Genomic DNA, 113668 nt, shown 5'->3' on the forward strand with positions numbered 1-113668 from the left:
GCTGCTGTACTGCAACCGGCTCGTCGATCTGCGGCGCACCGAGACCGACGCCGAGGTGGCCCGCGAACACACGCTGTTGCTGGAGATCCTCACCGGTGTCGCCAAGAGCTGGCCGTCGCAGTGGTGTCTCGAGGCCAACAATCTGGCCATCCAGGTACACGGCGGCTACGGCTACACCCGCGAATACGATGTCGAACAGCACTATCGCGACAACCGCCTCAATCCGATCCACGAGGGCACCCACGGCGTCCAGGGCATGGACCTGCTCGGACGCAAGGTCGTCCAGTACGACGGCGCGAGCCTCGGCGTGCTCGCGGCCCGGATCGCCGACACCGTGGCCGCGGCGACCGGACACGGCGGCGACGCGGCCGAATTCGGCGCCGCACTCGCCGCCGCCTGGCAGCGGCTGGTGGCCGTGACCGGCGCGATGTTCGGCGCGGGCGATCCGGCCGCCGCGATGGCCAATTCGAGTGTGTACCTGGAGGCGTTCGGGCATATCGTGCTCGCCTGGATCTGGCTGGAACAGACGCTCGCCGCGCAGGGCAAAGACGGCGACTTCTACGACGGCAAGCGTGCCGCGACCAGGTATTTCTACCGCTACGAACTGCCCAGGACCGCACCGCAGCTCGACCTGCTCGAATCGCTGGATCGCACCACCCTGGAGATGCGCGACAGCTGGTTCTGACCGCGTTCCCCGCATCGGCGGCGAATTGGAATCGACGTGATCCTAAGTCGCCGCCGGTGACGGGGGTGGCGTTAATGCCGTTCACCCATTCATTCCCGCAGGTAGAGCCCGCCACCTACCGGCGCAATAACATCCCCTGAATCGACAGGGTCGGTCCTGGCTCAGCGAGGTCGTCCCGTCCCGCTATCGTCGCTATCCATGCAGGTCAGCGACCGACAAGGGGATGAGATGGCGGCGGAACCAGCGCCGGTACGGCACCTACGCGCCGATCAGGCGCGCCGGGTCGCCGACGTTCTGCGTCATCAGATCCACGCGGGCGTCTTCGACGAGGTGCTGCCCGGCGAACAGGAACTCGCCGCCGAGTACTCCGCCTCGCGCAACACCGTGCGCGAGGCGCTGGCCCTGCTCAAGGACGAGGGTCTCATCGACCGGGTGCCCAAGGTCGGCACCAGGGTCGCGCAGCGCAAATACGATCACGGCCTCGACGCGCTGCTCGGTCTACAGGAGACCCTCAAGGGACACGGCACCGTGCGCAACGAGGTCCGCGCCGCCATGCACGTCACCGCGCCGCCCGCCGTGGCACGGCGACTCGGCGTCGCGCCGGGGGAGCGGGTGGTCTACCTGGAACGGCTGCGCTACCTCGCCGATCTCCCGCTGAGTCTGGACCTGACCTACCTCGTGCCCGATATCGGCACCGAGGTGCTCGGCCACGATCTGGAGACCACCGACATCTTCGTGCTCCTCGAACAGATCAGCGGGCAGTCGCTCGGCTCGGCCGATCTGGCGCTCGAGGCGGTCTCGGCCGACCCGCACACCGCCTCGACGCTGGAGATCCCCGACAGCGCACCACTGCTCATGCTCGAGCGGCTCACCCGACTCGACGACGGCAGGCCCGTCGACCTGGAGTACATCCGCATGCGCGGCGACCGAATCACCATGCGCGGCAGTCTCACCCGCAGCACACCGGAATGGAAGGTCATCTGATGGCACTGGCGAATCAGCGCGCCGATATCCCCGTCACCATCGACGAATCGCTGTGCATCCAGGGATGCACGCTGTGTGTCGAGATCTGCCCACTCGATTCACTGGCGATCAACCCCGACAACGGCAAGGCCTTCATGCACGTGGACGAGTGCTGGTACTGCGGCCCGTGCGCCGCCCGCTGTCCCACGGGCGCGGTCACTGTCAATATGCCCTATCTGCTCCGTTGAAAGATTCTGGAAGTTCGATGAAACGCTTTGCGCCCCTTGCTATCGCAGCAGTACTCACCGCCGCGCTCGCCGCGACCGGTTGTTCGCTGGACAGTTCCGGTGACACCCCGGCCGGCACCGTCAAAGTCGTGGTCGGCTACCAGTCGAAGACCATCAACACCGTCACCGCGGGAACCCTGCTGCGCGCGCAGGGCTATCTGGAGCAGCGGCTACAGAAGATCACCGACCGCGGCGGCGCGAAATATCAGGTGGAGTGGCAGGACTACGACACCGGAGCGCCGATCACCGCGCAGATGGTGGCGGAGAAGATCGATATCGGCTCGATGGGCGACTATCCGCTGCTGATCAACGGCTCCAGGACCCAGGCCAACGAACGCTCGAAGACGGCCTTGGTCTCGGTGACCGGTTACAACCCCAAGGGCGCGCTGAATATGGTTGTGGTGCCGACGGATTCGGCGGCGACCAGCCTGAACGAATTGTCCGGTCAGAAGGTCTCGGCCAGTGTCGGCTCGGCCGGTCACGGCACCCTGGTGCAGGCGCTGTCGCGGGCGGGCATCGATCCGGCCGAGGGCGTGGAAGTTCTCAATCAGCAGCCGCAGGTCGGCGCGACGGCACTGGAATCGCACCAGGTCGGCGCGCTGTCGCAGTTCGTGGCATGGCCTGGTCTGCTGGTCTTCCAGAACAAGGCGAAACTGCTCTACGACGGCGCCGAACTGAATGTGCCGACCTTCCACGGCGTGGTCGCCCGTCGCGCCTACACCGCCGAGCATCCCGAGGTGCTGGAGGCATTCCTCGCCGCACAGCTCGATGCCACGAAATTCTTGAACGACAAGCCTTTCGAGGCCGCGAAGATCGTCGCCGACGGATCGGGCCTGCCCCAGGAAGTCGTCTACCTGTACAACGGACCCGGCGGCACCTCCTTCGACGTCACGGTGAAGCCGAGTCTGGTCCAAGCGCTCAAAGGTGATGTGCCGTACCTGAAGTCGATCGGCGACTTCGCGGACCTGAACATCGACGGATTCGTCGACGAGGCGGCCCTGCGCACCGTCTACGGCGCACAGGGATACGGCGACTACGACCAGGCCAAGGCCTCCACCGTCAATCCGAGCCGGGTGACCGGCACCGACCGCGTCTGCGGCCGCTCCGTCGACGGCGCGCCCACCGCGGGCGAACTGTGGCTCGACGGCGCCGACCGGCCCGAACCCGCCGCCGACGCCACCTGCCTGCTGCGCGCCGTCGCCGCCGCGAAGGCGAAGGGCACCGTCATCCGCGCCGCCTACATCCCCGACGCCGAACTGGGCACCCGCTGGTTCGCGGACAAGGCCAGCTGGCTGCGCGAGGGGCAGACCTACCTGCCCTTCACCACGCCCGCCGCGGCCCAGCGCTACCGCCAGGCCCACCCCGCCGCCGTGGTCGTGTCCTACGACCAGGCCGTGACGGAAGTCCGTGGATGAGCACCGCGGCTGTGGCAGGCCCTACGGCCGACCGGACCGGCGAAACCGTGAAGGGTTCCCGTGGTCGCCGCGTCTCCGGCTGGCGTACCAGGGTGATCCAGATCCTGTCGGTGGCGACGGCGGTCGGGCTGTGGCAGCTGCTGACCGCGAACAATGTGCGAGCGTGGCTGCGCTTCGACACCCTGCCCACCGTCACCGAGATCGTCGCGGAATTCGGTGAGCAGTTCGGCCGCGACGAGTACTACCTCGATATCGGCCAGTCGCTGATCCGCATCCTGACCGGATTCGGTCTGGCGGCGGTGGTCGGCGTTCTTGCCGGAATCGGTCTCGGACGTTCGGATCTGCTCGCCGCGGTGTTCGGACCGCTCACCGAACTGGTCCGCCCGATTCCGGCCATCGCGCTGGTGCCGGTCGCGATCCTGCTGTTCCCCAGCGACGAGTCCGGCATCGTCTTCATCACCTTCACCGCCTCGCTGTTCCCGGTGCTGGTGAGCACCAGGCACGCGGTGCGCGCACTGCCGACGATCTGGGAGGACGCGTTGCGCACGCTCGGCGCCTCGCGCACCGATGTGCTCGTGCGCGTTGTCTTCCCCGGCATCCTGCCCGGCATCTTCAGCGGACTCTCGGTCGGCATCGGCGTCGGCTGGATCTGCCTCATCTCCGCGGAGATGATCTCGGGACGACTCGGCGTCGGCTACCGGACCTGGCAGGCGTACACGATCGTCGACTACCCGGCGGTCTTCGTCGGCATGATCACCATCGGCATCCTCGGGTTCGGAACCTCGGCCCTGGTCGAATACACCGGCCGCCGCGTGACCCGCTGGCTGCCGGGAGAGGTATCGCGATGACAACGACCACCGCACAGACCTCGGCCCCGGTGCATACCGGAATGAGCCTGAGCCTCGACGATATTCGCATCTCCTACGGTGGCGAGCCGGTGATCGACGGTCTGAACCTGACCATCGCCCCGGGCGAGATCCTCGTGCTCGTCGGCAAATCCGGCTGTGGCAAATCCACGCTGTTGCGCGCCATCGCCGGTCTGCGTCCGACCCAGGCCGGGCGGATCGGGGCCGACGGCGCGACGGTGACCGGACCTTCCGCCGACCGGGCGCTGGTCTTCCAGGACGACGCGTTGCTCCCCTGGCGCACGGCACGCCAGAACATCGAGCTGGCACTGCAATTGCGCGGTGTCGCCCGATCGGTGCGCAGACAGACCGCCCGGCACTGGGTGGAGGAGATCGGCCTCACCGAATACGCCGACTACCTGCCGCGCGATCTGTCCGGCGGGATGCGTCAGCGCGTCCAGTTGGCGCGCAGTCTCGCGGGCTCACCGCGCGCGGTGCTGATGGACGAACCGTTCGGCGCCCTCGACACCCAGACCAGAGCCACCATGCAGCGCCTGCTGATCGACACCTGGCGCGCCCACCCCACCACGATCGTCTTCGTCACCCACGATCTCGACGAGGCCCTGCTGCTGGGCGACCGGATCGCGGTCCTCGGCGGTGGCGCGTTACGCGCCCTCGTCGACGTCCCCGAGCCGCGTACCCCGCTGGATCGCCGGTCGGTGAAGGCCGAACTACTGGAGAAGTTGTGAACATTCCGGAACTCGACGACCGGACCCGGCTCGACTGTGACGTGCTGGTCATCGGCGGCGGCACCGCGGGCACCATGGCGGCGCTGACCGCCGCCGAACAGGGCGCGAACGTGCTGCTGCTGGAGAAGGCGCACGTCCGGCACTCCGGTGCGCTGGCGATGGGGATGGACGGGGTCAACAACGCCGTCATCCCGGGCAAGGCCGAGCCCGAGGACTACGTCGCCGAGATCACCCGCGCCAACGACGGAATCGTCAACCAGCGCACCGTGTATCAGACCGCGACCCGTGGTTTCGCCATGGTGCAGCGGCTGGAGAAGTACGGGGTGAAATTCGAGAAGGACGAATACGGCGAGTACGCGGTGCGGCGCGTGCACCGCTCGGGTTCCTACGTCCTGCCGATGCCCGAGGGCAAGGATGTGAAGAAGGCGCTGTATCGCGTACTGCGGCAACGCAAGATGCGCGAGAAGATCCAGATCGAGAACCGGCTGATGCCGGTGCGGGTGCTCACCGACGGTGGCCGCGCGGTCGGCGCGGCGGCATTGAACACGCGCACCGGCGAATTCGTCGCCGTCGGCGCGAAAGCGGTGATCCTGGCGACCGGTCCGTGCGGGAGGCTGGGACTGCCCGCGTCGGGCTACCTGTACGGCACCTACGAGAACCCCACCAACGCCGGTGACGGCTATTCGATGGCCTATCACGCCGGAGCCGAGCTCAGCGGTATCGAATGCTTCCAGATCAACCCGCTCATCAAGGACTACAACGGACCCGCCTGCGCGTACGTCGCCAATCCCTTCGGCGGTTACCAGGTCAACGCGCACGGTGAACGTTTCGTCGATTCCGACTACTGGTCCGGCCAGATGATGGCCGAGGTCAAGGAGGAGATCGAATCCGCGCGGGGTCCCATCTACCTCAAGGTGTCGCACCTGCCCGACGAGACGCTCAGCACGCTCGAGGGCATCCTGCACACCACCGAGCGCCCCACTCGCGGCACCTTCCACAGCAACCGCGGCCACGACTACCGCACCCACGACATCGAGATGCACATCTCCGAAATCGGTTTGTGCAGTGGGCATTCCGCTTCCGGTGTCTGGGTGGACGAGAACGCGCGCACCACCGTCCCCGGTCTCTACGCCGCCGGTGACCTCGCCTGCGTGCCGCACAACTACATGATCGGCGCGTTCGTTTACGGCGATCTGGCAGGCGCGCACGCCGCGGGCACACTCGCCGAGGTCGCCGCTCCGACCGAACTCCCCGAAGACCAGCTCGCGGCCGCGCACGAGCTCGTCTACCACCCGCTGCGCAATCCGGACGGTCCGCCGCAGCCGCAGGTCGAATACAAATTGCGCCGCTTCGTCAACGACTATGTCGCACCGCCCAAGACCGCCGCCAAACTGTCCATCGCGGTGGAGACCTTCGAGCGGATGCGCGGCGATATCGCGGACATGGGCGCGCGCACCCCGCACGAGCTGATGCGCGCGGTGGAGGTGTCGTTCATCCGCGACTGCGCCGAAATGGCCTCGCGCAGTTCGCTCACCCGCACCGAATCCCGCTGGGGCCTTTACCACGAGCGGGCCGACCTGCCCGAACGCGACGACGTGGCATGGCGCTACCACCTGAATCTGCGCAAGACCGACTCCGGCGAGATGGAATTCCTCAAGCGCCCGGTCGCGCCCTACATCGTCGCGGTACCCGGACTGGACGATCTGCCGTCGGCGGACGAATCCGTGGTGATCGTCGCCCAGCCCGAACTGGTCGGCGGGCGCGCGCCCCAGGACGTCGCCGCCGTGCCGCCCGAGCGGGTGCCGCCCGCGCCGCCGTCACCGCGCATCGTCACCCTGCTCGCCCTGGATTCCCCGACGGTGGAGGATCTTTCGAGTTATCTGCGCGATCCCGATCCGGTGGTTCGCGTGGCCGCGCTCTCGGTTCTCACCGAACACACCCCGGAGCGTTTCACCGACGAACTGGTGCGCGCACTCGACGACGAGGCGTCCTCGGTGCGCCGCGCCGCGACCGAGAGCCTGCGCGAACTGGTGGAGGTTCTGCCCTCGGCCGACGGATTGGCGCAGCGGCTGCGGTCACCGGATCCGCTGGTCCGCGCGACCGTCATCGACCTGCTGCGGGCATTGCACGCGGGTTCGGCCGCCCAGTTCACCGCGGGTCTGACCGATCCCGATCACCGGGTCCGCATCGAGGCCATGCGGGCCTCGGTCTCCCTGGACGACTGGCGCGGTGTCGCGTCCGCCGTCGGCGACGAGAACCGCGAGGTGCGTGTCGCCGTCGCGCACGGCCTGGCCGCCATCGGCGCGGGCGGGGTCGACGCGGTTCGCGTCCTGGCCGCCGATGCCGACCCCTTGGTGCGGGCCGCCGCCTACGCGGCCTTCGCCCAACTCGGCGCCACCACCGAGGACGTCTCGGAACTCGGTGTGGCCCTTGGCAGCTCGGCCTGGCAGGTCCGCGTCGGCGCCGCCAAGGGCCTGTCCGGCGCCGCCGTCGACGCGGCCGTCCCCGCGCTGACGACGGCACTGCTCGACCCGCACCTGGACGTACGCAAGGCCGCCGTCCTCGCCCTGGCCACCTACGGGGACGACAACGCGGCCATGGACGCCCTGAGGACGGCGGTCGACGACGGCGACGCCGACGTGCGTGCCTACGCGCGCCGAGCGCTCAGCCACGCGGCGGTGTAGTCGGGCAACGGGTGCGGTACACGCACGACGATCCGCGTGGGCATGGCATGAGGGGATGCCCACGCGGAACATGGCAGGGCAGCACCGGTTTCTAGACCGCGGTGCGGCCACCGTCGGCGGGCAGTATCACGCCGTGGATGAAACTCGCGCCGTCGCTCACCAGAAACGCGATGGTTTCGGCGATCTCGGTCGGGTGGGCGACCCGTCGCGCGGGCGCCTGCGCGGCCAGCGCTTCGAGTCGTTCGCTGCCGTAATGGGCCGTGGTGCCCTCGGTCACGGTCGGGCCGGGGGCGACGGCGTTGACCCGGACGCCGTGCGGGCCGAATTCCGCCGCCCACGATTTGGTGAGCAGTTCGAGCGCGGCCTTACTGGACGCGTAGACCGCCGAGCCCCGGCTGCCGAAACCGGCGACCATGGTGCTGACATTGACGATCACGCCGTATCCGCGCTCTGCCATCGCCGGGGCGACCGCGCCGACCAGGAAGAACGGCACTTTCACATTGACCGCGTAGCAGGCGTCGAAATCGGATTCGGCGATCGCGGCGGTGGGCCCGAACACCGCGATGGCGGCGTTGTTGACGAGGATGTCGATACGGCCCGCGAGCCCGAGCGCAGCCTCGACCAGTGCGCGGGCACTGTCCGCGTCGCCGAGTTCGGCGCGCAGGAAATCGGCCGTGCCGCCCGCCGCGCGGATCCGCTCCACGACCGCGTTCCCTCGCTCGACGTCGCGCCCGGTCACCAACACGTGTGCGCCGCGCTCGGCCAGCAATATCGCAGTGGCGCGGCCGATTCCGCTGGTCGCCCCGGTGACCAGCGCGACTTTTCCGCTCGAAGACATCGGGTCATGGTACGACCACCGTGGATCGCCGGTCGAGGTCCGCGACCCCACGACCGAGCCGGGTTCCGGCGACCGGCCTCCCACACTCCCCGGATCGGGCCGCCGGTCGACTCCGGGACGCACGGCGGTATTCGGCTCCTCGCGGGTGACGGTGAACTAGGTTGGCGTGGTGGAAGCGGCGGATGTGCTGGAGATCTGGCGGGAGCTTCGGGCCGTGGGCGTCGAGGTCTGGATCGACGGCGGATGGTGTGTCGACGCGCTGCTGGGTGGGCAGACCAGGGCGCACGCCGATCTCGATATCGCGGTCGGCCGCGCAGACATCGGTCGACTGCGCAGGGTTCTCGCCGCGCTCGGTTACGCGACCGAGGACGGCGAGGACTCGACGGAGTGGAACTTCGTGATGACGCGGGAGTCCGGCGCGTCGGTCGATATCCACGTCTTCGAGTTCGACGAGGACGGTGATCACGTGTACGGCATCGCCTATCCGAGCGACTCGTTCTCCGGCGTGGATGTGATCGAGGGCGAACGGGTGCACTGCATAACCCCGGCGCGGATGTTCCAGTTCAAGACCGCCTACCCGCCCGCGGCGAAGGATCTGCGCGATGTCCGGGCGTTGAGTGCACGGTTCGGATTCGACCTACCGGCCGACTACCGCCCGAGTGACGGCGAAGAGGGCCGGACGCCCTGATTCAGCGGGTCGGGTCGGTGATCAGGTGGTGCCGACGGGCGAAGGCCGCCGCTTCGGTGCGGGTCGCCACACCGAGTTTGGCCAGAATGCGGGAGACGTGTACCCCGACGGTGTTGGTGCTGATGAAGAGCTGCGCGGCGAGTTGGCGGTTGCTCGAACCATCGGCGACCAGTCGGAGCACCTCGAGCTCACGGGGGGTGAGACCGTAGGTATCCGATTTCGGTGTGACGCCGGTTCGGTCGGGCGGGGTGTCGAGGACCAGACCCGCACGGTCGGCGGTATCGCGAATCCGCTCGGCCAGCGGTGTGGCGCCGAGCTCCGCGGCGAGTACGGCGGCCGCGCGCAGTGCCGTGCGGGCCGCCGCGCGATCGCCCGAGCGCAATTCCGCCGCAGCCCGACCGAATAGCGCCCATGCTTGCTCGTAGGGCTGGGGAATGACCTGCCACGCGTCGACCGCGGCGCGCCAATCGCCGACAGCGGAGGACATGGTCGCGGTGTAGACCGCGCGGTGCGCGGACGATACCGCAGACGTGCACGGCAATGTCTCGGCCGATTTCGCGAGATCCGTCAGGTGGTCCGATATTCGGGCGCCGAGGACGAGGAGCGGCCAGGTTTCGTTCGGGTGCCGGTCCGGTGCGCCCTCGGCGAGAGCTTGCCGCACGTGGGCCGCCGCAGTCGCCGGATCATGCTGTGCCAGCGCCGAACCCGCCAGTACCGCGCCCAGTTCGACGCGATACTGCCCCACCCGGGTACCCGGTCCGAGGTGGGTTCGCGCACGTTCGGCGTCGAGCACCGCCTCCGCGTAATCGCCTCGGGCGAGGGCGATTCGAGCCTGGCACAGGTGCAGCGCGGCCGTGCTCAACGGCGGCAGGGGTTCCGCGAGGGTTTCGCGGATGAGTTGCGTCGCCTCCGGCCACCGCCCGAGCGCGGTGAGCACCTGCGCCCACTTCACCAACAGTATCGGTCCGCGTTCGGCGAATCGGAAGGTGTCGTGCGCGATTCGCAGACCGACCCGGATCGTGTCGATCGCGGCGAGGTGCTCGCCGTCGGCCGCTTGCGCGGCGACCTCCCACGTGATCACGGTGAGCAACGTCCCCGGCTCGCCCGCCGTGGCCGCCAGCTCGTGTGCGCTTGCGAAATGCTCTCGTGCGGTGGCGGAATCGGGCGCGGTGAGCGCGAGATGGGAATGCGCCTCGGCGGCAAGGGCGGTCGCCCCGAGTCGGTCGGCGACGGCGAGCGCCTCCTCGGCGTGGTGACGGGCCGACACCGGGTCACCGGAGAAGGACATGACCGCGGCGAGTTCGGTGAGTACCTGGCCGCGCAACGCCGTGGGCGGCGACTCGGGCAGGAGCGCGAGGGCGTGGACGAGATCGTCGTATCCGCCGGTGCCGCCCTGATTGCTCAGGTGCGCCCGCTGAAAGCGCAGGCGCGCGACCCGCTCGGGCTGTGATCGGTCGACGGCCGCGAGCGCTCGGTCGGCCGCCTCGATGCCGCGGCGCACGTCGGCACTGCGAAAACAGGCGTCGACCATCTCCTCTAATACCGCGACCCGGTCGATGTCCGCGCCGTCCGATGTCGGTGAATCCCACAGCGCGACGACGCGTTCCAGGTGGCGTAGCCGTTCGGGTTGGGCGTCGGCCCGGCGTGCGACCCGCGCGGCGGCCAGGGAGGCCGTCAGCGCCACCGCGACGTCTCCGGCGGCGAACGCGTGGTGGGCCAGCTCCGCGTACAGGCGTTCGCCCGGCACCAGGTCGGGGCAGTCCCGCAGCATGCGGGTCAGTTCGGCGTGCAGCCGGGTTCGTTCGATCGGCAGCAGATCGTCGTAGACGGCCTCCCTGATCAGCACGTGCCGGAACGCGTAGCCGGTCTCGGACGCGACGAGCAGATGCCGATCGACGAGTGCGCGCAGCGCGACGCGCAGCCGAGGCGCGGACAGCCCGGCCGCGGCTTCCAGCAGGTCGTGCTCGGTCGGTGATCCGGCGACAGCGGCCACCCGCAGCACCATCAGCGCGTCGGCGTCGAGTCCGGTATGCGCCGACAGCAGCAGTTCGGACAACTCGGCGCGAGTCCGGCCCGACGATCGGCTCAGCGCTTCGACGAACAGTGGATTGCCGCCGCTGTGGGTGAACACGCGCCCGATCGCCTCCGGCTCCGGTTCCCGTTCGAGCAGCGCGGCCAACTGCCTGCCGACCTCGTAGCGGGTCAGGGGTGGCGGTGCGAGGAACACGACCGATCTCCGGCGCCGCAATTCGGCGACCAGTCCGCGCAGTCCGGGCGGGCCGTTCGGCCGAAAGGTCGCCACCAGCAGGATATTCGGTTCGGCGAGGTTGGCGACGAGGAACGCGAGCAGGGTGCGGCTGGATTCGTCGGCCCAGTGCAGATCCTCGACGATCAGTACCGCGGGTCCGCGCGATCCGAGATGTTCGAGCGATATCAGTAGTTCGCCGAACAGGCGCAGGTGATCGTCCTCGATGTCGCGAGGGGCGGCGTCCGTGCGCAGTTCCGGGAGCCAGCGGGCCAGGGCCGGGGTGGGGCCGGGCAGGAGCGCGGCCAGTTCCTCGGCGCCGCGCGTACGGACCAATCGGCGCAGTATCGCGATGAAGGGCGCGAAAGGCACACCTTCACTGCCGAATTCCGGGCATCGTCCGATCAGTACGGGAATCGCGGGCGCGAGGCGCGCGGTGAATTCCTCGATCAGCCGGGATTTGCCTATTCCCGCCTCGCCGGACACCAGGACGGCTCGGACCGACGGCGCCACCGCGGCCTCCAGCAGCGCGGCCAATTCGCCGCCGCGTCCGATGAGCGCGCTGCTGACCGGTACATTTCCCACCCGGCGATCATGCACGCGCGCGATGCCGGTCCCGCGTCCCGGGGTGCCCGGAGTCCTCGTCGTGACTCCGCCGGCGGCCGTCGAAATAACGAATTCTCGTGATTCGCCGACCCCCTCTTTACCCGGAGTATCGAAGCCATGACAGCGAGCGCGCACAGCATCGAGCCCTACCGCATCCACATCCCCGACGGCGATATCGCCGATCTGAAAGCGCGATTGGCGCGCACCCGGTGGATCGACGACCTCCCCGGCACCGGCTGGGAACGCGGAGTTCCCGCGTCCTACCTGAAGGAGATCGCGGTGTACTGGGGTGAGAAGTTCGATTGGCGTGCCCAGGAGGCAGCCATCGACGCCCACCCGCAGTTCAGCACTGTCGTAGACGGTCAACACCTGCATTTCCTGCACGTGCGGTCGTCCGCGCCGACGGCGACCCCGCTGCTGCTCCTGCACGGCTGGCCCGGCTCGGTGGCGGACTTCCTCGATCTCATCGGCCCGCTCACCGAACCCGACGCGGGCGCGCAGGCGTTCCACCTGGTCATTCCCTCGCTGCCGGGACACGGATTCTCCGGCCCGCTCACCGAACCGGGCTGGAACGACGGCCGCGTCGCCGGGGCGCTGGACGAACTGATGACCCGGCTCGGCTACGACGGGTACGGGGTGCACGGCGGCGATCACGGCGCCTTCATCGCCCCGCGACTCGGCCGTCTCGCTCCGGACCGGGTGATCGGCGTGCACGTCAACGCGTTGGTCACCTTCCCCTCCGGTGACCCCGCCGATATGGCGGCGCTGACCGCCGCCGAGCGGCAACGACTCGACGGCATGAAGAGATTCCAGGACGACGGCTCGGCGTATATGGCGCTGCAAGGATCGCGGCCGAACACCATCGCGCAATCACTGGCCGATTCACCCGCCGGACAGCTGGCCTGGATCGTGGAGAAATACGCGGAATGGACCGATCGCTCCCACGAACTCCCCGAATCGGCGATCGACCTCGACCGCATACTCACCACGGTGAGCATCCACTGGTTCACCGCCACGGCCCGCAGCGTCGCCAACTTCTACTACGAGCGATTCCACGACACCGCGATGTTCGCGCCGCAGCCGAAATCGACGGTGCCGACCGGTGTGGCGGTTTTCCGGGACGGCGACTACGCGATCCGCCGCTTCGCCGAACGCGCGCACACGGTGACGCACTGGTCGGAGTTCTACTCCGGCGGCCATTTCCCCGCGCTGGAAGTCCCCGATCTGCTGCTCGGCGACATCCGGGCATTCTTCGGCTCGCTGTGAGCGGCGACCGACCGGCCGCGCGAGGTCGTGTCCCGCGCGGTCGGTCGCTGGTCACCGGGCAGGCGTGGATCAGGTCAGGTCGGCCAACCTGCCCAATATGGTCGCGGCCATCGACACCGGATCTCCGTGTTCGGGCCGCAGGATCAGATCCGGCTCGGCGGGAATCTCGTAGGGGGCGTCGATGCCGGTGAAACCTGTGATCTCGCCGGCGCGGGCCTTCGCGTACATTCCCTTCGGGTCGCGGGCTTCGCAGATCTCGAGCGGTGTGTCGACGAAGACCTCGACGAAGGGGATACCCGCGGCGAGATGGGCGGCGCGGACCGTCGCGCGATCGGCCCGATACGGGCTGATCAGCGAAACCACCGCCACCACACCGGCTTCGGCGAACAGGCGGGCGACCTCGCCGACCCGCCTGATGTTCTCGGTCCGGTCCTCGGCGGAGAATCCGAGGTCGGAATTGAGTCCGTGCCGCAGATTGTCGCCGTCGAGCAGGAAGGCGGGACGCCCGCTCGCGACCAGTCGACGTTCCAATTCCACGGCGACGGAGGACTTTCCGGAACCCGACAGTCCGGTGAGCCACACCGTCAGCCCACGGGTGGCGCGTTCGTCGCGGCCGACGGCCGTCGAATGCCACACCACCCGTGCCGACGGCAGGGTCGGGCCGGTGATCATGCCCGCCGCGACGGTGTTGTTGGTGGTGTCGTCGACCAGGATGAAACTGCCGGTGGATCGATTGCGGCGGTAGGGATCGAAGAGCAGCGGGGTGCGGGTCCGCAGCTGTACGCGCCCGATCTCGTTGAGCGACAGACTCTCTGCCGCTTCGTCGCGATGCAGTGTGTTGACGTCGAGCCGGTAGTCCAGGCTACGGATCTCGGCGGTGGCGGTGCGGGTGGTGTGGCGCAGGGTGTAGGTGGCGCCCGGGGTGAGTTGGGTCTCGTCGGCGAACCAGCAGACCATCGCGTCGATATCGCGGCCGACCTGCGGGCGGTTGGCCGGGCGGCAGATCATATCGCCGCGCGAGATATCGAGTTCGTCGGCGAGCTGGACCGTGACGGCCTGCGGCGGGAACGCCTCGGCGATCGGCACGCCGCCCGGTCCCCAGATCGCGGAGACGGTAGAGGTCAGCCCGGAGGGCAGCACCGTCACCTCGTCACCCGGTTTGAAGACACCGCCCGCGATCGTGCCCGCGTAGCCGCGGAAATCCGCCGCGTGCCTGCGGGTCACGTACTGCACCGGGAAGCGCGCGTCGATCAGATTGCGATCGGAGGCGATATGCACCTCCTCCAGGTGGTGCAGCAGCGGGGTGCCCTCGTACCAGGGCATACTCGTGCCCCTGTGCACGATGTTGTCGCCCTGTAGCGCGGAGACCGGCACGAACGCGAGGTCGGAGATCTCGAGTTTGGTCGCGAAACCGGTGAAATCCCTGCGGATCTCCTCGAATCGCTCCTGCGACCAGGCGACCAGGTCCATCTTGTTCACGCACAGCACCAGGTGCGGGATGCCGAGCAGTCCGGCCAGGAAGGCGTGTCGCCGGGTCTGTTCGACCACGCCCTTGCGCGCGTCGACCAGGATCAGCGCGACATCGGCGTTGGACGCCCCGGTCACCATATTGCGGGTGTACTGGATGTGGCCGGGGGTGTCGGCGATGATGAATTTGCGTCTGGGCGTGGCGAAATAGCGGTGGGCGACGTCGATGGTGATGCCCTGTTCGCGTTCGGCGCGCAGTCCGTCGGTGAGCAGGGCAAGATTCGTGTACTCGTCGCCGCGATCGCGGCTGGTGCGTTCCACCGCGGCGAGTTGATCGGTGAAGATCGTCTTGGAGTCGAAGAGCAGGCGGCCGATGAGCGTCGACTTGCCGTCGTCGACGCTGCCCGCGGTGGCGAGGCGCAGCAGGGTGGTGGCCATCAGAAGTACCCTTCTCGTTTTCGATCTTCCATGCCCGCCTCCGAGATCCGGTCGTCGGCCCTGGTCGCGCCGCGTTCGGTCACGCGGGCCGCGGCCACCTCGACGACGACTTCGTCGGGGGTCGACGCGCTCGATTCCACGCATCCGGTGCAGGTCGCGTCGCCGACGGTGCGGAAGCGCACGGTGGCCTCGTAGGGCTGTTCACCGTCGAGCAGTCGCAGGAATCTCGTGTGCGCCAACAGCATTCCGTCGCGTTGCACCACCGGTCGGCGATGCGCGTAGTAGAGCGGCGGCAGGTCGATGCCCTCGGCGGCGATATAGCTCCAGATGTCGAGTTCGGTCCAATTCGACAGCGGGAAAACCCGAATGTGTTCGCCGGGACGGTGTTTGCCGTTGTAGATGTTCCACAGCTCGGGACGTTGGCTGCGCGGCTCCCACTGCCCGTATTCGTCGCGGAAGCTGAAGACGCGTTCCTTGGCCCGCGCCTTCTCCTCGTCGCGCCGTGCCCCGCCGAAGACGGCGTCGTAGCCGCCCTCGCGGATCGAACGCAGCAACGTGGTGGTCTGGAGCCGATTGCGCGACCCGCGCGGTCCGGTGTCCTCGACGACGCGGCCCGCGTCGATATCGTCCTGCACCCGGCCGACCACCAATCGCAGACCGAGTCGCTCGACGGTCGCGTCACGATAGTCGATCACCTCGTCGAAATTATGTCCGGTGTCGATATGCAGCACCGGGAAAGGTAGCGGCGCGGGCCAGAAGGCCTTGGCCGCGAGGTGCAACATGACCACCGAATCCTTGCCACCGGAGAACAACAGCACCGGCCGCTCGAATGTCGCCGCCACTTCTCGGAATATATGTGCCGACTCGGCCTCGAGCGCGTCCAAGTGCGGCATCTCGTAGGTGCTCACCGTCGACTTCGCGTACTGGCTCACGGGTCAAAACTAGAACACGTTTCGGTCTTTGGTCAACGGGGAGTCGCGATGATTCGCTCCGGGACGCGACCGCCGGAATTCTCGGTCACGGTGCGGGCCGCCTCGACCAGGGCGCCGCCGCGACGTTCGATCTCGGCGCCGGTGATCGACGCGCCGACGTACATCGTCAGCACCATGTTCTGCCTGCCGTCGGCGTCGAAGGTCGGCGCGGCGAGCAGGCTGACCGGATGTTGCTTCCTCGGCCGTAGATCGGTGCCGAGATAGACCCGCTCGCCGAGGCTCGTCACCAGTTCGCCGACCAGTTCTCGCAGCTCGTCGGGCAGATCACGCGCGGCCACGCCCGCCAGTAGGCCGTACAGACGCCTGCCGTGGGCGGTCAGGCTCTCGATGAGATATCCGCGCTCGCGGCATTCGGCGACGACCCGGCGCAGGCGCGCCTCGTCCTGTCGCACGGGCACCGTCGGCGGGGTGGCCAGCCACGCGTCGAACGCCGCGTCGGTATCCCAGAGCACGTACATCAGCCCGACGGGCGGGGCGAACGCGTACGAGGCGCCCACCTTGACCATTCCGGGGCCGGTTCCCTCCAGCACCGCGATGCGCTCGCCGACCACCGCCGAGGCGGTGCAGGTGGTCCGGTAGCGCGCGGTCAGTTTCTCCAGTTCGGCGCGGGCCACCGCGGAGATCGCGAAACTCTGCTGTGCGACCCGTCCGGCGGCGACGAGTGCCGGACCGAGGCCGTAGGTCAGCGTTTCCGGGTCGCGCACCAGGTAGCCGCCCGCGGTGAGTTCGGTGAGTATGCCCAAGCAGGTCGGTTTGGCCAGATCCAGCGCGCGGGCCATCTCGGACAACCCGCAGCGATTCCCGCGTTGTTCGACGAGGAAATCCAGGATCTGCACCACGCGCGCGGTCGGCGCGGACCGTCGGGCGACCGGGGTGGCCGAGGAAATCCGGGAATACATTGACCACTCCTAGAACACGTTCTAATCTTTCTCGTATCGGAATGTACCAGAGCGGTACATATATGGAACACCGGGAGAAGTCTTTTGCTGACCCAGCCGTTCGCGGAGTCGATCGCCGCCGCCGAAGAGATCATCAAAGCCGCCCCGCACATCGACACCGAGCAGGATCTCATCGAGGGATACGACTATCTGGCGGGCAGTATTCGCGCGTCGCTGCAATTGGCGTGGGCCTACGATCGCGATTTCCCCTTCTTCGCGATGTCCACCGGTCCGTACACGAAAATGGGCCTGGACAATCCCGACACCCTCTATTTCCACTCCTTCGTGCGCCCGGACGCCGAATATGTCGTCACCGGGACCCGCGGCACCACCCGTGACCTGAGCTTCCAGGTGCTCAACGGCAACTACTCGCCGGTCGACGTGCCCGACAGCCTCACCGCGTTCGACGATCGCGATCTCCAGATCGCGGCGGACGGCTCCTACGAGATCCGCTTCGGACCCGGCCCGAGCAAACCCGGATACGTGCAGCTCGGCTCCGACGCCGCCATGCTCGTGGTGCGCGAGGTCTCCAGCGACTGGAGCAGCGAGACCGCGGGCACGATCCGCATCCAGCGGGTGGACCGCATCGGTGACGCGCCGCCCGCCCCGACCCTCGAGGTGATGGGCAAGCGGTACGCGGTGGCCGCGCGCATGCTGACCTCGCGGTTGAACACCTTCCTCGCCTTCCCGCAGTGGTTCTACCTGAACCTGCCGGTGAACACGCTCACCGAACCGCGTCCGACCCCGGGCGGGCTGGCCACCCAGTTCTCCTCGGTCGGCCACTACGACCTGACCGACGAGCAGGCGATGATCATCACCGTGCCGAAATCCGACGCGCCCTACCAGGGCTTCCAGCTCGGCAGCATGTGGTACATCTCGCTGGACTACATCAATCACCAGACCAGCCTCACCGCCGATCAGGCCCAGGTCGATCCGGACGGAATGATCCGCCTGGTCGTCAGCGAGCGCGATCCGGGTGTGGCGAACTGGATCGAGCGCACCGGCCACGCGCGCGGCTATCTGCAATTCCGCTGGCAGCGGCTCTCGCGTGACCTCGGCCCCGAGGACGGCCCGACCGTCGAACTGGTCTCGGTCGACGAACTGCCGCAACGGCTCCCGTTCTACGAGCAGGCGCGGATCTCGCCCAAGGAATGGCAGGCGCGGATCGCGGCCCGCCAGGTCGCCGTCGCGGAGAGGATGCTCGGCTGATGTTGTTGCGGGACAAGGTCGTCGTCGTCTCCGGAATCGGCCCCGGTCTCGGCCGGTCGATCGCTCTACAGTGCGCGTCGGCGGGCGCGGACCTGGTGCTGGCCGCGCGTACCGAATCGCGGCTGACCGAGGTGGCGAAGGAGGTCACCGAACTCGGCAGGCGGGCGGTGGTCGTGCCGACCGATATCAACGACGAGGCGGCGGTGGCGAATCTGGTCGAGACGGCGCGCGACGCCTTCGGCCGGGTCGACACGGTGGTCAACAACGCCTTCGCCATCCCGCCGATCGCGGATCTGGTCGATGTCGATCTCGAGCAGGTGCGCGCCGGTTTCGAGACGAATGTGCTGGCGGCACTGCGGCTCACCCGATCGTTCGTGCCCGCGCTGGCCGAATCCGAGGGGTCGGTGGTGATGATCAACTCCGCCGTGCTCCGGCATTCGCGGTTGACCTTCGGGCCGTACAAGATGGCCAAATCGAGTCTGCTCGCCCTCGCGCAGAGTCTGGCGACCGAATTGGGACCGCGCGGTATCCGGGTGAATACCGTTGCCCCCGGCTATATCTGGGCGGGCAATCTGAAGTGGTACTTCAATTACCTGGCCGAGCAGCGCGGTATCACCGCGGAGGAGGTCTACGCGGAGACGGCGTCGACCATCGACCTGCGCAGACTGCCCGAACCCGACGAGATCGCCGAGGCGGTGGTCTTCTTCGCGTCCTCGATGGCGCGCGCGATCACCGGGGCCTGTCTCGATGTCAACTGCGGCGAATACCACCACTGAGGAGACGGCAGAAGATGATCGGCAGAGACGATGTCGGCACCGTCGACGATCTGCACGCCTCGGCCACCAAGGTGGTCGGACTGGACGATTTCGGCGATCCGGGCTATCGCGAAGGACTGCGGGTGCTGCTCGAGTCCTACGCGAAGGACGCCGAGCTGACCCCCTTCGGCAACAAGGTCAATCGCGCCTTCCTGCGCGGCGCGCTCATCGCGCGATTGCTGAGCGAGTCGGCGTGGCAACGCTTTCCCGAACACGCGGAGGTGGTGATCGATCGCCCGATCTTCGTGACCGGCCTGCCCCGTTCCGGCACTACGGCGGTACATCGGCTGCTGAACGCCGATCCGGCGCATCAGGGCCTGGAGATGTGGCTGACCGAGATGCCGCAGCCGAGGCCGCCGCGTGAGACCTGGGCCGACGATCCGGTCTACCAGGGGATCGAGGCCGCCTTCGCGCAACATCATGTGGAACATCCGGAATTCATGGGCGTGCACCATATTTCGGCCGATCAGGTCGAGGAGTGCTGGCAGTTGCTCCGCCAGTCGGCCATGTCGGTGTCCTACGAATGTCTCGGTTACCTGCCCGGCTATTCGGAGTGGCTGCGCGAACAGGACTGGACCGACGCATACCGCAGACATCGACGCAATCTGCAATTGATCGGCCTGCCCGACGCGGACCGTCGCTGGGTGCTGAAGAATCCGAGCCACCTGTTCGCGCTCGACGCGATCTTCGAGGTGTACCCGGACGCGTTGATCATCCAGATGCACCGGGATCCGAGCACCATCATCGCCTCGGTGTGCAGCCTGAACGAGCAGGCCTCGGCGGGCTGGTCGGACAAATTCCGCGGCGCGACGGTGGGGGCGACGCAACTGGACCTGTGGGCGCGCGGGGCGGACCGGTTCCTCGCGGATCGTCGGCGCTACGACGCCGCGCAGTTCTGCGATGTCTACTACGACGATTTCGTCGCCGACCCGATCGGTACGGTCGGATCGATCTACGGCCATTTCGGGCTTGCTCTCGGCACCGAGGCCGAGGCCGCGATGGCGGCGCTGCACACCGAGAGCACCTCCGGGGCGGCGCGGCCGGTGCACCGGTACACCCTCGATGATTTCGGACTGACGGCCGAACAGGTCGACGCGCGTTTCGGCGCGTACCGCGAGGCGCATTTCCCGGGTCGATGAGAGATCGGATCCCGCCGGTCGACCGGCGGGATCCGCGCGCGGGTGGCGCCGCCTACTGCTGACCGGGTTTGAGCACGATGAACAATCCGTTCGCCTCGGCGCACAGCCGCTCACCCGCGTGGACGGTGCCGCGGACGTAGACCTTGCGACCCTCCATGCGCTCGGCCCAGGTATGCACCCGCAACTCGGTATCCAGCGGCGTGATCGAGCGGTAGTCGATGGTCAGCGAGCCGGTCCTGGTCACGTTGCCCGAATGCACGGCCGCCGCCATGCCGAGCAGCTCGTCCAGTGCGATCGCGATCTGCCCGCCGTGCGCCGCCGCGTTACCGCCCAGGTGGAAGGGGCGAAATGTCACGCGGGCGTCGACGCCGTCGCGACCGGCCTCGACGATGGTGAACGGCGGCAGGGTGATATTGCCGCGGGAGGGCAGGTCGAGGCGGGTCCAGGTGGGCGAGGACCATTCGTCGGTCACCGACCCCTCGAGTTTCTCGTTGAGCTTCTCCAGGATCGCGATGGCTTCCAGCGCCTCGTCGTCGGAGGGACAGGCGAGCCGCGCGCGGTCCATCAGAGTGCGGACCTGCTCGATCAGGGCCCCGAAGTGCGGTCCGCCCCGTGTGGTGTCGGCGGTGTGCTCCTCGATCAGCTCCATCATCGGCCGGAAACCGCCTTCGTGGTGTTCCGCGCTCGGTAGGGCGGGTCCGGCCTGCTGTTCGCTCATGAGAACCAAGTTATCGGTTGCCGGTGGAATGCTCACGTTCGGCACCCGTCGAACCCGTCACAGTCGAGTGCGTCCCGACCTCGGCGGGACCGGGGCGAGGCGGCCCGCACGGGGGTGAATGCCGTGCCCTACGCTGGATACCCGTTGATCCATCAGGACTTGCGAACACCCCCCGCGATGCCCGAATCGGTCCGGCTCGAGCGTCGGTCGACGTGGGCGCGTGGCCGGCGAAAGGCGTTGTACCGATGCGTATTACGGCGGTCGTCTTCGATATGGACGGCGTACTCATCGATTCCGAACCGGTATGGGAACGAGTACGCCGCGAATATGTCGCCGAAAAGGGCGGGCGCTGGCTACCCGATACGCAGAAGCGTCTGATGGGGATGAGTACGGGGGAGTGGTCGGAATATCTCAGCACCGAACTCGGTGTCGGAGACAGGCCTGCCACCGTCGCCGAGGATGTCATCGAGCGAATGGCGGCGCATTACGACCGGACGGTGCCGTTGCTGCCGGGCGCGGTGGCGGCGGTGCAGCGGTTGAGCGAGAACTGGCCGCTCGGGGTGGCGAGTTCCTCGCCGCGTGCCTTGATCGACACGGTGCTCGGGCGGACCGGGCTGATCGAGTTCTTCGACGTCACCTTCTCCACCGAGGAGGTCGACCGGGGCAAACCCGCGCCCGACGTCTACGTCGCGGTGGCGGGATTCCTGCGCAAGAAGTCGACCGACTGTGCGGCGGTGGAGGATTCGAGTAACGGCCTGCGGGCCGCGCACGCCGCGGGCATGCGCGTCATCGCCGCGCCGAGGCCCGAGTATCCGCTCGACCCCGACGCCCGCGCGCTGGCCACCCACGTCATCGACGGACTCGACGAACTGACGCCGGCGCTGGTGGCCTCGGGAAGCTGAGCCGGTCTCAGATCCGATAGGACGCGAGCAGGGCGCGGGCGGCGGCGGTCAGGTCGGCGTCGAGCCAGTCCGGCAGGGTGTCGGCGTGCGCGTGCCTGCGCAGGGCGGCGTAGGGCAGGTCGACGATCGCGCGGCTGACGGCGTCGAATTCGCGGTCGGTCGCGCGGCCGAACAGGTCGTGGGCGATCCGGCGCAGCTGATCCATCAGCGGCGCGTTCATCTCGGTCAGGCGGGCCCGGAATTCGGCGTCGGGGCCGCCGTCGAGCAGGTCGCTGGGCCGCAGGTTCAGCAGCAGCCGCGCGTCGTCGGATAGTTCACGACCGAATTCGATACTCGCGCGCGCCATCGCGACCCCGGCCTCGACCGCGTCCGGTTCCTCGGACGCGGCCAGAACCCGTGACTGGAAGCGTTCGAGCGCCCGCAGCCACGCGGCGGTCAGCACACCGTTGCGATTGCCGAAACGGTGATAGAGGGTGCCTACCGGCGCACCGCTGGCCGCGGCGATGGCGGCGACGCTCGCGGCCCGAGGCCCGTTCTCCAGGACCAGGGTGCGGGCAGCGTCGAGGATCACATCGGTGGAGTGCTTGCGGGGTGGTGCCATGTACTAGTACGTTCCTTCTATATGGAGCGATTGTCCTATATCGATGAGCATGCCAGATCCGTCGACGCGAACCGCGACCGGACCTGGAAAGCGCTGCTGAAAGTCGTCTGCAAGGACCCGGAGGACCCTCGCACGGTACCCACCGGATTCGTCCTCGACTCGGCCGAGGAACCGAGCAGGCTCGCGCTCAGCGGCGCGCACTGGTTCTCCCGGTACGCGCTGATCTTCGAACTCGACGACGAAGGCCCGACCACCACCCGGGTGCGGGCCACCTCCCTGGCGGAATTCCCCGGCATCTCCGGCCGGATCTATCGCGCGCTCGTCATCGGCACCGGCGGACACCGGATCGTGGTCAGGCGGATGCTGCGCCGAATCGCGGACGCGGCATGATGCCCGGGCCGGTCCGGCGGGTATCCGACGCTGAAGGAACGCGCCGAACGCGAAGCACGAGCGACGACCGCGACCGCATGACGCGCGCTCAGTGCGGGACGTCGAGCCGCGACACCCGGGCCCGCGCGGACCATCGGCCCCGGTCGTAGCCGACTTCGACCGGGTGGGAGAAGGCGGTGGTGATGTTCTCCGTGGTGACCGTCGCGTGCGCCGGACCCGCCGCGACCGTACGGCCGTCTGCGATGAGCAGGGCGTGGGTGGTGGTGCTCGGCAGCTCTTCCAGATGGTGGGTGACCAGGATCGACGCGACATCCGGGTGGGTGTCGTCCAGGGTGTCGATGGTCTCCAGGAGTTGTTCGCGCGCGGCGACGTCGAGACCGGTCGTCGGCTCGTCGAACAGCAGCAGGCGGGGTTCGGAGATCAGGGCCCGCGCGATCAGGCTGCGTCCGCGTTCACCCTGGGACAGCGTGTTCCAGGTGGCCTCGGACTTCCCCTTCAGCCCGACCGTCTCGATCATCGCGTCGGCGCGGCGCGATTGATCCGCCGTCGGGGTCCATCGCATCGGGGTGTCGATGGTGGCGGTGATACCGGTCAGGACGACCTCGCGCACCGTGAGGGGAGAACGCAGCGGGTGGCGCGGATTCACGTGGCCGATGGAATGACGCAACCGGGCGAGATCGACCCGGCCGAGCCGATGGCCGAGAATATCGACGGTGCCCGTCGTCGGAAAGGTCACGGCCGCACAGAATCCCAGCAGCGTGCTCTTGCCCGCGCCGTTCGGTCCGAGCAGCGCCCAGTGTTCACCCGCGCGCACGGTGAGCGAGATCCCGTCGATGATCTGTGTGCCGTCGCGGCGGAAGGTCACCTCCGCCAGATTCAGCACGGGTTCGTCCTCGGTCACGGGTCGCACTCCTGGCTCGGCGGATTGCGCGGCCAGCGGATGCCCGCGCGACTGGTCGACCATCGGCGCCTCGTCGGGAGTGCTGAAGGTCGGTGCCAGGGTAGTCGCCGAGGTGCGGTGTGAGCCCGCCGACCGGTCGGCTCGGGCATCGCTCACCGGTCGCCGCGTCGCGGACACGACCGGCGCGGGCCGGACCGCTGATCCGGGCAGTACGGCCCGCGAACGCCGCGACTATTGCAGGACGACGATCTTCGCCTGTCCCGAGACGACGATATTGTTCGCGTCGACCAGGGCCGCGCGAATCTGCATCAGTCCGCCGGTGTCCAGGGGCGCTTCGCCCTCGGCGGCAACGATGGTGATGGTGGCGGTCTGGGGTGTGCCGTCGCAGACGACGGTGTTCTGGACGCCGAGAGCCGCCGGGCGTTCGGCGGTCGGTTCGCCGACCATGGCCTTGACGCTGGTGACGCCCGCGTTGGCGTCGCAGCTGTAGTCGACGCCGACGGTGCCGGTGTTCGCGCTGATGACATCGATGGCGTTGGCGGCGGACGCGGGAGCGGCGAGCGCCACCGAGGCCGCGCCGATGGCGACGAACGCGGCGGAGGTACGGGCGAGGGTGCGGAGATTTCGAGTGGTCATCATGGATCTTCGTTCCTCCTGTGAGGTGGGACGGATCTCTGAACACGACGAAAGCGCGTACGGCCCTCATCCGGCAACGAGACCCCATGATCCAGCCCATCGGCCACGCTCGTGGTCGAATCACGCAGACAGCGGCGTCATCGTGCTGCTGTCCGCGCTGGTGGGGGCGTCCGCGGCATCACGGTCGACCGCAACGGCCTTCTAGCCGGCGGTACCCGCTCGCGAGGGCTCCATGCGCCGAGTGCGGCGTTCGACATAGAACCGTGCCGCGCGCCGGATCGCGTCGACGGTGGGGCGCGGCCGCCAGTGCAGTTCCCGCGCGGCCTTGCCGTGATCGAGGGGCGAGGTCCACCGCAGCAGCTGGACCGAGGTCGGGGTGATCGGGGAGTCGCGGCGCAGCACCCTGCGCACGACACCGCCCACGCGGCCCGCGGCGACCAGGAGCAGCGGCGGGATCCCGAGGGTCGGTGGCTTCCGCCCGACCGCCTCCGCCGCGGCGGTGTAGATCTCACGGGTGGTCAGGAAGCTCTCCGAGACGATGTAGCGTTCGCCGACCCGCCCGTGTTCGGCGGCGAGCAGCATCGCGGCGGCGGCGTCGTCCACGTCGACCACGGCCGAGCCGATACCGCGGAAGTACACCGGCATTCTGCCCAGGGCGGCCATCGCCACGAGCGAGCCGTGCGGTGTCGGTTGCCAGTCGCCGGGCCCGTAGGTGTTGGCGACGCACATCGCCACGGCGGGCAAGCCGTGCTCGCGGCTGTAGTCGAGTACGAGTGCTTCTGCCGCGCGGCGGGATTCGATGTAGGGACCGCCCCGGCCGTTCCAGTTGTACGGCGTTTCCTCGGTGGCGGGAGACCTCGCGTCGCCTACGGCGATCGTGCCGATGGTGCTGGTGAAGACGAACCGGCGCAGGTCCTGTTCGATCGCGATGTCGAGCACCCGGCGCAGGCCGTCGACATTGGTGCGGAACAGCGGCGCCGGGTCCCGCAGCCAGGCGCGGGTGTCGACCACGCAGTAGTAGACGGTGTCGCAACCGGTCATCGCCGCCCGCACGGCCTGCTCGTCGAAGATGTCACCGTAGTGTCGCTCGACGTCCAGACCCTCGATCGGCCGGGTGGGGCTGCTGTGTCGCAGCAGTACTCGCACCCGGTCGCCGCGTTCGACGAGGTGTCGTGTCACGTGCGAGCCGAGGAATCCGCTGGCGCCCATCACGAGGACGGTGCGCCCGCTGTGGTCCGTCTGGTTCGGTGTCACGTCGGCTCCCTGGGTCTCCGGCATTACTGTCAGCCATACAGTAATGCCGGTCGGCAGTGCCGGCGACGATTCGCCGAAGATCACCGCGCGGCGATACGACGCCCGTCGCCGACCTCGCCACACCGCCGGTTCGATGCGCGATTTCGCCGGTGGGCACCTCGCGGTCCGGCCGCATCGGGCACACTGGGCGCGATGAGCGACGACCCGGACGAGGAATCCGGAATCCGTATCCGGACCGGTGACGGTGCCATGCTGCCCGTGCTCACCGATCCGGTGCTGACCGGGCTGCTGGACGCCACGGCCGAGACCGAGCGTCCGTTCCTCGAGGTCACCCGGGGCGGCGAACGGATCAGGGCCGACCTGCTGCCCGACGGGATGTACCGGATCGCCCACCGCGCGGACGCGGCCACCGACGAATTCGAGTTGTACACCGGCGATCCGATATTCCTGCGCGACATCGTGTTCGCCTGGATCGACCGCGATCCGTGGTGGTCGGACCGGGTGGCCTGGTCGCGCGTCGATCCGGTGATCGCGGAACTGGAATCGGTGCGCGCCGAAGTGGCGGATCTGCTCGACGGTTTCGGCGCGCTCGACGCCCTGACCGGCGCCATGGACGACGCGCTCACCCGCGCCGACGAACTGCTCGCCGGTGCCGCCGACCCGTCGCGGCCCTCCGAAAGCGAGGACATCGGCACGGCGCCCCTGCCGCTGGACGCGGGCGACGGGTTCGATACCGACGACCCGTTCGCGCGGATCGACGCACTACTCGCGATGGACCTCGACGACCCCGGCCCGGACTCGCCGCCGGAGCTCGGCGCTCAGATACCGGGCCAGCCGTAGCGCGCCGGACCGGCGGCCAGGCCCGCCGACGCGTGCGCGGGAACGGCGGCGCGCTGTTCGGTACGGCTGTGCGGGACAACCGGAGTCGCGGCCGACGCCGCTTCGGCGCGCAACGCGTCCATATCCAGCCACCGCGCCTGCTGGACGATCTCCTCCAGCGCGTCGGAGGCCAGGAAACCCGGCTGGGAGAAGACCAGCATGCCCTCGCGGAACACCATCAGCGTGGGGAAACGGTCCACCTGCGCCATCTCGGTGAGTGCGGTTTCGGCCTCGGTGTCGACCTTGCCGTGCACGATCTCCGGATGTTCGTTCGACGACGCCTCGAACACCGGCGCGAACTGTCGGCACGGTCCGCACCAGCCCGCCCACCAGTCGACCAGCACGATGTTGTTGCCGGTGACGATTTCCTCGAAGTTGTGCTGAGTCAGGGTCACTGTCGGCACGGGGTCTTCCTCCCTGGCATTCGATTCGCGCATCGGATTTTCGCACGGCCACGCCGAATTCAGGAAGGGGATTCGGTCCCGCGCTGTTCGGCGGCGAGGAAATGCGCGATGTCGACGGTGCGGTGGTACAGATCCCGGTAGTGCCGGTAGTACGGCTCGTAGCGCGCGCTCTGTTCGGCGTCGGGTTCGACGATGCCGACCATCGGATTCCATGCCGCGGTGTCGACGCCCGCGGCTTCGGCCGCCAAGCGCGCGTCGCCCAGGCACGCGCCGATCGTCTCGGCCGGAAGTCGCTGGGCCACACCGGTCACATCGGAGACGATCCTGGTCCACAGCCCGCCCCTGGTGCCGCCGCCGACCGCGATCAGGCGTCGCGCCCGCCCGCCCGCCTCGGTCATCGCCTCCATGTTGTGCCGCACGCCGTAGGCGATGCCCTCCAGCGCGGCGCGGTACAACTCGGCCCTGCCGTGCGTCACGGTGAGGCCCGCGATCACCCCGCGCGCGTCCGGATCGAACAGCGGTGTGCGTTCGCCCGCGAAATAGGGGAGCAGCAGTAGGCCCCTGCTGCCGGCGGGCACCCGCGCCGCCGCCTCGGTCAACGCGGTGTAATCCCCGCCGACCAGTCCGCGCAACCAGTCGGTGACCGCACCCGAGGTGGCCATCCCCGCGGCCAGGGTGTAGGTGCCGGGTTCGACACCGCAGGTGCCCCACAGGCCGGGGTGCGGGCGCGGATCGGTGAGCACCTGCACCAGGAACATGGTGGTGCCGTACATGATCATCGCGTCGCCCGGCGCGCGGACGCCGACACTGGCGGCCTCGGCCCAGGCGTCGACGGTGCCCGTGGTCACCGGAAGTCCCGGCGGGAGTCCGGTATCCCGCGCGGCGCGTTCGGTGACGCGGCCGATCACCTCGGTCGGCCAGGCGAGTTCGGGCAGCGCGAGTCCCGGCGCGACGGCCGCGCACATATCCGCCGCCCACTCCCGCCGGTTCAGGTCGTACATGGGTACGCACTGGCTGGCGGAATGGTGGTCGAGAACATATCGGCCGGTGAGCCGGTGCACGAGAAAGGAACTCGCCATCAGCAGCATGGCGGTGCGGTCGGTGACATGCGGTTCGTGACGGGCCAGCCAACGCCATTTCGGCCCGACGGCCTGACTCGTGAGCGGCGCCCCCGCGCGTGCGAGGACGGTGTCGGCGCCGAATTCGGCGTTGAGGTCGGCGATTTCACGGGTCGCGCGGGTGTCGACGCCGTAGAGGATCGCCGGGCGCAGCGGATTCCCCTCGGCGTCGGCGGGAAGCAGGCACGGACCGATACCGGAGACCGCGAGGCCGTGGAGCGCGGCGCATTCGCGGCCCGCGAGCAACTCCCGGGTGATATCGCGGAAATCGGCCCACCAGACGGTCTCGGCGTCGTGTTCGACCCATCCGGGCTTCGGCCTGGAGACACCGTGCGCGCGTTCGGCTTTCGCGACGATCACGCCGTCCTCGCCTACCAGCGCTCCCTTGGACGCCGATGTCCCGATATCGATGCCGAGAAAGATGACGCACCTCCGGATCGGATGCCGCTCACGGTCGCGGCCCGCCGTGCGGCAGCCGCCGTGAGGAGCCTATCGCCGAGGTCACGGCAATGCCCGCAGGAAGGCTCAGGCGGTGGTTTCCGCGAGTAACGCGGCGGTGACCGCGTCCAGTCGCCGCGCCGCGTCGGGGTCGAAATCCTTGCCGGTCAGCGGAATCGGGGTGCGCCGCCGGAAGGCGCTGACCGGTGCGTACGGAGGGATGTCCACAAGTTCGACGACGGGAACGATGGCCTCGGCGACCGACTGTGCGAACAACACCGCCGCCGCCTTGCTGACCAGTCGTTGCGCGGTCGGCAACGAGTCGGCCATGGCTGTGCGGGTGAACATCGGGTTGTAGAGCACATACCGGGTGCGCGCGCCGGGGTGGCGCTGCGGGAAATGGATGCCGAGCAGGTCGATGCACCGGGAAGCCTGCATCGCCGCGCGCAGACCGCGGTAGTCGGCGCGCAGGAAATGCGCGCGGTCGGCGGCGCCGAGCCGGGACGCCTCGCTCAGGAATGCCGCGCCCTTCTCCGCGCCGCTGGCGATCGCTATCACCCGATCGCCTCGGCCGAGCCAGTGCAGGCCGAGTCCTCTGCCGATGCCGTCGGTACCGCCGGTGATGACATAGGTGCGCATACGAATCGCTTCTCCTCGCGTGGGATCTTCGGGGGAATACCGGCCGGTGCGGTCGAGATCAGGAAGGCGCGCGCGAGCAAGTCAACAAGTGATGACTTACGCTGACCATATGACAGCGACCGCACCCCGTCGCCGCGACCGGGTCGCCACCCGGGCGGCGCTGCTCGACGCCGCGCGCATCCGTTTCGCCCGTCAGGGATTCGAGGCGACCCGGGTGCGCGATATCGCCGCCGACGTCGGTGTCGACCCCGCGCTGCTCTTCCGCTATTTCGGAGCCAAGGAGAAGGTGTACGCCGAGGCGATGCGGCTGGAGATCCCGAGTGGGGGCACCGCCGACCCGCATCGTCCCGTCGTGCATATCGTCGACGAACTGCTCCGCGACGTGGTCTTCGACGAATGGCCGGAATTCGGCGGCGAGCATCCCCTGCTCGCGATGCTGCGCTCGTCGGGGCGCGAGGTGGTGCGCGAACAGTTGCGCTCCCAGCTGTGCGGCGACTACCTGCGTGAATTCACTCGACGCCTGGACGGACCCGACGCGGAATTGCGCGCCGAGCTGGTCGGCGCGCTGCTGCTGGGACTCGGGGTGATGCGGGTGGTGGTCGGCGCGCCCGCGGTGAACGAGGCCTCCTACGAGCAGACCAGAGGGCTCGTCGCCGACATGGTGCGGGTATTGACCGGCGACCGTCGCGGGAACGGCGAAGGCGCGTCATCGGTCGCGGCGCGACATCCGAAACAGGGCGCGGCCGGATCGAATTCGGTATCCGGTTCGGATCGAGACACCCGCCACGCGTGACTCGGTGCTCCGAGAAACGCGACGGTATAGGAGATTTCGTTGTTCGCGGGGCCGGTACCGTATCGGATGGACGAAGGGTGAACGTCAATCCCCCTGGACCGTAATTATTTACGATCGAGCGGCTGGATCGACACGGCATTCCCGTCGCGAAGCCCGATCTTCGGAGCAATGTCGGGTGCGGCCCGGTAACGCGATTCTCGCTGGTCACGTTCGCCCACGGCGTCGGAGCAACTCGTGCGCATACCGCCGCGTATGTGTCGCGGATCATGTCGCGTACCGATCGGTGTCATGAAACATGTTGGGCGATAGCGATATACGACTTGATCACGGAACCGATCGCGACTTGCGGCGCGGGGTACGGTGTGCCCGTGGCGGAGTGGATCAGCGTGTACTGCGGGAGCCGGATCGAACTCGACGTGAAGGACATGCGTGAGGAATTGGCGACCGCGGACCTGAAAACCCTGGCGGAAGCGGTATTCGACACCGATGAGGAGGCCGCGCGCGCACTCGAGTCGGCCGCCGGTCAGTTGCGGATAGAGCGGCACGGCGCCGAGATCGAAGTGCATTGGAAGTCCGCCGGGCGACCGTTGCAGATCCGCGCCGTGTCGGGAACCGCCGCGGAGGGGGATATCGCGGAAGTGCTGGCCCAACGGCTGCCCGCGGGGTCGGGACCCGGCCCCGATCGCGTGCGCGCCCAGCTGGCCCGCTCGCGGCAGGTCGTCTACCTGGAAATGGGCGTCAACGAGGCGAAAGGACTCGGCGCGGTCTTCGGTGAGGTCCTCGCCTTCCGACTGGCCGCGGCGGGTGACGGTCTGGTGTGGCTGTTCGATCGACAATGGGCGGCCCCCGACGACCGGGCGGTGCCGATCTGGAGCCACGCCTGAGGGTCGGCGGTCAGTTTTCGCGCACCGTGACCGCGGGGCGCTCGCCATTTCGGGTGGCCGCGGTGAGCGCCTGCGCCGCGGTGCGGGTCGCGCGGATGTAGGCATCGCGTTCGGATCTCGTGGTGGCCGCGCGCAGCGGCCCGAGCTGGATCTCGTAGGTGGCGGCACTCGAGGAGTCGAAGACGGGCGCGCCGAGATAGCTCAGCGGCAGTATCGCCTCGGAATCCAATTCGTCCCTGGTGAACGGCCGTGAGGTCAACGCCGCGAGTTGGCGCAGTGCCCGGGTGCGCAGATGCGATTGCAGTAATTCGGTGCCCGCGGCCGTGAGCAGATCGGCCAGCAGATCCACCATGCCGTTGTCGTCGGCGCGGGGACGGAAAAGGGCGACACCGCGATCGCGCACCAAGGTGAGTAGGGCGGCCGCGCCACGGCGGTCGGTATCGGGTGCGGTGGCCAGCCAGGTGTTCTGCTCGGCGGCGTCGCGCCACGGCATGACGGCGGCCCCCGCCGGGAACTGCAACGGAATGCGATGTCCCAGCGGGATTCCCGGAACCACCCGATCGGGTCCGTGCCTGATGTCGAGAACGGTCAGCCGATCCGCCGAGATCCGGCTCAGGGTCGTGCCGCATCCGGTCTCGGCGGCGAGTGCGGCCAGGATGTCGCCGACGCCGGGCGGCAGCGGAGGCTCGGCCAGGCCGCTCGGAACGGTGCCGATGCGGTAGCCGCGCCGGGGATCACGCACGACCCAGCCCGCCGAATCCAGTTCGGCCAGTACGGCGGTCGCGGTGGCGCGGGCGATATCGAGACGTTCGGCGATGGTGGCGACCGGCAGCGGCTCGGGAGTCGAGGCCAGCAGCGCGACGATCTCGACGACGCGGCGGGTCGGCGGTGACGCCGAACGGTCGTCCTCGGGTTGCGCGCGACTCTTTCCGGTCGGCGCGGTCGCGCGGTCTTTCATGGCCAACCCCTTGTGTGATCTCTGCGAGCAACCTTACGATGTCGAATATATGTCATAAGGTGTCGAATATTCGTCGGATGAACGGGTGGATCGCATGATTCTGGACAGATTCCGGATAGACGGCAAGGTCGCCGTCGTGACGGGGGCGGGGCGGGGGCTGGGCCGCGCGATCGCGGTGGCATTCGCCGAAGCGGGAGCCGATGTGGTCGTCGCGGCACGGACCAAGAGTCAACTCGACGAGGTGGCCGACGCGATCGCCGCTGTCGGTCGCAGAGCCCACGTGGTTCCCGCCGACCTGAACGATCTCGACGCCGTCGCCGCACTCGCGGGCACGGCGGTCGAGCAGTTCGGCCGCCTCGACATCGTGGTCAACAATGTCGGCGGCGCGATGCCGTGCACACTGCTCGACACCACACCCGAGGCGCTGGAATCGGCCTTCCGCTTCAACGTCACCACCGCGCACGCGCTGATCCGCGCCGCGGTGCCGCGGATACTGGAGACCGCGGGTGAGGGTTCGATCGTGAACATCACCTCGACGATGGGGCGGCTGCCCGGCCGTGCCTTCGCCGCCTACGGCACCGCGAAGGCGGCACTGGCGCACTACACGAAATTGGCCGCGCTCGACCTGAATCCGCGTATCAGGGTGAATGCCATCGCGCCGGGTTCCATCCTCACCTCGGCGCTGGAGATCGTCGCGGGCAACGACGCCATGCGCACCGAAGTGGAGTCGAAGACGCCGCTGCACACCATCGGTGAACCGCAGGACATCGCCGCCGCGGCGCTGTATCTCGTCTCCCCGGCCGGAAAGTACCTGACCGGCAAGGTACTCGAACCCGACGGCGGCCTGATCAGCCCGAATCTCGACCTGCCGATTCCGGACCTGTCATGAGCTGCCGCGTCGTGCAGTGGGGCACGGGCAATGTCGGTAGGCACGCGCTGGCGGGCATCATCGCCTCGCCGGACCTGGAATTGACCGGCGTGTGGGTCTCCGGTCCGGACAAGGCCGGTCGGGACGCGGGAATCCTGGCCGGACTGGATCATCCGGTGGGCGTGATCGCGACCGACGACGCCGCGGCGGTGATCGCGGCGAAACCGGATTGCGTGGTCTACTGCTCGATGACCGACAACCGGCTGATGGAGGCCATCGAGGATCTGCGGCCCCTGCTCGCCGCCGGCATCAACGTGGTCGCCTGCGCGCCGGTGTTCTTCCAGTATCCCTACGGCGTACTGCCCGCCGAACTGCTGACGCCGATCGAAGAGGCTGCCCGCGAAGGCAATGCGTCGCTCTGGGTCAACGGGATAGACCCCGGTTTCGCGAACGACCTGTTGCCGCTGGCGCTGGCGGGCACCTGTCTGCGCATCGATCAGCTGCGCTGTGTGGAGATCGTCGACTACGCCAGTTACGACAATCGCGCGGTCATGTTCGACATCATGGGTTTCGGCAAACCGCTCGACGAGGTGCCGATGCTGTTGCAGCCCGGTGTGCTCTCGCTGGCGTGGGGCGGCACGGTGCGTCAGCTCGCGGCGGGCATCGGGGTCACCCTCGACAGTGTCACCGAGGTGTACGAACGGATCCCCGCCCCGGAATCCTTCGATATCGTCACCGGCCATATCGCCGAGGGGACCGCCGCCGCCCTGCGTTTCGAAGTGCGCGGCATGGTGGGCGAGGAACCGGTGACGGTACTGGAACACGTGACCCGGCTGCGTCCGGATCTGTGCCCGCAGTGGCGTCAACCCGCGCACCCGGAGGGTTCCTACCGGATCGAGATCGCCGGGGACCCGTGCTACGCCATGGATGTCGTCACCTCGAGTCCGCGCGGCGATCACAATTTCGCCACGCTGCTCGCGACCGCCATGCGCATCGTCAACGCGGTTCCCGCTGTGGTGGCGGCCGAGCCGGGCATTCGCACCGCGCTCGACCTGCCGCTGATCACCGCCCCGGCCACCCGGCGGGGTTAGGCGTCGGCGTCGCCGAGTACCTCCAGTGCTCGGTCGACGTCGTCGGCGCTGTTGTAGAGGTGGAAGGCGAAACGCAGTCCGCCGCCGCGCGCCGCGACCACGATGTCGGCCTGTTCGAGGCGGGCGGCCGATGCGGCCGCGCCCGGTACCGAGACGATCGCCGATCGTCCCGGTACCGGCGTGTACCCGCGCTCGACGAGTCCGGCGCGGAATCGGTCGGCGAGGCCGAGGTCGTGCGCGTGGACGGCCTCGACGGTGAGTTCCTCGAGCAGGCTCAGGCCGGCGCCCGCGACGAGGATGCCGAGCCAGTCGGGGGAGAAGTCGAAGCGCCGCGCCGAATTCGCCAGCGCCACCGGCGCGTACAGTTCTGCCCAGCGATCGGCGGCCGCGTACCAGCCGGGGGAAAGCGGTCGCAGCGCGGCGGCGGCCTCCGGACCCACGGCGAAGAACGCCACGCTGCGGGCGCCCATCAGCCACTTGTAGGTGGCGCAGATCCAGTAGTCGGCGTCGGCGAATCTCAGCGGCAGCCACCCCGCGGCCTGGGTCGCGTCGACGAGCAGGCGGGTCCCGTGCGCCGACGTGGCGGCGCGCAGCCGGGACAGATCGGTGACGCGGCCGTTCGCGGACTGCACCACGCTGACGGCGACCAGCGCGGTCTCCGCCCGCACCCGATCGGCGAGGTCCTCGAGCGGAACGAAACGGATCGCGAGGTCGCCGCGGTGCAGGAAGGGCATGGAGACCGAGGAGAACTCGCCGTCGGCGAGCAGGACCTCGGCCCCCGGCGCCAGCGCGTCGACCACCGGGCCGACGAGTCCGGCGGCCGTGCCGCCGAGGCCGATGTCGTCGGGGGTCGCGCCAGCGAGCAATCGGGCGAAACCCGCGCGCACCGTCTCGACGCTCACGTCGTCGGAGGCGAGCCCGCTGCCCCGACCCGCCGCCCATCGCGCGGTCGCCTCTCGCACGGCCGCGAGGCCGCGCGCCGGTGGCAGCCCGTACGCGGCGGTGTTGAGATAGGTGGTCTCGGTGCTGAATTCGGCCGGTGCGAGCGACTTCATGGACTCAGCATGTGATCTCGTCACCGTGCGTGTCCAGCGCCGGTGCCGCGAAACTGGACCTTTCCGGGGTGGTCGCGCGAAGAATTTATTCCCGCGATCAAGTGCCAACCGTTCGGTATAATTAACGTTCCGCCATCTCCTGGCAAACGTGACTTCGCTGCGTTAGCATTGTTCGGTGCTCAATTCGGTTCCGCCGACCGTGTCGAATTATCGGTCCATTACCTCGGTCTGTCACCGGGAATGCGGTGGATCGAATTATCTCCGGTTCCGAAGCGCGGCGATCCGCCGCCCGAGGCTCGGAACAGCGGGTGAGGTAGGCACTTTCACCGTCGGGTGATCGGTACCGCGTACCGTCCGACTGTCACGGCATATGTCTTTCACGGCCCGGAATATCATCGTCGATTCATTCCGCGAAACAGAGTGATCGGTGTTCGCCGGAGAAATTCTCACACAATGATGTGAACGGCGGACAACGGGATCCGGTCGCCGCCGGACGGCGGACAGCGATATTCGACGAGGGGAACGAATGTGCGTAGCTCGAACGGTCGGACCGAATATCCGCGCCGGGTCGGGGTGGTCGAGGATCACGCGGTGACCATCGCCGGTCTGCGTCAGATCCTCGCCGACGAGCCCGATGTCGAGATCGTCGCCACCGCGGCCTCGGTCACCGAACTGCTGGCCGTCACCCGTGAACTGCACCTGGTGGTCCTGGATCTGCGTCTACCCGACGGCTCGTCGCCGATCGCCAATGTCGAGCAGCTCCGCGCGGCAGGCGTCGAGACGCTGGTACTCACCTCCGGCGACGAACCGTTCCTGGTCCGCGCCGCCGCGCGCGCGGGAGTTCTCGGCGTCGTGCGCAAATCCGAACGCGACGATGTGATCGCCGCCGCCGTATGCGCCGCCGCCGTCGGCGAACTGGTGCCGAGTATGGACTGGGCGGCCGCCATCGATTCCGACGACAGTTTCGCCGAGGTCGATCTCAGTCCACGGCAGCGCGATGTGCTCTCGCTGTACGCGTCGGGCGAACCGGCGGCCCGCGTCGCGAAACTGACCGGGCTCACTGCGGATACGGTCAACGCCTATCTCGGCAGGATCCGCCAGAAATACGCCGAGGCCGGTCGGCCGGCTCGCAACAAGACCGAATTGTTCAAACGCGCGCTGGAGGACGGTTGGTTACCCATTCCGAGACGTCGGAGATGACAACCCGGGGAAACGATTCCGCCGGAATGCGGATCACCCGGCTGTTCGCCCGGTTCATCGGATCGGGGTACGTGTTCTATCTGGCGCTGATGTTTCGTGACATCACCACCCAGGCCGCCGCGATGTCGCCCTGGTGGACCTGGATCGCGGTCCCCATGGTGTTCGGGCCGCCCGTCGTCCTGGGCTTGGCGTCCTTCCGCGGCGACCCGACCCCGATGTACCGCGCCGCCGCCGCGACGGCGCTGCTGTTCGTGGTCGCCGCCTTGCTGTGGCCGCTGGCGTGGGACGGAACGTTGCTCGCCGCCGACGCGTGGATCTCGACCATCCCCGGCCTGGCCGGACTGGCCGCGGCGCTGACCTGGCGGCCGCCGTGGGCGGTGGCGCTGCTGGTCGCCGCGGTCGTTCCGGTGCAATTGATCAACCACTACTGCCGGGTGCCCGATCGCAACGGTCTCTTCCTGCCCGACCTGATGTTCGCGCTCAGCTTCTGCCTGATCTTCGTCGCCGCGGCGCTGATGGCGATGCGCACCGGCCGACTCCTCGACCGGACCAGGACCGCCGCGCACGCCACCGCCGCCGCGGCGGCCGCGGCGCAGTCCCGCAGTGTGCAGCGCGCCCGATTCAACGCGCTGATCCACGACTGGGTCATGTCGTCGCTGCTGGCCGCCGCCAGGCGCACCGCGCGGGAGGAGGTACGCCAGCAGGCCGGACTCGCGCTGGTCAAACTCGGTGAGAGCGAGCCCGACGATATCGAGGGCTACACGGCCGCCATGCTGATCGCGCACCTGCGCACCGCCGTCGCGGACGCGGACGACACCCTCGAGGTCACGGTGCACACGCGCGACGGCGCCCGGGACGTGTCCTTCCCGTCCGATCCGGTCCGCGTTCTTGGCGCCGCGGTGACCGAGGCGATCCGCAACAGCGTGCTGCACGCGGGCATCGACGCGATGCGCCGGGTCGACCTCACGGTCGAGCCCTTCGGCATCGAAATCGTCGTGACCGACGACGGGATCGGGTTCGATCCGGCCGCCGTCGCGCCGCATCGGCTCGGCCTGTCGGTGAGCATCGTGGGGCGGTTGCGTCGATTGGCGGGGGGCACGGTCGACGTGCGCTCACGGCCGGGACACGGCACCACCGTGCGCATGTCGTGGCGGGCGCGATGAGCGAACCGGGCGCCCCGGTGCGCGACGCGGGCACCCTGCTGGGGATGAACACCCGCGCGGCGTGGGTCATCGCGGGCTTCTACCTGTGTTCGGAAGCGGCACTGGCGATCACCTCCTCCGGCGACGTCGACCGCGTCTGGCCGGTGCTCGTCGCGCTGGCGCTGACCGTGCTCGCGACCGCGACGCTGATCGTGGCGCGCAGTGACCCGCTCGCGCCGATACTCACCCTCGCCCTGGCCATCTCGGTCCCGGTGTGCGCACTGCTCGTGCTGTGTGAACTACCGGTGCCACCGACCTCCGCGGCGCAGCTGTGGCCGTTCGGGTCCGGCACGGTCACCGCGACCTTCCTGTGCGTGCGAGGACGCGCCGCCGCCGCGTGGCTCGCGATGACGGCGATGATCGGGGTTTCGGCGCTGTGGTCGGCGCGCACCGGTCAGGGCGTCGGCCACGGGGTCGAGATCTCGATCATCAATCTCGGGCCGCTGTTCATGGCGACCTTCTTCGCCTACACGATCCGACCGGCCGCCCACGAGATCTTCGCGCTGCGAGAGGAATCGACACGGCGGGCGGGCCGGGAAGCCGCGGCGGCGGCCGCCCTGGCGGAGCGCCGGGACCAGACGCGGCGGGTCGATCGGCTCGTGCGCCCGATTCTCGAGACGATCGCGGGACCGGGCCCGCTCGACCACGAGATCAGGACCGAATGCCGTTTGATCGAAGCGCATCTGCGGGACAGCCTGCGCGCGCCCGCGCTCGATGTCGCCCCGGTGACGGCGAAAGCCCGTGCCGCGCGTCGCCGCGGTGTCGACGTGGTGCTCGTCGACGATCACGGTCTCGACGGCGTGACCGCGCGGGTGCGGGCACGCCTGGTCGATGTGGTGGCCGCCGAACTCGAGCGCGCGGACGCGGGCAGCGTGAGTATCCGGATCCTGCCGCCGCGCCGTTCGATGCTCGCGACGATCGTCGTCAACCATCCGGTTAACGGGATTCGCCGGGTGGAGGTCGGCCACGACGCCGGTCTTCGCACCACCTCTACCGGGAACGACGAGGAAGATCGTTATCTCGGCGAACAATGACACCAACTCTGGGGTCAAGGAACTGGAATCTGCTCCGTCAGTGAGCAATCCACTAGCATTCAGGGAGGTCGGCGCGTGTCGTGATCGGGGAGACCGGTGCCGGACCGAATGTCGACGGAAGAAGGAAGATCATCGTGTCGTTCGTTTCCGCTGTCCCGGAATCAGTGTCGTCGCTGTCGGCCGCGGGTGCCGCCACCCCGCGCCGCCGCCGTATCACCCCGCCGTTGAGCCCGCGGGAGATCGAAGTTCTGCTCGCGTGGATCGCGAGCGATTCCAAAACCGAAGTGTGCCAGAAGCTGTACATCTCCCCGGGGACCGTCAACACCCATCTCGTCCGCATCCGGGACAAGTACGAACGCGCGGGCCGGCCCGCGCCGACCAAGGCCGCGCTGATGGCGCGCGCGCTCCAGGACGGCTACCTGGATCTCGACGAGATCTGACGGGATCCGAGGAAACAGAACGGGGTCAGTGCGAGAAGGCGGCCGAACCCGGCCCGGAGCCGATGCCGATCGGGGTGCCGGCCTGCTGGAAATCGGATGTGCCGAAGGGGATCAGGGTTCCCGGACGCGGATTCGCCTGGAGGAAGGCGGGAAGCACCTCGGTGGCGTCGAATCCGGCGATCGCGGTGGGGACCAGCGGACGTGCCTGCGGCCCGAGACTGCCGACGTACATCTTGGCGCCGTCGGCGGTGAAGCCGACCGAGACCGGAGCGTCGACGGGTACGGTGCCGACCACCCGGTCCGTCGCGATGTCGACGACCTGGACCGCGTCCGAGCCGACGGTGGCGACCAGCAGGCGGGTGCCGTCGGGGCTGATCGCGCCCGCCACGGGCGCGCTGCCCGGTCCGAACGAGATCGCCCCGGTCCGTTGCCAACCGGCGGTGTCGATGACGGACACGTTGTCGCCGAGCACATTCATCGAATAGAGCTTGCGGCCGTCGGGGGAGATCGCGGCGGCGTAGGGGACCGACCCGTCGATCTGGATGCGCTGTCCCAGTTGGAATCCGGACTCCGGGTCGAACGCGGCCGCGGTGGAATCGGCGAACACGGCGTAGACGCGGCTGCCGTCGGGCGCGATGGCGGCCGCGAACGGTATGGCGGGCAACGGCATCGAGCGCAGGAGCGTGTCGGTCTTGGTGCTCAGCACGTCGATGGACGGTCGCGCGGTCAGGATGTACACCTGGTCGCGTACCGGATCCGCGATCGGCTGGGCGAGGCCGTCGGTTCCCGTGATCGGGATACGCGAAGTGACGGTGTTCGATTCGCGATCTATCACGGCGATGTCGTCGGTGCCGACGAACGGCGGATTGAACGCCTGCACGTAGAGCTTGCGGCCGTCGCGCGACGCCGTGACCGACGAGGCGTGCGGGCCCGCGTTCTCGATGCGCTGGACCACGCGGTCCGCGGCGGTGTCGACCACCAGCACGGCGCCCTCGCTCACCACCGGGACATAGGCGAAGGGTCCGGTCCCGTCCGCCGAGGCGTTCGGAGCGAAGATCGTGAGCCCGACCGCGGCCAATGCGACCGCGATAGACCTGAGTGCCATCCCTGGACCTTTCCGTGTCAACCGCAAGAGGTCACTATTGCGTGGAAATGCCACGGCCGCAACAGGTCGTCACCATTCTCTGGGATTTCCTCCAGCTTTTCGCCGTCGCGGTCACCGGTCGGACGAGGCCCACATATTGCTCAACAGTTGGTAACTGGGCGTGTCGGCCAGGGCCTGTGACGATTCATAAACCCGCCGGTAGCCTGTTTCGCTGATACGCCAGCGGCCGTCCTCGTCGCGGCGGTACCGGTCGGTGTAGTACCCGGCGCCCCTGATCAGGACGCCGTATTCGGTCGCGATCACGGTGTCCTCGAAGGCCCAGGAACCGGTGGCGGTATCACCGTCGACGGTGATCTCGGGGTGGTTGGCGATATGGACGGTGACGAGGGAAGGGCCGAGATTCTGCCGCATGAAATCGGTGATGGCCTCGCGTCCGTCCAGCGTCAGCGGTTCGCCGAGCGCGTGGGTGCCGTATCGCCCCGCCGCGTCCTCGGTGAGGGTGTCGGCGAATTCGTCCCACTGTTTGAGGTCGAGAGTCCGGAAATAGCGGTATTTGAGCTGCCGAACAGCTTCCACGGCGGCGAGGTCCATGCCGACAGCGTCGCACGCGATTCGCCGCCGCACAAGAACGTGTTCTAATTCCGCGTTTCGCCGTCCCGTAGCCCGGGTGTAACGGCGGCGAATCGGGTACTCGACATTCGAGCGCGGGCGATCCGAGCCCGGCTCGGCAGATGAGTAATCCATACGGCACGTCGAGGAGCCATCGTGACCGACAGCCCGATCGAACCCGACAACACCCATTCCGACCCGACCCTCGACCAGCAAGCGGCGCTCAGCGCCGCCGTCGAGCGCCTGCGCAGCGAATTCGACGATATCGCGGCCGACGACGATATCGACGCCATGGTGCGCGCCGCGTACGCGCATGTCGCCGATCACGCGAATATCGACAATTTCCTTCCGCTGCTCGCCGAGCGGTACACCCGCGATTTGTTGAAGGCCGCCGACGCGGAACATCACGGCACGAGAACCTCCGCCGAGGTGTAGTCGTCACACGACGATCGCCGGGCACCCCGCGGTGCCCGGCGATACGTGTCTCGGTCCGCCGACGCGGACGGCCTCAGTGCGGAATGGAGTCGATCAGCGCACGCGCGCCCTGGCGCAGCAGATCCGCGCCGACGAAGAAGCCCAGTGCCTGCGGATCCTCCGCGACGCCCCAGTGCATGGCGTCGAGCCAGCGGCTGCCGTCGAGATCGAACACCTTGCCGTGCAGGGTGAGACGGCCGGTGGCATCGGAGGTCGCGTAGCCCGCGATGGGGGAGTTGCAGTGGCCCTGGAGCGCGTGCAGCATCGCCCGTTCGGCGTCGGCGTGCCGGTGGGTGACGGCGTCGTCGAGTCGCGCGCCGAGTTCGAGGAGTTGGGTGTCGTCCTTACGGCACTGCAACGCGATGACGCCCGCGCCGATCGGCGGGAGCATGACGTCCAGACCGAGGGTTTCGGTGATGCGGTGCGCCTGGTTCACCCGGTGCAGGCCGGAGACCGCCGCGATCAGGACATCGATATGACCCTCTTCGAGGCGAGCCAGGCGCGTATTGACATTGCCGCGCAACGGTTTCACCGCCAGGTGCGGATAGTGCAGCCGCAATTGCGCGCTGCGCCGGACCGAACTGGTCCCGACCACCGTGCCCTCCGGCAACTCGCTCAGCGGAGCGCCGGTGCGGGTGATGACCGCGTCGTGCACGTCCTCGCGCGGCAGATACCCGGCGAAGGCGAGTCCCTCGGGCACCGGGATATCGCCCGGGATGTCCTTGAGGCAGTGCACCGCGAGGTCGGCGTCGTCGGCGAGCAGCGCGACATCGATCTCCTTGACGAACGCGCCCTTGCCGCCGAGTTTCGACAGATCGCCCATCCACCGGTCACCCGCGGTGGTCAATTTCACGATCTCGCTGTCCACCCCGAGACCCGCGAGTAGACCCGCGACCTGTTCGGCTTGCGCCAGAGCCATCGGACTTGATCGGGTCGAAATGCGAATAACGCGCCCACGCGACATTCCGGGGACATTACTCCGCCGAGATCGGGGGCGAACAGAGGGGACGCGCGCGCGTCGGTCGTCTCGGCGTTCGTTCGGATCTCCGTGCAGGGGAAACGAGTCGAGGACTGTCGCCTGTGTCACCCTGACCCGCCGCCGCCGTCCGCTGTTCCGGCGGTCCGGAACCGGCCGCGCGCATCCGAACAGACGCCGCGGCCGGACACGTCCGGGTCAGGATGTAGGCGGCACCGAACTCCCGCCGCTCGCGAGCCGGGACGCGAGCGCGCGCCCCGCGGCGCGGCCGGAGAAGATGCAGCCGCCCAGGAACGTGCCCTCGAGCGCGTTGTATCCGTGCACGCCGCCGCCGCCGAATCCCGCGACCTCGCCCGCGGCGTACAGGCCCGCGAACGGTGTGCCGTCCGGGCGAACGACCTGGGAGTCCAGCGTCGTCTGGAGGCCGCCGAGGGTCTTGCGAGTCAGGATATTGAGCCGGACCGCGATCAGTGGGCCGTGTGCCGGATCCAGGATGCGATGCGGTTTGGCCACCCGGCCCGCCTTGTCGCCGAAGTACTGGCGCGCGTTGGTGATCGCCATCAACTGGGCGTCCTTGCTGAACTTGTTGCCGATCTCCCGGTCCCTGGCGACGATCTGCGCTTCGAGCGCGTCGTGATCGAGTCGCGGGCCGCGGGCGATCTTGTTCATGCCGTCGACGAGTTCGCGCAGGGTGTCGGCGACGACGAAATCGACGCCGTGCTGTTTGAACGCCTCGACCGGACCGGGCGCGCCCTTGGCGACGCGGCTCTTCAGGGTGAGTTTGAGATCCTTGCCGGTGATATCGGGATTCTGTTCGGAACCGGAGAGCGCGAACTCCTTCTCGATGATCGACTGGGTGAGCACGAACCACGAGTAGTCGTGGCCGGAGGCGAGGATCTCCTTCATCGTGGCGTTGGTGTCGAATCCGGGGAAACACGGTGCGGGCAGCCGTTTTCCGTTCGCGTCGAACCACAGCGAGGAGGGGCCGGGGATGATGCGGATGGCGTGATCCGGCCAGATCGGATCCCAGTTGACGATGCCTTCGGTGTAGTGCCACATGCGATCTCGATTGACGATCGCGCCGCCCGCGGCCTCGGTGATCCCGAGCATGCGCCCGTCGACGTGGGCGGGCACACCGGAGATCAGCGTCTCGGGGCACGGCCCGAGACGATCGGTCGGCCAGTTCCGGCGGATCAGTTCGTGGTTGTGGCCGATACCGCCGGAGGTGACGACGACCGCCGACGCCCGGAACTCGAATTCACCGACCACCTCGCGCGAGGACGCGACACCGCGCGCGGTATCGGAATCCTCCAGCACACTGCCTTTCACGCCCACCACCGCGTCGTCCTCGACGATCAGCTCGTCGACCCGGTGCCGGAAACTGAATCCGGCCAGACCGCGCTTCTCGGCGTCGAGCACGGGTTCGGCGAAGACGCGCAGCACCTCGGGCCCGGTACCCCAGGTGAGGTGGAAACGCGGCACCGAGTTGCCGTGCCCGTCGGCGAAACCGCCGCCGCGTTCGGCCCAGCCGACCAGCGGTGTCACCCGCAAGCCCAGGGCGTGCAGGTAATCCCGCTTCTCGGTGGCGGCGAACCGGACGTAGGCCCGCGCCCACTGACGGGCCCAGTGATCCTCGTCGTCACGATCGAAGCCCGCCGAGCCGAGCCAATCCTGTAGCGCCAGTTCGTAGGAGTCCTTGATCCCGAGTCGGCGCTGTTCGGGACTGTCGACGAAGAACAGGCCACCCAGCGACCAGAACGCCTGCCCGCCGAGGTTGGCGCGGTTCTCCTGATCGATCAGATGTACCGTGCGGCCCGCCGCGGTGAGTTCGTAGGCCGCGACCAGACCGGCCAGACCCGCGCCGACGACGATGACATCGGCCGTGCGCGCGAATTCGGGACTGCAATTGGTCATGTTCATCCTTCGGTGGTGGTGGGCGGTGTGGTCGTCGCGGGCGCGCTGTACGCCAGGACCACATGTCCGAGCAGGTCGGTACGCGCGCGCCGGATCCGGCTGTCGAGCGGTTCCATGAGTACTTGGATCGCGGTGCCGTCGTGCACGGCGACGATCGCCCGCCCGAGCGCGACCGGATCGGCGACATCGCGCCCGAGTCCGGCCAGCGCCGCGACCACGGTCGGCACGAGTGCGGCCACGATCGCCTCCTCGCGGTCGGCCATCGCGGTGCGCAGGGCGGGGGTCCGCAGGGCGTGCGCGGTGAACTCGGCGCTGATCCGGAACCAGGCCTCGTCGAGCGGCACCGCCTGTTCCAGGCGGCGGATGGCATCGCGCAGGTCGCCGACGCCATCCGCGGCGATGCCGTCGAGCGCGGCGCGCAGATCGTCGAGCATCGCCGCCGAGCGCTGTTCCCAGATGGCGAGGAACAGTTCGTCGAGCGAGGCGAAATTGGAGTAGAAGGCCCCCCGGGTGAAACCCGCGCGATCACAGATCCGCTCGACCGACGCGCGCCCGAAACCCTCCTCGGCGAAGACGTCGTAGGCGGCGGTGAGCAGGCGGTGCCGTGTTTCGCTACGTCTGCGCGTGACGCGGCGCGGTGCACTCCGGGTGGTCGGCGACGACAGGGGCCCTCCTCGAACAAAACGGACATTCCGGTCCATTGGATACAGTTCTGTATTGGATACGGAACTGTATCAGCTCGCGCCGCGCCCGGGTTCGGTTCGGTGGGATTCGGAGGGCGGCGCCACATTCGCCCGACCCCGCGTACGGGCCTTTCACCGGGCCCGGTCGACCTCGTCCTGTAGTGAAATCGCCCTCCGCACAACGATTGAGCGTTGAGCCGGTCTCGCTTCGGTCCGATTCCTTGACGCCGACCGGCGCCGTCCCTACCTTCGCGGATATAGCCGAGTGGCGCTTGTCATCGACAGGCGCCACTCGGCGTCTCACAACGGCGTGAGTGGGTGATCACGATGGCAATCCGACACATCAAATTCTCCGAGAAGTGGCTTCCGGTACGGGCATTCGCGGTGGTGGTCCTGGTGGCGGGGGTGACGAGTCTGGGCGCTACGGCCCTGGCGAACGACTGCGCGGCGGTCGACGTCGTCGTCGCGAGGGGGACCGGGGAACCCGGGTGGCTGGGCAGCGTGGTCGGTGACCCGCTGTACGGCGAACTGGTACAGGCACTTCCGGTCGATTCGACCGCGTACGCGGTGAATTATCCCGCCGACCTGACGGTTCCGTCGTCTGCGGCCGACGGAACGACCGATATGGTGAATCACCTCGTCCGGCAGTCCGAGGACTGCCCGGATCAGCGTTTCGTCCTGGTCGGTTACTCCCAGGGAGCCGCGGTCGTCCACGGCGTTCTCGGTACCGCCCTGGTCGCCTGGATTCCCGGCGTCCACGTCCTTCCGATACATCTCGAATCGAAGGTGGCGGCGGTTCTGCTGTTCGGTGATCCGCTGCGCGCGGTCGGCTGGCGGGTCTCGGATCTCTATCTGTGGCGAACCGGAAATTACTGTGTGAGCGGCGATCCCATCTGCGGTGGTGGCATCGACTTCCGCACACACACCGATTACGGATGGGCATTCGGACCCGCGGCGTGGTTCGCGGCCGAACACGTCTGATCCGCGACCGAGCACGGCGACGCGGGGTGGAGGGCCTGCCCTCCACCCCGCGTCGCCGTGCCGAGGTGAATTCGTTTCGCTACCAGTGCAATCCGGGCACGATTCGCGCCATGCGGGCCGCCGGACCCGGCAACGCCATCAACGGCAGCAGCATCGGGGCGAGTACGCCGAGCGCGGTCCCGGTCGCCGAGGACTTGTCCGCGCTCTCGGCGCGCGGTATCGACGACACCCCGCGCGCGGCATCGGATTCGCCGAACCGACGGAAACCTCGATGCATGATGGACCGCTTCACCGACGGCATGAGCAGGTCGACGGCCTGGGCGAACGTGCCGACGGGGGTGTCGATGCGGTCGGGGCGTTCTTCCAGCGCCCTGACCACGATGGCGGCGGCCCGGTCGGGATCGGGGACGGGCAGCGAGCGGTAGAGGTCGGTCGGCGCGATCATCGGGGTGCGCACCAGCGGCATCCGGATCGAGGTGAATCCGACTCCGGCGTCGCTGTTCTCGACCGCGGCGATCTCACTGAAATTGTCCAGCGCGGATTTGCTCGCCACGTAGGCGGCGAAGCGCGGCACCTTGGTCTGCACCGCGATCGAGGAGATGTTGACGATATGGCCGAAGCGGCGGGCGCGCATGGACGGCAGCAACCCCAGGATCAGGCGGACCGCGCCGAAATAGTTCACGGCCATGGTCCGCTCGAAATCGTGCATCCGGTCGGTGGAGTTCACCACCGACCGCCGGATCGAACGGCCCGCGTTGTTGACCAGATAGTCGATGTGACCGTATTCGGCCAGTACCGTCCCGACGAGGGTGTCGACCGCGTCGGGATCGGTGATGTCGCAGGGGTGGGCGAACGCGCGGCCGCCCTCGTTCCGGATGGATTCGGCTGCCGCGGCGAGATCTTCGACGCCCCGGGCGATCATGACCACGGTCGCGCCGCGCCGTGCCACAGCGTGCGCGGTGGCCAGACCGATACCCGAGGACGCCCCGGTGATGAGGATCGTGCGGTCACGGAACGGGTCGGTGGCCTGGCGCCTGCGGCTCGGGTCGAGATGTTCGCGCCAGTATTGCCACAGGATCGCCGCGTAGCTGTCGAAGGCGGGCACCTCGATTCCGGTACCCCGCAGCAGTGCCCGCGTCGAGTCGGAGACGAATTCGGAGGCGAAGGCGACGTGCGGCGCGACCGAGGCGGGAATTCCGATCTGTTCGAGCAGGAAATCGCGGACGGCGGGAACGCCCGGCAGGTGTGCGAGTCCGCTGAGCGCAGCGGCGCTACCCGGCACCACACCGATTCCGGTGGGTGCTCCCGCCGCCGCGGCGAGCGCGCCGTAGATCGTGTCGAAGGGTTGCGGGGCCGGATCGGTGAGATGGAATGTGCGTCCGTCGAGCCCGTCCCGACCGATCAGTTCCACCATGGCGGCGGCGACGTAATCGACGGGCACGATATTGGTCGCGCCCAGATCGGGAAGCGGAATCGGCAGCTCGGCGGGTAGTCCCGCCATTCTGGCGATGGCGGCGAAGAAATAATAGGGACCGTCGATCTTGTCCATTTCGCCGGTGCGGGAATCGCCGACGATTATCGCGGGACGATAGACGCGCCAGCGCAATCCGGACGATTCACGGACCAATTTCTCGGCGGCGAATTTCGTGCGGTGATACGGCGAGGTCAATTGCTGGCCGAGGTCGAAATCCTCCTCGAAATAGCGACCGCGGTGGTCACCGGCCACCGCCACCGAGGAGACATGGTGCAGGACCGCTTCGGTCTCACGGGCGAGGTCGACCACCGCTCGGGTGCCCGCGACATTCGCGGCGTAGGCGGTGGCCTCGTCGGCGGTCATGTCGTACACCGCGCCGAGATGGATGATGTGGTCGGCGGCCGGAGCCGGGCCGAGCAGACCGAGTCGCTCGGCCGTCAGATCACCGACCAGTGCGAATACGCGTTCGCTACCGCGCCATCCGGTGGCCAGTTCGTGGAATTTCGGCAGCGACCCCGGGCGCACGAGCACATGCACGATCGCCGAGGGGTCACGGTCGAGCAGACCCTGTACCACCCGCTTGCCCAGAAACCCGGTACCGCCTGTCACGATGTGGGAAACCATCGTTCCTCCTGCTGCTCGCTCGAACCCTGTTGTGGCACAACATTGATCCGACATATCGCGGTGTGAATGCGGGAATCAATGATTCGGCACCGCACAGCGATGTGACAGCCGTCGGGCCGAAAGTAGGAACACCTTCGTCCTGACTGATAGGGAACTGTAATGGGTCCGGTTCGGCGGGAGCAAGCCGCGAGGTTCGCGGACGCTGTGTGAATTGTCACCGCTGATCCGATGTGATTTATGTGTGTAACAACAGTTTTCATATACACATCGGAGTTATTGATGCGCCGGTCACATCGGCGCGAACAGAATATCGAATTACTTCTTTTCGACGCGAGGAGTGGGAGCCTGCACGTCGGGGTGGGAGGTCAGGAAGGATTCGAACGCGCCGAGGTCGGTCGGGCCGACGGTCTTGTCGGTGCCTTCGGTGAAGACCGTGAATCCGTCGCCGCCGGAGGCGAGGAAGCTGTTGGTGGTGATCCGGTAGGTCGCGACCGGGTTGAGCGGCTGACCTCCGATGCGAACGCTCGCGGCGACGACCTTCTGATCCTTCGGCGCCGAATCGACGTAGGTGTAGGTGAGGCCCGCCGGGGACAGCACAGTGCTCCTACTTCCGTTGCTCCACTGTTGCTCGAGCAGGCGCAGCACCTGCTGCCCGGTGAGGGTGAGGGTCACGACCTGGTTCCCGAACGGCTGGACCGTGTAGATGTCGCCGTAGGTGATCGGACCCGCTTTCAGGTCGGCGCGGACACCGCCGGGGTTGGTGAACGCCGCGACGGCGGTCGAGGGAGCCGGGGCGGTCGCGCTCAGCATGGAGTCGGCGACCACGCTGCCAAGCGGTGATTCGCCGGACGGGCCGGGATCGTGCGGCAGGGCGACGGCCGTCGTCCCGACCACCCGCGCCGCACGCGGGCGCGCCTGCTCGGCATAGAAATTCACCAGTGCGGTCGCGTTCGCGTCGGGGGTGACCTCGCGGGTGACCACCCGGTTCACCGCCGAGGCCTGCACGCCGTCCGCGCCGAACCGCAGGGTGACATCGGTGATCAGCCTGCCGTAGGACGCGGCCTGGGTGACCACTTTCCCGTCCACCGCGCAGACGTAGGGCTGGTGGGTGTGTCCGGTGAGCACCGCGCGGACCGCGGGGTCGGTGCGGGTGGCGAGTGCGGTGACCTCCGGCCCGACATCGGCGCAGCCGTTGTAGTCGACCGGGCCGGTCCCCGTGGTCTGTTGCGCGCCGCCGTCGTGCACGAGCGCCACGATCGTCTCCGCACCCGCCGCCTTCATCTCGGGGACGTAAGCGTTGATCGCGCTTACCTGGTCGCCGAAGTTGTAGCCCCGGATCCCTTCCGGCATCACGATATTCGCGGTGTCGGCGGTGACGGTGCCGACGACGCCGATCTTGCGCCCGCCGATCTCCACCATCGTCCATGCGCGCAGCGCGGGCGGGAGTTCGCCCGACGCGTCGGTGACATTCGCGGCCAGGAACGGGAATTTCGCGCCGGTGAACGGCTCGCCGGGCGTGCAGCCGTCGGGGGCGCACCCGCCCCGCTGCAATCGCCCCAATTCGATGACGCCGTCGTCGAATTCGTGATTGCCGACCGCCGAGGCGGCGACGCCGACCGTATTCATGAACGCGATGGTCGGCTCATCGTGGAACAGGCCTGATATCGGCGGGCTCGCGCCGATATTGTCGCCCGCCGACACCACCGCGCTGGCGGGATAGGCCGCTTTCAGCCTGGCCAGGTGCGTCGCGAGATACACCGCGCCACCCGCGTCGTATCCCGCGATCTTGCCCGTCGACCCCTGCGGCGGCTCGAGATTGCCGTGCAGGTCGTTGAACCCGAACAGGTGCACCTCGTCCGGTTTCACGCCGACGAGATCATCGGTCGAGATCAGCGGGGCGCCGCCGGAGGTGGTCGCGGGCGACCTCTCGTCGGTGGCGGGAGCGCACCCGGCGAGCATGCCGAGAGCGAGGAATCCGATGACGACACCGGCGATGGAACGGGACTCGCGCATACGCGAGACTTTCCCACGCGTCGGCCGTTCATGCACCGGACGCGGTGTGTCGTTCCGACCAACGTTCGGCGTGCCGCGAACGGTGTGCCGCCGTACAATCGAAGAGTTCGATCACGGGTCCTTCGACGGCCGGTTCGTCGACAGCGAGGTGGTTCCCATGTCGTCGACAACGTATCGGCAGGCGCCGACGGCGGTGCTCGATACGTGGCTGTGCCTGGCGGCCGGAATCCTGTTCGGCGGGGCGGGTACGGCGGTGGTGGTGTCGGCCCTGCTCGCCTACGGCGCGGAGAACGCCGCGAATCTCGATCGGTTCGAGCCCGAATTCGGACTCGTGTTCGGAATCCTGTGGTGCGCGATCGGCGGGGTCGGACTGTGGGCGGCGCGCGAGATCTGGCGCACGACCCCCCGCCTTGTCATCACCGCGGACGGATTGAGCCACTGGCACGGCGGACTGGTGACCGCGTTCGCCTGGTCGGAGATCGAACTGATCCACATCGCGGGCGGGCGCAGGATGACGGTGGTCGCGCGCCATTTCGATCCCTACCGCATCGATACCGCCGACCTGTCCACCTCCGCGGACGCCGTCGCCGACACCATCCGCCGCTACCGGCCCTCCGCGCCGATCGTGCGGTAGAGCCGCCGCGCGGTCCGGGAATCGGGGACGGTCACGGCCCACAGGTCGTGGTCGGCGCGGCGTCCGGTGACGCCGACGAAATCGTGCAAACGCCCCTCCCACTCCATGCCCGCGCGTGCGGCCAGCTCGGCGAACTCGATATCGTCGGGTTCGATCTCGGCGGCGACGCGGATCATGCGCAGGACCGTCAGCGCGTATTCCACGACGAGCCTGATGGCGATCGTGCGGATCCTGCGTATCGAGGGAGGGGGCAGCGTCGGATCGGTCCACGCGAACAGCCGGGCGTGCCGGTTGAACATATCGGCCTCGAACAGGCGCACCTCGCCGACGAACGCGCCGTCGTCCTCGATCGCGAGCACCAGGTCGGGCGGGGGAGTGTCGCGCCGGGGCCGCGCCCGCCCGAAGGTCCATCCCCTCGGACGTCCCGTACCGGCGCCGGCGGGCCGCCACCGGGCCGCCCCGGTGGCGAGATCGGCGTGTTCGGGACTGCGCACCACCAGACCGGGATGGCGCGGGTCGGTGAGCCGGATGCGCTGCGCGTACCACAGCGGGTCGGCCGAACGCAGAACCCGGCCCGCGTGATACCTGGCGATCGCGACGAGTACCTCGGTGTGGCGTGGCGGCCGGATATCCGGCAGTTCCGGTGGCGGCTCGCTGCGCGGCGGCCGTCCGGAGCGGTGCCGGATCCAGTACTCGGTCAGACCTTCTCGCGGGGCGGTCCGGTCGGTGATGGCCCACAGTTCGTGATCCTGCGGTGCGCCGCCCGCGTCGAAGTACCTCGCCATGAGCGCTTCGCGGCGGAAGCCGAGCCGCTGCGCTCCGGCCCCGGTCGCGACATTCGCCGGTGAGATCGGCGCGGTGATCCGCCGTAGACCCGCCGTGCCGAACGCGAAATCCACGATCAACGCCGTCGCCAGTGCCGCGATGCCGTGGCGCGCCAGTTGCGAGGACATCCAGAGCCCGAGTTCGGCGCTGCCGGAAACGAAATCGATGTGGGCCAGTTCGACCTGCCCGGCCAGCAGGCCGTCGACCTCGATCACCAGCCCGAGTCTGCGTGCCGCACGCTCGCCCGCTCGGCCCGCGAGATATTCGTGGATCCAGTGTCGCGGGGTGTGCCGCGCGGGCCAGTCCAGCGGCGAACTCGACCAGAACGGTTCGATCCGGTGACGGTCGTACAGGCGCAATTGCCGCCACCGGGAGTAGTCATCGATCCGCGGCGGCCGCAGGACGATGGTAGCGCCGTGCAGGGTGACCGGACCGAGCCTGACCCGTGACAGGGTGGTCGGATGGTCGGGCACGGCTCACCCCTTGGGTCGCTGGCGTCCCAGCGGGGAGGTGCGGACGGCGCCATCGGTGGAGACGGTCAGCCGCCAGTAGCCGCCGTCGTTGTCCTTGAGCACGACCCCGCCTTCGGGCCGGTCGGAAAGCCACGCTCCACTGGATAGTACGGCCGATCGCACATCGCCGTCGGGTCCCTGGGCCTGCATGATGTCGGCGTCGCCGCGTCCGGCCCTGCCGACGATCGTGCCCTCGAAGCGCGGTGCGCGCATGCTGCCCCGCCCGAGCACGTGCCAGCGGTCGGGGAACTGTCCCGGCGCGAAATCCTCTCCGGCACTGGAGATCAGGTTGACGGCCGTGCCCTCGGGGCAGCCCGCCGGATCGATCCGCAGTTCGATCGGAGGCCGTTCCAGATCCGGATCGAACACGACGTTGGCGAGGTAGGGCTGACGGCAGTACACCAGGTCGATCGCGACCGAACGGGCCGCGACCTTGCAGTTGACCATGCCGAACTGGGCGGGCCCGCCGCGCTCGCGGTCGCCGACCGACACCGCGATATCGGCGCCCTCGAACCAGACATTGGTCAACCACCAGTCGTTGGCGGCCCCGTCGATGGCGAGGTGTTTGTCGGTGGTCTTCGGGTCGTGGTCGGAGACGAATTCGACATTGGTCAGCGCCAGACCCGCGTTGTGATCGTTGCCGGTGCCGAGGACGCCGATGAAATTGCTGGTGAGTTTGGACGAGGTCACATAGTTCTGGATGCACGAGGTGGTGATGCCGACACCGAAATTGTTGATATCGCAGTTGATGAACGCGGTGCCGCCGGTGTTGCCCTCGAGCACCACGCCGCGCTGGGCGAGGAACTGCGGGTGATTGCTGCTCAGATGGTTGCCCCGGATCACCACCGCGTCGAAGGAACACCGGAAACATTCGGTGAGGACGACGGCGGTGGAGCGCGGGCCCGACATGTAGATCCCGAGCCGGGAGAACCGCACCCTGCTGCGATTGCGCAACGAGATCAGCGTGGTGTCGGTCTCGCAGACCAGCGTCGAGATGTCGGGGCCGTCGCCGAGCACCGTGGCGAAGTCGGGCAGTTCGGGGAAGGACGTCACCCGGTAGTGGCCCGCGGGCAGGTAGAGCACCGGGGGGCCTTCGGACGCGGCGACCGCGGCGGCGATCGCGGCGGTGTCGTCGGCGAGGCCGTCACCGACGGCGCCGAAATCGCGCACATTGCGTGCCGCGGGCGCGTCGGTCACCGTGGGGGAGCGGAACTCGGTATCCGGTTGCTCCTGCTCGGCGGTCGCGCACGCGGCCAGTGGCAGCACGGCGGCGGCGCCGAGGGAAACGGCCAGCAGTCGTCGTCGACGGATGGCGTCATCGGTCATTGTGCAGTCTCCCGACCAGTATCGCAGGCCCCTTCCCGGGTTCCGTACGCTACCGCGTCGATCCGGGCACGCTGCGCGGAGGCCGCGCGGCGCGTGCCTCGTCGACGGTTCGCCCTCACCCGAGAACGCCGTTTCGGACGTGAAAACCGGGCGAGGGCGTAGCCGGATCAGAGGGTCCAGGGCTTGCCGTAGGTGATCACGGTGTCACCGTCGGCGCTCACGAGCTTGACGAACGGCCGGATATTGGTCTGGCCGAGCACGCCGGTGATGGTCGCGTGGAATCCGGACAGCCGGATGAAGCCCTCGGTGCCCGAGACGTCCCCGCCCGCGCATTCGATGGTCTGGATGCCGGGGCCGAAACCCGCCTCGAGCTGTACGCCCGCCTTCGGGATCAGGCTGTCGATCTTCAGCACGCCGATATCGGCGCCACCGAGATCCACACCGAGGCCGGGGGTGGAGTACTCGAATTTGATCTTTCCGCCCACCGTCGCCGGGTAGCCGACCTGGTAGCCGAAGGTGATGTGGCCCTTCCAGTCCTTCGCGTCGGGACCGGAGACCTTGAAGCCCGCCGACCCGTTGTGGAACCACTCCCTGGTCAACGGATTGCTGTCGAGCGGCGGCACGGAATCGATCGTGGTGTCGGCCTGGATCGCCTCGACCGTGCGCTGGGCCCGGTCGACGATGGAACTGCTGTTGTCGACCGCCGCGGCGGCCGATCCGTTTCCGAATGCCAGCCCCGCGGCGACGATCGAGGCCATGGTCAGAACTCGTACGCTCCGGGATCGGAGCCGGGTGGTTTCCCTCATCAGATTTCTCTCTTTTTCCGGACTGTGTGCTGCGTCACCATCGGCAAATTCGATGCGGCGCAGCGAGTTCAAACTAGCCGATCGACCCCCGTTCCGGCCGGTCGAGTCCGACAATGACCGCTGGGGGCGCGCGCTGGGCCGAAGGCCGGTGCGGGACGATTCGGACATAGCGGCACCCGGTCGTTCGTGGCACGATGACGCGGTGCGTATCGAGCAGACGGAGCTCGCCGACGTCCTGCTGCTGATACCGCAGCCATTCAGGGACGATCGGGGCCTGTTCACGAGGACTTTCGACGTGGAGATCTTCGAGGAGTACCTCGGCGTGCCCGGTGCGGGCGCCGCCTTCCTCCAGGATTCCCAGTCCCGTTCGGGCCGGGGTGTGGTGCGGGGTATGCACGGCAGGCGCGGGCGCGGCGAGGCCAAACTGGTGCGGTGCGCCCACGGCGCGGTGTTCGACGTGCTGGTCGACATCCGTCCCGGATCGCCGAGTTTCGGTCGGCAGCAGGCGTTCCGTCTCGATGACGCCGAGTTCCACCACCTGTACGTGCCGCCGGGGTTCCTGCACGGATTCCAGGCGCTCACCACCACGGCCGACGTGTGCTACCGCATCGATCGGCCGCACGACCCCGCCGAGGATATCGGCGTCGCCTACGACGATCCGGATCTCGGGATCGAATGGCCGCTGCCGGTCAGCGTCGTCTCGCCGCGCGACGCGTCCGCCGGGAGTTGGGAGCAGGTGCTGCGGATGGTGTGGCAGGGTCACCGGGGCGCCGACTCCCAGACCATCCACGGCCGCTCGCCGCTGTGGTAGGCCGCGTCGAGTTCGGCGCGTTCCTTGAAGGTGTCGGCGGGCTTCCAGAACCCCTGGTGCCGATAGCCGAAGAGTCTGCCCTGCCCGGCGAGCGCGCCGCAGGCGTCGGCGACGAGATCACCGCCCGGTGGCAGTAGGTCGAAGATCTCGCGGGTGAGGACGAAGTATCCGCCGTTCTCCCACAGCGGCATGCGCGAGATCGGCATGATCTCCTTGACCTCGCCGGTCGGCGTGAGATCGACGCAGTGGAACGACTGCTGTGGTGGCACCACCAGCATCGACGCGGCCGCGCCGGAGGCGGTGAACTGCTCGATCATGGTGTCGAGGGGCGCGTCGGTGAGCACGTCGGCGTAGTTGGCCAGGAAGACCTCGTCCGCGCCGAGATGCCCGCGCACCCGGCGCAGTCGCTCCCCGATGGCCGATTCGAGTCCGGTGTCGACGAAGGTGATCGACCAGTCGGCGATATCCTCGCTCAGCAGTTCCACCCGGCCGTCGCGCAGCACGAAATCGTTGGAGACCGATTCCTGGTAGGTGAGGAAGTAGTTCTTCACGTGCGCGGCGCCGTATCCGAGGCACAGGATGAAATCGGTGTGGCCGTAATGCGCGTAGTACCGCATCACATGCCAGATCAGCGGTCGATTGCCGACCATCTGCATGGGCTTGGGCACCACGTCGTCGGAGCCCTCCCGCATCCGCATGCCGTACCCGCCGCAGAACAGCACGACCTTCATCGGGTTACCTCCCTGTGTCCGATATGTGAATCTACCGCGCCGGAGGGGATTTCGATCGCCCGAAAAGCTGGCGGCTTGCGCACCGCCGCACCGCCCCGCGCGCGGTGGTTCATAGCGATCCGACATCGCCGACGTCGGGGGGTCGGCCGACGAGGGCGAAATCATCTGTGTGATAGCGGGTTCCGGACTACCTGCCATCCGGTTCGCCGGGTAGCATCCAGCGGGCTACCGGCGCGGCTTTCGGGGATTCCCCGGGCAGGGGTCGGAGTCCGGTATTGCGCACGGTCGGATCGGGTGATCTTCATCCACTCCGCTAACCCGTGGAATACTTTGTGCCCCTTGTCATTAGATGTGTGAATCGGAATGTGGTCTGTAACAATCACCTGTCGGGCGCCGAATGACCGAACACCCCGGGCGCCTCGTGTTTGCCGAGGGGACCGATCGATGTCGATCGGGGGCGACGATTCTCTCCCAGGGGGAGGTGTGTGTTCATGAGCTTCGAGCTCTCCGAGGGCGACGACCTCGATGTGCCGGTGTCCGCCGCTGTGTCGCCGCGATCGGACCGGGAACGCTGGCAAGCCGACTATGTGAGGCGCTTGGAAGCGACCGATTTCGCGGTGATCGTTGCGGCGGTGATCCTGGCGCAGGTCATCCGGTTCGGCGGTCCGGTGGCGCCACCGCTGGCGTGGACACTGCCGTACGAGGTGGGATACACCGTCGTCTCCGCGGTGCTCGCGGTGAGCTGGATGGGTTTCCTCGTCGCGTGCAACACCCGGTCACCGCAGGTGATCGGCAGCGGGACCGAGGAGTATCGGCGGCTCGTCTCGGCGACGCTGCGGCTGTTCGGCGTGCTCGCGATCATCTCGCTGATCTTCCAGATCGAGTTCGCGCGCGGATACCTCGCGATCGCGCTGCCGCTGGGCCTGCTCGGACTGATGTTCAGCAGACTCGCCTGGCGGCTGCGGATCCGGGCGCGGCGGCGCGGTCGCGGCGACTACCTGACCTCGGTTCTCGTGGTCGGGCCGCCGGAAGCGGCCCAGGCGATGGCCACGGCGTTCTCCCGCGATCTCGCGACCGGATACAAGGTGGTCGGCGTCTGTGTGCCGGACGGGATACCCGGCAGCGTCGGATTCGGGCTGCACGCCACCGATCGGACCGTCTCGGTGGTCGGTGACGACCGCTCGGTGGTCGACGCGGTGCGTCGCAGTGGCGCCGATACCGTCGCGGTAACCGCCACCGACTACCTGGGGCCCGTCGAACTGCGCCGGATGGCCTGGGAACTCGATCCACTCGGGGTGGAACTCGTGGTCGCTCCGGGCGTGGTCGACATCTCCGGGGCCAGGCTCACCAATCGACTCGTGGCGGGTATGCCGATGCTGCACATCGCCAAGCCCAGGTACGACCGCGCGAAATCGACCGGCAAGGCGGTTTTCGACCTCGGCTTCTCGGCGGCCGTCCTCCTCGCGATCCTGCCCGTGCTCCTCGTCATCGCGGTAGCGGTCAAGGCGACCAGTGCCGGTCCGGTGTTCTACCTGTCGGAGCGGATCGGTCGTGGCGGCACACCTTTCCGCATGATCAAATTCCGCAGCATGTACATCGGCGCCGATCGCGACGTGGTCGATCTGATCGAGCACAACGGCGGCAATCCGGTGTTCTTCAAGTTGAAGCAGGATCCGCGCGTCACCCCGGTCGGACGCTTCCTGCGCAAATTCAGCCTGGACGAACTGCCGCAATTCCTCAACGTCCTGCGCGGTGAGATGAGCGTTGTCGGCCCGCGTCCCCAGGTGCAGCGCGAGGTCGACTCCTACGACGGGGAGATGCGACGGCGCCTGCTGGTGAAACCGGGCGTCACCGGACTGTGGCAGGTCAGCGGTCGATCCGATCTCTCCGTCGAGGACGCGGTCCGGCTGGACCTGTCCTACGTCGAGAACTGGTCGATGGTGCTCGATCTGCTGTTGATCGCCAAGACGATCGGCGCGGTCGCGCGCGGCGAGGGCGCCTACTGAACGTCCCTCGCGGAATCGGGACCCGATTCCGCGAGGGACCGCGAGTTCAGCGTCGGTCGTAGACGCTCGCGTCGTCGAGCATCGCGGCGCGCAGCATCGATTCGGGGACGCCCATGGCCTCCACCAGGGTGAGCGCGTCGGGGCGCAGCCGGTCGACGAGTTCGTTGACGCCGCGGCGCACCGCCTTGGCCCGTTCCACCGACATGAACCGGTGCATGATGAACCAGGCCGAGTGCTCCTCCACCAGCGAGTAGACGAACAGATCGCAGACGGCTTCGGCCAGGTGGCGGGCGTCGTCGTCCTCGATATCGGCGAGGCCGTCGATGAACGCCTCCAGGACCAGGCGGTCGATATGCGCGGTACCGGCGGCCAGGATGTGATCCTGGGCGTTGTTGAACGCCTCGAACGGGCCGGTCTCCTTCGCCCGCGCGCGCAACCGGTGCGCGGCGGTGCGGACCAGGTAGTCCTCGCGATCGGCGAACAGTTGCAGCTGAACCGAGCGGCGTGACAGATCACCCTCGTCGACCGATTCGTCGTTGCGGTCGCGCATGGTCTGGATCATCTGGCGCACCCCGGAACGCTTTCGCACCACGTCACCGGCCATGGTCGCGGCGAAACGGACCCAGCCGAGCGCGTCCAGATCGCGGACCTCGTCGGCGTAGGAGGTGAGCAGCTCCTTGGCGACCAGCTGGGTGAGCACGACGTTGTCGCCTTCGAAGGTGGTGAACACGTCGGTGTCGGCCTTGAGCGTCACCAGCCGATTCTCGGTGAGGTAGCCCGCGCCACCGCAGGCCTCGCGGCATTCCTGGATCGCGCGGGTGGCGTGCCGGGTCTGGGCGACCTTGAGTCCGGCGGCCCGCTTCTCCAGCGACCGCTGCGCCTCGGGATCGAGATTCTGTCCGGTCTGGACCAGATGCATGCGCCGCACCAGGTCGTTCTGGGCGAACGCCAGCGCGAACGAGCGCGCGATCAACGGGAACAGCCTGCGCTGATGGCTGCGGTAGTCCATCAGCAGCGTTTCCTCGCCGGTGTCGGGGTCGGAGAACTGACGCCGCGCGAGCGCGTAGCGCACCGCGATACTCAGCGCGACCCTGGCGCCCGCCGCCGCCGCGCCGCCGACGCTGACCCGTCCGCGCACCAGCGTGCCGAGTGTGGTGAAGAAGCGTCGGCTCGGATTCTCGATATCGGAGGTGTAGCTGCCGTCGGGAGCCACGTCGGCGTAGCGGTTGAGCAGGTTCTCTCTCGGCACCCGCACCTGATCGAACACGATGCGCCCGTTGTCGACCCCGGGTAGACCGCCTTTGAGGCCGTCGTCGTAGGTGGTGACGCCCGGCAGATCCGCGCCCTGCTCGTCCCGGATCGGCACCAGCAGGCAGTGCACACCCTTGTTCTCACCGGCGGTCACCAGCTGGGCGAAGACCGCCGCCATCCTGGCGTGCTCGGCCGCGCCGCCGATGTAGTCCTTGCGGGCCGACGGCGTGGGGGAGTGGATGACGAATTCCTCGGTGGCCGGATCGTAGGTCGCGGTGGTCTCGATATTGGCGACATCGCTGCCGTGGCCGGATTCGGTCATCGCGAAACAGCCGAGCAGGTCGAGGGAGATCAGCCGTTCGATGTACTCCCGGTGCCGTTCGGTGCCGAGATTCTCCACCGCGCCGCCGAACAGGCCCCACTGGACGCCGGCTTTCACCCACAGTGACAGATCCGCGTAGGCCAGCATCTCCAGTCCGGTCACGGCGGCGCCGGGCTCGCCGGTCCCGCCGTTCTCACGGCGGAATCCGCGCTCGGCGATGCCCATGGTCGAGATGGTGCGCATCTGCTCGAGTACGCGGGCACGCGCGGCTTTGTAGTCCAGGTGCGGATCACCGGCGAATTCGTCGCCCGCGAGCTGCTTGCGTGCCTCCTCCCTGACGTCGCCCCAGGGGCCGTCGAGTGCCGCACGAAGGTGATCTGCCGTCGATGAGCTGCCGGTGTCCATAACCCGACGATAGCCCGCAGGATCGGAGGCAAACCGCCGTCACGACAACTGTGATCCAACTCTTGCCGCCCGACTATACGAGTGTTTAAGATGCTGAACATGCGTTTAATCGAGCTCCGGACGCGACGATCCGGTACCGCGACGATCCGCCGATCCGATGACCTCTGACCTGACGACGGCCGCGCGTATCCGTGACGCGGCGATCGACGTCTTCGGTGAGAACGGATTCCAGGTCGGCGTCAGGGCGATCGCCGCCGCGGCGGGGGTATCCCCGGGGCTGGTGAACCATCACTTCGGCTCCAAGGACGGATTGCGCGCGGTCTGCGACGAGAGAATCCTCGAGATCATCAGGGTCGAGAAGGGCAAGGCCATCGCGGCGCCCGGCCCGGCGGGCATGATCAACGCCCTGGCCGAGATCGAGGTGTACGCCCCCGTCATCGCGTACATGCTGCGCAGTTTCCAGGCGGGCGGGTCGCTGGCCGAATCGCTGCTGGAGCACATGATCGCCGACGCCGAGAAATACATGCAGGACGCGGTGGAGGCGGGCAAGCTCAAACCGAGTCGAGATCCGGCCGCCCGGGCCCGCTACATCGTGCTCTGCCATGTCGGAGCCATGAACCTGTATCTGCAACTGCGTGTGCAGCGCGAAGGAAAAATCGACTACCGCAAGGCGATTCGCGATATCGCCGAGGAGACCACCTTCCCGGCGCTCGAGCTCTACACGCAGGGAATGTTGACCGATTCCACGATGCTCGAAGCACTCGACGAGGAGCGATGATGGCCGATTCAGCTGCTGCACCGGTAATCGAGATCACTGATCTCCGTAAGACATTCGGACATGTCGCGGCCCTGGACGGCCTGAACCTGTCGGTCGAGGAGGGGGAGATCCACGGTTTCCTCGGGCCCAACGGCGCGGGGAAGTCGACGACGATCCGAGTGCTGCTCGGCATCCTGCGTGCCACCGAGGGTCGTGCGCGACTGTTCGGCCGTGACCCGTGGACCGACGCGGTCGCCCTGCATCGCGAACTCGCCTATGTGCCCGGCGATGTCACGCTGTGGCCGTCGCTGTCGGGCGGGGAGACCATCGACCTGCTCGCCCGCATGCGCAGCGGTATCGACGCCGGGCGGCGGGCCGAGTTGATCGAACGTTTCGACCTCGATCCACGAAAGAAGGCGCGCACCTACTCCAAGGGCAATCGGCAGAAGGTCGCGTTGGTCTCGGCCTTCGCCTCGAATGTGGGCCTGCTGCTGCTCGACGAGCCGACCTCCGGCCTGGATCCGTTGATGGAGCAGGTATTCCGCGAATGCACCCGCGAAGCGCGGGAACGCGGCGCGACAGTCCTGCTGTCCAGTCACATCCTGTCCGAGGTGGAGGCGCTCTGCGATCGGGTGACCATCATCCGGTCCGGCCGCACCGTGGAAAGCGGATCGCTGTCGGACATGCGCCATCTCTCGCGTACCTCGATCACCGCCGAACTACTCGGCGACCCGGGCGATCTCACCAGAATCGACGGGGTGGACGATATCGTGCGCGACGGTTCGACGCTGCGCTGCCAGGTCGACGGCGAACATCTGGGCGAACTGATCCGGATACTCGGCGACACCGGGGTGCGCAGCCTCACCAGCGCGCCGCCCACCCTGGAGGAATTGTTCCTGCGCCACTATCACGTCGACGGAGTCGACGTGGCCGCGGAGAAGGTGCGGGCATGACCGCGGTCACCGCCGAATCCGGTTTCACCGCGCCGGTTCTGCGCGGATCGACGGATTTCGCCGGTACCGCGCAGATGCTGCGGCTCTACCTGCGCCGCGACCGGATCGTGCTGCCGCTGTGGGTGCTCGCCTTCGGGCTGCTGCCGACCTTCTACGTGGCCAGCACCGAGAGCGTGTACAGCACCCAGGCCGAACTCGACAACTACGCGAGGTCCATCACCGACAGTCCCGCGCTCGTCGCCATGTACGGCCCGGTCTTCGGGACCGATATCGGCTCGATCGGGCTGTGGAAGGCGGGGCCGTTCTACGCGCTGATCGCGATCGCGGTCATCCTGACCGTCATCAGGCACACGCGGGTCGAGGAGGAGACCGGTCGCGCGGAACTGGTCGGCGCCACCAGTATCGGCCGCTACGCCGGACTCACCGCCGCGCTGACGATGACGGCCGTCGGCTGCGTACTCGTCGGTGTACTGGCCGCGCTCACCTTGCTGAGCAGCGGTCTGCCGCTCGCCGGTTCGCTGGCCTACGGCGCCGCCCTCGGCGGTTCCGGGCTGGTCTGGGCCTCGGTGGCCGCGATCACCGCGCAGGTGAGCACCGGCGCGCGGATCGCGCGTGGAATCGCCTTCGCCGCGCTGGGCACGGCGTTCGCGCTGCGCGCGGTCGGTGACGCGGGCAACGGCGTGCTGTCCTGGTTCTCGCCGCTGGGCTGGTGCGTCAACATGCGTCCCTACGCCGACGAACGCTGGTGGGTGCTGGTCCCGCTGCTGACTCTCGCGGTGCTGAGTACCGCCGCGGCCTACGTACTGCTCGGTCGCCGCGACACCGGATCGGGACTGCTCGCCGAGCGGCCCGGCCCGCCACGGGCCGCCGCCGGGCTGTCCGGCGCGACCGGTCTGGCCTGGCGGCTGCATCGCGGCAGCCTGCTGGCCTGGTCGGTCGGATTCCTGCTCTACGGCCTGTTGATGGGTGGGGCGATCGACAGCGTCGGCGACATACTCGGCGACAGCCAGCAGGTCAAGGATGTGCTGGCGCGGATGGGCGGCACCGAGCAGTTGCAGAACTCGTTCATCACCTTCGCGGTGTCCTTCCTCGCCATCGCCGCGGCGGCCTATTCGATCTCGGCGGTGCTGCGATTGCACGAGGAGGAGACCGCCCAGCGCGCCGAGGCCACCCTCGCCTGCGCCGTCGGTCGCGCCCGATACGCGACGAGCCACCTGCTCTTCGCGCTGCTCGGCCCGGTCGTGCTGCTGACGATCGCCGGTCTGTGCATCGGCGGGGTCTACGGCGCGATGGACGGCGGGTTCGCCGAGAAGGTCGGTGACGGACTCGGCGCGGCGCTGGTCCAGGTGCCCGCCGTGTGGGTGATCACCGGAATCGCGATGGCCGTCCAGGGCCTGGCCCCCCGGTTCGCCCCGACGGCGTGGGGGGTGCTCAGCGCGATGCTGATCGTCTTCTTCCTCGGAGCGCTCGACGGACTGCCGCAGTGGCTCATCGACGTGGTGCCGTTCGTGCATCCGCCGAAACTGCCCGGCGCGCCGTGGCAGTGGTCCCCGATCCTGTGGCTGCTCGCCGTCGCGGCGGTGCTGGTCGGTCTCGGTGTCGCTGGATTCCGTCGCCGCGACCTGCGCTGATCCCGGTGCTCAGATCGTCGGCGGCGCGTATTCGGCCAGGCGACGATCCGGGCCGTCGTAGGCAGTGAGTCCCAGTTTGCCCGCGAGTTTGCCGATGTAGCCGCGCACGACATCGGCCTCGAGGTCGGGAAGTCCGAAAACGACCTCGGTGACGCCTGTTTCGGCCCACCGGGCGAGTTGGTCGGCGTCGTGGCGGCCCGCGAGGGCGACGATCTCCGGTGTGCCGTCGCGGCCGTTGTCCCGCCAGATCCGGTGCAGCAGTGCGATCTTGTCGTCGAGCACGCCCTCGGTCGGTGTGGTGAGCCAGCCGTCGGCGTTCTTCGCCAGCCAGGTGAAGGATTTCTCGCCGCCCGCCGCGCCGAGAATCACCGGGATGTGCTTGCTGGCGGGTTTGGGCCACGACCAACTCGGACCGAAGGTCACGAATTCCCCCTCGAACGCGGCTTCCTCGGTGGTCCACAGCGCGCGCATGGCCGCCAGATGTTCGCGCAGCACCGTGCGTCGTTTACCGGCGGGCACCCCGTGATGGGCGAGTTCATCGGTGTTCCACCCGAATCCGACACCGAGGCCGACTCGTCCGCCGGCCAGATGGTCGAGCGAGGCGATGGTCTTGGCGAGCGCGATCGGATGGTGCTCGGCGGGCAGCGCCACCGCCGTCGACAGGGTGATCCGGTCGGTGACCGCGGCGGCCGTCGCCAGCGCCACCCACGGATCGAGGGTGCGCAGGTAGCGATCGTCGGGCAACGTGGCGTCGCCGGTGCTCGGGTGCGCGGCCGCGCGGACCACCGGGATGTGGGTGTGCTCGGGCACGTGGAACGAGTCGAATCCGCTCCGCTCGGCGGTGACCGCCGCCACGGCGGGCGAGATGCCCCGATCACTGGTGAACAACACGATTCCGTACCGCACCGGCTCCGCTCCCATCGGTCGAATTAGAACAAGTTCTACCACTGTCCGCAGGTTCGCACCAAGAGTCCGCGCGCGGATCGCGCGGCGATCCCGATCGTCGTGAATCCGATCTCCGGGCGATGAACCGGCTGGTCGGTTGTGATCTCGACACGCGTTTCCCAGGCGCGGATGCGCGATCGCCGGGTCGTTGACTACCTTCGCGAGCATGGGTCTTGACGCACTCCCGGGAGCAGACGAGACGTTGTCCCCGTCCGGTCACACCGGTCGCCGGGGCCGATTGCGCGGCAGGCGAGTGCTGCGGGTGCCGGTGGTCACCCAGGCTGTCGGCCTGTTCGTCGCGGACCGGCAGGCGATGGCCGACACCATCGTCTCGGCCCCCACACCGCTGCAACCGATCGACCTCGCCGACGACGCGCGGGTCGCGGAGGTACTCGATCTCGCGGTCCGGGTCGGGGAGGTCGTGCTGGCTTCGGGGACCGGCGTGATCGACACCAGCGCCCAGGTCCGCTTCATCGCGGCCACCTACGGCCTGGCGCGCTGCGATATCGACGTCACCTACGACGCGATCCGCATCTGGGCCGATCGGGGCCCACGGTTGCCGCCCGCGAGCACCATGCGGGTGGTGCACTACCGCTCGCTGGATTTCACCAGGCTCGCGGCCGTCGACCGGCTCACCCGCCGTATCCGTACCCAGGTCGTCGCCCCCCACGACGCCCGCGCCGCACTCGACGCTATCACCACCGCGCCGCACCCCTACCACCGCTGGACCGCCACCTTCGGCTGGTCGCTGCTCGCCGCGGCCATCGGCGCGCTGCTCGGCGGCGGCTGGTTGGTGGCCGCGGTCAGTTTCGGCACCACCCTGCTCATCGACCGGGTGAACCGGGTGCTCAACGGCTACGGTCTCCCGTTCTTCTTCCAGCACGTGGCGGGTGGCGCCGTCGCCGCGACGCCCGCCATCATCCTGTCCACCTTCGCCGAACCACTCGGGATCAGCGCCGATCCCACCCTGATCGTGGCCGCCGGGATCACCGTGCTGCTCAGTGGTCTGCAATTGGTCGGCGCGGTGCAGGACGCGATCACCGGCGCGCCGATCACCGCGTCGGCGCGACTGCTCGAGGTCATGATGATGACCGGCGGCATCGTCGCGGGCATCGTGTTCGCCCTCAGATTCGGGCAGGTGCTCGGCGCGACGGTGCCGTCCATCGAGATGAGCGTCGGGCGCGACATCACCGATCTCCCGGTCAAACTGATCGCGGGCGCGGTGGCCGCGTTCGCCTTCGCCCTGGCCTGCTACGCGGAACGACGCGCGCTGGCCGCCGCCGCGATGGGCGGCGCGGCGGGCATCATCTGCTTCCTGCTCGTCCAGCAGGCCGGATTCGGGCCGATCATCTCCTCTGCCGTCGCCGCCACCGTGGTCGGTCTGGCCGGTGGTCTGATGGCCCGGCGGTCGCTGACGCCGCCGCTGGTCGTCGCGGTCGCGGGCATCACGCCCCTGCTACCCGGCCTGAAGGTGTACCGGGGGCTCTACGCCGTGCTCACCGACGAACTCCTGCTCGGGATCAATCAACTGCTCGCGGCGTTCGGCGTCGGCTGCGCGCTCGCGGCGGGCGTCACCCTCGGCGAATGGTTCGACCGCACCCAGTTGCGGCCGCGGATCCTGCGCCGATTCGGTTCGCTGCGCAGGCCGATCGTGCGCAGGCGCAGGCGCGCGTCCTCCGCGCAGTGAACCCCGGTCCGGGGTAGACCCCGATCCGGGGCGGTCGGTTCGGTCCCGGACCGAACAACTGTGCGCGGGCGGCCGAACCGGTATGGTCGGTGCGACTGGTAAGGGTATCCATAGCAGATGCTCGCGGCGACGGTGAGGTGGTTCGGATATGTCGGATGAAACAGTGACGTTCTCCGCTGCGCTCCGTTCGGCGACCGCACGGCAACACGCCGAGGCCGAGAATTCCTCGTTCATCGGCGAAATGCTCGGCGGGACACTCGGTATCGCGTCCTACCACCGCTACACCGCCCAGCTGTGGTTCATCTACCGCGCGCTGGAATCGCACTGGGAGGTGCTCGCCGATGATCCGGTCGCCGGGCCGTTCATCCGGCCGGAACTGGCGAGGACACCCGAACTCGAGCGTGACCTCGCGCACCTGATCGGACCGCGTTGGCGCGACGGGCTCACCGCGCTGCCCGCGACCACGGCCTACGCCGCGCGGATCGAGGAATGCGCACGACAGTGGCCCGCGGGCTATGTCGCCCACCACTACACCCGCTACCTCGGGGACCTGTCCGGCGGACAGGTGATCCGCGGCACCGCCGAGAAATTGTGGGATCTACCGCGCCGCGGCGACGGCGTGCGGTTCTACGTCTTCGACGGCATCGACAACCCGGCCGCCTTCAAACGTGAGTACCGGCAACTGCTCGACGGGTTGGCGGTCGACGACCTCGAGCGCCGCCGCGTGATCGATGAGGGGCAGCGGGCGTTCGCCCTGAACACCGCGGTCTTCGCCGAACTCGCCGTCGAATTCCCCGCCCGCCGCCCCGGCTGAGAGTGGCGGGTCCGATCAGCCCGGGCCGTAGCTCAGGATCGCCATGATCACGAACCACAGCACCCACGCGATACCGATGACCATGCCGATGGTCAGCAACGTCCGCATGAAGGCTCGGCCCATATCGATGTCACCGGCCTCGGTCGGATACAGCTTCCACGGGCTGTACCAGGGCGCCTGGATGAGCGGCGGTTTCGCGTCGCGTTCGGCCTGGGCCAACTCCTCGGCGTAGGCCTCGGCCTGCGCCTGCTGCGGGCCGCCGTGCCACAGGGTGATATCGATGGGGCCGATGAAACCCTCGTGCAGCAGCTCCTGCGGTGCGGGCAGATACGGCAGGATGCCCAGCCCGCGGAACGCGACCGCGACGTCGTTGGCCGTCCACAGATGCTTCTCCGACTCGGACAGCACCTCGAAATAGTGGCGCAGTCTGCCCGGATCATTGCCGAGGATGACATCGAAACTCGGGTCGTTCCACGCCTGCTGGATCTTCAGCTGCGCGCCGCGCAACGGAACGATGAGCGCCACCCCGTGGACCGCGCGCTGGCCGAGACCGCGCGCGGCGAGCCAGTTCTGCAGGGCGAAGGTGTGCTCACGGGATTTGTCCAGCGGTGTGCGCCGGTCCCTGCCCTCCAGGGTCGCCGCTTCGCCGTCGATCGTCCACGGACCGTTGAGCGGAATATCCAGCACGCCGTCCTGGCGCGCGGACAACGCCTCCGCCTCGATCACCACGCAACTGGTCGGCGTCCAGACCACCGCGTCGAACTGATGCAATCGATCCTCGTGGAACAGACTGCAATTGATCGTCGCAACCCCGTGCGGGCTGCCCGGATCCTTCCAGGTGCGCAACCAGTCGATCAGTGCCCGTTCGGCATTCGTGCCTGCCGGGTTCTGCACTCGCACGAGCATTCGCGACCGCCCTTCACGTCGTCACTCGACAGTGCACAGGATACGAGTAATTCGGCCACCCGCGCCGCAGACACGGTTATGCGGGCAGTTCGGCGGCCAGTTTCCCGGCCTGCACCGCGGCCACCAACTCGGCGTGATCGGCCTCGGTGCGGTCGGCGTAGCGGACCGCGAACGCGCTGACCGCGTCGTCGAAACTCTCGTCGCCGTTGAGATATCCGGAGGTCAGGCGCGGATCGAGGGACCGCGAATGGGCCCGCGCCAGCAGCGCCCCTGCCAGTCGGCCGTAATCGTCGAGATCCTCGGCGCCGAGTCCGGCCGGATCGATCGCGCCTTTGAGATTGCGGAACTGGCGCACGATGAACGGCAACTCCCGCTCGCCGAGCGCGATCGAGGTCCAGCCGAGCAGGATATCGGTCTCGGCTTGAACATGCCTGGCGCCCTGGACGATTCGCTCACCCTCGTGGCGATCCGGACGCGGCGGCAGATAGGGTGCCAGCGCCGAGGGGATCGACTGCTTCAGTTGCAGTACCAGCGATTCCCCGTCGTTGCCGTGCAGCAGCGCCACATAGCTGTGCAAACCGACGCTGCCGGTGCCGACGATACGGAAAGCGATGTCGGACACCGCGAATCGGGTGATCAGATTACGTCGTGATTCCCGCAGCGTGGCGACGTAGCGTTCGAGACCGTCGATCACCGCCTCGGCGACCTGCTCGTCCACGGCCGTGAGAACCGGCGGGTCGCTCACGAATCGATGTTTGCGGACACCGGTCTCGTGGTCGTCGATATGCTCGGTCCACTTCGAGGCCACCTTGGCGCTGGTGTTCTTGCGCGCCTTCTTGGCCGCCTTCTTGAAATTGTCCAGCAGATCGTCGGCCTTGGCCGCGCTGAGCACCGACTCGTCCGGCAACGCCGTCCACGACTCCATGAACGGCATCTCGGCGAGCCGATCGATCGCGGTCCGGTAGGAGGTCGCCGCGTCACGCGCCGCGGCCCGGCAGGCGTCCTCGTCGACACCGGATTCCCGGCCCGCCAGCACGAGACTGGCCGCGAGACGTTCCAGGTCCCACTCCCACGGGCCGAGGATCGTCTCGTCGAAATCGTTGATGTCCATGACGATTTCGCCGCGCTGTGTGCCGTACAGGCCGAAATTGGCGGCGTGGGCGTCGCCGCAGATCTGCGCGTCGAGCCCGCTCACCGCACTGTGCGCCAGATCGGCCGCCATCAACCCGGCCGCACCCCGGTAGAAGGTGAACGGTCCCGACATCATCCGGCCCACCCGCAACGGGACCAGATGCGGCAGCCGATCGGCATGACTGGCCTCGAGGAATTCCAGCACTCCCGGACGTCGCGGGCCGACGGCGTCGCGGTCGCGGGCGGTCACCGGGACACGCTCGCGCAGCGCGCGCCCACGAGCCCGCACCTCGTCGGCGGGGACGAAGTTCCGTAGGTCGGTACGGTCGCTACCACTGTCTGACACAGATCGGAACTCTAGCTGGGAGTTCTCGCGGTTGCCGACCGTCGTCGGCCGAGGTGTCGCTCAGGCTGTCGGGGTCGGGTCGGCCCTGTCGGCGCGCAGGGCGGGGTCGACGGGGGTGAGCGGGAGCAGCAGGGCGCCGGGGGCCGCGTCGGGCACCGCGGGACGGCCGGGCGGCACCGGGTCGATGCGGTGGTACGGGGCGCCGAGCGGCGGGCGCGGGTCGGGCTCGTCCTTGTTGGGCCAGAAGGCCATGGCGCGTTCGGCCTGGGCGGTGATGGTCAGCGACGGGTTGACGCCGAGGTTGGCCGTGACGGCCGAACCGTCGGCGATATGCAGGCCGGGGTGACCGAATATCCGCTGGTAGGGATCGACGACGCCGGTGTCGGGGGAGTCGCCGATGACGCAGCCGCCGATGTAGTGCGCGGTGGCCGGGATGTTGAACACGTCCATCACCAGCCCGTGCGTATCGCCGTCGACCTTCGCGCCGAATCGGCGGCCGATGTCGTGGGCGAGGGGGATCCAGCTCGGATTCGGCTCGCCACCGCCCGCCCTGGTCTTCAGGAGGCCGCGCTTGCGGTAGGAGGTGAGCGAATTGTCCAGCGACTGCATCACCAGCAGGATGACCGATTTCTCCGAGGCGCGCCTGGCGTCGAGACTGCGCGCGAACACCACCGGGTGCAGCACCATCGCGAGCAGGAACCGCAGGAAGCGGAAGGCGCCGCCGTCCACGATCGGCACCGACATCGGGAACAGCGCGTTCTGCCCCTTCCCGTAGTGGCACACCTCGACGTGGGTGTCGGCCTCGGGATGGATGGAGGACGTGATCGCGATGCCTTCGGCGAAATCGGCGCGCGAACGGCTGACCACATTCAGGATGGCCTCGGAATTGCTCCTGGTCAGCTCGCCCAGGCGCGGCGAGAGGCGGGGGAGCACCCGCTTGTCGCGCATCGCGTGCAGCAACTTCTGGGTGCCCAGCGCCGCGCCCGCGAAGACGACCTGCTCGGCGGTGAACGTGGCGCGCTGCTTGCGGATCCAGCGATCCGAACGCTCGGTCCGCACCGCGTATCCGCCGCCGGGTAACGGCCTGACCTCGGTGGCCGTGGTCAGCGGATGTACTTCGGCGCCCGCCTGTTCGGCCAGGTACAGATAATTCTTCGGGGTGGTGTTCTTCGCGTTGTGCGGGCAGCCGGTGAAGCACTGCGCGCAGTGCACACAGCCGCGTCTGCGCGGGCCGACACCGCCGAAGTAGGGATCGTCGACCTCGGCGCCCGGATCGTCCTCGTTGAAGTACACCCCGACGCGGGTGGGGTGGAAGGTGTCACCGACGCCGAGATCGTCGGCGATCTCCCGGATGACCCGGTCGGCGGGGGTCATCCGGGGATTCGTCGTCACCCCGAGCATGCGCTGGGCCTGGTCGTAGTAGGGCGCGAGTTCGTCACGCCAGTCGGTGATGTGGGCCCACTGCCGGTCGGTGTAGAAATTCGGCAGCGGTTCGTAGAGCGTGTTGCCGTAGATGAGCGAACCGCCACCGACACCGGCGCCGGAGAACACCGCGCATTTGCCGAGGACGCTGATGCGCTGGGTGCCGGTGAGCCCGAGGCGCGGCGCCCAGATGGATTTGCGCACATTCCAATTGGTGCGTGGCAGATCCTCCGGATCCCAGCGCCTGCCCGCCTCGAGTACGCCGACCCGGTATCCCTTCTCGGTCAGCCGGAGCGCGCTCACGCTGCCGCCGAATCCGGAGCCGATCACCACCACGTCGTAGTCGTATGAGGTCATGGGTTTCCTCCCGATCGGCGGACAGGCCAGCTGAGATGGTTTCACATTCATTCTTTCACCACGTCGAATGTGACATAACCCGCCGATCCGGGCGGATCCCGCGCGGGAGTGGGCGCGCCCGGATGGCGGCGGCCGGGGGCGGTGCGGTATGCACTGGGCTGTGACAACCGAACCGGGAACGACGGAACCGCACGGGGACGCCGACGCGCCCACCGGAATCCGGGCCGTATTCGCCGACCGCGTCCTGACCGTCCCGAACGTGCTGAGCGTGCTGCGGCTGCTCAGCATTCCCCTGTTCCTGTGGTTGCTGCTGGTCGTGCGAGCCGACGGCTGGGCGTTCGCCCTGCTGATCGCCAGCCCGGTGACCGACTTCCTCGACGGCAAACTGGCCAGGCTGCTCGACCAGTCCTCGCGCCTGGGCGCGCTGCTCGATCCGTTGGTGGATCGGCTGTATCTGGTGACGACGCTGGTCGCCTTCGTCCTCCGCGGGCTCATCCCGTGGTGGGTGGCGGTGATCCTGGTCGGACGCGATCTGGTGCTCACCCTGACCCTCGGCGTCTACCGGCGCCGCGACCTGGAGCCGCCCGAGGTGATCTATCTGGGCAAGGCGGCGACGTTCGCGCTGATGTCGGCGCTGCCGTGGCTGCTGGCCGGAGAGATGGACTGGCCGCTGGACGGTTTCGGTCGTGCCTTCGGCGGCGCCTTCCTGATCTGGGGTACCGCGGTCTATGTCTGGACGGGTCTGCTGTACCTGGGCAAAGCGGTCGCGGTGGCGCGGGCGATACCGGCTGTGCCACAGCGCTCCCCGTAACCGAGGCGTCGGGTCGGCCCGACGGTCGGGTCTCGAATAGAGTTGCGTGCGACCTTGACGAAGAAAGGACGGCCTTGTGACCCAGACCCCCGAGGATCTGCGCTACACCGAGGAGCACGAATGGGTGCGCCGGATCGGCCCGACGACGGTCCGGGTCGGCATCACCGACTACGCCCAGTCACAGCTCGGTGACGTCGTGTTCGTGCAGCTGCCGGACGCGGACAAGGACGTCGCCTCGGGAGACAGCATCGCCGAGGTGGAATCGACCAAGAGCGTTTCCGATATCTACGCCCCGCTGACCGCGAAAGTCGTTGCGGTGAACGAGGAACTGACGCAGTCACCGGAGTCGCTCAACAGCGATCCCTACGGTGACGGATGGCTGTTCGAATTGGAGGTCGCCGACGCCGCCGGCCTCGACGACACGCTTGCCGACCTGCTGGATGCTGCGGGTTATCAAGGAGTTATCGGGGGCTGAATCAGCCTTCCCTGTTCTACCTGCACGGGCACGGCCCGGCAGGGTACGGTCAATGCCAACAGAGTCCGGCGGTCGATGCCGGTGTTCTCGTGACACGACGCGTCGTGTCAATGAAGGCATCACCTGCTTGTATGGATAATCAGGTTCGAGGAGGAGAGAAACGGTGAGCGAGAACAAAGACCCGGGTTACCAGGAGACCGCGGCCGAGACGACGTCGGTCTTCCGCGCGGATTTCCTGAACGAGGTCGACGCGTCGCGCTCCGCAGAGCCGACCGGCGAACAGCCGGTCCAAGGGGTCGAGGGACTGCCCGTCGGTGCGGCCCTCCTGGTCGTCAAACGTGGTCCGAACGCGGGCTCGCGGTTCCTGCTCGATCAGCCGACCACGTCGGCCGGTCGTCACCCCGACAGTGACATCTTTCTCGACGACGTCACCGTCAGTCGTCGGCACGCCGAATTCCGGCAGGACGACGACACGTTCCAGGTCGTGGATGTGGGCAGCTTGAACGGCACCTATGTGAATCGGGAGCCGGTCGACTCCTCGGAACTGCAGAACGGTGACGAGGTCCAGATCGGAAAGTTCCGGCTCGTCTTCCTGACCGGTCCGCGCGCGCAGGTCAACGAGCCGTCGGCGGGTGCGGGCTCGCTATGAGCACGCGCGACGAGTGAATCGGATGCCTGCGCCCGGCGCGCGTGACGCCGCCGAGCGCAGGCCGGGTGGAGACAATCGGGGCAGTGACAAGGGCGGGACGGTGTCGGCGATCATGAAAGGCTCGGCACTGTGACAGGTGCGGCGCAGTGGGCGCGCGGAGGTATGTCCATCGGCTCCGTCCTGGATCTGCTGCGTCCCGACTTTCCCGATGTCACCATCTCGAAGATCCGCTTCCTCGAGGCCGAGGGTCTGATCCGGCCCGAACGGACTCCGTCGGGATACCGCAGGTTCTCGGTCGCCGACTGTGAACGGCTGCGGTTCGTGCTGACCGCGCAGCGAGATCAGTACCTGCCGTTGAAGGTCATCAAGGAACAGCTAGAGGCCATCGACAGCGGTGCGGCGACGCTCGGTGTGCGTGAGGCGCGGGCCAGGGCCGTCTCCGGTCGAGGCGGCGTCGAGGCGGCGCGGTCGGACGATTCCGAATACCAGGCCGAATCGGGCGACCGTTCCGCTCGGGTTGCGGGTCACGCGCCACCCCGTAGGCTCGGCGTCGTGCCCGGTGAGATTTCACCCGACGAACTGCGGTTCGATCACGAAATCCGGCTCACTCGCGCCGATCTGCTCCAGCAGGCGGCGATCGACGAGAAATTCCTCAACGACCTGATCCGGGCGAATCTGATCGTTCCCGGCGCCGCCGGCTTCTTTGACTCCGAAGCGGTCACGTTGGCCCGAACAGCCAAGGCCATGGCCGAATTCGGCTTGGAGGCACGGCATTTGCGCGCGTTCAAGCTGGCAGCCGACCGCGAGGCCGCCCTGGTGGCGCAGATCGTCGCGCCGATCGCCAAGAGTCGTGACGCCGGTGCGAGGGCACGGGCCGAGGAGACCGCGCGTGAGCTCGCGGCGCTGTCCCTGACCTTGCACACGTGCCTGGTCAAGGCGTCGGTGCGCAATTCGCTCGGCGGCTGAACGGCGCTGCCGATCCCACCGCGCGGTAGGCGGTCGCGCGCCGCGCGGTCGGGCCCGGGTCCCCGCCCGTATTCCACCGTGACAACACGCCGGTTTCGGCTCTGTACACCGATCGCAGCACTGCTCCGAGTTCGCTTAGACTCGGTGTTACGGCGAGCTCCGCAGCGGTCATGCCGGGCGGCCGGCGAGTATGGGAGGCAGTGCGATGAGTGAGATGCGCGTAATCGGCATTCGTGTCGAGCAGCCGCAGAACCAGCCCGTGCTCTTGCTGCGCGAAGTGTCCGGGGACCGGTATCTGCCGATCTGGATCGGGCAGGCCGAGGCGACGGCGATCGTGCTGGAGCAGGAGGGGGTGACCCCGATCCGCCCGCTGACTCACGATCTGATCAAGATCTTGATCGCCGAGCTCGGGCACACCCTCAAGGAAGTGCGGATCGTGGATCTACAGGAGGGCACCTTCTACGCGGATCTGGTGTTCGACAACGAGTTGACCATCTCCGCGCGCCCCTCCGATTCGGTTGCGATCGCCTTGCGGGTCGGTTGCCCGATCTACGCCGAAGAGGCGGTGCTCGAGGAGGCGGGGCTGGTGATGCCGGACGAGCGCGAGGACGAGGTGGAGAAGTTCAAGGAGTTCCTCGAGTCGGTTTCTCCCGATGATTTCAAGGCAACCGATAGCTGAACGGTATGGCTATCTTCTAGCCCTGAACTACAGGTCGAGACTTTTACCGCGCGTCGCGTTTGGATCGATGATGCTGCTCCCAGGAGAATCAGTGGGAGTAATCTCGACAGTTGGGCCATGTCCGTTACGGCGGGTTGATGGTCGTCACGGAGCCGGGTCATCGATGAGGCAAGGCGTCGGCGAAGCAAGGGAGTGGTCAGTGGCAGAGCAATCGCAGGATGTGGTACAGCCAGGCCTGTTCCCGGATGATTCGGTACCCGATGATCTAGTCGGCTATCGCGTCCCCAGCGCGTGTCAGGTGGCAGGCATCACCTACCGGCAGCTCGATTACTGGGCGCGCACCGGACTGGTCGTGCCCTCGATTCGCGGCGCGGCGGGATCCGGCAGTCAGCGGCTGTACTCGTTCAAGGACATATTGGTCCTGAAGATCGTGAAGCGACTGCTCGACGCGGGCATCTCGCTGCAGAACATCCGGATCGCGGTGGATCACCTGCGCAGCCGGGGCGTTCAGGATCTGGCGGGTATCACCCTGTTCTCCGACGGCACCTCGGTCTACGAGTGCGCCTCGCCCGAGGAGGTCGTCGATTTACTGCAGGGCGGCCAGGGCGTCTTCGGTATCGCGGTCAGCGGCGCCATGCGTGAGCTGACCGGCGCGATCGCGAATTTCCCCGCCGAACGCGCGGTATCGGCGACCGAGCGGCCGGAGGACGAACTGGCCTACCGGCGCAAGGCGCGGATGAACGCCAAAACCGGCTAGCTCCGGTTCGGACCGTCCCGGATGTCACCGGGACGGTTTTTCTGTCGTGATCGCCCTCGCGGCACCGAGTGACGAGGGCGACACAGACCTGGAGGCCGTGTTCGGCGGCCCTTCCGCATAAACTGGGCGTTGCGTCGCCGCCGTGCGGGAGAGTTCCGGTCTCGACATGAGTCCGGGCGCCGAAGGAGCAGCACCTCCCCGTCAATCTCTCAGGCAACCGGGACCGTACGGGCTTCGGCGCCTCTGGAAAGCGGTGGCTCGTGCCGCCCGCCCATGGGGAAAGGGACGACAGGTCCCGAATCTCTCAGGCTCCACGACAGAGGGGGAGGGCTGGTACCCGTCGGCCACGTGGTCGACCCGCCCCGACCCTTGGAGCTGACGTGACTCGATCTTTCGCCGACCGCCATATCGGACCGGACCGGGCGGAACTCGCCCGAATGCTGCCGGTGGTCGGCGTCGGCTCGCTGGACGACCTCGCGACGGCCGCGATCCCCGCGCGCATTCTCGACGACACCGCCACCGCCCTGGCCGGGTTGCCCGCCGCCGTGACCGAACACGAGGTGCTCGCCGAACTGGCGGCGCTGGCCCACTCCGATACGGTGGCCACGTCGATGATCGGGCTCGGATACTACGACACGCTCACCCCGCCCGTCCTGGTGCGCAATCTGCTGGAGAATCCGGCCTGGTACACCGCCTACACCCCGTACCAGCCCGAGATCAGCCAGGGCAGGCTGGAAGCGCTGCTCAACTTCCAGACCATGGTCTCGGACCTGACCGGAATGGATGTCGCGAACGCGTCCATGCTGGACGAGGCGACCGCCGCCGCCGAGGCGATGACGCTGCTGCGTCGCGCCGGTAAGTCGAAATCCACCAGGCTGCTCATCGACACCGACCTGTTCCCGCAGACCAGAACCGTGCTCGAGACCCGGGCCGAACCGCTCGGCATCGAACTCGTGGCCGCCGACCTGTCCTCGGGCGCGCTGCCCGACGGTGATTTCTTCGGTGTGCTCGTGCAGTCGCCGGGGGCGTCGGGCCGCGTGGTCGATCGGCGCGAGGTCATCGCGGCGGGCCACGAGCGCGGCGCACTCGTCGCGGTCGGCGCGGACCTGCTGGCGCTGACACTGATCACCTCGCCGGGCGAGCAGGGCGCCGACGTCTGTTTCGGCACCACCCAGCGTTTCGGCGTGCCGCTCGGTTTCGGCGGCCCGCACGCCGGTTACCTCGCGGTGCGACAGGCCTTCGCGCGTCAACTGCCGGGACGGCTGGTCGGCGTCTCGGTCGACGCCGACGGAGATCCGGCCTACCGGCTCGCGTTGCAGACCCGTGAGCAGCACATCCGCCGCGAGAAGGCCACCTCGAACATCTGTACCGCGCAGGTGCTGCTGGCCATCGTCGCCGCGATGTACGCCAGCTACCACGGCGCCGACGGACTGCGCGCGATCGCGCGCCGGGTGCACGCGCACGCTGCGGCCGTCGCCGCCGGACTCGGCGGCGCGCTCGTGCACGGCGACTTCTTCGACACCGTGCTCGCCCACGTGCCGGGCGGCGCGGAAGCCGTTGTCGCCAAGGCGAAATCGCGCGGGATCAATCTGCGTCTCGTCGATGCCGACCACGTCGGCATCGCCTGTGACGAGGCGACGACCACCGCGCACGTCACAGCGGTACTCGAATCCTTCGGCACCGCCCGATCGTTGGACGCGGCGGCTCCGACGGAGAGTCCCCGCGCCGCGATCGAGACCCGAACCACCGAATTCCTGACCCACCCGGCGTTCACCAGCTATCACACGGAAACCGCGATGCTGCGGTACCTGCGCAGGCTGTCGGACAAGGATATCGCCCTGGACCGCAGCATGATTCCGCTCGGATCGTGCACCATGAAACTCAACTCGACCGCCGAGATGGAGCCCATCACCTGGCCCGGATTCGCGCGTGTTCACCCCTACGCGCCGGTCGAGGACGCGCCGGGTCTGCTGAAGATCATCTCCGATCTGGAGAAGTGGCTGGCCGAGATCACCGGCTACGACGCGGTGAGCCTGCAACCGAACGCGGGTAGCCAGGGCGAGTACGCGGGCCTGCTCGCCATCCGCCGCTACCACCTCGATCGCGGCGACGCGCACCGCGACACCTGTCTGATCCCGTCCAGCGCGCACGGCACCAACGCGGCCTCGGCGGCCATGGTCGGTATGCGGGTCGAGGTGGTCAAATGCCGTGACAACGGCGACGTCGATCTGGACGACCTGCGCGCCAAGATCGCCGACCACGCCGAACGGCTGTCGTGCATCATGATCACCTACCCGTCCACGCACGGTGTCTACGAACACGAGGTCGCCGAATTGTGCGCCCTGGTGCACGAGGCGGGCGGTCAGGTCTACGTCGACGGTGCGAATCTGAACGCGCTGGTCGGACTGGCGCGGCCCGGACATTTCGGCGGCGACGTCAGCCACCTGAATCTGCACAAGACCTTCTGCATCCCGCACGGCGGCGGCGGCCCCGGGGTCGGTCCGGTCGCCGTGCGCTCGCACCTGACCAGGTACCTGCCCGGCGACCCGCTGGAATCAGGTTCGCACGCGGTGTCGGCCGCGAAATACGGTTCGGCCTCGATCCTGCCGATCACCTGGGCCTACATCCGGATGATGGGACCCGACGGCCTGCGGCGCGCCACCCTATCGGCCATCGCCTCGGCCAACTACATCGCGCGCAGGCTCGACGAGTACTTCCCGGTGCTCTACACCGGCGACAACGGCATGGTCGCGCACGAGTGCATCCTGGATCTGCGCGAGATCACCAAACGGACCGGTGTGACCGTCGACGACGTGGCTAAACGTCTGGCCGACTACGGCTTCCACGCGCCGACCATGAGTTTCCCGGTCGCGGGCACGCTGATGGTCGAGCCGACCGAGAGCGAGAACCTCGCCGAGATCGACGAATTCGTCGAGGCGATGATCGCGATCCGCGCGGAGATCGATCAGGTCGCCGCCGGTGTCTGGCCGGTCACCGACAATCCGTTGCGCGGCTCGCCGCACACCGCGGCCAGCCTGGTCGGGGAGTGGGATCACCCCTACAGCCGCGAGACCGCGGTCTACCCGCGCGGTCTCGCGCACGCGCGGGCCAAGGTGTGGCCCTCGGTGCGGCGTATCGATGGCGCCTACGGCGACCGCAACCTGGTGTGCTCCTGCCCGCCGCCGGAGGCCTACGCCGACTGAGTGAGTCGTTTCGGCGGTGTCGACCGTCGGTCGGGAATACTGATCGCGTTCGATTCCGCCGAGGGAACCACAGGGGAGCGCGCATGTCGTTCACGTCCGAGGAAGCCGATTTCATCCGCGCGCAATTCGTGGTGCGGATGGCGACGGTGGGGCCGCGAGGGCAACCGGACGCGGTCCCCCTCGCCTTCGAATTCGACGGCGAGGGGTTCTGGATCGGCGGTATCGGCGCGGCGGTGCTGCGGACGAGGAAGTTCCGCAATATTGCCGAAAATGACAGGGTGGCACTGGTATTCGACGATATCGTCGCGATGGAGCCGTTCACGGCGCGCTGTCTGCGGGTCTACGGTCGGGCAGGCGCCCCGATCGAGCGGGTGGGCATGGTCGGTCCGGGAATCTATTCCTACATCACCCCCACCGTGTCGTGGAGTTGGAACATGGCGGGCGAACCGGCCGGTGCGAGCTGGTACGAGCCGCGCAAGGCGGTGCACCGGCCGGGCGGCTGACGGGCTAGGGGCTGGTCAGGGCTTTCACCACCGTGCTGGCGAAGGTGAGATTGTCGGAGGTGGCGACCCGGGTGTACGTGCCGCCCGTCTTCTCGGCGAGATCGCGCATGGTCTCGGTGGCGGTACCGCCGATGACGACGATATCGATGCGCACCGGTCGGGATTTGTCGCTGGCCGCGGCGATATCGGCGAGCAGTTGCGCGCCGGTCATGCTGGAATCGTCGTCGGGGCCGTCGGTGACGACGAGCAGCGAATTGGTGCGCCCCGCCGCGTAGTTCGCGATCGCGGCGCGGTAGGCGGCGAGCACGGTCGGGTAGGCCTGATCGGTGCGGCTGTCACTGGCGCGCACCTTGCTCAGCGCGGTGTCGATGGCGGTGCGCTGGGTGGTGGTCAGCGGTGCGGTCGAGGCGAGCACGTCATAGGGTTTGGCGCCGTCGAGGTTCTCGGCGAAGGTCCACACGCCCAAGCCGAAATCCGGCGGCATCACGTTCATGGTGGAACGCAGTGCGCCGAGGCTGTTGGAGAGCCTGGTGCCCGAACCCTCCGAGGTCGCCATCGAGGCCGAGACGTCGAGCACCACCGTCGACTGCACGCCGAGGACCGGATCGGCGAGGGTCGCGGCGACCTTGTCGAGCGCTTCGCGCGAAGCGCCGGTCCCCGTCGCGGTCGGCGGCGGCACGGTGAAACCGGCTTCGGTGAACAGCGTCGCCTGTTGCGGCGCGCGCAGGTATTCGGCGAACACGCTCGCGATCAGATTCTGGGTCTGGTCCACCCACGATCCGGACATCATCGCGGCGGGATGGTCGGCGACCGGCGCCGCCCCCGCCGGTCGGTAGGCGACCAGGCCCGGCCGGGTCCGCAGTTGCTGTTCGGTAGCGGCTACCGCGTGGATATCGGCCTTCTGCTGCGGCAGCGCCGTCGCGATGGCGTCGAGCGCGTCGCCGGTGCTCGTCGCCTGCGGTGCGCCCGCGGCCAATCCGGAGACCGCCGCGACGACCTGGCCGGACTGGGCGGCCTCGGTGGTGAGCGGATCGGTGCCCGAGACCGTCGCGGCGACCGCCGCCGCGGCGGCCACGGTGGCGTCACCCTCGGGCAGCGCCATGCGCAGGCCACCCCAGTCGGAGAGCCCGATCTGCTCGAGTGAGCCCTGTTGCAGCGTGGGCAGATCGCTCCAGGCGACCTGCGCCTGCTCCATCGACTGCCGCAGTTCCTCGGTGACCGCCAGCACGACGGGGCTGGTCGCGACCGAGGTCGGCTCACCCTCGATGAGTCCGGGCACCCGTGTCGCCTCGATGGAACGCGAGGATGTCGGGATCCACAGCGCGGGTTGCGGTCCGAGCGTGCCGTTCCATACTCCGCCCGCGGTGAAACCGGCGCTGATCGACGCGGTGGGGCGCGCCGTGACCAGGACTTTCGCACAGTGGTCGCGAATCTGCGGCGAGGTCGCGTTGTATCGGTCCGCGATCGCGCGCACCGGCGCCTCGATATCAGGGTCGACGGTGACGAACAGCGTCGATTCGCCTTCGACGCATTCGGCCGCCGCCGCGCTGTCGCGGTCGGTGGCGCGATCCCGGAACTGGAACCAGGCGAAGACGGCTACCACCAGCAGCACGACTGTCACCGCTGCGATAACCGGACCTTTGCTGACGCCCCGGGAGTTGATTCCGCTGCGATGAGTGCCCACGACGGTCAGTGTATGTTCACATCGACCGGCGCTCTACGGGGAGGCCCTGGTCATCGGTACGGGCGGGTACGGGCCGCCGCCGCGCGCTCTCGCGAGGACGGCGGCCCGCCGCGCCGCGAGTCGTCTCACTCGCGGATGACCCGCCCGCGATCGAATTCGTGCCCGCCCCAGACCCCGGATTGTCCGGTGCCGGAGGCGAATTCGCCGCAGGCGGTGCGGATCGGGCACCCGGCGCAGATCTCTCGGGCGTATTCGAAATCCTGCGACGGGTACGGAAACCAGGCCTCGTGATTCGGGTCGCCCCGGCACGCGGCGCGGTGCCACTCCCGGCTGTCCGAAACCGGGAGCAGGTCGACGAGCGTCAACTCGTCGGTGCGGGTCGGCTGGGTACGGACGGTCATATCCTTGCTCCTCTCGGATCGGTCAGGTGGTGGCCAACTGCTTCCAGACGCGGCGCTGTCGCTTGGCCAGGTGGTCGGGGGCCTTGGGCTGCCACAGCAACCGCATGCCCGCTTCCTCCGGTGTGCGGTCGGCCTTGGTCGAATTGCACGGCGCGCAGCAGGCGACCAGATTGCTCCAGGTGTTCGGACCGCCCCGGCTGCGCGGTCGGATGTGGTCGACGGTGCGGGCCCAGTTCGCGCAGTACCCGCAGCGGTGGTTGTCGCGGCGCAGCACGCCGGCCAGGGTGGCGCGGCTCTCGTCGTGGACGAGCACGGTGTGCTCGATGTAGACGTAGCGCAGCAGGCGGATCGTCTCCGGCAGCGCGATCTCCAGATCCTTGGACCGGATCGGGAAGTAGGGCTCGTGGTCGGCGATCGATTCCGCGGCGCCGCTGGTTACCAGGACCACGGCGCGGTCGGCGCCGATCTCGTCGAGCGCCTCGTAGGACGCGTTCAGGACGAGGACGCCGGTATGTATCCAGTTGGACGCGGTCAACGCCACCCGATCGGTGGCATGGCGGAATATCATGGGGATCACCATGTTTCGTGAAGAGCAGCGGATATTGCCGGGGGAACGGCTTCGGTCAGCGACCGGACCGGAGGTGGCCGGATACCGGATCCGCCTGGCCGATCACGTTCGGGTTCTGTGAATTCGACAAGCCACCTCCTCCTCTCCTGATGCTCGAAAAGATCACCCGCTGATCGGGGTGATCGTCGATGAATTACATGGTGGCACACGGGTCGTGCCGTTGTCGGCCCATTTATTTCCAGTCGGTTCGCGACCGGTCTCAGTTGCCGGTGCGTACCAGCGTGGCGGCGCCGAACGAGACGTTGAATCGGTCGCACCACAGATCGGCGCTGACGAACGCGGCGAGATCCAATTCCGAGGGAACGGCGTAGTTCTGGTTTCCCTTGTTGCCCTTCAGACTTCCGAGATCGACGTGATGTCCGTCATCGAAGGTGAACCAGTCGTCGGTGACGGTCTGGTCGGTGAGCCAGACCCGCACGTCGGGTCCGTCGGAGGTGTCGAGATCTTCCAGGCGCAGCACGCGGCTGCCGTCGGGCAGGCGCAGGATGCGCACGGTGCCGGAGGTGTGGTGTTCGTGCGAGACGAAGCTCCCCTCGGCCAGGACGACGGGGCCCGCGGCCGGAGTTCCGCCGGACCCGGTCGCGGGTGCGACGGTGGGCACCGCCTCGATCACCGTGGTGTCGATGATCAGTTTCCACGGTTCGAGCAGTACGATCGCCGTCGCGGTCACCGCGACGACGACCGCGGCGACGATCCACGCGAGCGGCGACCGGACCGCCCTTGCTACCGAAACCATGACGCACTCCTCGAATTCGTGACCATCGCTGTCGACACCATCGAACCGCGTGAACACCGCGTGTGTCGTGATTCGGCCCCGATGGTCACGGTTCCGTCATGGGTGCTTCAGCCGAGCGGTCCGCTTCCGAGAACGACCCGCCCGGTGAACTGGGTCTGCTTGGCCCTCGGCAGCGGATGGAACAGGCTGCCGTGCACGTCGCGGTAGCGCATCTCCAGTTCGCACGTGCGCGAGTAGCCGACGCCGCCGACGGTTTCGATGGCGAGGCGGACCGTGTCGATCAGGTTCTCGGCCGCGACGGTCTTGCGGCTGAGGGTGCGCGCCGCGTAATCGTCGGTGTTGGCGAATCCCAGATCGTCCGACGTGGCGAACATCGCGTCGACGACATCCTGCGCCGTGATGTGGGCGTTGGTCATCTCGCCCGCCAGTTGGCACAGGTGCGGATCGGTGCGTCCGGCGACGAGCGATGTCGCCAGTTCGACCGCCCCGTCGGCGATTCCGAGGTAGGCGGCCATCACCAACGGCATGGCCGCGCCGATCACCACGTTCAGCAGCGGCGGCCAGAGCTCGGCGGGACGGATCAGCGACACCGCCGCGTCCGGAACGAAGACGTCATCGAGCACGACCGAATGCGATCCGGTCGCGCGCAGACCCAGTGTGTCCCAGGTCTTCTCGATCCGGATGCCGGGGGCGGCCATCGGCACCGCGCAATGCAGCACCCGCGGCCCCTCCGGCGCGTCGTCCCAGCGGATACTGGTCACCAGCACGGTGCCCACCTCGCAGCCGCTGGCGGGCGATTTGCGCGCGCTCACCCGGTAGCCGCCGTCGACGCGCTCGGCCGTGCCGCTCGAACCCACCCAGTCCGAAGCGCCGGTGCTGACCAGGATCGCGCCGTCGGCCACCTTCCGGAAGACCGGCGTCGCGTCCGCGCCGTGTTTGTGGCGCCACACCTGGGTGGCGACCAGATGCGAGTGCATGGCGAAGGTGACCGCGGTGGAGGGATCGTGCCTGCCGAGTTCGCGCAGGATCTCGCCCGCCTCGCGGTGGGTCGCGCCGCCGCCGCCGAATTCGGTCGGCACCAGCGCGGCCGCGAGTCCGGCCTCGCGCAGCCGGTCGAAGGCCGCGGCGTCGATCTCGCCGGTCCGGTCGCGTTCGGCGACCCCGGGGCGCAGGGTCTCGCCGATCCGGCGCGCCGAGGCGGTCCAGTCGGTGGTGGTCTCGGGAATCGTGGAAGTCGTCATGTTTCGAAGCTACGAATTCCCGCGATAACCGAATAGTCCAGAAAGTGGACTCACCCGGTTCAGAAAGTGGACCCGCGACCCCGGAGGTGATCGTGTCGGAAACGACCCAGAGCTACGGCCAGTACTGTCCGATCTCGCGCGCGCTGGACGTGCTCGGCGATCGCTGGTCCCTGCTGATCCTGCGCGATCTACTCCTGGGCACCACCCGGTTCAACGACCTGGCCCGCGGTCTGCCCGGGCTGTCACGCAGCCTGCTCACCAAACGCCTGCGTCAGTTCGAGCGCTCCGGGCTCATCGAGAAACTGGGCACGAACTACGTGATGACCGATTCGGGCCGGGAGTTGGAGCCCATTCTCTTCGGGCTCGGCGCGTGGGGCGCCCGATGGACCTTCGGCGAACCGGATCCGCGGGAACTCGACGCCGACCTGCTGGTGTGGTGGATGCACACCCGTCTGGACACCTCGTCGTTCCCCGGTAAACGGCAGGTAATCGCCGTTCGCTTCACCGACGACATCCGCCGCTACTGGATCGTGATCGAAGCGGGTGACCCGTCGGTCTGTTCCGCCGACCCCGGCTACCCCGTCGACGTCACGATCACCTCGGACGTGGGTTCGCTCTACGAGGTGTGGCTCGGCCGGATCCCGGTCGCCCACGCCCAGCGCACCGGCCTGCTCCAGTTCAGCGGCCCGCCCGCGCTGACCCGCCGGATGCCCTCGGTGCTGCGGTTGAGCCCCATCGCCCCGTATACGGAATCCGCGTTCGACGCGCGGCTGAGCCGCGTTCCGGCGTGACGCCGTGCGGCGGTCGCGCCGCGGTGACGATCCCGCCCGTACCCGAGTGGTCCGAAACCGGCCGCCTCGGCACCGGCGATCGCGCGGCGTCATCGTCGACGCGCCGTGCCGACGACCAGGGGCACGATGGTCGGCATTCGTGTCGGCATGCGGGTACGCAGGATCACCTCGAGGTGGAAATCGGTCGCGCCGAGCAGGGATTCGAAGTCGCGGTTGGCGTGGCAACCGTCGGCGAGGCGTCGTTGTACCGGCGTGAGCAGGTCTTGAACCGCGGCGCGCACGCCGGTGCCTCGGACATGTTCGTGGAACAGGAACTGTCCTCCCGGCCGCAGCACCCGGTGCACCTCGGCCAGGGCGCGGTCCGGGTCGCGCACCGAGCAGAAGACCAGGGACGCGGTGACGGTGTCGAAGCTGCCGTCGGGGAACTCCAGGGCGTGCGCGTCACCGTCCACGACGGTGATCGGGGCGGGGGAGTGGGCGAGTGCCGTGAGCCGGGTGCGCAGCGCTGGATTCGGTTCGAGCAGAACCAGTTCGGTCGGATCGTCGGGGTAGTGCGGCACGGACAGGCCGCTTCCCGCGCCGATCTCGAGGGTCCGGCCGTGCGCGCCGGCGAGTTGGGCGCGACGCACACCGGCCTGACCCGCCCGCTCGACCCGGGCCATGAAACGGGGATACCAGCTCGCGAAGAAGCGTTCGCCGAACGTTGTGGTGGTCATGGAGGAAGTCTGCTGCGCGGGTCACCGCCACGTCATGGCCGTTTCCGGCCATCATCGATGGCCCGAACGGGTGATCCGGGACTCGGGAAGGTGATGTGATGCTGCGCGTCGAGGATCAGGTCGTGCGCTATGTGAAGACCGCCCGCGGCGATATCGCCTGTTCGGAGGTCGGCAGTGGTCCGCCGCTGCTGATCGGCGGCTGGTGGTGCGGCCACCTCGCCCTCAACTGGGAGGATCCGCTCTTCCGCGCCTACGTCTCCCGGCTGGCCGAACGATTCACCGTCGTCAGGTACGACCAGCCGGGTCGGAGCCTGTCCGTCGACGCCGGGTATCCGCTCGATCTGGAAGACGAGATCACCGCGACGGCCGAGATCGTCGCAGCGCTCGGAATGGACCGCTTCGCCGTGGTCGGCGCGTCCTCCGGCGCCGCCGTCGCGGCGGGCCTGGCCGCGCTGCTGCCGGACCGGGTGCACCGGCTCGTGCTCTACGGCGCGTTCGCCAGGGGCGCCGATATCGCGCCGGAAAGCGCGCGCAACGCGATGGTGAACGCCGTCTCCGCGCACTGGGGCCTGGGATCGCGGCTGCTCGCCGATGTGTTCGTCCCCGACGCCGACAATGCCGAGCGCGAACGTTTCGCCCGCTTCCAGCGCCTGTCCGCCACCGCCGAGCAGGCCGCGAGATCGTTGGCCGCCACCTACGAGATCGACGCGACCGAGTATCTGCCCGCCGTCACCGCCCCGACGACGGTCCTGCACCGCAGGGGTGACCGCGCGGTGCCGTTCGCGCTCGGCGTCGACGTGGCGCGCCGGATCCGCCGGGCGACCCTGGTCGAACTGCACGGCGAGGATCATTTCCCGTGGCGCGGCGACGCCACGGCCGTCGCCGACGCGACCCTGCGCGGACTCGGACATCCCGTGCGGTCACGTCCCGTCCTTCCCGGTCCCGAGGCGGTGACCGAGCGCGAGCGGGAGATCCTGCGCCTGGTCGCGGACGGTCTGACCGATGTCCAGATCGGCGAACGGCTGACGCTGAGTCCGCACACCGTGCACCGGCACATCGCCAACGCCCGTACCAAACTCGGCGTCCGATCCCGCGCGGCCGCCGCGGCGGCGATCCGGGAGGACCGGCCGGGCCGGTAGCCCGACGCACGGCCGATATCGGCGGGTCACCGCGCGAGCGATAGGATCGACGCGATTGTTCGGCCGACCGCCGACAACCCGCGCGACGCGCCGACCGAAGGATCATCGGGTACCGGCATCGCGGACGAGAATGTGCTGGCAGCGCGCCGACCGGACGCGCACGGGGCTTCCGTCACCCATCGCGCCGAGTAACCACTACCGACGGGTAACATTGATCCCGTCTTTTCACACCCGGCTTTCTCAGAAGTGAGGCAGTAGATGACAGAGCGGATTCAGGTCGGCGGGCTCCAGGTGGCCAGCGTTCTTCACGAGTTCATCGAGAACGAGGCGCTTCCCGGGACCGGCGTGGACTCCGCCGCGTTCTGGGCCGGTGCCGAACAGGTGATCAACGATTTGGCGCCGCGCAACCGTGCCCTGCTGGCCGAACGCGACGAGATCCAGGGAAAACTCGACGCCTGGCATGCCGAGCACCCCGGCGCGAACTACGACAAGGCCGCCTACAAGAGCTATCTGACCGAGATCGGGTACCTACTCCCCGAACCGGCCGGATTCCAGATCACCACCCAGAACGTGGACACCGAGATCGCCGGTACCGCGGGCCCGCAGCTGGTGGTGCCGGTGATGAACGCGCGGTTCGCCATCAACGCCGCGAACGCGCGCTGGGGTTCGCTCTACGACGCGCTCTACGGCACCGACGCCATCCCGGAGACCGGCGGCGCCGAGAAGGGCAAGGGCTACAACAGGGTTCGCGGTGACAAGGTCATCGAGTGGGCGCGCAACTTCCTCGACGACTCGGTGACGCTCATCACCGGTTCGCATATCGGATCGTCGTCGTACACGATCGTGGACGGCGAGCTGGAGGTCGGGCTGGAGGACGGCACGAGCATCGGCCTCGCCGACGCGTCGCAGCTGGTCGGCTACCTCGGCGATCCGGCATCGCCGACCTCGATCCTGTTGAAGCACAACGGTTTGCACATCGAGATCCAGATCGATCCCGAATCGCCGATCGGCAGCACCGACAGCGCGGGCATCAAGGATGTCGTGCTGGAATCCGCGGTCACCACGATCATGGATTTCGAGGATTCGGTCGCCGCGGTCGACGCCGAGGACAAGGTCCTCTGCTACCACAACTGGCTCGGCCTGATGAAGGGCGATCTCAGCGAGAAGGTCGTCAAGGGCGACAAGACCTTCACCCGGACCATGAACCCGGACCGGGTCTACACCGCACTCGACGGCAGTGACCTGGTGCTGCACGGCCGTTCGCTGCTGTTCGTGCGCAACGTCGGTCATCTGATGACCTCCGACGCCATCATCGACAAGGACGGCAACGAGGTGCCCGAGGGCATCCTCGACGGCCTGATCACCTCGCTGGTCGCCGTCCACTCGCTCGACGCGAAAACCGAGCTGAAGAACAGCCGCACCGGCTCGGTCTACATCGTCAAGCCCAAGATGCACGGCCCCGACGAGGTCGCCTTCACCAACGAGCTGTTCGGACGCGTCGAGGATGTGCTCGGTCTGCCCCGCAACACCCTCAAGGTCGGCATCATGGACGAAGAGCGCCGCACCACGGTGAACCTGAAGGCGTGCATCCAGGCCGCCGCCGAGCGGGTCGTGTTCATCAACACCGGCTTCCTCGACCGCACCGGCGACGAGATCCACACCTCCATGGAGGCCGGGCCGATGGTCCGCAAGGCCGACATGAAATCCCAGCAGTGGATCACCTCCTACGAGGACTGGAACGTCGACACCGGCCTGGCCGCCGGTCTGCCCGGCAAGGCGCAGATCGGCAAGGGCATGTGGGCCATGCCGGATCTGATGGCCGACATGCTGGTGCAGAAGATCGGTCACCCGAAGGCGGGCGCGAACACCGCCTGGGTGCCCTCGCCCACCGCCGCCACCCTGCACGCGACCCACTACCACCTGGTCGACGTCTTCAAACGGCAGAGCGAGATCGCCAAGGGCGGCGCGCGCGCCACTGTCGATCAGATCCTGGAGATCCCGCTCGCCGCCGATCCGAACTGGTCGGCGCAGGACAAGCAGCAGGAACTGGACAACAACTCCCAGAGCATCCTCGGCTACGTGGTGCGCTGGATCGACCAGGGCGTCGGTTGCTCCAAGGTGCCCGACATCCGCGATGTCGGCCTGATGGAAGACCGCGCCACCCTGCGCATCTCGAGCCAGCTCATGGCCAACTGGCTGCGCCACGGCATCGTCACCGCCGACGAGGTGACCGCCAGCCTGGAGCGGATGGCCCCCGTGGTCGACAAGCAGAACGCCGGCGACCCGAACTACCGGCCGCTCGCGCCGGATTTCGCGGGCAGTGTCGCCTTCCAGGCGGCCAAGGAATTGGTGCTGGAAGGCACCAAGCAGCCCAACGGCTACACCGAGCCGATCCTGCACCGGCGTCGTCGCGAGGCCAAGGCGCTGAACTGCCTGTGAAACCGCTGGTCCACGTGATCTGACACCGGGTGACCCCCGGCCGGATAATCCGGTCGGGGGTTACGTGTTCACCGGCTGCACAGATACCGAGACCTATCCGTTACCCTGGTCGCGACACTGGAGATCGTCGGAGATTGGGTAAGTATGGGAAGCGTTGTTCTCGACATTGTCGCTCTGGTCACCAACCGCGCCGCGTCCTTCTGGAATTGGATCGCGACCGGATCGGCGGGATTCCCGCCGCTCTGAGAGTGCCGATCGAACCGGAAACCCCCGTCCACCCTTCGGGATCGTGGCCGGGGGTTTTTCGTCGAGTCGGGGCTATGTCGAGCGCGGTGGCCACGACGCCGTTATCTTCTGTGTATGAGCGTCGGTGAACGGACCCGTGTACGCGTCCCGTTCTGGTTCGTCTGGTGGATGGTTCTGGTCATCGGCGTCGTGTTGGTGCTGTGCCTGGTGTCGGTATGGGTGATCGCCACCGAAGGGACTCAGACGAGCAAGGTGGTGCTGTCGGCCCTGCTGGCTGTCGCGGCGGGGATCGCGGCCCTGTCCGCCCTGGTCGGGCTGTTCCGCTATCGCGCGATCGTGCTCAGCCTGACAGCCCCGTTGCTCATCGGTCTGCTGGCGGCGGCGGTCTGGTACGAGATTCCGCAGAAGGGCGCGTGGCAGCTGTCGCACGGCATTCTGGAGGATCAGGCCGTGGACTGCGTCAATCCCGGTGAGCGCACCCGGCTGGGGGTGTACAGCATCCGCTACATCGACCGCCGCGACGGCGGCTGCCTCTTCTATTTCGAAGGGGACGAGAAGAATTCCGAGGGGTTCGGATATTTCCCCGACAGTCCGCCGCCGTATATCGGCCCGCCCGCCGAGCGCGGCATCGGCTACGAGCCCTACCGCATACCGTGGTACCGCTTCGTCGACAATTCCTGAGAGCGCGGCCTTTCCGATCAAGCGGGAACCTGTCCGCCGAGTTGGACGAGCATGACGCCCATGATCCCGATCTCCTGACTCTGCGACTGCAATGTCGCCCGCGCGGCTTCCTTCACCGCGCCGTGGGTGAGCAGCGCGTCCGCCGCGACGGCCATCCGCACGCCACCCTGGTGGTGGCGAATCATCAACCGGAGGAACAGTATTTCGGCCTCCCGTCCCCGTGCGGCGGCCAGCGCGTCGAGTTCGGCGGTGGTCGCCATCCCCGGCATGCCGGTCGAGGTGCCCGGCTCGGTCCGCGCCGCGTGGACGTGGCCCGCGGATTCGGTGCGCATCCACAGCATCGGCTGCGGTGACAGCGGACTCGCGTCGGCGAGTCTGAGCCAGCCGAGCATGGTGCCGATCTCGGTCCGCTGCGCGTCGGCGAGTTGATCGGCGAGCCTGCGGATATTCGGGTCGACGTCGGGATCGAGCCGTTGCGTCATCCGCAGGGCCTGCTCGTGGTGGGCGGTCATATCCTGGGCGAAACCGATTTCCATCGCGGTGAGAATCGGTGTGTCGGTGTGCCGTTCGGGCAGCGCGACCGGACGCAGCGCCGCGCCGAGCACCACCAGGGTGAAGGCGACGGCGAGGGCGGCGGCTATCCGGAACAGCGGGAACCGGTGGGACATATCAGGATCCGACGGTGGACTGTTGGTTCGCGGGCGGACTGTAGACGTCGTTGTCCAGTCGCAGCACCATGAAACCGTTGTCGGCGCACGCGACGTAGAGTTGGTCACCGCGCCATTCCGGCGGCGACATACACCAGTCGGTCGACAGGTCGCCGAGGATGTTGTCGGTGCGTGAGGTCAGGGCCGTCGACGGATCGAAATCGCCCTCGAGGACGGCTCGTACGGCCGGTATCACGCCCAGCGCCGGGAATCCGATGACCGAGGCCAGCGCGTGCGGCGAATTCCACAGGTCGGCGAAGCGCCCGGTGCGGGCCGGTGGATTGAAGTAGGCGATCTCGTGGATGTTCTCCGGATCGCGCACATCGAAAACCCTGATACCGGAGGAGATCCACCCGCAGGCCAGCGCCGTCGGATCGTCGGGGCGGTCGGCCGCGCAGTAGTGCGATTCGTAGGCGAACGCACCGCCGCCCATGGACGATCCGATCGCCGCGTCCTGATTCTGCGGCAGGTTGATCTCGAGTTTGATCTTCGTCGTCACCGTCGGCGCGGTGTTGTCGGAGACATCGATGAGTTTCACCCCGCCGGAACCGCCCTCGTCCACCGTGTAGAGATAGGGTCGGCCGTCGTAGGTGACCGCGATGCTGTGCTGGGTCGCCTGGCCGTCGGTCCAGAAGATCCGTCCCAGATGCCGCACCTGCGGCGCGGGTTCGCGTCGTTGGATCGCGCCGACGTCGAGCACGGTGAAACCGCTCAGCGCCGAGATGTACATGCGGGTGCCGTCCGCGCTGAAACCCATTCCGTGCGATTCGATTCCGGTGAGCCCCTGCCAGATGACCCGGGGGTTCGCCGGATCGGAGATGTCGACGGCACTCACGAAACCGGGCGTCAGGCCCGAAGCCCAATAGGTCTTGCCGTCCGGCGAGAATCCCGCCTCGTGGGCCGTGATCGGCAGCGGCATCAGCAGATTCGTTCCCGCTCCTGGGTTCAGCAGCCGCGGGTACGCGCAGTCGGAGATGTCGTAGACGGACAGGTAACCGACACCGACGCCCGCAGGCACCCCGGTGCCGACCAGCAGTTTGCGATCGGCGTGGACTTTGAGGCTCTCCCACGTGCCGCCGAGCATCGCGGGTTCGGTGAGTGTCACTGTGGGGCGTGGATTCGCGGGATCGGCGACATCGAGTACCTGCACACCGCGTCCCTCGGCGAACAAATTCCCGGGGAAGAACGATCCCATGTAGGCGCAGTGCTCGAAACTCGTGGAGGTGATGCCCGCGCCCCGGCCGGTGTAGCCGCCGACCATCGACATATTGCACCGGTAGCCCTGGGTGCTGCGACCGCTGTCACGGTCGGCGGCCGGAACGTCGCCCTGGAGGCCGGATTCCGGCATGGACCCCGGCCCGCACTCCGCGCGCGGGACCGCGGTGCGGCCCACGTCGAGGAATTCCCGCACGGCGTCGCCGCCGATGAATTGCGGATTCGCGGAGACGCTACCGGGCAGCATCATCGCGGCGACGATGCCCGCGACGAGCAGTGCGAGCGGTTTGGCCCGGCACGCGGTGGTCAGTGAGCGCATCATCGCGGCTCCTCTGTGTCGTCGTCGGCACTTCTGGAGCCATCTGACTGGGACAGTTACTCCAGGTGATGAATGGTAGTAACAGCCGGTAACTTCCGGGGCCGAATTCGGCGAAATCGGGCGGCAGGTGGCAATCCGCTACGGTTCGAAGAAGGTCAGACGCTGTCGACGGTCCGCGGTCGTCCGGCGAGCAGGGATTCGCAGCACGCGAGCAGGCGGCCGCGCAGCACGGCGGCGCGATCGGCCAGCACCGTCTGTGCGCGAGCGTATTCCGCGCGTCCGGCCGGAGTCTCGATCCGAATCGGTTCGTATCCGAATTCCGCGAGGTCGTAGGGGCTCGCTCGCATATCGAGTTCCCGCGCAGCGCAGGCGAGCCGGAAACATTCGAGCAACAGATCCGAGGGGATCAGCGGCACCAGCTTGAAACCCCACTTGTACAGATCCATGTTCGCGTGCAGACAGCCGGGCTGTTCGCGGGCCACCTGATCCTCGCGGCTGAGCGGGATCGCGTTGCGGGGGACGGCTTCCGGGGTGAAGAAGCGGAAGGCGTCGAAATGGGTGCAGCGCAACGACATCGACTCGACGACGGCATCGGTTCCCGCGTGTCCCAGACGCAGCGGCACCCGCTGATGACGGACATCCTCGGTGCGGTACACCATCGCCCACTCGTGCAGGCCGAAACAGGACAGCTGTGCCGGGCGGGAAGCGGTGGCACGCAACAGATTCGCTACGAAAGCGACCGTGTCGGCTCGCCGCTCGAGATACGCGGGATCGGCGGTGTACGTGCCCGGGTGCGCCGAGGCGAAGCCCGGCGGCTCGTCGCGCTCGACACGGACGTACCCCCGGGCGCCGTCGTATTCCTTCGCGTCGGCGAGCGCGACCCCGAACCCCGGGTGCCACCGGCGTAATTGGGCCGGTTTGTGTCCGTAGTAGGTGAACAGGAAATCGATCACCGGATGCGTCGCGCCCGCCGCCCGGCGGCGAACATAGGGCCCGACGAGTTCATCGACCGCGGCGGCGTGCGCCCGCGCCCGCGCATACCACTCGGACCGAGCCGATACCTGCACCGTGCTCACCGACCGCGGCGAACTCGCCGGTCGCCGCGCCCGATCGGCGCGGCGGCGACCGGCGCGAAACGTCGCATCGCCGACGCGAGGCCAGGATTCGGAATCACTCCGCGCCCCGGTGCGTCACATCCCGCACGGTGCCGACGAACTCCTCCACCAGATCCTCCAGCGCGACGATGCCGACGGTGTTGCCCCGGCTGTCGACCACTCGACCCAGATGGCTGTTGGTACGGCGCAGCCTGGCCAGCGCCTCGTAGAGGGTGGTGCCGGTGCTGACGGTCGGCAGCGGACGAATATCGGTGCGCGGGATGGGGGTGTTCGGACCCGCGCTCTCGTCGGCGACCTTGTCCAGCACATCCTTGACATGGAGGTAGCCGACGAGCGAACCGTCGGTGGTCCGCACCGGGAAGCGGGAGAAGCCGGTCTCGCCCACCGCCGACTCGATATCCCCGAGCGTGGTCCCACTGCCGCGCAGCGGCACCGAGCGCGTGGAGCCGAGCGGAACCATCACATCGGCCACGGTGCGGTCGGAGGTGCCGAGGGCCTGGGTCAGCCTGCGGTGCTCCTCCTCGTCGAGCAGTCCCTCCGACCGGGATTCGCCGATCATCTCGGCGAGTTCCACGCTGGACACGGTCGCGTCCAATTCGTCCTTGGGCTCGATGCGCAGCAGTCGCAGGCTCAGATTCGCCGCGAGGTTGTAGATGGCGATCAGCGGACGGGCCAGCCGCAACCACAGCAGGTGGACCGGAACCAACAGCAGCGCGCTGCGTTCGGGCCCGGCGAGGGCGATGTTCTTCGGGATCATCTCGCCGAACAGGATGTGCAGGATGACCACGATGGTCAGCGCCAGCGCGAAGGAGACCGGATGCAGGAGCTGATCGGGCAGTCCGATCATCTCGAACGGCACTTCGAGCAGGTGCGCGACGGCCGGTTCGCCGACGCGGCCGAGCAGAATCGAGCAGATCGTGATGCCGAGCTGAGCGGCCGCCAGCATCATCGACAGGTTCTCACCGGCGCGGATGACCGTGTCGGCATTGCGTTTGCCCTGTGCGGCGAGCGCTTCCAGGCGGTCGCGGCGCGCCGAGATCAACGCGAACTCGGCGGCGACGAAGAACGCGTTACTGGCGAGCAGTACGACCGTGAGCAGGACCGCGAGCAGATCACCCATTGCTGTGCTCCGTGTCGTTCACGTGGTCGGGGATGGTGTGTGTCGCGATATCGGCGGTGTCGGACCGATCGTCGTCCGGGATCGCGTTGCTCGCCCGCAACACGTCCGCGGTGACCGGGATCAGGCGCACCCGGTCGATACGTCTGCCGTCCATCCGTTCCACCCGGGCGATCCAGCCGCCGTGGTCGGTTTCGTACGGATGCCGGTTGTGCGCGGGCGAATTCGGCAACACCACCTCGTCGCCGGTTTCCGGGATCCGGCCCAGGCGGGTCAGCACCAGGCCGCCGAGGGTCTCGTACTCGCCCTCGGGTGCGTCGTATCCGGTGGCGCGCGAGACCTCGTCGATGCGAAGCAGTCCGGAACAGTCCCAGCCCTCGCCGACGCGCCGGACGTCGCGTTCCTCCTCGTCGTGCTCGTCGCGCACGTCACCGAGGATCTCCTCGATCAGATCCTCCATGGTGACGAAACCCGCGGTGCCGCCGTATTCGTCGACCACGAGCGCGATCTGCATGCCGTCCGCGCGTACCCGCTCGAGCACTTCGTCACCGTCGAGGCTGGCAGGCACGATCGGCACCGGCCGCGCCAGGGTCTGCAACGCGATGCTGCGGCGCTCGCTTGCGGGGTGGGTGAACGCCTGCTTGACGTGCACCACCCCGAGGGTGTTGTCGAGATCGCCGTCGATCACCGGGAATCGCGAGTAGCCGGTGCGGCTCGCGGCGGCGATGAGATCGGCGATGGTGTCGGATTTGTCCAGCGATTCGATTTTCACGCGCGGCGTCATCAGTTCCTCGGCGCTGCGCTCACCGAATTGCAGCGAACGGTCCATCACCTGGGCGGTGCGCTGGTCGAGCGCGCCGCGCAGTGCGGAGGTGCGCACCAGCGAACCCAGTTCCTGCGGTGAACGGGCCGAACGCAATTCCTCGGCGGGTTCGACGCCGAGACGACGCACCACCCAGTTCGCGGAATTGTTCAGGAAATGGATCATCCATTTGAACACCGTCGAGAAGGCGATCATCGGCCCGGCGGTCATCCGCGCGGTCGCGAGCGGTTTGGCGATGGCGATGTTCTTCGGCACCAATTCGCCGTAGATCATCGACAGCGAGGTGGCCAGGACCAATGCCAGTGCCAGCGAGATCCCGTTGCGGGCCCCTTCGCTCATACCGGTCGCGCCGAGCAGCGGCGACAGCAGTTCGGCCAGCACGGGTTCGGCGATATAGCCGGTGATGAGCGTGGTGATCGTGATGCCGAGCTGAGCGCCGGACAATTGGAACGACAGTGTGCGATGCGCTCGGCGGACCATGCGCGCCGGTGCGTCCCCGTCGCGGGCGTGCGACTCGACGGTGCTGCGTTCCAGGGCGGTGAGCGAGAACTCGGCCGCGACGAACAGCGCGGTGCCCGCGGTCAGGGCGATGAACCCGAGCAGGCTGAGAACGGTGAGTACGACGGCCACGGTCAACACCGCTCAGCGAGCGGACGGAGCGCTCTGGTGGGGGCCGATACAGGGGGGATTGCGTGGACTGCTGCGGGAAGGAGAGCGCCGGGTTCGTCACCCGGCTCGGTAGAGGAGCCCTCCTGTGCGGCGCCCTCGGACGCGGGTGACAACTTGTTCCTTTCGGCATGCGGGAGTTCCGTTGCCGGAGAGACCGGCAATCACCATGTTACCGGCACCATGTTACCGGCCCACTCGTCGTGACGTGTGGGCCGGTGTTGTGTGTCCACTGCCGCGTGTCGTTCTACCAACCGCTCGGCAGTGGGCGCCCCTCCGCGAAACCGGCCGCCGACTGCACGCCGAGCACGGCCTTGTCGTGCAATTCCGCGAGGCTGCGGGCGCCCGCGTAGGTGCAGGCGCTGCGCACGCCGGAGCAGATGTGATCGATGAGATCTTCGACACCGGGGCGCTCGGGATCGAGCCGCATCCTGGAACTGGAGATGCCCTCCTCGAACAGTGCCTTGCGCGCGCGGTCGAAGCCGCTGTCGGTCGCGGTGCGTGCGGCGACGGCGCGTTTGGACGCCATCCCGAAACTCTCCTTGTAGGCATTGCCGTCCCGGTCGACACGCAGATCGCCCGGTGATTCGTAGGTGCCCGCGAACCAGGAGCCGATCATCACGTTGGCCGCGCCCGCGGCCAGGGCCAGGGCAACGTCGCGCGGATGGCGCACGCCGCCGTCGGCCCAGATGCTCACGCCGAGTTCCTTCGCCGCGCTCGCGCATTCGGCGACCGCGGAGAACTGCGGGCGACCGACACCGGTCATCATGCGGGTGGTGCACATGGCGCCGGGACCGACACCGACCTTGATGATGGTCGCGCCCGCCTCGGCCAGATCGCGGGTGCCCTGCGCCGACACTACGTTGCCTGCTGCCAGCGGTACCCCGAGCCCCAGATCGGAGACGGCCCGCAATGCCTCGAGCATCTTGGTCTGGTGACCGTGCGCGGTATCGATGACGAGTAGGTCGGCGCCGGCGTCGACCAGGGATTTCGATTTGGCCGCGATATCTCCGTTGATGCCGACCGCGGCGGCGATCCGCAACTGCTCACGCTGATCGATATTGGGCTGGTAGATCCCGGCGCGAATGGCCCCGGTGCGCGTCATGACGCCGGTCAGCGTGCCGTCCGCGCCGGTGAGCACCGCGAGGTCGGCGTGCGCGGCGTCGAGCAGGTCGAAGATCTCGCGCGGGGACAGCGATGCCGGGGCCTGGACGAAATCGGTGACGGCGACATCGCGCAGCCGCGCGAAGCGGTCCACATCGGCGCACGAACTCTCGGTGACGACGCCGACCGGCCTACCCGCCTCGACGACGACCACCGCGCCGTGCGCGCGCTTGTGCATCAGCGCGACGGCCTCGGACACCGAGCGTTCCGGATCGAGCGTGACGGGGGTGTCGGCGGTGAGCGAGCGGCTCTTCACGAAGGCGATGGTGTCCGACGCGGCGCTGATCGGCAGATCCTGCGGCAGGACGACGATGCCGCCACGGCGGGCGACGGTCTCCGCCATTCTGCGACCGGCGACCGCCGTCATATTGGCCACGACGATCGGGATGGTGGTTCCCGACCCGTCGGTGGTCGACAGATCCACATCGAACCGGGACGCGACATCGGTCCGATTCGGAACCAGGAAGATGTCGTCGTAGGTCAGGTCGTACGGCGGCTGATGCCCGGGGAGAAACTGCACTTGAACGATACTAACCGGCCGCCGATGCCGACGCGCGATTCTCCGGCGTTCGATTCGGGAGATAGATCACATCCGGGTGGCGCTCAGACCTCGGCCTGCACGCGGGACAGCCGAATCGTGGTGGCGCACATGACGACTACCGACACGGCCACGACGACGAGCCCGAAGGTGTTGGTACGGAGACGTTCGTCGAGCACCGTCGCGCCGATGAGCGCGGCGACCATCGGTTCGGCGATGGTGACCGCGGGAAGGGACGCCGCGAGCGGTCCCACCTGATACGCGCGCTGCTGGAGATAGATGCCCGCGGTCCCGGCCGCGACCAGCGCCCACAGTTGCCAACTCGACAGCATCGGACCGAGGCCCTGATCGGCCAGATCGGTGACACCGGTGGTCAGCGCGGCGGCCACACCGAACAGCGCCCCACCCGCCGCGCCGAACAGCATCGCGCGCCGCCCCGGATCGGAACTTCCCGTCCCGATCGCGACGGCGCCGCCGATCGCGCAGAGCACCACGATCAACGTGACACTCCAATCACGCAGCGGCGCGGTGGAATTGCCCTCGGTCGGATCACCGACGAGCAGGAAGACCGCGAGCGCCGCCGTCAACGCCAGAGCGGTGGCCCAGGTGCGTCCGGTGATCCGGCGTCCGTTCAACCGGGCCGACAGCGGCAGGGCGAACACGAGCATGCTGACCAGCAACGGCTGTACGAGCAGGACCGAACCCAGTGCCAACGCGACGACCTGCATCGCGTATCCGCCCACATCCCCGACGATCGCGGCCCACCACCGTGGATTGCGCATCAGCGCCCGGATCAGGCCCGATCCCTCGGGAACAGCGGCCGCCGCGCGTTGCTGCGCCACGGCCGCCACCGCGAACAGGGCGGCCGCGACCAACGCGCAGACCACGGCACCGAGCGGATGATGCGACACGCCGCTCAGTGTGCCCCGTCGGCGGCGATCGTCGGCTGAAGGCGTCTCGCGGCGCGTCGTCCCGTCGGACGCGCCGCGAATCCTCACCCACCGGTACGCGGTCGATCCGGATATCGGACCACGGCGTGCGCCGATCGAGGTCGGTGCCGTACCGGTGGTTCTCCTCGCGAGCTAGTTCGCCCGTCGATTGCCCTGTGCCGCCGAACCCTGCGGACGTCCGGCGCGTCGGCGTCCCTGGCCGGGTGTGTCGGAGCGGGTCGGGCGGGCCGCGTGCGCCGCGCCCGCCGAATGTCCGGAGGCCGCGCCCGAGCCCCGCCCCGCGGTTGCCGTGGCGGCGGCCCGACTCGAAGACGGGGCCGAGCCTTCGCCGCGGACACCGTTGGATCGGGTGGCGCGCGCGTCGGCATGACCGGTCGAGCGCTGGGCCGAACCGGAGTCACGTCCGCCCGTCCGCGCACCGCCGTCGCCGCCGCGACGCGAACCCGCGCCCGCGCCGCGAGCGCCGGATCGTCCCTGCGACGGTCGTCGCCCGCCACGGCCGGAAGCGTCCGGTGTGCCCTCGGGCGACCAGCCGCCGCTCGGATCGTCGATATCGGCGGCCGCGGAACCACCGCGCCGACCGGTGCCGGACGAACGCCGTTTGGTGGCGGCGCCCTGACGGGCGGGCTGCTGCGGAGGAGCGGGCGCGACCAGCGCGATACCGGAGGGCGTGCGCGCCCCGGTGATCTGCGCCAGTTTCCGGTCGCCCGGCCGCACGTCGACACCGACGATGTCGACGCCCGCCTTCCTGGTCATCTTCTCGACCTCGGCGCGCTCCTCGGCCGAGACCAGCGTGACGACGACACCGTCCTCACCGGCACGGGCGGTACGGCCCGCGCGATGCAGGTACGCCTTCGATTCGGCGGGCGGATCGACGTGCACGACCAGCGAGATGCCGTCGACGTGGATGCCGCGCGCGGCCACATCGGTGGTCACGAGCACGGGAGTGCTGCCGTCGGCGAAGGCGGCCAGGGTCCTGGTGCGGTTGTTCTGGGCCTTGCCGCCGTGCAGTGCGCCCGTGGCGATCCCGACGCCGCGCAACTGCTTGGCCAGCCGGTCCGCGCCGTGTTTGGTGCGGACGAACATGATCGTCAGGCCCTCGCGCGCGGCGATCTCCGCGACGACGGCGCGCTTGTCGAATTTGTCGCGCACGTAGAGCAGGTGGTGCGACATGGTCGACACCGACGCCGACGGCGGCGCGGTGGAATGGGTGACCGGCGAACGCAGGTAGCGCTTGACCAGTTTGTCGACCTCGCCGTCGAGCGTGGCCGAGAACAGCAGGCGCTGACCGTCTTTGGGCGTCCGGTCGAGCAGTTTGGTGACCTGGGGCAGGAAGCCCATGTCGGCCATGTGGTCGGCCTCGTCCAGTGCGGTGATACGCACGTCCGACAGATCCGCGCACCGCTGTGCGATCAGATCCTCCAGTCGGCCCGGGGTGGCGATCAAAAGATCGACGCCGCGCGCGAGACGGTCGGCCTGGCGTTTGATCGGCGCGCCGCCGACGACGGAGGCCACCCGTAGCCCGAGTGCGAGCGCCGGTTCGTCCAGCGCCTTCTCGATCTGGGCGGCGAGTTCACGCGTCGGCACCAGGACCAGGCCGCGCGGACGACGCGGGGCGCTGGATCCGCCCGCCAGCGTGGTCAGCATCGGAAGTCCGAAAGCCAGGGTCTTGCCGGAGCCGGTCGGACCGCGTCCGAGGACGTCCTTGCCCGCGAGCGCATCGGGCACGGTCGCGGCCTGGATCGGGAACGGGGCCTCGATGCCGCTGCGGTGCAGTGCCTGCACGAGCACGGCGGGGAGGCCCAAGTCCGCGAAGGTCACGGCGGATGCCGAGGCGGCAGGGGGAGAGGAGGTCAACGGGTGCCTTTCGTGAGCAGCGCGATAGTCGGCGCTGGGTCCGGAGTGGTGGACACCGTGCCCACCGCACGGTGCGCCACTGTGGGCACTCGTGTCGCGAAAATGTTCGGCCGGACGACCCGGCCGCGAAGTCAGCCGTGGAAAAGCCGACTGAGTTCGACCAACCAGGGTACCGCGACAGCCTGAGTGGGAACTACCAGGATGGCCACCGACCCTAGATACGCGGCCGCGGCGACGCGCAGATCGCCGATTCGGCCCCCGAGCCGCTGGATACGGATGAGGGTGGTCGGACCGCCCGCCGCGAGCGCGCCCTGCGGTGCGGTCGACTTGGCGCAGGCGACCAGAGCGCGGGCCAGCGGCGCCGGTCCGGTGACCTTGACCGCCGAATCGTCGGCGAGCAGTTCTATGAGTAATTTCACCGAGCCGAGCGCCGCCCGGCTACGCACGACGACGGGAAACGCCTCGTGCACCGCGGTGAACGCCTCCAGCACGAGATCGTGCCGCGCCCGCAGATGGGAACGTTCGTGACTCACGATCGCGGTGACTTCGGCGTCGTCGAGATTCGTGAGCGTGCCCTCGCTCAGGACGACGCGCTGGCGCAGGCCCGGCAGGCAGTAGGCGATGGGTTCGGTCGCGGCCAGCACGCGGATATCGGCCGCGCGGCGATACGGTCCGCTCTGGTCGAGCAGGTCGACCAGCATGCGGTGATGAGCGCGTCTGCGGCGGGTGTGGACGCCGACCCGGACGACCGAGAAGATCAGCCGCGCGCCGACCAGCAGGGTGAGGGCGAAGACGAAGACATAGGCGAGCCACAGGGGGAGTCCGAGCGCGTCGATCTCGCGCGTCGGTGAGGTGGTCGGTCGGCCGTCGGGACCCGGGACGAGAAGTTCCGCCGCGATCGCCAGGCCGGAGCCGAAGGCGCTGAGCACGGCGGCGAGCGCGATGGCCTGCCACAGAACCAGAGCCGCACGTGGTGTGCGGTACGGCCATTTCGCTCGGCTGAGCAGCGCTGGAGCAGGCCCCGCGAGAAGCAAGGCGAGACCGGCGAAAACCGGCGCGGTTGCGTTCATCGACTCAGCTCACTGCGTTGTGGGGCCAGGACGTCCACCGCGTTGTGAACGTCGCGCCGACGGTATCAGGAACCTTCGGTTGCTTCGAGCTTAGCGAGTGCCTCGCGCAACGCATCGGCCTCGTCCGGGCCGACCTGCTCCACGAAATGCACCAGCGCGGCGGCACGACTGCCCGCCGCGTCTGCCTGTTGCAGCGCGTCGACCATCAGACTCGCCACCAATTCGTCGCGGGTGTGCACGGGTGCGTAGCGGTGCGCGCGATCGTCACGCCGTTGCACCACCAGATTCTTCTTCGCGAGCCGCTGCAACACCGTCATCACCGTCGTGTAGGCGAGCTCACGACGCGCGGCCAAGGCCTCGTGCACCTGCCGGACCGTCTGCGGTTCGTCGCTGGACCACAACTGGTCCATGACCGCTTTCTCGAGTTCACCAAGACCTGCCATCCCCTGAGTTTACGGACCCAACGACGCAATTGCGTACTACACCTTGTCGTAACTGTCCGGTAGCTGTGTGGTATTGGTCATAGTCCGGGGAGGAACGGTCAGAAAGGTCGGCCCGACTCGAGCACGTGTCTGGCTCCGATCGGAACGATCATGGGTCTACCCGAGACCGGATCCTCCAGCATCGACGCCCGTAATCCGAAGACTTCCCACAGCAATTCGGCGTCGATGATCTCCGAGGGCGCACCCTGGGCGACCACCCGTCCGGCGTGCATGACGACCAACCGGTCGCTGTAGCGGATCGCCAGATTCAGGTCGTGCAGCACCATCACCACGGTGCGGCCCATGTCGTCGTGCAATTGATCGACCAGATCCAGCACTTCCAGCGAATGCGCGAGATCCAGGTAGGTCGTCGGCTCGTCGAGCAGCAGGATGTCGGTGCCCTGCGCCAGCGCCATCGAGATCCAGGCGCGCTGACGCTGACCGCCGGAGAGTTCGCCGAGGGGGCGATCGGCGAGATCGGCGATCCCGGTCTGCTCGAGCGCGGTCATCACCTCGGCCTCGTCGCCCGAGGACCACTGCCGGAACCAGGTCTGATGCGGATGTCTGCCGCGCGCGACCAGATCGGCGACCGTCAAACCCTCCGGCGCGACCGGTGTCTGCGGCAGCATGCCGATCACCTGTGCCACATCCTTGGTCTTCATCGTGGAGATGGCCTTGCCGTCGAGCACCACCCGGCCCTCGCGGGGCCGGAGCAGTCGGCCGAGCGAGCGCAGCAGGGTGGATTTGCCGCAGCCGTTCGGGCCGATCACGGTGGTGACGACGCCGGAGGCGATTTCCAGGCTCAGCCCGTCGATGATGACGCGGTCGCCGTAGCCGAGGGTGATGTCGTCGGCGACGAGTCTTGGCGCGGCCGATTCGGGTGCGGTGGTCATGACAGGGTCGCCTTCCGATTCATACGCACGAGCAGGTAGAGCAGGAACGGACCGCCGACGGCGGCGGTGACGATGCCCACCGGGACATCCGCCGGGAACACCGTGCGCGAGGCGATATCCGAACCGACCACGAGGAGCGCGCCGAACAGTGCCGAACCGATCATCGGTTCGCCGGGCGTGCGCAGCACCCGGCGCGCGATCTGCGGCGCCGCCAGCGCGACGAACACGATCGGACCCGCCGCCGCGGTGGCCATCGAGGCCGCGACCACGGACGCGCCGAGCAGCAGGGCCTGCTGGGACTGGATCCGCACGCCGAGGACCCGGGTGGTCTCCGGGCCGAGTCGCAGTGCGGCCAGGGTGCGCGCCGACATGGTCGCCACCGTGAGGACGACCGCGAGCGCGATGGCCGCCGGGAGCAGTCCGTCGCGGTCGGCGCTGTTCAGGGAACCGTTGAGCCACATCTGCGCCCGCGACGCGTCGGTGAGCGAGGCCCGGGTGATCACCCAGTTGATCCCGGCGACGAGTAGCGCGTTGACGCCGATGCCGATCAGGACCAGGCGCAGTCCGGTCGCGCCGGATTCACCGGAAGCCGAACGTCCCCACGCCAATACGTAGATCGCCAGCGCGGTGAGCAAACCGCCCAGCAGCGCGGCCAGCGATACGCCGACGCTCGCGGCGAATCCCGACACCCCGCCGGTGCCGATGATGGCGACCGCGCCCAGACTCGCGCCCGAGGTGATGCCCAGCATGTCGGGACTGGCGAGCGGGTTGTGCAGTATCGACTGGGTGATCGCGCCCGCCAGGCCGAGGGCGGCGCCGACCACCACCGCGGTCATGGCGCGCGGCATCCGCGACTCGAGGATGATGAAGCGCTGCGAGCGGGTGCCGCCGCCGGACAGTACGTCGAGTACGCGTCCGAGCGGGATATGCGAGTCACCCGTGGTGATGTCGACACAGAAGAGTACGAAGACCAGTACGGCGAGCGCGACGGTGATGAGGACCATGGTCGGGCGTAGCACCAGCGATATCGGTCCGATCCGCAGCGCGGGTCTGGCCTTGCGCAACGGCGCGGCCTCTGTTCGTGCGGTGGTTGTCACGAACGCACCCCCCTCTCACTCCGCGCGGTCGCTGTGACGTCGATCGTGATCACAGGCTCGCCAGCTTCCGGCGGCGGACGAAGGCGATGAAGAACGGAGCACCCACCACCGCGAGCATGATGCCGACCTCGAGTTCACCCGGCCGTGCGACGACACGTCCGACGATATCGGCGCTCGTCAACAGGAGCGCGCCGAACAGACCCGAGTACGGAATCAGCCATCGATAGTCGGGTCCGCTGATTCCGCGTGCCAGGTGCGGTACCACGAGGCCCAGGAAGGCGATGGGACCGATCGCGGCCGTCGCGGCGCCGCACAGCAGGACGATCGCGGCCAACCCGAGGGCACGGCTGCGGCCGATGTCGACGCCGAGTCCGCGGGCCACGTCGTCGCCGAGACTGAGCAGGTTCAGACCGGGCCCGGCCGCGACGGCGAGCAGAACCCCGACCACCAGGAACGGCAGTACCTGCCAGAACACCTCGGCATCGCGGCCCGCGACGCTGCCGACCACCCAGAAGCGGTAGGTGTCCAGGGCCGCCGCGTCCATGAGCACCACCGCGTTGGTCATGGCCTGGAGGAACGCGGCCACCGCGGCGCCCGCCAGCACCAGACTCAACGGACTGGCCTTGCCGCCGCCGATGGAGGCCGAGGAGAACACCACGACGCCCGCGATCAGCGCCCCGGCGAAGGCGAACCAGATGTACTGCTCGGGGGCGGTGAACGCGAACAGGTGCATGCTCAACGCCGCGAGAAACGCGGCGCCGGAGTTCAATCCGAGCAGGCCCGCGTCGGAGAGCGGATTGCGGGTGTAGCCCTGGATCAGCGCGCCGGTGATGCCGAGTGCGAGTCCGCAGACCAGCGCGAGCGCGGTGCGCGGGAGTCGGAGCCCGCGAACGATTTCCGCTTCGGTCGAGCCCGCGGGGCATTGGAAAGGTCCGCCCGGGCAGGTCAATCCGTCGCGCACGGCGTCGAACACGGTCGACGGCGGCAGCAGTCGCGTGCCGATGGCGACGCTCGCCACGGCGGCGAGCAGCAGCAGCGCTGCCAGTGCCAGGAGTCCGATCAGGCGACGCCGCCTCATGGTGCCAATGGGTGTCACGGCGACAAACTTATCCTGCCTCGAAGGTGATCCCGGGGTTGCTAGGTCTGGTAAGCCTAACCTATCTTTTGAAACGACTCCATGATGTGGCCGACCCCGAGGAGGTTCGATGATCGAGCCCTTGACTGCCTGCAATGCCCGCCGTACCCAGCAGGTGTTCGGGCACTCCTGTAATCGGCTGCGCGCTCTCCAGCCCGAGCATCCTCGCGTCTATGCCGTCGCGGCGATGGCGGAGCAGGGCAAGCGTCGGTGGTGGAAACTCTCGGACGGATTGCAGGAGGGCCGGATCGATCTCATGTTCCGGCGTCACGCCGCCGAGATGATCAGTGCCGACACCGCGGCCGACGTGGTCGCCACCGCGCTGATCCACGCGATCGTCGGTCGGGTCGCGGCGCTGTTGGTCGCCGAGGGCGCGGCATGGGACCCGGGACTCGAGAACCTGTGGGTGCACAACGACAACGACGGCGGCATCGATTGGGCGGGTCTGTCCGACACCACGATCCGGGTGATCGACGGTGACTGCAGGGCCGGTGAGCCGGGGGTCGTCGTCCTGCCCTGCGAGCAGGCGATGTCGGTATGGCTGGCACATCGCTGTGTCGCGTCGCTGTCGCTGGTCCAGCACGGGCTCGCCCGGTGCTCCGGCCTCAATGCCCGTCGGTTCTGGTCGCTGGTGGGCGAATCCATCGTCGGTGCGGCGACCTATGTGCCGGATCTGGCGCGCGCCGATTCGGTGGCGGGCGCGCGGCGCGGACAGGGGCTGATGACCGCGCTCGAGGATCGGGGCCTACCGATCCGGCGAAGCACTTGCTTAGTTAGGTAAGCCTGACCTATACTGGGTGTGGCGTAAGGATCGAGCGAGAGTCCCGAGGGCTGCGGTGACCCCCGATCCAACTGCCGCGGCGGGCCTCCACTCCGGTGGAGGCCCGCCGCTCTGTTCCCCGAGGTCCGATCGCGGACGAGCCCGGTGTGCGGGCGGTTCGCGGGAGGATGCCAAGGTGGATATATGACGCAACAGGAGTACCAGGGCATCAGCTCCCTCGCGGATGTCACGCCCGAGTTCATGACCAAGGCCAGCGAAGGCAGTTTCGCCGACGTGGTCGGACTCCGCTACACCGAGATCGGCCCCGACAAGGTGCGCGGCGAGTGGATCGTGAAACCGCATCTGCACCAACCGGCGGGGATCGTGAACGGCGGCGTGTACTGCACCGTCATCGAGACCCTGGCCAGCATCGCGGGCGGGGTGTGGTTCGGCGAGCGCGGCACCGTGGTCGGGGTGAACAACAACACCGACTTCCTGCGCGCGGTCCGCGAGGGCACGCTCTACGGCGAGGCCACCCCCGTGCACCGCGGACGCACCCAGCAGCTCTGGCAGGTCGTCATCACCGATGAACAGTCGCGCGTGGTCGCACGCGGCCAGGTGCGACTGCAGAACCTGGCGAAGACGGACTGACGCTCGGTACGCATCCTGGGAACGGGCGTGCCAAAATGACCGTCCACCCCTTTCGTCCGAACCGGTGAGGAGCCCGGATGCGACTGTCGCCGCACGAGCAGGAACGGCTGCTGTTGAGCTACGCGGCCGAGCTGGCACGGCGCAGGCAGGCGCGCGGGCTCAAACTGAACCATCCCGAGGCGATCGCGTTGATCACCGATCATGTGCTCGAGGGCGCGCGCGACGGGCGTTCTGTCGCGGAACTGATGTCGTCGGGCCGCGCGGTGCTCGCCCGCGCGGACGTCATGGAAGGCGTCCCCGAGATGATCCACGACGTACAGGTCGAGGCGACCTTCCCCGACGGCACCAAACTCGTCACCGTGCACCATCCGATCGGCTAGGGGCGAGCATGATTCCGGGCGAATACCTCTGCGCCGAGGGCAGTATCGAGCTGAACGCGGGCGCGCCTCGCGTGGAACTCGATGTCGTCAACACCGGTGACCGGCCGGTGCAGGTCGGCAGCCACGTGCATTTCCCGCAGGCCAACGCCGCGCTGGCCTTCGATCGTGTCGCCGCGCACGGCCTTCGCCTGGATATCCCGGCGGGCACCGCCGTGCGATTCGAACCCGGCTTGGCGCAGCGGATCCGCCTGGTACCCCTGGGCGGCCTGCGCGAGGTCCACGGCATCGGTCCTACGCCGCCCGGTCGCCTCGATGCCTAGCGCGCGTACCCGCCACGGCGGTGGCCGCCACGGAACTACTCGGTCGTCTCTGTGCGGCACGGCATCTCGGAAGGCAGGGCATGAGTGAGCTGAGTCGGGCTCGGTACGCCGAGCTGTTCGGGCCGACCACCGGGGACCGGATCCGGCTGGCGGATACCGATCTGTTGATCGAGATCACCGAAGATCGCAGCGGCGGACCGGGACTCGCCGGTGACGAAGCCGTCTTCGGCGGCGGCAAGGTACTGCGCGAATCCATGGGCCAGTCCCGCGCGACCCGCGCCGACGGCGCGGCGGACACGGTCATCACCGGTGTCGTGATCCTCGATCACTGGGGAATCATCAAGGCAGACCTCGGAATTCGCGACGGGCGCATCTGCGGCATCGGCAAGGCCGGTAACCCCGACACCATGTCGGGTGTGCATCCGGATCTGGTTGTCGGACCCTCCACCGAGATCATCGCGGGCAACGGTCGCATCGTCACCGCGGGCGCGATCGACTGCCACGTCCACTTCATCTGCCCGCAGCTCATGGACGAGGCGCTCGGCGGCGGCATCACCACCCTCATCGGTGGCGGCACCGGCCCGGCCGAGGGTTCCAAGGCGACCACGGTGACCCCGGGCGCCTGGCATCTGGCCCGCATGCTGGAGGCCACCGACCACTGGCCGCTGAACATCGTGCTGCTCGGCAAGGGCAACACGGTCAGCGAAGAAGCCATGTGGGAGCAATTGCGCGCCGGCGCATCGGGTTTCAAACTGCACGAGGACTGGGGTTCCACCCCCGCCGCCATCGACGCGTGCCTGCGCGTGGCGGAGGCGTCCGGCGTGCAGGTGGCCCTGCATTCGGACACCCTCAACGAGGCCGGATTCGTCGAGGACACCCTCGCCGCGATCGCCAACCGCGGCATCCACGCCTACCACACCGAGGGCGCGGGCGGCGGCCACGCACCCGACATCATCACTGTCGCCGCGCATCTCAACGTCCTGCCGAGTTCGACCAACCCGACCCGCCCGCACACGGTCAACACCCTCGACGAACACCTGGACATGTTGATGGTGTGCCACCACCTCAGCGCGTCCATCCCGGAGGATCTGGCCTTCGCCGAGAGCCGAATCCGTCCCTCCACCATCGCCGCCGAGGATCTGCTGCACGATCTGGGCGCGATCTCCATGATCGGCAGCGATTCTCAGGCCATGGGCCGGATCGGCGAGGTCGTCATGCGCACCTGGCAGACCGCCCACGTCATGAAACGTCGTCGCGGCGCGCTGCCGGGTGACGGCGCGGCCGACAACGCCCGGGCGCAGCGCTACGTCGCCAAATACACGATCTGCCCGGCCGTCGCGCACGGTCTCGATCACGAGATCGGCTCGGTCGAAGTCGGCAAACTCGCCGATCTGGTGCTGTGGGAACCGGCCTTCTTCGGCGTCCGCCCGCACGCGGTGCTCAAGGGCGGCATGATCGCCTGGGCCGCGATGGGCGACGCCAACGCCTCCATCCCCACCCCCCAACCCGTCCTGCCGCGCCCCATGTTCGGCGCCGCGCCCACCGCCGCCGCCGCGACCTCGCTGCATTTCGTCTCCGAGCAGGCGATCGCCGACGGGCTCGCCGACCGTCTCGACGTGCGCCGGAAACTGGTGCCGGTCAAGAACGTTCGCGCCGTCACCAAAACGGATATGCCGCGCAACGACGCCATGCCCCGCATCGAGGTCGACCCCGACACCTTCACCGTGCGCATCGACGGCGAGGTCTGGACCGAACAGCCCGCCACCGAACTGCCGATGGCACAGCGCTACTTCCTGTTCTGAACGACCGGTTCGGCGGCGTCGGCCCGCGCCGCCGAACCACTTGTCAGACGATCGCGTACGGGTGCGCCGCCGCACGGCCCTGGAAGGACAGAATCCGCAGGTTCTGGACCCGGCCCTCGCGGATCTCGATCGCGCGACGCACGGTTTCGTTGCCGTCCCAGGCGTCGGGGCCCGCCATGACGATCGGCAGGAATTCCAGCAGCGCCTCGGAATTCTCCCAGGTGGCGGAATTCCACAGGTACGAGGGACTGTGATCGACGCCGTAATAGTGCAGGCCCTCGCCCACGTCGAACATCGGTTCCGCGAACGAGGTCGGTCGCGCCCATTCGAAGCCCATGCCGCTGTCGCAGGAGACATCGATGAACAATGTCCCGCGCGGAAACAGGTGCAGATCCTCGTTCATCACGAACATCAACGGCTCATCGGTGTCCTGGAGGATGCAGTTCACGACGACGTCGTAATTCGCGAGCATCTCCGCCAGCGGCCCCGGTTCCGGTTCCTTCAACGCCAGAATCCGAGTCGGATTGGCCGGGTCGCGCACGAAATGCTGCATCCGCACCGACGCGAACGGTGAGGCCACCGCCGAGACACTGCGTTGCGTCAGAACCGTCACGTCACTGATGCCGAGCGCCGACAGCGCGCGCACCGCGCCGCGCGCGGTGGCGCCGAAACTGATGACCGCCGCGCGCATCCGCCGCCCGTAGTCTCCGCTGGACCCCCGCAGCTGGAGCGCGTGCAGAACCGAGCAGTAGCCGGCGAGTTCGTTGTTCTTGTGGAAGACGTGGACGCTGAAATTACCTTCCTTCGTCCAATGATTCATCGCCTCCCAGGCGATCAGGGTCAGCCCGCGGTCGACGGCCAGTTGCGTCATCCGCTCGTCCTGCACGCAATGCGGCCACCCCCAGACGACCTGCCCCGGGCGGAGGTTCTCCAGATCCTCGGCCAGCGGCTTGGGCAACAGCACGATGTCGCATTCGGCGAACAGCTGTTCGCGGGTGCGATGGCCCGCGACCAGCGGCGCGAGACGTTCGTCGGAATAACCGAACCGATCGCCGTACCCGTGCTCGAGGTAGATGCGCTCGCGAAGCCCCGGGTCGATCCGGTCCAGATGCGCCGGGTGGATCGCCAGCCGGTGCTCGTCGTCCTTGCGGGATGTTGCTACGACACCGACGGATAGTTGCTTCACCTAACGAGCCTACGCGCACCGTTTCGCCCCCCGAGCAGCAGTGCGGCCGATCGTCACCTGGCCGAGGGAACCGGTCGGCCCCGACGCGCGTCCTACACTGTGGGCAATTGTTGGGCCCGGACGGGAGGCATCGGTGGGACGACGGACGACGGCAGCGATGGCGGTGCTGGGCGCGATGTCACTGGTCGCCGGGTGCGGGACGGACAGTGCGGGAAAGGCGACGCCGAGCACATCGACCGATACGTCGACCGCCACTGCCGCACTGTGGGATCCGTGCACCGCGATCCCGGACGCGGTGTTGCTGAAGGTCGGTGTGGATCCGGCTACCGAGAAATCGGGAGTAGGGGGGATCGAGGAGCCGGGCTTCAAGATCTGTACGTGGAACAACGACGATTTCTCGATAGGAATCTTCTCGACGAACCACAGCGTCGACGAGTTCGAGAACAAGCCGGATAACACGCAGCTCCGGAACGTTTCGGTCGCAGGGCGATCGGCAGTCGAACACCGACTGGCCTCCGACAGGTTCGATGAGGTGTGCGGTCTGATCGTGCCCGCGGATCAGGGGGCGGTGCAGATCCTGTTGCGAAACAGAAGTTCGTCGAAGAACGTCGTGGCGCCTTGTGATCGAGTCGCGACGGTCGGATCGCAAGTAGTGCCGACGTTTCCGGAATAGGGGGTTGCTCGTGGCAATGGGTGACGACAAGAGCAGATGGCAGTACTTGGCGGAAGAGGCCAAGGCGGGACGGCTGTACCTGGATCAAGCGGTGGCGCGAGAATGTCGTGACGCGTGCGACCGGCAGATCCGCCTTTACGAGGAATTACGGGACACCCTCACCTATATGACGAATCTCGGTGGGTTCGGCAGGTTCGATTGCGCGGATGAACTGGCAAAGATGTTGGGCGCGAAAGCCATAGGCGGCGAGGGGGACGTCGACGGTGCTCTGCGCGAGCATATCGAGGTCGTGGCATTGATACGGGATACGATCCAGATCTCGGTGGATCGTATCGATGCCCAGGACCAGGCGAACGCTGACGCCCAGACGAACCAGTCGAGCTGAACGGGGAAGAGTCATGGGTTTGCCTTTCATGGTGGCCATCGCGGCGGTCCTGATGGAGCAGGGCAAGAACGGCCCTCCCGATCGATCGCAGGACGAGAGTCCCGAAGCGCAGATCGCGCGTAATCGCATCCAGGACATCGCGAATGGCATCGATGTGCAGTACCAGGGCTCGAAAGTGCCTGCCGCCGCGTTCGAAGACCCCGACAGAATGAACGATCTATACCAGCGGGTGCAGGCCATGGACGTGGAATCCGTCGTGAACCTGCACAGTCGATGGGAATCGATACGGAACAGGCTCGACGACGGCATGAAAGGTTTCGCCCCGGCGATCTTGAAGGCCAGCGACGGCAAATGGGAGGGTGCCGCGTGCGCGGCGGCGGTGCGGGGTGTCGAGGACTATGTGGACAAGTCCAATGGACTGCTGGGGTCGATTCAATTGATGGCCGAGAAAGTCAAGATCCTCCGGTCGGGTATGGAGATCACCAAGCCCAATGTGCAGGAGGCTCCGGAGCACACGTGGTCCAGCGATATCGCCGGTTGGGTGCCGGGATCGACGTGGAAGTCGAATCAGCACCGAGACGACGGGTATCACGAGGCGGCTGTGAACGTCGTACGGAACGTTTTCTATCCCGCCGTCCGCGAGGCCGACACCCAGGTCCCCCTGGTTCCCGCCCCGTACAACCCGATCCACGATTCAACCGACCAGCCGACCTCGACGCGCCCGACGAGCGAGCAGCCGTCCCCGGGTACCGGAGGACGTGCGGCCGAGGACACTCCGGCCGATGGCGCGAAGGCGGGGGAGGGCACGCCGAATTCCTCCACGCCCTCGAACGGCGAGCAGCAGTCCGCCGGGGACCGGATGGCGACGGATCCGTCCGGGACCACCCCCGCGTCCACGAATCCGGCATCGGCCGCGTCCACGTCGTCCACGGATCAGAATCCGATGCGAACGGGGGACGGTGCACGCGGGAATTCGGCGTCGCCGGGTCCGGGAATCCCGGGGACACCGGCCGGGTCGGGTTCACCGAATACCGCCGGGCCGGGACGCGGTGTTTCCGGCACTCCGGGGGTAGCGGGGACGGCGTCTTCGGCCAACAATGGTGGGCGCTCCGGCGCCGGTCGTTCGGGAACGGCGGGCACACCGGGGATGGGCGGTATGTCGCCGCGCGGTACGGGCGAGGATGACAAAGAACGTCGGACGAAGGATTATTTGGTCAATCAGCAGCACGGTGAGGAACTGACGGGATTGGATGAGGCGAGCCGCGCGAGAACGGTGCCGCCGGTGATCGGCGAATGAGACCACGGGAATGGGTCTTCTCCCCGTTGGCCTTCAAAGTGTTGTGGCGTGCCGCGGACAGGGACGTTCTGCCCTATCCGTTGCAATATCGCTCGACTTTCGAGACGGTCGCGGAGCACGACGAGGCCTGGAAATCGGAAGCCAGAGGTCTGCATCGAATTCTCGACGAGGAACTGTACGGAGCACTGCGGGTGCTGGCCGAGCCGGAGGCCAGGGTCGAGGTCGCGGGTGCGGTGAACGGCGACCGGCTGCGGGTGCACGCGGCGCTGCACTACCAGCACGCGGTACTGCTGGAGCAGGAACCGACCGGGTCGCCGTATCGGGGCGGCACCGTGCGGATGACGATGTTCGATGCCCACCGACTGTCGCATCGCATCGTGACGTTGTTGCCGAACGCGCCGCGCGGGCGCGGTCCCGGACTGGAGATCTCCCGCTTCGATCTGGAGGCCGAGGACGGCGGCGTGTACCGGCTCGACCACGACGGCGCCGCGCGATCGTCGCTGGTGCGCGCGAAACGATTCTTCGAACGCCCCCGTGACCTGGTCGTCCATGTCGCGGCCTACGCGGGGCCGGCGTGGGACAACCGGCCCGCGCCGTCACGCGGATTCCACGTCATGGACTATCCGGACGGCCGTTATCTGGTCCGCAACGGCACCACCCTGCAGGCGGTCCCGGTCGACCGGATGGGATTGCAGATCGATCTGGAGCGTGTCGTCCGCTTCACGGTGACGAGTCACCGCGAAGAGCACGACCCCAGCTATCGCTGACGCTAGGACGCCGCGCGGATGGCGGCGGTGACGACGTCCGCGACTCCGCGCATACCCTGCACCGTCGGGTGATAGGGCGTCAGCGTCTCGCTGGCGACGACCGGGTCGAACCATCGCACGCCCACCGGGGCGCACATATCGTGCCCGAGCGAGGCGGGCTTGGTATCGATGTAGGTCGCGCCCTGTTCGGCGGCGGCGCGGGCCACGACGGTGTTCAATCGATCGAACGCGCGCTGGATGGTCGAGGCGTCCGAGGGACGCAGGCCGACCAGTTCCTGGCATCCACCGTCGCGGACATACAGCGGCCAGCCGTCGACGAAGATCCTCGCGTTCGGGGCGAGTTCGGTAATGCGTCGCAGGGCGGCGGAGTACGCGGGCGCGATGGCGTCGATGGACGGATCCCACGACGGGTCGGCGCAGTTGCCTCCGCGTATGCCCGCGAGGTGGCAGCCGAGCACATACCTGGTCATCTCGGTGTCGTTGGCGCCGATATGGACGGTCACCAGGCGGGTCGCGGGGCCGAGCGCGTCGAATTGCGGTGCGATGCCCGCCGCTTGGGAACCGGTGAGGTCCTTGATCTTGGCGGAACTGCAGCTGCGGTCGTCGACGCGGAGTCCGAGGTCCGCGGCCACCAGTTTCGGTGTGTTCACCGTGGACTGCGCGCATTGCAGGGGTGCGCCGGTATCGAAATGCTGCACGCCGGTGGTCGCCGCGCCGGAGTCGCCGAGCGCGACGTATTCGGCGCCGCCGTTGTCGGCGGAGGCGGGTGTCGCGAACGCGGCGACCAGAATGAGCAAGCCTGCCGAAAGTGTGCCGATGCGCCTGCGGTTCGTCTTCATGGGTCGTGCTCCGGGAGTCGTCGTTGAAAGTGAAACCAAATAGTTCCTGTTATCCGTACGCTACCGCCGCACGGCGCTCGGGGGAGGGGGTTCGGTGGACTCGCTCGGCCGGATCAGGGGTTCGGTCCTTTCGTGGGCCGAGCGCGCGGGTCGGATTCGGGGCGTGATCCTCAGCCGCCGAAGGGCTCGGCGACCGTTCGGCCCCACAGCACGAAAACCGCCAGTGCGAGGTAGATCAGATTGAGCACGATCACCGCGTGTTCGCCGTGACGGAGATGAGTGATGATCGCGCCGATCATCAACGCCGTCCAGCACGCGGCCGTCACCGGCACCAGCGCCGGCGCGATGTCGAGCACGGCGGGCAGGATCAACCCCGCCGCGGCGAGGATTTCGAGGATTCCCAGCGTTTTGACGAATTCGGCGGTGGCCTCGCCGGTCCAGGCTCCGTTCGGCATCGCGGCCAACTTCTCCTTCGGCACGAGGGTTTTGGTGATGCCGCCGACCAGCGCGACCGCGGCGAGTAGTCCGGTGCAAATCCACAGGGCGATGTTCATTGTGCTTCTCCTGACGAAGTGGTTCGAGCACAAGACACCGGTGACGTGAGTTCTGT

At 68.1% G+C, this 113668-nt stretch carries 106 protein-coding genes, 1 pseudogene and 1 riboswitch (1 of these 108 running past the window's edge); of the genes and pseudogenes, 54 read left to right on the forward strand and 53 right to left on the reverse strand.

Annotated elements, in window-relative coordinates; translation table 11 throughout:
- From DAT37_RS08935 to DAT37_RS08965, 7 genes are all read left to right on the forward strand, one after another.
- Positions 1-685: the final stretch of an acyl-CoA dehydrogenase gene (locus tag DAT37_RS08935; protein ID WP_109524494.1), read on the forward strand. Its footprint begins 1112 nt before the window's first position; the window shows 685 of its 1797 coding nt (coding positions 1113-1797); its start codon lies off the left edge, out of view; the stop codon is at positions 683-685.
- A gap of 228 nt (positions 686-913) precedes the next feature.
- The gene (locus DAT37_RS08940; RefSeq protein WP_232839601.1) at positions 914-1669 is read left to right on the forward strand and encodes a GntR family transcriptional regulator; all 756 of its coding nucleotides are present in this window, start codon (positions 914-916) and stop codon (positions 1667-1669) included.
- Positions 1669-1896, forward strand: coding sequence for a 4Fe-4S dicluster domain-containing protein (locus tag DAT37_RS08945; protein WP_040706604.1), 228 nt, complete (start codon positions 1669-1671; stop codon positions 1894-1896). Before DAT37_RS08940 ends, DAT37_RS08945 begins: the two co-directional genes overlap by 1 nt.
- Positions 1897-1913: 17 nt before the next feature.
- Positions 1914-3350, forward strand: a complete 1437-nt coding sequence (locus DAT37_RS08950; protein WP_109524230.1) for an ABC transporter substrate-binding protein — start codon at positions 1914-1916, stop codon at positions 3348-3350.
- A complete protein-coding gene (locus DAT37_RS08955; RefSeq protein ID WP_109524231.1) occupies positions 3347-4198 on the forward strand; it encodes an ABC transporter permease in 852 nt (283 codons plus the stop codon). The genes DAT37_RS08950 and DAT37_RS08955 overlap by 4 nt, the downstream gene beginning before the upstream one ends.
- Positions 4195-4944 (forward strand): ABC transporter ATP-binding protein, encoded by a 750-nt coding sequence (locus DAT37_RS08960; protein ID WP_109524232.1) that lies wholly within the window; start codon positions 4195-4197, stop codon positions 4942-4944. Before DAT37_RS08955 ends, DAT37_RS08960 begins: the two co-directional genes overlap by 4 nt.
- A complete protein-coding gene (locus DAT37_RS08965; RefSeq protein WP_109524233.1) occupies positions 4941-7628 on the forward strand; it encodes a fumarate reductase/succinate dehydrogenase flavoprotein subunit in 2688 nt (895 codons plus the stop codon). The genes DAT37_RS08960 and DAT37_RS08965 overlap by 4 nt, the downstream gene beginning before the upstream one ends.
- 91 nt (positions 7629-7719) lie before the next feature.
- Here DAT37_RS08965 and DAT37_RS08970 read toward each other — a convergent pair whose 3' ends face one another.
- Complete coding sequence (locus tag DAT37_RS08970; RefSeq protein WP_109524495.1) at positions 7720-8466, reverse strand: SDR family NAD(P)-dependent oxidoreductase; 747 nt, start codon at positions 8464-8466, stop codon at positions 7720-7722.
- Between the two features lie 169 nt (positions 8467-8635).
- On the opposite strand from DAT37_RS08970, the gene DAT37_RS08975 reads away from it, so the two are divergent.
- Entirely contained in the window at positions 8636-9154 is a 519-nt protein-coding gene (locus DAT37_RS08975; RefSeq protein WP_109524496.1) for a nucleotidyltransferase domain-containing protein, read from the forward strand.
- Position 9155: 1 nt separating this feature from the next.
- On the opposite strand, the gene DAT37_RS08980 is transcribed toward DAT37_RS08975, so the two are convergent.
- A complete protein-coding gene (locus DAT37_RS08980) occupies positions 9156-11984 on the reverse strand; it encodes a helix-turn-helix transcriptional regulator (protein WP_198654155.1) in 2829 nt (942 codons plus the stop codon).
- Between the two features lie 138 nt (positions 11985-12122).
- On the opposite strand from DAT37_RS08980, the gene DAT37_RS08985 reads away from it, so the two are divergent.
- Positions 12123-13271 (forward strand): epoxide hydrolase family protein, encoded by a 1149-nt coding sequence (locus tag DAT37_RS08985; RefSeq protein WP_109524497.1) that lies wholly within the window; start codon positions 12123-12125, stop codon positions 13269-13271.
- A 69-nt stretch (positions 13272-13340) separates the two neighbouring features.
- On the opposite strand, the gene cysC is transcribed toward DAT37_RS08985, so the two are convergent.
- The 3 genes from cysC to DAT37_RS09000 all read right to left on the reverse strand — a co-directional run bounded on the left by cysC (position 13341) and on the right by DAT37_RS09000 (position 17067).
- Entirely contained in the window at positions 13341-15176 is a 1836-nt protein-coding gene (gene cysC / locus DAT37_RS08990) for an adenylyl-sulfate kinase (RefSeq protein ID WP_109524235.1), read from the reverse strand.
- Positions 15176-16069, reverse strand: a complete 894-nt coding sequence (gene cysD, locus DAT37_RS08995) for a sulfate adenylyltransferase subunit CysD (RefSeq protein WP_232839642.1) — start codon at positions 16067-16069, stop codon at positions 15176-15178. The genes cysC and cysD overlap by 1 nt, the downstream gene beginning before the upstream one ends.
- Before the next feature lie 71 nt (positions 16070-16140).
- On the reverse strand, positions 16141-17067 hold the full coding sequence (locus DAT37_RS09000) for a helix-turn-helix domain-containing protein (RefSeq protein WP_109524237.1): 927 nt from the start codon (positions 17065-17067) through the stop codon (positions 16141-16143).
- A gap of 84 nt (positions 17068-17151) precedes the next feature.
- Here DAT37_RS09000 and DAT37_RS09005 point away from each other — a divergent pair, with 84 nt between their 5' ends.
- The 3 genes from DAT37_RS09005 to DAT37_RS09015 are packed head-to-tail and all read left to right on the forward strand — an operon-like array spanning position 17152 to position 20269.
- The gene (locus DAT37_RS09005; protein ID WP_109524238.1) at positions 17152-18315 is read left to right on the forward strand and encodes a hypothetical protein; all 1164 of its coding nucleotides are present in this window, start codon (positions 17152-17154) and stop codon (positions 18313-18315) included.
- Entirely contained in the window at positions 18315-19091 is a 777-nt protein-coding gene (locus DAT37_RS09010; RefSeq protein ID WP_109524239.1) for an SDR family oxidoreductase, read from the forward strand. The genes DAT37_RS09005 and DAT37_RS09010 overlap by 1 nt, the downstream gene beginning before the upstream one ends.
- Before the next feature lie 14 nt (positions 19092-19105).
- Positions 19106-20269: a sulfotransferase family protein gene (locus DAT37_RS09015; RefSeq protein ID WP_109524240.1), complete on the forward strand. Its 1164-nt coding sequence runs from the start codon at positions 19106-19108 to the stop codon at positions 20267-20269.
- Positions 20270-20321: 52 nt separating this feature from the next.
- On the opposite strand, the gene DAT37_RS09020 is transcribed toward DAT37_RS09015, so the two are convergent.
- Positions 20322-20987 carry a PaaI family thioesterase gene (locus DAT37_RS09020; protein WP_109524241.1) on the reverse strand — a complete coding sequence of 222 codons (666 nt, stop codon included), beginning with the start codon at positions 20985-20987 and terminating at the stop codon, positions 20322-20324.
- 245 nt (positions 20988-21232) lie between these two features.
- Between DAT37_RS09020 and DAT37_RS09025 the strand changes: the two genes are divergently transcribed.
- Positions 21233-21889, forward strand: a complete 657-nt coding sequence (locus tag DAT37_RS09025; protein WP_109524242.1) for an HAD family hydrolase — start codon at positions 21233-21235, stop codon at positions 21887-21889.
- A gap of 7 nt (positions 21890-21896) precedes the next feature.
- Here the strand turns inward: DAT37_RS09025 and DAT37_RS09030 are convergent, their stop codons facing one another.
- Positions 21897-22490, reverse strand: coding sequence for a TetR/AcrR family transcriptional regulator (locus DAT37_RS09030; RefSeq protein ID WP_109524243.1), 594 nt, complete (start codon positions 22488-22490; stop codon positions 21897-21899).
- A gap of 21 nt (positions 22491-22511) precedes the next feature.
- Here DAT37_RS09030 and DAT37_RS09035 point away from each other — a divergent pair, with 21 nt between their 5' ends.
- A complete protein-coding gene (locus DAT37_RS09035; RefSeq protein ID WP_109524244.1) occupies positions 22512-22880 on the forward strand; it encodes a hypothetical protein in 369 nt (122 codons plus the stop codon).
- An 88-nt stretch (positions 22881-22968) separates the two neighbouring features.
- Here DAT37_RS09035 and DAT37_RS09040 read toward each other — a convergent pair whose 3' ends face one another.
- The 3 genes from DAT37_RS09040 to DAT37_RS09050 form a co-directional block, all read right to left on the reverse strand.
- Positions 22969-23937, reverse strand: coding sequence for an ABC transporter ATP-binding protein (locus DAT37_RS09040; RefSeq protein ID WP_232839602.1), 969 nt, complete (start codon positions 23935-23937; stop codon positions 22969-22971).
- A gap of 75 nt (positions 23938-24012) precedes the next feature.
- Complete coding sequence (locus tag DAT37_RS09045) at positions 24013-24420, reverse strand: hypothetical protein (protein ID WP_109524245.1); 408 nt, start codon at positions 24418-24420, stop codon at positions 24013-24015.
- Positions 24421-24618: 198 nt separating this feature from the next.
- Complete coding sequence (locus tag DAT37_RS09050) at positions 24619-25626, reverse strand: NAD-dependent epimerase/dehydratase family protein (RefSeq protein ID WP_109524499.1); 1008 nt, start codon at positions 25624-25626, stop codon at positions 24619-24621.
- 237 nt (positions 25627-25863) lie between these two features.
- Here DAT37_RS09050 and DAT37_RS09055 point away from each other — a divergent pair, with 237 nt between their 5' ends.
- Positions 25864-26511, forward strand: a complete 648-nt coding sequence (locus DAT37_RS09055) for a hypothetical protein (protein ID WP_109524246.1) — start codon at positions 25864-25866, stop codon at positions 26509-26511.
- Here DAT37_RS09055 and DAT37_RS09060 read toward each other — a convergent pair.
- The 3 genes from DAT37_RS09060 to DAT37_RS09070 form a co-directional block, all read right to left on the reverse strand.
- A complete protein-coding gene (locus DAT37_RS09060) occupies positions 26490-26954 on the reverse strand; it encodes a thioredoxin family protein (protein ID WP_109524500.1) in 465 nt (154 codons plus the stop codon). The two genes, DAT37_RS09055 and DAT37_RS09060, sit on opposite strands and share 22 nt — an antisense overlap.
- 59 nt (positions 26955-27013) lie before the next feature.
- The gene (locus DAT37_RS09065) at positions 27014-28510 is read right to left on the reverse strand and encodes an FGGY-family carbohydrate kinase (protein ID WP_332873275.1); all 1497 of its coding nucleotides are present in this window, start codon (positions 28508-28510) and stop codon (positions 27014-27016) included.
- 87 nt (positions 28511-28597) lie between these two features.
- A complete protein-coding gene (locus DAT37_RS09070) occupies positions 28598-29149 on the reverse strand; it encodes an SDR family oxidoreductase (protein WP_109524248.1) in 552 nt (183 codons plus the stop codon).
- Positions 29150-29258: 109 nt separating this feature from the next.
- Between DAT37_RS09070 and DAT37_RS09075 the strand changes: the two genes are divergently transcribed.
- Together DAT37_RS09075 and DAT37_RS09080 are read left to right on the forward strand one after the other, a co-directional pair.
- On the forward strand, positions 29259-29942 hold the full coding sequence (locus DAT37_RS09075) for a TetR/AcrR family transcriptional regulator (protein WP_109524501.1): 684 nt from the start codon (positions 29259-29261) through the stop codon (positions 29940-29942).
- A gap of 368 nt (positions 29943-30310) precedes the next feature.
- Positions 30311-30826: a hypothetical protein gene (locus DAT37_RS09080; protein ID WP_157978366.1), complete on the forward strand. Its 516-nt coding sequence runs from the start codon at positions 30311-30313 to the stop codon at positions 30824-30826.
- A gap of 10 nt (positions 30827-30836) precedes the next feature.
- Here DAT37_RS09080 and DAT37_RS09085 read toward each other — a convergent pair whose 3' ends face one another.
- A complete protein-coding gene (locus DAT37_RS09085) occupies positions 30837-31784 on the reverse strand; it encodes a helix-turn-helix domain-containing protein (protein ID WP_109524250.1) in 948 nt (315 codons plus the stop codon).
- 94 nt (positions 31785-31878) lie between these two features.
- On the opposite strand from DAT37_RS09085, the gene DAT37_RS09090 reads away from it, so the two are divergent.
- On the forward strand, positions 31879-32673 hold the full coding sequence (locus DAT37_RS09090) for an SDR family oxidoreductase (protein WP_109524502.1): 795 nt from the start codon (positions 31879-31881) through the stop codon (positions 32671-32673).
- The gene (locus tag DAT37_RS09095) at positions 32670-33743 is read left to right on the forward strand and encodes an NAD(P)H-dependent amine dehydrogenase family protein (RefSeq protein WP_109524251.1); all 1074 of its coding nucleotides are present in this window, start codon (positions 32670-32672) and stop codon (positions 33741-33743) included. Before DAT37_RS09090 ends, DAT37_RS09095 begins: the two co-directional genes overlap by 4 nt.
- Here DAT37_RS09095 and DAT37_RS09100 read toward each other — a convergent pair.
- Complete coding sequence (locus tag DAT37_RS09100) at positions 33740-34798, reverse strand: aminotransferase class V-fold PLP-dependent enzyme (protein WP_109524252.1); 1059 nt, start codon at positions 34796-34798, stop codon at positions 33740-33742. The genes DAT37_RS09095 and DAT37_RS09100 overlap by 4 nt on opposite strands.
- A gap of 528 nt (positions 34799-35326) precedes the next feature.
- Here DAT37_RS09100 and DAT37_RS09105 point away from each other — a divergent pair.
- The 4 genes from DAT37_RS09105 to DAT37_RS09120 all read left to right on the forward strand — a co-directional run bounded on the left by DAT37_RS09105 (position 35327) and on the right by DAT37_RS09120 (position 38674).
- Positions 35327-35998, forward strand: coding sequence for a response regulator transcription factor (locus DAT37_RS09105; protein WP_109524253.1), 672 nt, complete (start codon positions 35327-35329; stop codon positions 35996-35998).
- Complete coding sequence (locus tag DAT37_RS09110) at positions 35995-37161, forward strand: sensor histidine kinase (protein WP_109524254.1); 1167 nt, start codon at positions 35995-35997, stop codon at positions 37159-37161. The genes DAT37_RS09105 and DAT37_RS09110 overlap by 4 nt, the downstream gene beginning before the upstream one ends.
- The gene (locus DAT37_RS09115) at positions 37158-38234 is read left to right on the forward strand and encodes a hypothetical protein (RefSeq protein ID WP_157978367.1); all 1077 of its coding nucleotides are present in this window, start codon (positions 37158-37160) and stop codon (positions 38232-38234) included. The genes DAT37_RS09110 and DAT37_RS09115 overlap by 4 nt, the downstream gene beginning before the upstream one ends.
- 134 nt (positions 38235-38368) lie before the next feature.
- Complete coding sequence (locus DAT37_RS09120; protein WP_332873274.1) at positions 38369-38674, forward strand: helix-turn-helix transcriptional regulator; 306 nt, start codon at positions 38369-38371, stop codon at positions 38672-38674.
- Positions 38675-38699: 25 nt separating this feature from the next.
- Here DAT37_RS09120 and DAT37_RS09125 read toward each other — a convergent pair whose 3' ends face one another.
- Both DAT37_RS09125 and DAT37_RS09130 read right to left on the reverse strand, forming a co-directional pair.
- Positions 38700-39779, reverse strand: coding sequence for a YncE family protein (locus DAT37_RS09125; protein WP_109524257.1), 1080 nt, complete (start codon positions 39777-39779; stop codon positions 38700-38702).
- Between the two features lie 111 nt (positions 39780-39890).
- Positions 39891-40370 carry a nuclear transport factor 2 family protein gene (locus DAT37_RS09130; RefSeq protein ID WP_109524258.1) on the reverse strand — a complete coding sequence of 160 codons (480 nt, stop codon included), beginning with the start codon at positions 40368-40370 and terminating at the stop codon, positions 39891-39893.
- Between the two features lie 174 nt (positions 40371-40544).
- Between DAT37_RS09130 and DAT37_RS09135 the strand changes: the two genes are divergently transcribed.
- The gene (locus DAT37_RS09135) at positions 40545-40823 is read left to right on the forward strand and encodes a three-helix bundle dimerization domain-containing protein (RefSeq protein ID WP_109524259.1); all 279 of its coding nucleotides are present in this window, start codon (positions 40545-40547) and stop codon (positions 40821-40823) included.
- A gap of 73 nt (positions 40824-40896) precedes the next feature.
- Here DAT37_RS09135 and hemC read toward each other — a convergent pair whose 3' ends face one another.
- From hemC to DAT37_RS09150, 3 genes are all read right to left on the reverse strand, one after another.
- The gene (hemC, locus tag DAT37_RS09140) at positions 40897-41826 is read right to left on the reverse strand and encodes a hydroxymethylbilane synthase (RefSeq protein WP_109524260.1); all 930 of its coding nucleotides are present in this window, start codon (positions 41824-41826) and stop codon (positions 40897-40899) included.
- Between the two features lie 210 nt (positions 41827-42036).
- Positions 42037-43752 carry an FAD-binding dehydrogenase gene (locus tag DAT37_RS09145; protein WP_408637382.1) on the reverse strand — a complete coding sequence of 572 codons (1716 nt, stop codon included), beginning with the start codon at positions 43750-43752 and terminating at the stop codon, positions 42037-42039.
- 2 nt (positions 43753-43754) lie between these two features.
- Positions 43755-44453, reverse strand: coding sequence for a TetR/AcrR family transcriptional regulator (locus tag DAT37_RS09150; protein WP_109524262.1), 699 nt, complete (start codon positions 44451-44453; stop codon positions 43755-43757).
- 309 nt (positions 44454-44762) lie between these two features.
- Between DAT37_RS09150 and DAT37_RS09155 the strand changes: the two genes are divergently transcribed.
- Entirely contained in the window at positions 44763-45416 is a 654-nt protein-coding gene (locus DAT37_RS09155) for a cutinase family protein (RefSeq protein ID WP_109524503.1), read from the forward strand.
- Between the two features lie 79 nt (positions 45417-45495).
- Here the strand turns inward: DAT37_RS09155 and DAT37_RS09160 are convergent, their stop codons facing one another.
- Together DAT37_RS09160 and DAT37_RS09165 are read right to left on the reverse strand one after the other, a co-directional pair.
- Positions 45496-47514, reverse strand: coding sequence for an SDR family oxidoreductase (locus tag DAT37_RS09160; RefSeq protein ID WP_109524263.1), 2019 nt, complete (start codon positions 47512-47514; stop codon positions 45496-45498).
- 315 nt (positions 47515-47829) lie between these two features.
- Positions 47830-49527, reverse strand: a complete 1698-nt coding sequence (locus DAT37_RS09165; protein WP_232839605.1) for a bifunctional metallophosphatase/5'-nucleotidase — start codon at positions 49525-49527, stop codon at positions 47830-47832.
- A 157-nt stretch (positions 49528-49684) separates the two neighbouring features.
- Here DAT37_RS09165 and DAT37_RS09170 point away from each other — a divergent pair, with 157 nt between their 5' ends.
- Positions 49685-50161: a hypothetical protein gene (locus tag DAT37_RS09170; RefSeq protein ID WP_157978368.1), complete on the forward strand. Its 477-nt coding sequence runs from the start codon at positions 49685-49687 to the stop codon at positions 50159-50161.
- Here the strand turns inward: DAT37_RS09170 and DAT37_RS09175 are convergent.
- The 3 genes from DAT37_RS09175 to DAT37_RS09185 form a co-directional block, all read right to left on the reverse strand.
- The gene (locus DAT37_RS09175) at positions 50131-51459 is read right to left on the reverse strand and encodes a GNAT family N-acetyltransferase (RefSeq protein WP_109524265.1); all 1329 of its coding nucleotides are present in this window, start codon (positions 51457-51459) and stop codon (positions 50131-50133) included. The two genes, DAT37_RS09170 and DAT37_RS09175, sit on opposite strands and share 31 nt — an antisense overlap.
- A 3-nt stretch (positions 51460-51462) precedes the next feature.
- Positions 51463-52824: a glycosyl hydrolase family 28-related protein gene (locus tag DAT37_RS09180; protein WP_109524266.1), complete on the reverse strand. Its 1362-nt coding sequence runs from the start codon at positions 52822-52824 to the stop codon at positions 51463-51465.
- Between the two features lie 167 nt (positions 52825-52991).
- Entirely contained in the window at positions 52992-53582 is a 591-nt protein-coding gene (locus DAT37_RS09185) for an MspA family porin (RefSeq protein WP_198654156.1), read from the reverse strand.
- Positions 53583-53832: 250 nt separating this feature from the next.
- Between DAT37_RS09185 and rfbC the strand changes: the two genes are divergently transcribed.
- A complete protein-coding gene (rfbC, locus tag DAT37_RS09190) occupies positions 53833-54441 on the forward strand; it encodes a dTDP-4-dehydrorhamnose 3,5-epimerase (protein WP_109524505.1) in 609 nt (202 codons plus the stop codon).
- Here rfbC and DAT37_RS09195 read toward each other — a convergent pair.
- On the reverse strand, positions 54390-55172 hold the full coding sequence (locus DAT37_RS09195) for a glycosyltransferase family protein (RefSeq protein WP_109524268.1): 783 nt from the start codon (positions 55170-55172) through the stop codon (positions 54390-54392). The two genes, rfbC and DAT37_RS09195, sit on opposite strands and share 52 nt — an antisense overlap.
- Before the next feature lie 491 nt (positions 55173-55663).
- Between DAT37_RS09195 and DAT37_RS09200 the strand changes: the two genes are divergently transcribed.
- Positions 55664-57178, forward strand: coding sequence for a sugar transferase (locus tag DAT37_RS09200; protein WP_109524506.1), 1515 nt, complete (start codon positions 55664-55666; stop codon positions 57176-57178).
- Between the two features lie 46 nt (positions 57179-57224).
- On the opposite strand, the gene DAT37_RS09205 is transcribed toward DAT37_RS09200, so the two are convergent.
- The gene (locus DAT37_RS09205) at positions 57225-59156 is read right to left on the reverse strand and encodes an acyl-CoA dehydrogenase family protein (protein WP_109524269.1); all 1932 of its coding nucleotides are present in this window, start codon (positions 59154-59156) and stop codon (positions 57225-57227) included.
- Positions 59157-59313: 157 nt separating this feature from the next.
- Between DAT37_RS09205 and DAT37_RS09210 the strand changes: the two genes are divergently transcribed.
- The 3 genes from DAT37_RS09210 to DAT37_RS09220 are packed head-to-tail and all read left to right on the forward strand — an operon-like array spanning position 59314 to position 62497.
- Complete coding sequence (locus DAT37_RS09210) at positions 59314-59934, forward strand: TetR/AcrR family transcriptional regulator (RefSeq protein WP_109524270.1); 621 nt, start codon at positions 59314-59316, stop codon at positions 59932-59934.
- Positions 59934-60866 (forward strand): ABC transporter ATP-binding protein, encoded by a 933-nt coding sequence (locus tag DAT37_RS09215; protein WP_109524271.1) that lies wholly within the window; start codon positions 59934-59936, stop codon positions 60864-60866. Before DAT37_RS09210 ends, DAT37_RS09215 begins: the two co-directional genes overlap by 1 nt.
- Positions 60863-62497, forward strand: a complete 1635-nt coding sequence (locus DAT37_RS09220) for an ABC transporter permease (RefSeq protein ID WP_109524272.1) — start codon at positions 60863-60865, stop codon at positions 62495-62497. Before DAT37_RS09215 ends, DAT37_RS09220 begins: the two co-directional genes overlap by 4 nt.
- Positions 62498-62506: 9 nt before the next feature.
- Here DAT37_RS09220 and DAT37_RS09225 read toward each other — a convergent pair whose 3' ends face one another.
- A complete protein-coding gene (locus DAT37_RS09225; protein WP_109524507.1) occupies positions 62507-63403 on the reverse strand; it encodes a TIGR03619 family F420-dependent LLM class oxidoreductase in 897 nt (298 codons plus the stop codon).
- A gap of 205 nt (positions 63404-63608) precedes the next feature.
- On the opposite strand from DAT37_RS09225, the gene DAT37_RS09230 reads away from it, so the two are divergent.
- Positions 63609-65129: a threonine/serine exporter family protein gene (locus tag DAT37_RS09230; protein WP_109524273.1), complete on the forward strand. Its 1521-nt coding sequence runs from the start codon at positions 63609-63611 to the stop codon at positions 65127-65129.
- 148 nt (positions 65130-65277) lie between these two features.
- On the forward strand, positions 65278-65943 hold the full coding sequence (locus tag DAT37_RS09235; RefSeq protein WP_109524274.1) for a biliverdin-producing heme oxygenase: 666 nt from the start codon (positions 65278-65280) through the stop codon (positions 65941-65943).
- A gap of 15 nt (positions 65944-65958) precedes the next feature.
- Here the strand turns inward: DAT37_RS09235 and DAT37_RS09240 are convergent, their stop codons facing one another.
- From DAT37_RS09240 to DAT37_RS09250, 3 genes are all read right to left on the reverse strand, one after another.
- Positions 65959-66837: a nuclease-related domain-containing protein gene (locus DAT37_RS09240; protein WP_232839606.1), complete on the reverse strand. Its 879-nt coding sequence runs from the start codon at positions 66835-66837 to the stop codon at positions 65959-65961.
- An 88-nt stretch (positions 66838-66925) separates the two neighbouring features.
- A complete protein-coding gene (locus tag DAT37_RS09245; protein WP_109524276.1) occupies positions 66926-68326 on the reverse strand; it encodes a DUF2252 domain-containing protein in 1401 nt (466 codons plus the stop codon).
- 60 nt (positions 68327-68386) lie between these two features.
- Positions 68387-70105 (reverse strand): GMC oxidoreductase, encoded by a 1719-nt coding sequence (locus DAT37_RS09250; protein ID WP_109524277.1) that lies wholly within the window; start codon positions 70103-70105, stop codon positions 68387-68389.
- Positions 70106-70322: 217 nt separating this feature from the next.
- Here DAT37_RS09250 and DAT37_RS09255 point away from each other — a divergent pair, with 217 nt between their 5' ends.
- From DAT37_RS09255 to DAT37_RS09290, 8 genes are all read left to right on the forward strand, one after another.
- Positions 70323-70916 carry a CDP-alcohol phosphatidyltransferase family protein gene (locus DAT37_RS09255; RefSeq protein WP_232839644.1) on the forward strand — a complete coding sequence of 198 codons (594 nt, stop codon included), beginning with the start codon at positions 70323-70325 and terminating at the stop codon, positions 70914-70916.
- Positions 70917-70992: 76 nt separating this feature from the next.
- On the forward strand, positions 70993-71391 hold the full coding sequence (gene gcvH / locus DAT37_RS09260) for a glycine cleavage system protein GcvH (protein ID WP_109524279.1): 399 nt from the start codon (positions 70993-70995) through the stop codon (positions 71389-71391).
- A gap of 163 nt (positions 71392-71554) precedes the next feature.
- Positions 71555-72040 carry an oxoglutarate dehydrogenase inhibitor Odhl gene (gene odhI, locus DAT37_RS09265; protein ID WP_109524280.1) on the forward strand — a complete coding sequence of 162 codons (486 nt, stop codon included), beginning with the start codon at positions 71555-71557 and terminating at the stop codon, positions 72038-72040.
- Positions 72041-72202: 162 nt separating this feature from the next.
- Positions 72203-73006 (forward strand): transcriptional regulator FtsR, encoded by an 804-nt coding sequence (gene ftsR / locus DAT37_RS09270; protein WP_109524281.1) that lies wholly within the window; start codon positions 72203-72205, stop codon positions 73004-73006.
- A 205-nt stretch (positions 73007-73211) separates the two neighbouring features.
- Positions 73212-73685, forward strand: coding sequence for a bifunctional nuclease family protein (locus DAT37_RS09275; RefSeq protein ID WP_109524282.1), 474 nt, complete (start codon positions 73212-73214; stop codon positions 73683-73685).
- Positions 73686-73848: 163 nt separating this feature from the next.
- Positions 73849-74442: a MerR family transcriptional regulator gene (locus DAT37_RS09280; RefSeq protein WP_109524283.1), complete on the forward strand. Its 594-nt coding sequence runs from the start codon at positions 73849-73851 to the stop codon at positions 74440-74442.
- Between the two features lie 135 nt (positions 74443-74577).
- Positions 74578-74678: riboswitch (glycine riboswitch) on the forward strand.
- A gap of 201 nt (positions 74679-74879) precedes the next feature.
- Entirely contained in the window at positions 74880-77645 is a 2766-nt protein-coding gene (gene gcvP, locus DAT37_RS09285) for an aminomethyl-transferring glycine dehydrogenase (protein WP_232839645.1), read from the forward strand.
- Positions 77646-77728: 83 nt separating this feature from the next.
- A complete protein-coding gene (locus DAT37_RS09290) occupies positions 77729-78148 on the forward strand; it encodes a PPOX class F420-dependent oxidoreductase (protein WP_109524285.1) in 420 nt (139 codons plus the stop codon).
- A gap of 4 nt (positions 78149-78152) precedes the next feature.
- Here DAT37_RS09290 and DAT37_RS09295 read toward each other — a convergent pair whose 3' ends face one another.
- The 5 genes from DAT37_RS09295 to DAT37_RS09315 all read right to left on the reverse strand — a co-directional run bounded on the left by DAT37_RS09295 (position 78153) and on the right by DAT37_RS09315 (position 82838).
- Positions 78153-79832 carry a VWA domain-containing protein gene (locus DAT37_RS09295; protein WP_109524286.1) on the reverse strand — a complete coding sequence of 560 codons (1680 nt, stop codon included), beginning with the start codon at positions 79830-79832 and terminating at the stop codon, positions 78153-78155.
- Between the two features lie 125 nt (positions 79833-79957).
- Entirely contained in the window at positions 79958-80233 is a 276-nt protein-coding gene (locus DAT37_RS09300) for a WhiB family transcriptional regulator (protein WP_109524287.1), read from the reverse strand.
- A 22-nt stretch (positions 80234-80255) separates the two neighbouring features.
- Positions 80256-80801 (reverse strand): HNH endonuclease, encoded by a 546-nt coding sequence (locus DAT37_RS09305; protein WP_109524508.1) that lies wholly within the window; start codon positions 80799-80801, stop codon positions 80256-80258.
- A 259-nt stretch (positions 80802-81060) separates the two neighbouring features.
- Complete coding sequence (locus DAT37_RS09310) at positions 81061-81597, reverse strand: DM13 domain-containing protein (protein WP_109524509.1); 537 nt, start codon at positions 81595-81597, stop codon at positions 81061-81063.
- Positions 81598-81704: 107 nt separating this feature from the next.
- Positions 81705-82838, reverse strand: a complete 1134-nt coding sequence (locus tag DAT37_RS09315) for an acyl-CoA dehydrogenase family protein (RefSeq protein WP_109524288.1) — start codon at positions 82836-82838, stop codon at positions 81705-81707.
- Positions 82839-82930: 92 nt separating this feature from the next.
- Here DAT37_RS09315 and DAT37_RS09320 point away from each other — a divergent pair, with 92 nt between their 5' ends.
- Positions 82931-83629: a winged helix-turn-helix transcriptional regulator gene (locus DAT37_RS09320; RefSeq protein WP_198654158.1), complete on the forward strand. Its 699-nt coding sequence runs from the start codon at positions 82931-82933 to the stop codon at positions 83627-83629.
- Positions 83630-83718: 89 nt separating this feature from the next.
- Here the strand turns inward: DAT37_RS09320 and DAT37_RS09325 are convergent, their stop codons facing one another.
- On the reverse strand, positions 83719-84345 hold the full coding sequence (locus DAT37_RS09325; protein ID WP_109524289.1) for a class I SAM-dependent methyltransferase: 627 nt from the start codon (positions 84343-84345) through the stop codon (positions 83719-83721).
- Between the two features lie 98 nt (positions 84346-84443).
- Here DAT37_RS09325 and DAT37_RS09330 point away from each other — a divergent pair, with 98 nt between their 5' ends.
- From DAT37_RS09330 to DAT37_RS09340, 3 genes are all read left to right on the forward strand, one after another.
- Positions 84444-85484: an alpha/beta fold hydrolase gene (locus DAT37_RS09330; RefSeq protein WP_109524290.1), complete on the forward strand. Its 1041-nt coding sequence runs from the start codon at positions 84444-84446 to the stop codon at positions 85482-85484.
- A 258-nt stretch (positions 85485-85742) separates the two neighbouring features.
- A complete protein-coding gene (locus DAT37_RS09335) occupies positions 85743-87923 on the forward strand; it encodes a malate synthase G (protein ID WP_109524291.1) in 2181 nt (726 codons plus the stop codon).
- A gap of 360 nt (positions 87924-88283) precedes the next feature.
- On the forward strand, positions 88284-88850 hold the full coding sequence (locus tag DAT37_RS09340; RefSeq protein ID WP_109524292.1) for a hypothetical protein: 567 nt from the start codon (positions 88284-88286) through the stop codon (positions 88848-88850).
- A 17-nt stretch (positions 88851-88867) separates the two neighbouring features.
- On the opposite strand, the gene DAT37_RS09345 is transcribed toward DAT37_RS09340, so the two are convergent.
- The 13 genes and pseudogenes from DAT37_RS09345 to DAT37_RS09405 form a co-directional block, all read right to left on the reverse strand.
- Positions 88868-89518, reverse strand: a complete 651-nt coding sequence (locus DAT37_RS09345; protein ID WP_109524293.1) for a DUF305 domain-containing protein — start codon at positions 89516-89518, stop codon at positions 88868-88870.
- Between the two features lies 1 nt (position 89519).
- A complete protein-coding gene (locus tag DAT37_RS09350; protein ID WP_109524511.1) occupies positions 89520-91091 on the reverse strand; it encodes an LVIVD repeat-containing protein in 1572 nt (523 codons plus the stop codon).
- A 155-nt stretch (positions 91092-91246) separates the two neighbouring features.
- Positions 91247-92158 carry a 3-methyladenine DNA glycosylase gene (locus DAT37_RS09355; RefSeq protein ID WP_232839607.1) on the reverse strand — a complete coding sequence of 304 codons (912 nt, stop codon included), beginning with the start codon at positions 92156-92158 and terminating at the stop codon, positions 91247-91249.
- Positions 92159-92261: 103 nt separating this feature from the next.
- A complete protein-coding gene (locus tag DAT37_RS09360) occupies positions 92262-93326 on the reverse strand; it encodes a hemolysin family protein (RefSeq protein WP_109524295.1) in 1065 nt (354 codons plus the stop codon).
- A complete protein-coding gene (locus DAT37_RS09365) occupies positions 93319-94776 on the reverse strand; it encodes a hemolysin family protein (protein WP_109524512.1) in 1458 nt (485 codons plus the stop codon). Before DAT37_RS09365 ends, DAT37_RS09360 begins: the two co-directional genes overlap by 8 nt.
- Before the next feature lie 283 nt (positions 94777-95059).
- Entirely contained in the window at positions 95060-96496 is a 1437-nt protein-coding gene (locus DAT37_RS09370; protein WP_109524296.1) for a GuaB1 family IMP dehydrogenase-related protein, read from the reverse strand.
- An 83-nt stretch (positions 96497-96579) separates the two neighbouring features.
- A complete protein-coding gene (locus DAT37_RS09375) occupies positions 96580-97425 on the reverse strand; it encodes a DMT family transporter (protein ID WP_109524297.1) in 846 nt (281 codons plus the stop codon).
- Positions 97426-97908: 483 nt separating this feature from the next.
- Positions 97909-99285 (reverse strand): annotated as a pseudogene (locus tag DAT37_RS09380) (DEAD/DEAH box helicase); the annotation flags it as partial.
- Positions 99286-99452: 167 nt separating this feature from the next.
- Positions 99453-100391 carry a M56 family metallopeptidase gene (locus DAT37_RS09385; protein WP_109524299.1) on the reverse strand — a complete coding sequence of 313 codons (939 nt, stop codon included), beginning with the start codon at positions 100389-100391 and terminating at the stop codon, positions 99453-99455.
- Positions 100392-100456: 65 nt separating this feature from the next.
- On the reverse strand, positions 100457-100834 hold the full coding sequence (locus DAT37_RS09390) for a BlaI/MecI/CopY family transcriptional regulator (protein WP_109524300.1): 378 nt from the start codon (positions 100832-100834) through the stop codon (positions 100457-100459).
- 98 nt (positions 100835-100932) lie between these two features.
- Positions 100933-101766, reverse strand: a complete 834-nt coding sequence (locus tag DAT37_RS09395) for an ABC transporter ATP-binding protein (RefSeq protein ID WP_109524301.1) — start codon at positions 101764-101766, stop codon at positions 100933-100935.
- Positions 101763-102863 (reverse strand): FecCD family ABC transporter permease, encoded by a 1101-nt coding sequence (locus DAT37_RS09400; RefSeq protein ID WP_408637383.1) that lies wholly within the window; start codon positions 102861-102863, stop codon positions 101763-101765. The genes DAT37_RS09395 and DAT37_RS09400 overlap by 4 nt, the downstream gene beginning before the upstream one ends.
- A 49-nt stretch (positions 102864-102912) precedes the next feature.
- Positions 102913-103959, reverse strand: coding sequence for a FecCD family ABC transporter permease (locus DAT37_RS09405; protein ID WP_232839608.1), 1047 nt, complete (start codon positions 103957-103959; stop codon positions 102913-102915).
- Positions 103960-104068: 109 nt separating this feature from the next.
- Here DAT37_RS09405 and DAT37_RS09410 point away from each other — a divergent pair, with 109 nt between their 5' ends.
- The 5 genes from DAT37_RS09410 to DAT37_RS09430 all read left to right on the forward strand — a co-directional run bounded on the left by DAT37_RS09410 (position 104069) and on the right by DAT37_RS09430 (position 107911).
- On the forward strand, positions 104069-104779 hold the full coding sequence (locus tag DAT37_RS09410; protein WP_109524303.1) for a hypothetical protein: 711 nt from the start codon (positions 104069-104071) through the stop codon (positions 104777-104779).
- Between the two features lie 240 nt (positions 104780-105019).
- A complete protein-coding gene (locus DAT37_RS09415) occupies positions 105020-105409 on the forward strand; it encodes a PaaI family thioesterase (protein WP_232839646.1) in 390 nt (129 codons plus the stop codon).
- 77 nt (positions 105410-105486) lie between these two features.
- The gene (locus DAT37_RS09420) at positions 105487-105789 is read left to right on the forward strand and encodes an urease subunit gamma (RefSeq protein WP_109524305.1); all 303 of its coding nucleotides are present in this window, start codon (positions 105487-105489) and stop codon (positions 105787-105789) included.
- Between the two features lie 8 nt (positions 105790-105797).
- On the forward strand, positions 105798-106109 hold the full coding sequence (locus DAT37_RS09425; protein ID WP_109524306.1) for an urease subunit beta: 312 nt from the start codon (positions 105798-105800) through the stop codon (positions 106107-106109).
- A gap of 80 nt (positions 106110-106189) precedes the next feature.
- The gene (locus DAT37_RS09430; RefSeq protein WP_109524514.1) at positions 106190-107911 is read left to right on the forward strand and encodes an urease subunit alpha; all 1722 of its coding nucleotides are present in this window, start codon (positions 106190-106192) and stop codon (positions 107909-107911) included.
- A gap of 43 nt (positions 107912-107954) precedes the next feature.
- Here DAT37_RS09430 and DAT37_RS09435 read toward each other — a convergent pair whose 3' ends face one another.
- On the reverse strand, positions 107955-109097 hold the full coding sequence (locus tag DAT37_RS09435) for a N(5)-(carboxyethyl)ornithine synthase (RefSeq protein ID WP_109524307.1): 1143 nt from the start codon (positions 109095-109097) through the stop codon (positions 107955-107957).
- 157 nt (positions 109098-109254) lie between these two features.
- Between DAT37_RS09435 and DAT37_RS09440 the strand changes: the two genes are divergently transcribed.
- Genes DAT37_RS09440 through DAT37_RS09455 form a run of 4 tightly spaced genes read left to right on the forward strand, consistent with a single transcriptional unit; the run spans position 109255 to position 112219 of the window.
- Entirely contained in the window at positions 109255-109770 is a 516-nt protein-coding gene (locus DAT37_RS09440; RefSeq protein ID WP_109524308.1) for a DUF3558 domain-containing protein, read from the forward strand.
- A gap of 16 nt (positions 109771-109786) precedes the next feature.
- Positions 109787-110155 (forward strand): hypothetical protein, encoded by a 369-nt coding sequence (locus tag DAT37_RS09445; RefSeq protein ID WP_109524309.1) that lies wholly within the window; start codon positions 109787-109789, stop codon positions 110153-110155.
- Positions 110156-110168: 13 nt separating this feature from the next.
- On the forward strand, positions 110169-111452 hold the full coding sequence (locus DAT37_RS09450) for a hypothetical protein (RefSeq protein WP_109524310.1): 1284 nt from the start codon (positions 110169-110171) through the stop codon (positions 111450-111452).
- Positions 111449-112219, forward strand: coding sequence for an ESX secretion-associated protein EspG (locus tag DAT37_RS09455; protein WP_109524311.1), 771 nt, complete (start codon positions 111449-111451; stop codon positions 112217-112219). Before DAT37_RS09450 ends, DAT37_RS09455 begins: the two co-directional genes overlap by 4 nt.
- Positions 112220-112221: 2 nt before the next feature.
- On the opposite strand, the gene DAT37_RS09460 is transcribed toward DAT37_RS09455, so the two are convergent.
- On the reverse strand, positions 112222-113058 hold the full coding sequence (locus DAT37_RS09460) for an SGNH/GDSL hydrolase family protein (protein WP_109524312.1): 837 nt from the start codon (positions 113056-113058) through the stop codon (positions 112222-112224).
- A gap of 170 nt (positions 113059-113228) precedes the next feature.
- Positions 113229-113612, reverse strand: coding sequence for a DoxX family protein (locus DAT37_RS09465; RefSeq protein WP_109524313.1), 384 nt, complete (start codon positions 113610-113612; stop codon positions 113229-113231).
- Positions 113613-113668: the final 56 nt, after the last annotated feature.

The organism is Nocardia aurea, assembly GCF_003123685.1.
Classification (GTDB): domain Bacteria; phylum Actinomycetota; class Actinomycetes; order Mycobacteriales; family Mycobacteriaceae; genus Nocardia; species Nocardia aurea.

Bases quoted from the DNA above. Each gene is read 5' to 3' on its own strand.
- DAT37_RS08940 (WP_232839601.1), top strand. From the start codon at position 914: ATGGCGGCGGAACCAGCGCCGGTACGGCACCTACGCGCCGATCAGGCG.
- DAT37_RS08945 (WP_040706604.1), top strand. From the start codon at position 1,669: ATGGCACTGGCGAATCAGCGCGCCGATATCCCCGTCACCATCGACGAA.
- DAT37_RS08950 (WP_109524230.1), top strand. From the start codon at position 1,914: ATGAAACGCTTTGCGCCCCTTGCTATCGCAGCAGTACTCACCGCCGCG.
- DAT37_RS08955 (WP_109524231.1), top strand. From the start codon at position 3,347: ATGAGCACCGCGGCTGTGGCAGGCCCTACGGCCGACCGGACCGGCGAA.
- DAT37_RS08960 (WP_109524232.1), top strand. From the start codon at position 4,195: ATGACAACGACCACCGCACAGACCTCGGCCCCGGTGCATACCGGAATG.
- DAT37_RS08970 (WP_109524495.1), bottom strand. From the start codon at position 8,466: ATGTCTTCGAGCGGAAAAGTCGCGCTGGTCACCGGGGCGACCAGCGGA.
- DAT37_RS08985 (WP_109524497.1), top strand. From the start codon at position 12,123: ATGACAGCGAGCGCGCACAGCATCGAGCCCTACCGCATCCACATCCCC.
- cysC (WP_109524235.1), bottom strand. From the start codon at position 15,176: ATGGCCACCACCCTGCTGCGCCTCGCCACCGCGGGCAGCGTCGACGAC.
- cysD (WP_232839642.1), bottom strand. From the start codon at position 16,069: ATGCCGCACTTGGACGCGCTCGAGGCCGAGTCGGCACATATATTCCGA.
- DAT37_RS09000 (WP_109524237.1), bottom strand. From the start codon at position 17,067: ATGTATTCCCGGATTTCCTCGGCCACCCCGGTCGCCCGACGGTCCGCG.
- DAT37_RS09010 (WP_109524239.1), top strand. From the start codon at position 18,315: ATGTTGTTGCGGGACAAGGTCGTCGTCGTCTCCGGAATCGGCCCCGGT.
- DAT37_RS09015 (WP_109524240.1), top strand. From the start codon at position 19,106: ATGATCGGCAGAGACGATGTCGGCACCGTCGACGATCTGCACGCCTCG.
- DAT37_RS09020 (WP_109524241.1), bottom strand. From the start codon at position 20,987: ATGAGCGAACAGCAGGCCGGACCCGCCCTACCGAGCGCGGAACACCAC.
- DAT37_RS09025 (WP_109524242.1), top strand. From the start codon at position 21,233: ATGCGTATTACGGCGGTCGTCTTCGATATGGACGGCGTACTCATCGAT.
- DAT37_RS09030 (WP_109524243.1), bottom strand. From the start codon at position 22,490: ATGGCACCACCCCGCAAGCACTCCACCGATGTGATCCTCGACGCTGCC.
- DAT37_RS09035 (WP_109524244.1), top strand. From the start codon at position 22,512: ATGGAGCGATTGTCCTATATCGATGAGCATGCCAGATCCGTCGACGCG.
- DAT37_RS09045 (WP_109524245.1), bottom strand. From the start codon at position 24,420: ATGATGACCACTCGAAATCTCCGCACCCTCGCCCGTACCTCCGCCGCG.
- DAT37_RS09050 (WP_109524499.1), bottom strand. From the start codon at position 25,626: ATGGGCGCCAGCGGATTCCTCGGCTCGCACGTGACACGACACCTCGTC.
- DAT37_RS09055 (WP_109524246.1), top strand. From the start codon at position 25,864: ATGAGCGACGACCCGGACGAGGAATCCGGAATCCGTATCCGGACCGGT.
- DAT37_RS09070 (WP_109524248.1), bottom strand. From the start codon at position 29,149: ATGCGCACCTATGTCATCACCGGCGGTACCGACGGCATCGGCAGAGGA.
- DAT37_RS09075 (WP_109524501.1), top strand. From the start codon at position 29,259: ATGACAGCGACCGCACCCCGTCGCCGCGACCGGGTCGCCACCCGGGCG.
- DAT37_RS09085 (WP_109524250.1), bottom strand. From the start codon at position 31,784: ATGAAAGACCGCGCGACCGCGCCGACCGGAAAGAGTCGCGCGCAACCC.
- DAT37_RS09090 (WP_109524502.1), top strand. From the start codon at position 31,879: ATGATTCTGGACAGATTCCGGATAGACGGCAAGGTCGCCGTCGTGACG.
- DAT37_RS09095 (WP_109524251.1), top strand. From the start codon at position 32,670: ATGAGCTGCCGCGTCGTGCAGTGGGGCACGGGCAATGTCGGTAGGCAC.
- DAT37_RS09100 (WP_109524252.1), bottom strand. From the start codon at position 34,798: ATGAAGTCGCTCGCACCGGCCGAATTCAGCACCGAGACCACCTATCTC.
- DAT37_RS09110 (WP_109524254.1), top strand. From the start codon at position 35,995: ATGACAACCCGGGGAAACGATTCCGCCGGAATGCGGATCACCCGGCTG.
- DAT37_RS09115 (WP_157978367.1), top strand. From the start codon at position 37,158: ATGAGCGAACCGGGCGCCCCGGTGCGCGACGCGGGCACCCTGCTGGGG.
- DAT37_RS09125 (WP_109524257.1), bottom strand. From the start codon at position 39,779: ATGGCACTCAGGTCTATCGCGGTCGCATTGGCCGCGGTCGGGCTCACG.
- DAT37_RS09130 (WP_109524258.1), bottom strand. From the start codon at position 40,370: ATGGACCTCGCCGCCGTGGAAGCTGTTCGGCAGCTCAAATACCGCTAT.
- hemC (WP_109524260.1), bottom strand. From the start codon at position 41,826: ATGTCGCGTGGGCGCGTTATTCGCATTTCGACCCGATCAAGTCCGATG.
- DAT37_RS09145 (WP_408637382.1), bottom strand. From the start codon at position 43,752: ATGACCAATTGCAGTCCCGAATTCGCGCGCACGGCCGATGTCATCGTC.
- DAT37_RS09150 (WP_109524262.1), bottom strand. From the start codon at position 44,453: ATGGACCGGAATGTCCGTTTTGTTCGAGGAGGGCCCCTGTCGTCGCCG.
- DAT37_RS09155 (WP_109524503.1), top strand. From the start codon at position 44,763: ATGGCAATCCGACACATCAAATTCTCCGAGAAGTGGCTTCCGGTACGG.
- DAT37_RS09160 (WP_109524263.1), bottom strand. From the start codon at position 47,514: ATGGTTTCCCACATCGTGACAGGCGGTACCGGGTTTCTGGGCAAGCGG.
- DAT37_RS09165 (WP_232839605.1), bottom strand. From the start codon at position 49,527: ATGCGCGAGTCCCGTTCCATCGCCGGTGTCGTCATCGGATTCCTCGCT.
- DAT37_RS09170 (WP_157978368.1), top strand. From the start codon at position 49,685: ATGTCGTCGACAACGTATCGGCAGGCGCCGACGGCGGTGCTCGATACG.
- DAT37_RS09180 (WP_109524266.1), bottom strand. From the start codon at position 52,824: ATGACCGATGACGCCATCCGTCGACGACGACTGCTGGCCGTTTCCCTC.
- DAT37_RS09185 (WP_198654156.1), bottom strand. From the start codon at position 53,582: ATGGCCTCGATCGTCGCCGCGGGGCTGGCATTCGGAAACGGATCGGCC.
- DAT37_RS09195 (WP_109524268.1), bottom strand. From the start codon at position 55,172: ATGAAGGTCGTGCTGTTCTGCGGCGGGTACGGCATGCGGATGCGGGAG.
- DAT37_RS09200 (WP_109524506.1), top strand. From the start codon at position 55,664: ATGAGCTTCGAGCTCTCCGAGGGCGACGACCTCGATGTGCCGGTGTCC.
- DAT37_RS09205 (WP_109524269.1), bottom strand. From the start codon at position 59,156: ATGGACACCGGCAGCTCATCGACGGCAGATCACCTTCGTGCGGCACTC.
- DAT37_RS09210 (WP_109524270.1), top strand. From the start codon at position 59,314: ATGACCTCTGACCTGACGACGGCCGCGCGTATCCGTGACGCGGCGATC.
- DAT37_RS09215 (WP_109524271.1), top strand. From the start codon at position 59,934: ATGGCCGATTCAGCTGCTGCACCGGTAATCGAGATCACTGATCTCCGT.
- DAT37_RS09220 (WP_109524272.1), top strand. From the start codon at position 60,863: ATGACCGCGGTCACCGCCGAATCCGGTTTCACCGCGCCGGTTCTGCGC.
- DAT37_RS09230 (WP_109524273.1), top strand. From the start codon at position 63,609: ATGGGTCTTGACGCACTCCCGGGAGCAGACGAGACGTTGTCCCCGTCC.
- DAT37_RS09235 (WP_109524274.1), top strand. From the start codon at position 65,278: ATGTCGGATGAAACAGTGACGTTCTCCGCTGCGCTCCGTTCGGCGACC.
- DAT37_RS09250 (WP_109524277.1), bottom strand. From the start codon at position 70,105: ATGACCTCATACGACTACGACGTGGTGGTGATCGGCTCCGGATTCGGC.
- ftsR (WP_109524281.1), top strand. From the start codon at position 72,203: ATGTCCATCGGCTCCGTCCTGGATCTGCTGCGTCCCGACTTTCCCGAT.
- DAT37_RS09275 (WP_109524282.1), top strand. From the start codon at position 73,212: ATGAGTGAGATGCGCGTAATCGGCATTCGTGTCGAGCAGCCGCAGAAC.
- DAT37_RS09280 (WP_109524283.1), top strand. From the start codon at position 73,849: ATGAGGCAAGGCGTCGGCGAAGCAAGGGAGTGGTCAGTGGCAGAGCAA.
- gcvP (WP_232839645.1), top strand. From the start codon at position 74,880: ATGCTGCCGGTGGTCGGCGTCGGCTCGCTGGACGACCTCGCGACGGCC.
- DAT37_RS09290 (WP_109524285.1), top strand. From the start codon at position 77,729: ATGTCGTTCACGTCCGAGGAAGCCGATTTCATCCGCGCGCAATTCGTG.
- DAT37_RS09300 (WP_109524287.1), bottom strand. From the start codon at position 80,233: ATGACCGTCCGTACCCAGCCGACCCGCACCGACGAGTTGACGCTCGTC.
- DAT37_RS09305 (WP_109524508.1), bottom strand. From the start codon at position 80,801: ATGATATTCCGCCATGCCACCGATCGGGTGGCGTTGACCGCGTCCAAC.
- DAT37_RS09310 (WP_109524509.1), bottom strand. From the start codon at position 81,597: ATGGTTTCGGTAGCAAGGGCGGTCCGGTCGCCGCTCGCGTGGATCGTC.
- DAT37_RS09315 (WP_109524288.1), bottom strand. From the start codon at position 82,838: ATGACGACTTCCACGATTCCCGAGACCACCACCGACTGGACCGCCTCG.
- DAT37_RS09325 (WP_109524289.1), bottom strand. From the start codon at position 84,345: ATGACCACCACAACGTTCGGCGAACGCTTCTTCGCGAGCTGGTATCCC.
- DAT37_RS09330 (WP_109524290.1), top strand. From the start codon at position 84,444: ATGCTGCGCGTCGAGGATCAGGTCGTGCGCTATGTGAAGACCGCCCGC.
- DAT37_RS09335 (WP_109524291.1), top strand. From the start codon at position 85,743: ATGACAGAGCGGATTCAGGTCGGCGGGCTCCAGGTGGCCAGCGTTCTT.
- DAT37_RS09340 (WP_109524292.1), top strand. From the start codon at position 88,284: ATGAGCGTCGGTGAACGGACCCGTGTACGCGTCCCGTTCTGGTTCGTC.
- DAT37_RS09345 (WP_109524293.1), bottom strand. From the start codon at position 89,518: ATGTCCCACCGGTTCCCGCTGTTCCGGATAGCCGCCGCCCTCGCCGTC.
- DAT37_RS09350 (WP_109524511.1), bottom strand. From the start codon at position 91,091: ATGCGCTCACTGACCACCGCGTGCCGGGCCAAACCGCTCGCACTGCTC.
- DAT37_RS09360 (WP_109524295.1), bottom strand. From the start codon at position 93,326: ATGGGTGATCTGCTCGCGGTCCTGCTCACGGTCGTACTGCTCGCCAGT.
- DAT37_RS09385 (WP_109524299.1), bottom strand. From the start codon at position 100,391: ATGAACGCAACCGCGCCGGTTTTCGCCGGTCTCGCCTTGCTTCTCGCG.
- DAT37_RS09390 (WP_109524300.1), bottom strand. From the start codon at position 100,834: ATGGCAGGTCTTGGTGAACTCGAGAAAGCGGTCATGGACCAGTTGTGG.
- DAT37_RS09395 (WP_109524301.1), bottom strand. From the start codon at position 101,766: ATGACCACCGCACCCGAATCGGCCGCGCCAAGACTCGTCGCCGACGAC.
- DAT37_RS09410 (WP_109524303.1), top strand. From the start codon at position 104,069: ATGATCGAGCCCTTGACTGCCTGCAATGCCCGCCGTACCCAGCAGGTG.
- DAT37_RS09415 (WP_232839646.1), top strand. From the start codon at position 105,020: ATGACCAAGGCCAGCGAAGGCAGTTTCGCCGACGTGGTCGGACTCCGC.
- DAT37_RS09420 (WP_109524305.1), top strand. From the start codon at position 105,487: ATGCGACTGTCGCCGCACGAGCAGGAACGGCTGCTGTTGAGCTACGCG.
- DAT37_RS09425 (WP_109524306.1), top strand. From the start codon at position 105,798: ATGATTCCGGGCGAATACCTCTGCGCCGAGGGCAGTATCGAGCTGAAC.
- DAT37_RS09430 (WP_109524514.1), top strand. From the start codon at position 106,190: ATGAGTGAGCTGAGTCGGGCTCGGTACGCCGAGCTGTTCGGGCCGACC.
- DAT37_RS09440 (WP_109524308.1), top strand. From the start codon at position 109,255: ATGGCGGTGCTGGGCGCGATGTCACTGGTCGCCGGGTGCGGGACGGAC.
- DAT37_RS09445 (WP_109524309.1), top strand. From the start codon at position 109,787: ATGGGTGACGACAAGAGCAGATGGCAGTACTTGGCGGAAGAGGCCAAG.
- DAT37_RS09450 (WP_109524310.1), top strand. From the start codon at position 110,169: ATGGGTTTGCCTTTCATGGTGGCCATCGCGGCGGTCCTGATGGAGCAG.
- DAT37_RS09455 (WP_109524311.1), top strand. From the start codon at position 111,449: ATGAGACCACGGGAATGGGTCTTCTCCCCGTTGGCCTTCAAAGTGTTG.
- DAT37_RS09460 (WP_109524312.1), bottom strand. From the start codon at position 113,058: ATGAAGACGAACCGCAGGCGCATCGGCACACTTTCGGCAGGCTTGCTC.
- DAT37_RS09465 (WP_109524313.1), bottom strand. From the start codon at position 113,612: ATGAACATCGCCCTGTGGATTTGCACCGGACTACTCGCCGCGGTCGCG.